The sequence below is a fragment of the Caballeronia sp. HLA56 genome (assembly GCF_054655155.1).
On record NZ_BAAHOB010000003.1, the window covers coordinates 684,972 to 800,314 of the forward strand.

General features: G+C 59.0%; 102 protein-coding genes and 1 pseudogene (2 of these 103 cut by a window edge). 50 read left to right on the plus strand and 53 right to left on the minus strand.

Annotated features, from left to right (window positions below; all coding sequences use genetic code 11):
* The 4 genes from ACYQ47_RS15050 to ACYQ47_RS15065 form a co-directional block, all read left to right on the plus strand.
* Nucleotides 1–203, plus strand: partial view of an SDR family oxidoreductase gene (locus ACYQ47_RS15050; protein ID WP_459905834.1) — the final stretch only. It extends 541 nt beyond the left edge of the window; the window shows 203 of its 744 coding nt (coding positions 542–744); its start codon lies off the left edge, out of view; the stop codon is at nt 201–203.
* Nucleotides 203–1,006, plus strand: a complete 804-nt coding sequence (locus ACYQ47_RS15055) for a sugar phosphate isomerase/epimerase family protein (protein WP_459905835.1) — start codon at nt 203–205, stop codon at nt 1,004–1,006. Before ACYQ47_RS15050 ends, ACYQ47_RS15055 begins: the two co-directional genes overlap by 1 nt.
* Before the next feature lie 35 nt (nt 1,007–1,041).
* Complete coding sequence (locus tag ACYQ47_RS15060) at nt 1,042–2,397, plus strand: MFS transporter (protein ID WP_459905836.1); 1,356 nt, start codon at nt 1,042–1,044, stop codon at nt 2,395–2,397.
* A 65-nt stretch (nt 2,398–2,462) separates the two neighbouring features.
* On the plus strand, nt 2,463–3,641 hold the full coding sequence (locus ACYQ47_RS15065; RefSeq protein ID WP_459905837.1) for an alpha/beta hydrolase: 1,179 nt from the start codon (nt 2,463–2,465) through the stop codon (nt 3,639–3,641).
* A 39-nt stretch (nt 3,642–3,680) separates the two neighbouring features.
* Here the strand turns inward: ACYQ47_RS15065 and ACYQ47_RS15070 are convergent, their stop codons facing one another.
* Nucleotides 3,681–4,580 carry a phytanoyl-CoA dioxygenase family protein gene (locus ACYQ47_RS15070; protein WP_284503899.1) on the minus strand — a complete coding sequence of 300 codons (900 nt, stop codon included), beginning with the start codon at nt 4,578–4,580 and terminating at the stop codon, nt 3,681–3,683.
* 732 nt (nt 4,581–5,312) lie between these two features.
* Between ACYQ47_RS15070 and ACYQ47_RS15075 the strand changes: the two genes are divergently transcribed.
* Nucleotides 5,313–6,500 carry an acyltransferase family protein gene (locus tag ACYQ47_RS15075; RefSeq protein ID WP_459905838.1) on the plus strand — a complete coding sequence of 396 codons (1,188 nt, stop codon included), beginning with the start codon at nt 5,313–5,315 and terminating at the stop codon, nt 6,498–6,500.
* Between the two features lie 17 nt (nt 6,501–6,517).
* Here the strand turns inward: ACYQ47_RS15075 and ACYQ47_RS15080 are convergent, their stop codons facing one another.
* A complete protein-coding gene (locus ACYQ47_RS15080) occupies nt 6,518–7,903 on the minus strand; it encodes a sigma-54 dependent transcriptional regulator (RefSeq protein ID WP_250510551.1) in 1,386 nt (461 codons plus the stop codon).
* 409 nt (nt 7,904–8,312) lie between these two features.
* Between ACYQ47_RS15080 and ACYQ47_RS15085 the strand changes: the two genes are divergently transcribed.
* Nucleotides 8,313–9,233: a response regulator gene (locus ACYQ47_RS15085; protein ID WP_250527257.1), complete on the plus strand. Its 921-nt coding sequence runs from the start codon at nt 8,313–8,315 to the stop codon at nt 9,231–9,233.
* Nucleotides 9,234–9,243: 10 nt separating this feature from the next.
* Here ACYQ47_RS15085 and ACYQ47_RS15090 read toward each other — a convergent pair whose 3' ends face one another.
* The 9 genes from ACYQ47_RS15090 to ACYQ47_RS15130 all read right to left on the minus strand — a co-directional run bounded on the left by ACYQ47_RS15090 (nt 9,244) and on the right by ACYQ47_RS15130 (nt 20,615).
* A complete protein-coding gene (locus tag ACYQ47_RS15090) occupies nt 9,244–10,185 on the minus strand; it encodes a diguanylate cyclase domain-containing protein (protein WP_459905839.1) in 942 nt (313 codons plus the stop codon).
* Nucleotide 10,186: 1 nt separating this feature from the next.
* Nucleotides 10,187–14,107 (minus strand): response regulator, encoded by a 3,921-nt coding sequence (locus ACYQ47_RS15095; RefSeq protein WP_459905929.1) that lies wholly within the window; start codon nt 14,105–14,107, stop codon nt 10,187–10,189.
* 310 nt (nt 14,108–14,417) lie between these two features.
* On the minus strand, nt 14,418–15,065 hold the full coding sequence (locus ACYQ47_RS15100) for a VC0807 family protein (RefSeq protein ID WP_459905840.1): 648 nt from the start codon (nt 15,063–15,065) through the stop codon (nt 14,418–14,420).
* Nucleotides 15,066–15,136: 71 nt separating this feature from the next.
* Nucleotides 15,137–15,805, minus strand: a complete 669-nt coding sequence (locus tag ACYQ47_RS15105; RefSeq protein ID WP_250467980.1) for an RraA family protein — start codon at nt 15,803–15,805, stop codon at nt 15,137–15,139.
* Nucleotides 15,802–16,842: an amidohydrolase family protein gene (locus tag ACYQ47_RS15110; protein WP_459905841.1), complete on the minus strand. Its 1,041-nt coding sequence runs from the start codon at nt 16,840–16,842 to the stop codon at nt 15,802–15,804. Before ACYQ47_RS15110 ends, ACYQ47_RS15105 begins: the two co-directional genes overlap by 4 nt.
* Nucleotides 16,843–16,861: 19 nt before the next feature.
* Nucleotides 16,862–18,214 (minus strand): MFS transporter, encoded by a 1,353-nt coding sequence (locus ACYQ47_RS15115; RefSeq protein ID WP_459905842.1) that lies wholly within the window; start codon nt 18,212–18,214, stop codon nt 16,862–16,864.
* 137 nt (nt 18,215–18,351) lie between these two features.
* Nucleotides 18,352–19,254 (minus strand): LysR family transcriptional regulator, encoded by a 903-nt coding sequence (locus ACYQ47_RS15120; RefSeq protein ID WP_250510556.1) that lies wholly within the window; start codon nt 19,252–19,254, stop codon nt 18,352–18,354.
* A 94-nt stretch (nt 19,255–19,348) separates the two neighbouring features.
* The gene (locus ACYQ47_RS15125; RefSeq protein ID WP_309847759.1) at nt 19,349–19,651 is read right to left on the minus strand and encodes a hypothetical protein; all 303 of its coding nucleotides are present in this window, start codon (nt 19,649–19,651) and stop codon (nt 19,349–19,351) included.
* A gap of 82 nt (nt 19,652–19,733) precedes the next feature.
* Nucleotides 19,734–20,615 (minus strand): LysR substrate-binding domain-containing protein, encoded by an 882-nt coding sequence (locus ACYQ47_RS15130; RefSeq protein ID WP_459905844.1) that lies wholly within the window; start codon nt 20,613–20,615, stop codon nt 19,734–19,736.
* 88 nt (nt 20,616–20,703) lie between these two features.
* Here ACYQ47_RS15130 and ACYQ47_RS15135 point away from each other — a divergent pair, with 88 nt between their 5' ends.
* A complete protein-coding gene (locus ACYQ47_RS15135; RefSeq protein ID WP_459905845.1) occupies nt 20,704–21,474 on the plus strand; it encodes a sulfite exporter TauE/SafE family protein in 771 nt (256 codons plus the stop codon).
* A 151-nt stretch (nt 21,475–21,625) separates the two neighbouring features.
* On the opposite strand, the gene ACYQ47_RS15140 is transcribed toward ACYQ47_RS15135, so the two are convergent.
* Together ACYQ47_RS15140 and ACYQ47_RS15145 are read right to left on the minus strand one after the other, a co-directional pair.
* On the minus strand, nt 21,626–22,129 hold the full coding sequence (locus ACYQ47_RS15140; protein ID WP_244831325.1) for a hypothetical protein: 504 nt from the start codon (nt 22,127–22,129) through the stop codon (nt 21,626–21,628).
* 179 nt (nt 22,130–22,308) lie between these two features.
* The gene (locus ACYQ47_RS15145; RefSeq protein WP_008347993.1) at nt 22,309–22,512 is read right to left on the minus strand and encodes a cold-shock protein; all 204 of its coding nucleotides are present in this window, start codon (nt 22,510–22,512) and stop codon (nt 22,309–22,311) included.
* A gap of 242 nt (nt 22,513–22,754) precedes the next feature.
* On the opposite strand from ACYQ47_RS15145, the gene ACYQ47_RS15150 reads away from it, so the two are divergent.
* A complete protein-coding gene (locus ACYQ47_RS15150; protein WP_250494031.1) occupies nt 22,755–23,540 on the plus strand; it encodes an aldolase in 786 nt (261 codons plus the stop codon).
* Between the two features lie 9 nt (nt 23,541–23,549).
* Here the strand turns inward: ACYQ47_RS15150 and ACYQ47_RS15155 are convergent, their stop codons facing one another.
* The 5 genes from ACYQ47_RS15155 to ACYQ47_RS15175 form a co-directional block, all read right to left on the minus strand.
* Nucleotides 23,550–24,815: an ABC transporter permease gene (locus tag ACYQ47_RS15155; RefSeq protein ID WP_459905847.1), complete on the minus strand. Its 1,266-nt coding sequence runs from the start codon at nt 24,813–24,815 to the stop codon at nt 23,550–23,552.
* 69 nt (nt 24,816–24,884) lie between these two features.
* Nucleotides 24,885–26,402: a sugar ABC transporter ATP-binding protein gene (locus ACYQ47_RS15160; protein ID WP_459905848.1), complete on the minus strand. Its 1,518-nt coding sequence runs from the start codon at nt 26,400–26,402 to the stop codon at nt 24,885–24,887.
* 9 nt (nt 26,403–26,411) lie between these two features.
* Entirely contained in the window at nt 26,412–27,386 is a 975-nt protein-coding gene (locus ACYQ47_RS15165) for a substrate-binding domain-containing protein (RefSeq protein ID WP_250467991.1), read from the minus strand.
* A gap of 53 nt (nt 27,387–27,439) precedes the next feature.
* On the minus strand, nt 27,440–28,510 hold the full coding sequence (locus tag ACYQ47_RS15170) for a LacI family DNA-binding transcriptional regulator (RefSeq protein WP_459905849.1): 1,071 nt from the start codon (nt 28,508–28,510) through the stop codon (nt 27,440–27,442).
* A gap of 94 nt (nt 28,511–28,604) precedes the next feature.
* On the minus strand, nt 28,605–29,189 hold the full coding sequence (locus tag ACYQ47_RS15175; protein ID WP_459905850.1) for a DUF1349 domain-containing protein: 585 nt from the start codon (nt 29,187–29,189) through the stop codon (nt 28,605–28,607).
* Nucleotides 29,190–29,360: 171 nt separating this feature from the next.
* Here ACYQ47_RS15175 and ACYQ47_RS15180 point away from each other — a divergent pair, with 171 nt between their 5' ends.
* Nucleotides 29,361–30,758, plus strand: coding sequence for an HdeD family acid-resistance protein (locus ACYQ47_RS15180; protein ID WP_250510564.1), 1,398 nt, complete (start codon nt 29,361–29,363; stop codon nt 30,756–30,758).
* Between the two features lie 3 nt (nt 30,759–30,761).
* On the opposite strand, the gene ACYQ47_RS15185 is transcribed toward ACYQ47_RS15180, so the two are convergent.
* From ACYQ47_RS15185 to ACYQ47_RS15195, 3 genes are all read right to left on the minus strand, one after another.
* Nucleotides 30,762–31,025 carry a hypothetical protein gene (locus ACYQ47_RS15185; protein ID WP_244831333.1) on the minus strand — a complete coding sequence of 88 codons (264 nt, stop codon included), beginning with the start codon at nt 31,023–31,025 and terminating at the stop codon, nt 30,762–30,764.
* A gap of 57 nt (nt 31,026–31,082) precedes the next feature.
* Nucleotides 31,083–32,165 carry a glycosyltransferase family 2 protein gene (locus ACYQ47_RS15190; protein WP_459905851.1) on the minus strand — a complete coding sequence of 361 codons (1,083 nt, stop codon included), beginning with the start codon at nt 32,163–32,165 and terminating at the stop codon, nt 31,083–31,085.
* Between the two features lie 638 nt (nt 32,166–32,803).
* Complete coding sequence (locus ACYQ47_RS15195; RefSeq protein WP_459905853.1) at nt 32,804–33,856, minus strand: LacI family DNA-binding transcriptional regulator; 1,053 nt, start codon at nt 33,854–33,856, stop codon at nt 32,804–32,806.
* Between the two features lie 145 nt (nt 33,857–34,001).
* Between ACYQ47_RS15195 and ACYQ47_RS15200 the strand changes: the two genes are divergently transcribed.
* Nucleotides 34,002–35,060 carry a fatty acid desaturase family protein gene (locus tag ACYQ47_RS15200; protein ID WP_459905854.1) on the plus strand — a complete coding sequence of 353 codons (1,059 nt, stop codon included), beginning with the start codon at nt 34,002–34,004 and terminating at the stop codon, nt 35,058–35,060.
* Between the two features lie 22 nt (nt 35,061–35,082).
* Entirely contained in the window at nt 35,083–35,391 is a 309-nt protein-coding gene (locus ACYQ47_RS15205; protein ID WP_244831337.1) for a non-heme iron oxygenase ferredoxin subunit, read from the plus strand.
* Nucleotides 35,392–35,403: 12 nt separating this feature from the next.
* Here the strand turns inward: ACYQ47_RS15205 and ACYQ47_RS15210 are convergent, their stop codons facing one another.
* Complete coding sequence (locus tag ACYQ47_RS15210; protein ID WP_459905855.1) at nt 35,404–37,359, minus strand: methyl-accepting chemotaxis protein; 1,956 nt, start codon at nt 37,357–37,359, stop codon at nt 35,404–35,406.
* A gap of 425 nt (nt 37,360–37,784) precedes the next feature.
* Here ACYQ47_RS15210 and ACYQ47_RS15215 point away from each other — a divergent pair, with 425 nt between their 5' ends.
* Complete coding sequence (locus tag ACYQ47_RS15215; protein WP_244831339.1) at nt 37,785–39,068, plus strand: MFS transporter; 1,284 nt, start codon at nt 37,785–37,787, stop codon at nt 39,066–39,068.
* A gap of 61 nt (nt 39,069–39,129) precedes the next feature.
* On the opposite strand, the gene ACYQ47_RS15220 is transcribed toward ACYQ47_RS15215, so the two are convergent.
* Nucleotides 39,130–40,131, minus strand: a complete 1,002-nt coding sequence (locus ACYQ47_RS15220; protein ID WP_309847794.1) for a LacI family DNA-binding transcriptional regulator — start codon at nt 40,129–40,131, stop codon at nt 39,130–39,132.
* Nucleotides 40,132–40,317: 186 nt separating this feature from the next.
* On the opposite strand from ACYQ47_RS15220, the gene ACYQ47_RS15225 reads away from it, so the two are divergent.
* From ACYQ47_RS15225 to ACYQ47_RS15235, 3 genes are all read left to right on the plus strand, one after another.
* Nucleotides 40,318–41,145: an NAD-dependent epimerase/dehydratase family protein gene (locus ACYQ47_RS15225; protein ID WP_244831341.1), complete on the plus strand. Its 828-nt coding sequence runs from the start codon at nt 40,318–40,320 to the stop codon at nt 41,143–41,145.
* The gene (locus ACYQ47_RS15230) at nt 41,145–42,044 is read left to right on the plus strand and encodes an SMP-30/gluconolactonase/LRE family protein (RefSeq protein ID WP_250510567.1); all 900 of its coding nucleotides are present in this window, start codon (nt 41,145–41,147) and stop codon (nt 42,042–42,044) included. Before ACYQ47_RS15225 ends, ACYQ47_RS15230 begins: the two co-directional genes overlap by 1 nt.
* Nucleotides 42,045–42,254: 210 nt before the next feature.
* A complete protein-coding gene (locus tag ACYQ47_RS15235) occupies nt 42,255–43,598 on the plus strand; it encodes an MFS transporter (protein ID WP_244831343.1) in 1,344 nt (447 codons plus the stop codon).
* Nucleotides 43,599–43,653: 55 nt separating this feature from the next.
* Here ACYQ47_RS15235 and ACYQ47_RS15240 read toward each other — a convergent pair whose 3' ends face one another.
* Nucleotides 43,654–44,379 (minus strand): FadR/GntR family transcriptional regulator, encoded by a 726-nt coding sequence (locus ACYQ47_RS15240; RefSeq protein ID WP_250494060.1) that lies wholly within the window; start codon nt 44,377–44,379, stop codon nt 43,654–43,656.
* Between the two features lie 209 nt (nt 44,380–44,588).
* On the opposite strand from ACYQ47_RS15240, the gene ACYQ47_RS15245 reads away from it, so the two are divergent.
* The 5 genes from ACYQ47_RS15245 (at nt 44,589) to ACYQ47_RS15265 (ending at nt 48,480) form a co-directional block, all read left to right on the plus strand.
* Nucleotides 44,589–45,446: an NAD-dependent epimerase/dehydratase family protein gene (locus ACYQ47_RS15245; RefSeq protein ID WP_459905856.1), complete on the plus strand. Its 858-nt coding sequence runs from the start codon at nt 44,589–44,591 to the stop codon at nt 45,444–45,446.
* Nucleotides 45,447–45,539: 93 nt separating this feature from the next.
* A complete protein-coding gene (locus tag ACYQ47_RS15250) occupies nt 45,540–46,286 on the plus strand; it encodes an amino acid ABC transporter permease (protein WP_250468002.1) in 747 nt (248 codons plus the stop codon).
* Nucleotides 46,283–46,936, plus strand: a complete 654-nt coding sequence (locus ACYQ47_RS15255; protein ID WP_244831347.1) for an amino acid ABC transporter permease — start codon at nt 46,283–46,285, stop codon at nt 46,934–46,936. The genes ACYQ47_RS15250 and ACYQ47_RS15255 overlap by 4 nt, the downstream gene beginning before the upstream one ends.
* A complete protein-coding gene (locus ACYQ47_RS15260; RefSeq protein ID WP_244831348.1) occupies nt 46,920–47,648 on the plus strand; it encodes an amino acid ABC transporter ATP-binding protein in 729 nt (242 codons plus the stop codon). Before ACYQ47_RS15255 ends, ACYQ47_RS15260 begins: the two co-directional genes overlap by 17 nt.
* A 37-nt stretch (nt 47,649–47,685) precedes the next feature.
* A complete protein-coding gene (locus ACYQ47_RS15265; RefSeq protein ID WP_244831349.1) occupies nt 47,686–48,480 on the plus strand; it encodes a transporter substrate-binding domain-containing protein in 795 nt (264 codons plus the stop codon).
* A gap of 40 nt (nt 48,481–48,520) precedes the next feature.
* Here ACYQ47_RS15265 and ACYQ47_RS15270 read toward each other — a convergent pair whose 3' ends face one another.
* The 7 genes from ACYQ47_RS15270 to ACYQ47_RS15300 form a co-directional block, all read right to left on the minus strand.
* Nucleotides 48,521–49,753 (minus strand): AGE family epimerase/isomerase, encoded by a 1,233-nt coding sequence (locus tag ACYQ47_RS15270; protein ID WP_459905857.1) that lies wholly within the window; start codon nt 49,751–49,753, stop codon nt 48,521–48,523.
* Nucleotides 49,754–49,926: 173 nt separating this feature from the next.
* Nucleotides 49,927–50,823: a helix-turn-helix domain-containing protein gene (locus ACYQ47_RS15275; RefSeq protein WP_244831351.1), complete on the minus strand. Its 897-nt coding sequence runs from the start codon at nt 50,821–50,823 to the stop codon at nt 49,927–49,929.
* 113 nt (nt 50,824–50,936) lie between these two features.
* Complete coding sequence (locus tag ACYQ47_RS15280) at nt 50,937–51,389, minus strand: MaoC family dehydratase (protein WP_244831352.1); 453 nt, start codon at nt 51,387–51,389, stop codon at nt 50,937–50,939.
* Nucleotides 51,386–52,579: a CaiB/BaiF CoA transferase family protein gene (locus ACYQ47_RS15285; protein ID WP_250510570.1), complete on the minus strand. Its 1,194-nt coding sequence runs from the start codon at nt 52,577–52,579 to the stop codon at nt 51,386–51,388. Before ACYQ47_RS15285 ends, ACYQ47_RS15280 begins: the two co-directional genes overlap by 4 nt.
* Before the next feature lie 25 nt (nt 52,580–52,604).
* Nucleotides 52,605–53,768: an acyl-CoA dehydrogenase family protein gene (locus ACYQ47_RS15290; protein WP_459905858.1), complete on the minus strand. Its 1,164-nt coding sequence runs from the start codon at nt 53,766–53,768 to the stop codon at nt 52,605–52,607.
* Nucleotides 53,765–54,568, minus strand: coding sequence for an enoyl-CoA hydratase/isomerase family protein (locus ACYQ47_RS15295; RefSeq protein ID WP_459905859.1), 804 nt, complete (start codon nt 54,566–54,568; stop codon nt 53,765–53,767). The genes ACYQ47_RS15290 and ACYQ47_RS15295 overlap by 4 nt, the downstream gene beginning before the upstream one ends.
* A gap of 4 nt (nt 54,569–54,572) precedes the next feature.
* Nucleotides 54,573–54,998 carry a MaoC family dehydratase gene (locus ACYQ47_RS15300; RefSeq protein ID WP_244831356.1) on the minus strand — a complete coding sequence of 142 codons (426 nt, stop codon included), beginning with the start codon at nt 54,996–54,998 and terminating at the stop codon, nt 54,573–54,575.
* A gap of 327 nt (nt 54,999–55,325) precedes the next feature.
* Here ACYQ47_RS15300 and ACYQ47_RS15305 point away from each other — a divergent pair, with 327 nt between their 5' ends.
* The 5 genes from ACYQ47_RS15305 (at nt 55,326) to ACYQ47_RS15325 (ending at nt 61,074) form a co-directional block, all read left to right on the plus strand.
* Nucleotides 55,326–56,360, plus strand: coding sequence for a TRAP transporter substrate-binding protein (locus ACYQ47_RS15305; protein ID WP_459905861.1), 1,035 nt, complete (start codon nt 55,326–55,328; stop codon nt 56,358–56,360).
* Entirely contained in the window at nt 56,357–56,929 is a 573-nt protein-coding gene (locus ACYQ47_RS15310) for a TRAP transporter small permease (protein WP_250494045.1), read from the plus strand. Before ACYQ47_RS15305 ends, ACYQ47_RS15310 begins: the two co-directional genes overlap by 4 nt.
* 12 nt (nt 56,930–56,941) lie before the next feature.
* Complete coding sequence (locus ACYQ47_RS15315; protein WP_244831359.1) at nt 56,942–58,213, plus strand: TRAP transporter large permease; 1,272 nt, start codon at nt 56,942–56,944, stop codon at nt 58,211–58,213.
* 162 nt (nt 58,214–58,375) lie between these two features.
* On the plus strand, nt 58,376–60,097 hold the full coding sequence (gene poxB, locus ACYQ47_RS15320) for a ubiquinone-dependent pyruvate dehydrogenase (protein ID WP_459905862.1): 1,722 nt from the start codon (nt 58,376–58,378) through the stop codon (nt 60,095–60,097).
* A 113-nt stretch (nt 60,098–60,210) separates the two neighbouring features.
* A complete protein-coding gene (locus ACYQ47_RS15325) occupies nt 60,211–61,074 on the plus strand; it encodes an alpha/beta fold hydrolase (protein WP_244831361.1) in 864 nt (287 codons plus the stop codon).
* Here the strand turns inward: ACYQ47_RS15325 and ACYQ47_RS15330 are convergent.
* Complete coding sequence (locus ACYQ47_RS15330; protein ID WP_459905863.1) at nt 61,071–61,751, minus strand: dihydrofolate reductase family protein; 681 nt, start codon at nt 61,749–61,751, stop codon at nt 61,071–61,073. The genes ACYQ47_RS15325 and ACYQ47_RS15330 overlap by 4 nt on opposite strands.
* A 170-nt stretch (nt 61,752–61,921) precedes the next feature.
* Here ACYQ47_RS15330 and deoC point away from each other — a divergent pair, with 170 nt between their 5' ends.
* The 8 genes from deoC to ACYQ47_RS15370 all read left to right on the plus strand — a co-directional run bounded on the left by deoC (nt 61,922) and on the right by ACYQ47_RS15370 (nt 71,582).
* A complete protein-coding gene (deoC, locus tag ACYQ47_RS15335) occupies nt 61,922–62,932 on the plus strand; it encodes a deoxyribose-phosphate aldolase (RefSeq protein ID WP_459905864.1) in 1,011 nt (336 codons plus the stop codon).
* A 32-nt stretch (nt 62,933–62,964) separates the two neighbouring features.
* Entirely contained in the window at nt 62,965–65,355 is a 2,391-nt protein-coding gene (locus ACYQ47_RS15340; protein ID WP_459905865.1) for an aldehyde dehydrogenase family protein, read from the plus strand.
* Nucleotides 65,356–65,428: 73 nt separating this feature from the next.
* Nucleotides 65,429–65,902, plus strand: a complete 474-nt coding sequence (locus ACYQ47_RS15345; RefSeq protein WP_244831365.1) for an RbsD/FucU family protein — start codon at nt 65,429–65,431, stop codon at nt 65,900–65,902.
* Nucleotides 65,899–66,831 carry a ribokinase gene (gene rbsK / locus ACYQ47_RS15350; protein ID WP_244831366.1) on the plus strand — a complete coding sequence of 311 codons (933 nt, stop codon included), beginning with the start codon at nt 65,899–65,901 and terminating at the stop codon, nt 66,829–66,831. Before ACYQ47_RS15345 ends, rbsK begins: the two co-directional genes overlap by 4 nt.
* Nucleotides 66,828–67,871 (plus strand): ABC transporter permease, encoded by a 1,044-nt coding sequence (locus ACYQ47_RS15355; protein WP_250494051.1) that lies wholly within the window; start codon nt 66,828–66,830, stop codon nt 67,869–67,871. Before rbsK ends, ACYQ47_RS15355 begins: the two co-directional genes overlap by 4 nt.
* Before the next feature lie 63 nt (nt 67,872–67,934).
* A complete protein-coding gene (locus ACYQ47_RS15360) occupies nt 67,935–68,939 on the plus strand; it encodes an autoinducer 2 ABC transporter substrate-binding protein (protein WP_250468013.1) in 1,005 nt (334 codons plus the stop codon).
* Between the two features lie 55 nt (nt 68,940–68,994).
* Nucleotides 68,995–70,524 (plus strand): sugar ABC transporter ATP-binding protein, encoded by a 1,530-nt coding sequence (locus ACYQ47_RS15365; RefSeq protein WP_310390726.1) that lies wholly within the window; start codon nt 68,995–68,997, stop codon nt 70,522–70,524.
* Nucleotides 70,521–71,582: an ABC transporter permease gene (locus ACYQ47_RS15370; RefSeq protein ID WP_244831369.1), complete on the plus strand. Its 1,062-nt coding sequence runs from the start codon at nt 70,521–70,523 to the stop codon at nt 71,580–71,582. The genes ACYQ47_RS15365 and ACYQ47_RS15370 overlap by 4 nt, the downstream gene beginning before the upstream one ends.
* Nucleotides 71,583–71,636: 54 nt before the next feature.
* Here the strand turns inward: ACYQ47_RS15370 and ACYQ47_RS15375 are convergent, their stop codons facing one another.
* Nucleotides 71,637–72,362, minus strand: coding sequence for a DeoR/GlpR family DNA-binding transcription regulator (locus ACYQ47_RS15375; RefSeq protein ID WP_244831370.1), 726 nt, complete (start codon nt 72,360–72,362; stop codon nt 71,637–71,639).
* 189 nt (nt 72,363–72,551) lie between these two features.
* On the opposite strand from ACYQ47_RS15375, the gene ACYQ47_RS15380 reads away from it, so the two are divergent.
* From ACYQ47_RS15380 to ACYQ47_RS15415, 8 genes are all read left to right on the plus strand, one after another.
* The gene (locus ACYQ47_RS15380) at nt 72,552–73,535 is read left to right on the plus strand and encodes a DNA-binding protein (RefSeq protein WP_244831371.1); all 984 of its coding nucleotides are present in this window, start codon (nt 72,552–72,554) and stop codon (nt 73,533–73,535) included.
* 177 nt (nt 73,536–73,712) lie between these two features.
* Entirely contained in the window at nt 73,713–74,336 is a 624-nt protein-coding gene (locus tag ACYQ47_RS15385) for a LysE family translocator (RefSeq protein ID WP_250495265.1), read from the plus strand.
* A 187-nt stretch (nt 74,337–74,523) separates the two neighbouring features.
* Nucleotides 74,524–74,925: a thioesterase family protein gene (locus ACYQ47_RS15390; RefSeq protein WP_244831373.1), complete on the plus strand. Its 402-nt coding sequence runs from the start codon at nt 74,524–74,526 to the stop codon at nt 74,923–74,925.
* Between the two features lie 55 nt (nt 74,926–74,980).
* Nucleotides 74,981–76,330, plus strand: coding sequence for a phenylacetate--CoA ligase family protein (locus ACYQ47_RS15395; protein WP_250495266.1), 1,350 nt, complete (start codon nt 74,981–74,983; stop codon nt 76,328–76,330).
* The gene (locus ACYQ47_RS15400; RefSeq protein WP_459905866.1) at nt 76,327–77,094 is read left to right on the plus strand and encodes an enoyl-CoA hydratase/isomerase family protein; all 768 of its coding nucleotides are present in this window, start codon (nt 76,327–76,329) and stop codon (nt 77,092–77,094) included. The genes ACYQ47_RS15395 and ACYQ47_RS15400 overlap by 4 nt, the downstream gene beginning before the upstream one ends.
* Nucleotides 77,091–77,810 (plus strand): HAD family hydrolase, encoded by a 720-nt coding sequence (locus tag ACYQ47_RS15405; RefSeq protein ID WP_459905867.1) that lies wholly within the window; start codon nt 77,091–77,093, stop codon nt 77,808–77,810. The genes ACYQ47_RS15400 and ACYQ47_RS15405 overlap by 4 nt, the downstream gene beginning before the upstream one ends.
* The gene (locus tag ACYQ47_RS15410; RefSeq protein WP_459905868.1) at nt 77,807–78,949 is read left to right on the plus strand and encodes a branched-chain amino acid ABC transporter substrate-binding protein; all 1,143 of its coding nucleotides are present in this window, start codon (nt 77,807–77,809) and stop codon (nt 78,947–78,949) included. Before ACYQ47_RS15405 ends, ACYQ47_RS15410 begins: the two co-directional genes overlap by 4 nt.
* An 86-nt stretch (nt 78,950–79,035) precedes the next feature.
* Nucleotides 79,036–80,862: a sigma-54 interaction domain-containing protein gene (locus ACYQ47_RS15415; RefSeq protein ID WP_459905931.1), complete on the plus strand. Its 1,827-nt coding sequence runs from the start codon at nt 79,036–79,038 to the stop codon at nt 80,860–80,862.
* Here the strand turns inward: ACYQ47_RS15415 and ACYQ47_RS15420 are convergent.
* The gene (locus ACYQ47_RS15420) at nt 80,859–81,920 is read right to left on the minus strand and encodes an FUSC family protein (RefSeq protein WP_459905869.1); all 1,062 of its coding nucleotides are present in this window, start codon (nt 81,918–81,920) and stop codon (nt 80,859–80,861) included. The two genes, ACYQ47_RS15415 and ACYQ47_RS15420, sit on opposite strands and share 4 nt — an antisense overlap.
* A 764-nt stretch (nt 81,921–82,684) precedes the next feature.
* On the opposite strand from ACYQ47_RS15420, the gene ACYQ47_RS15425 reads away from it, so the two are divergent.
* Nucleotides 82,685–84,013, plus strand: coding sequence for a hypothetical protein (locus ACYQ47_RS15425; protein ID WP_250495270.1), 1,329 nt, complete (start codon nt 82,685–82,687; stop codon nt 84,011–84,013).
* A 37-nt stretch (nt 84,014–84,050) separates the two neighbouring features.
* On the opposite strand, the gene ACYQ47_RS15430 is transcribed toward ACYQ47_RS15425, so the two are convergent.
* The 4 genes from ACYQ47_RS15430 to ACYQ47_RS15445 all read right to left on the minus strand — a co-directional run bounded on the left by ACYQ47_RS15430 (nt 84,051) and on the right by ACYQ47_RS15445 (nt 91,197).
* Nucleotides 84,051–85,181 (minus strand): O-antigen ligase family protein, encoded by a 1,131-nt coding sequence (locus tag ACYQ47_RS15430; protein WP_459905870.1) that lies wholly within the window; start codon nt 85,179–85,181, stop codon nt 84,051–84,053.
* Nucleotides 85,182–85,348: 167 nt separating this feature from the next.
* Nucleotides 85,349–86,794, minus strand: coding sequence for a hypothetical protein (locus ACYQ47_RS15435; RefSeq protein ID WP_459905871.1), 1,446 nt, complete (start codon nt 86,792–86,794; stop codon nt 85,349–85,351).
* Nucleotides 86,795–86,910: 116 nt separating this feature from the next.
* Entirely contained in the window at nt 86,911–89,220 is a 2,310-nt protein-coding gene (locus tag ACYQ47_RS15440; RefSeq protein ID WP_244831382.1) for a polysaccharide biosynthesis tyrosine autokinase, read from the minus strand.
* A gap of 477 nt (nt 89,221–89,697) precedes the next feature.
* Nucleotides 89,698–91,197 (minus strand): tyrosinase family protein, encoded by a 1,500-nt coding sequence (locus ACYQ47_RS15445; protein WP_250495272.1) that lies wholly within the window; start codon nt 91,195–91,197, stop codon nt 89,698–89,700.
* A 522-nt stretch (nt 91,198–91,719) separates the two neighbouring features.
* Between ACYQ47_RS15445 and ACYQ47_RS15450 the strand changes: the two genes are divergently transcribed.
* A complete protein-coding gene (locus ACYQ47_RS15450) occupies nt 91,720–92,979 on the plus strand; it encodes an oligosaccharide flippase family protein (protein WP_250468026.1) in 1,260 nt (419 codons plus the stop codon).
* A gap of 47 nt (nt 92,980–93,026) precedes the next feature.
* Here the strand turns inward: ACYQ47_RS15450 and ACYQ47_RS15455 are convergent, their stop codons facing one another.
* From ACYQ47_RS15455 to ACYQ47_RS15465, 3 genes are all read right to left on the minus strand, one after another.
* Entirely contained in the window at nt 93,027–94,244 is a 1,218-nt protein-coding gene (locus tag ACYQ47_RS15455) for a glycosyltransferase family 4 protein (protein WP_250527292.1), read from the minus strand.
* A gap of 75 nt (nt 94,245–94,319) precedes the next feature.
* Nucleotides 94,320–95,435 carry a glycosyltransferase family 4 protein gene (locus tag ACYQ47_RS15460; protein ID WP_250495274.1) on the minus strand — a complete coding sequence of 372 codons (1,116 nt, stop codon included), beginning with the start codon at nt 95,433–95,435 and terminating at the stop codon, nt 94,320–94,322.
* A 62-nt stretch (nt 95,436–95,497) separates the two neighbouring features.
* The gene (locus tag ACYQ47_RS15465; protein WP_250495275.1) at nt 95,498–95,680 is read right to left on the minus strand and encodes a hypothetical protein; all 183 of its coding nucleotides are present in this window, start codon (nt 95,678–95,680) and stop codon (nt 95,498–95,500) included.
* 1,282 nt (nt 95,681–96,962) lie between these two features.
* On the opposite strand from ACYQ47_RS15465, the gene ACYQ47_RS15470 reads away from it, so the two are divergent.
* From ACYQ47_RS15470 to ACYQ47_RS15480, 3 genes are all read left to right on the plus strand, one after another.
* Entirely contained in the window at nt 96,963–97,688 is a 726-nt protein-coding gene (locus ACYQ47_RS15470; protein WP_244831387.1) for a Crp/Fnr family transcriptional regulator, read from the plus strand.
* Nucleotides 97,689–97,761: 73 nt separating this feature from the next.
* A complete protein-coding gene (locus tag ACYQ47_RS15475; RefSeq protein WP_250468029.1) occupies nt 97,762–98,094 on the plus strand; it encodes a hypothetical protein in 333 nt (110 codons plus the stop codon).
* 65 nt (nt 98,095–98,159) lie between these two features.
* Complete coding sequence (locus tag ACYQ47_RS15480; RefSeq protein WP_250468030.1) at nt 98,160–99,533, plus strand: UDP-glucose dehydrogenase family protein; 1,374 nt, start codon at nt 98,160–98,162, stop codon at nt 99,531–99,533.
* Between the two features lie 68 nt (nt 99,534–99,601).
* Here ACYQ47_RS15480 and ACYQ47_RS15485 read toward each other — a convergent pair whose 3' ends face one another.
* Nucleotides 99,602–100,780, minus strand: coding sequence for a glycosyltransferase family 4 protein (locus tag ACYQ47_RS15485; protein WP_459905872.1), 1,179 nt, complete (start codon nt 100,778–100,780; stop codon nt 99,602–99,604).
* A 426-nt stretch (nt 100,781–101,206) separates the two neighbouring features.
* On the opposite strand from ACYQ47_RS15485, the gene ACYQ47_RS15490 reads away from it, so the two are divergent.
* The 3 genes and pseudogenes from ACYQ47_RS15490 (at nt 101,207) to ACYQ47_RS15500 (ending at nt 103,133) form a co-directional block, all read left to right on the plus strand.
* Entirely contained in the window at nt 101,207–102,088 is an 882-nt protein-coding gene (locus tag ACYQ47_RS15490; protein WP_250510586.1) for an ATP-grasp fold amidoligase family protein, read from the plus strand.
* Nucleotides 102,089–102,160: 72 nt separating this feature from the next.
* Nucleotides 102,161–102,276: pseudogene (locus tag ACYQ47_RS15495) on the plus strand (IS3 family transposase); the annotation flags it as partial.
* A 470-nt stretch (nt 102,277–102,746) separates the two neighbouring features.
* A complete protein-coding gene (locus ACYQ47_RS15500) occupies nt 102,747–103,133 on the plus strand; it encodes a hypothetical protein (protein ID WP_459905873.1) in 387 nt (128 codons plus the stop codon).
* A 54-nt stretch (nt 103,134–103,187) separates the two neighbouring features.
* Here the strand turns inward: ACYQ47_RS15500 and ACYQ47_RS15505 are convergent, their stop codons facing one another.
* From ACYQ47_RS15505 to ACYQ47_RS15555, 11 genes are all read right to left on the minus strand, one after another.
* Nucleotides 103,188–104,003 (minus strand): IclR family transcriptional regulator, encoded by an 816-nt coding sequence (locus ACYQ47_RS15505; RefSeq protein WP_459905874.1) that lies wholly within the window; start codon nt 104,001–104,003, stop codon nt 103,188–103,190.
* Nucleotides 104,004–104,060: 57 nt separating this feature from the next.
* A complete protein-coding gene (locus ACYQ47_RS15510) occupies nt 104,061–104,867 on the minus strand; it encodes a shikimate dehydrogenase family protein (RefSeq protein ID WP_459905875.1) in 807 nt (268 codons plus the stop codon).
* A 2-nt stretch (nt 104,868–104,869) separates the two neighbouring features.
* Nucleotides 104,870–106,483, minus strand: a complete 1,614-nt coding sequence (locus ACYQ47_RS15515) for an acyl CoA:acetate/3-ketoacid CoA transferase (protein WP_459905876.1) — start codon at nt 106,481–106,483, stop codon at nt 104,870–104,872.
* A gap of 59 nt (nt 106,484–106,542) precedes the next feature.
* On the minus strand, nt 106,543–107,394 hold the full coding sequence (locus tag ACYQ47_RS15520; RefSeq protein ID WP_459905877.1) for a fumarylacetoacetate hydrolase family protein: 852 nt from the start codon (nt 107,392–107,394) through the stop codon (nt 106,543–106,545).
* 22 nt (nt 107,395–107,416) lie between these two features.
* The gene (locus ACYQ47_RS15525) at nt 107,417–108,178 is read right to left on the minus strand and encodes a hypothetical protein (RefSeq protein ID WP_459905878.1); all 762 of its coding nucleotides are present in this window, start codon (nt 108,176–108,178) and stop codon (nt 107,417–107,419) included.
* On the minus strand, nt 108,175–108,987 hold the full coding sequence (locus tag ACYQ47_RS15530; protein WP_459905879.1) for an enoyl-CoA hydratase/isomerase family protein: 813 nt from the start codon (nt 108,985–108,987) through the stop codon (nt 108,175–108,177). The genes ACYQ47_RS15525 and ACYQ47_RS15530 overlap by 4 nt, the downstream gene beginning before the upstream one ends.
* Nucleotides 108,988–109,004: 17 nt before the next feature.
* Complete coding sequence (locus tag ACYQ47_RS15535; protein WP_250469898.1) at nt 109,005–109,847, minus strand: ABC transporter ATP-binding protein; 843 nt, start codon at nt 109,845–109,847, stop codon at nt 109,005–109,007.
* 21 nt (nt 109,848–109,868) lie between these two features.
* On the minus strand, nt 109,869–110,342 hold the full coding sequence (locus ACYQ47_RS15540; RefSeq protein ID WP_459905880.1) for a MaoC/PaaZ C-terminal domain-containing protein: 474 nt from the start codon (nt 110,340–110,342) through the stop codon (nt 109,869–109,871).
* Between the two features lie 62 nt (nt 110,343–110,404).
* Nucleotides 110,405–111,409 carry an ABC transporter substrate-binding protein gene (locus ACYQ47_RS15545; protein WP_244831402.1) on the minus strand — a complete coding sequence of 335 codons (1,005 nt, stop codon included), beginning with the start codon at nt 111,407–111,409 and terminating at the stop codon, nt 110,405–110,407.
* Nucleotides 111,410–111,491: 82 nt separating this feature from the next.
* Entirely contained in the window at nt 111,492–112,310 is an 819-nt protein-coding gene (locus ACYQ47_RS15550; protein ID WP_244831403.1) for an ABC transporter permease, read from the minus strand.
* 401 nt (nt 112,311–112,711) lie between these two features.
* A complete protein-coding gene (locus ACYQ47_RS15555) occupies nt 112,712–113,602 on the minus strand; it encodes a DMT family transporter (RefSeq protein ID WP_459905881.1) in 891 nt (296 codons plus the stop codon).
* A gap of 1,344 nt (nt 113,603–114,946) precedes the next feature.
* Between ACYQ47_RS15555 and ACYQ47_RS15560 the strand changes: the two genes are divergently transcribed.
* On the plus strand, nt 114,947–115,343 hold the start of the coding sequence (locus tag ACYQ47_RS15560; RefSeq protein ID WP_250469903.1) for a LysR family transcriptional regulator. It continues 521 nt past the right edge of the window; 397 of the gene's 918 nt are visible here — the first part of the coding sequence; it begins with the start codon at nt 114,947–114,949; its stop codon lies beyond the right edge, outside the window.

Sequence of the window (115,343 nt, forward strand, 5' to 3'; positions counted from 1 at the left end):
GCGTGACGCCCGCGGCAATCGAATCCGACATGCTGCGCGGCATGACCGAGAATGCACGCAACTTCGTGCTTGCCAAGATTCCGCTAGGACGCGCAGGTCGTCCAGACGAAGTTGCGTCGATGGTGACATGGCTCGCCACGGAGGAATGCTCGTTTTCCACCGGCGCGGCGTTCGATTTGACGGGTGGAAGGGCAACGTATTGATGAAACCTCTATCGCTCGCTCATCTCACGGTACTGGACGTAGGCCCGCCAGATCTTATCGAATTGGCGGCGAGCGCTGGCTTTCGAGCGATCAGCATTCGTCTTTGCTCACCCGTGCACGGCGGTATCGAGTATCCATTGCTTGCGAGGTCGCCTGAATTGCGTTCGACCAAGCGCTTGCTGCATGAGCTCGACGTGAAGGTGACCGATATCGAAGTGATTACTCTTGCGGCCAACACTTCCGTTGGTGACTATGAAGGCACATTCGAGGCAGGCGCGGAACTTGGAGCACACCGTGCATGCGTGAATATCGACGATACCGACCGCGCACGCGTCATCGATCGCTTCAGCGCATTATGCGATCTCGCGGCGCCATTCGGTTTGGCGCTCGATGTCGAGTTCATGCTATGGCGTCCTGTCGCGCGTCTAGCCGATGCTGTGAATATCGTGCTGTCCTCTGGCAAGCCCAATGCGTTTGTTCTGATCGACGCGCTTCATCTCATTCGTTCAGGCGGAACGGTGGAAGAGGTCGCGGCGCTTGATCCGCAAATCATCGGCAGCGTTCAGCTTTGTGATGCGCCAATGGCGTCTCCCGCTGACATCGTTGCAGAGGCACGTGGAGATCGGTTGTTGCCCGGGGAAGGGGATTTGCCCTTACGCGCGCTGCTTGCCGTGTTGCCCGATAACCTTCCGCTAGCAGTCGAAGTGCCGCTTAAGCGCGAAACCAATCCGCTTAAACGCGCGATACTCGTACAACATGCTTGTCAAAGCCTTCTTGAGACGAGCGCTCGCGTAGCACGATAGAAGCTTCGACTTCCATAAAAAAACACGGAGACAACATGACGACAGAAACGATTGGTCGAACCTCGGAGACGACATCATCGGGCGTGCCAGGCGGCAAGCATGCCAGAAAGGCCGCAATCGCGGCGTGGATCGGCAGCGCGCTCGAATACTACGACTTCTTTATCTACGGCACTGTCGCCGCGCTCGTCTTTCCAAAGATATTCTTCCCGCCCGGCGACATGACCGCCGCGACGCTTGCATCGATGGCGACCTTTGGCGTGGCTTATGCCGCACGTCCTTTAGGCTCTTTCCTCATGGGCCACTACGGTGACAGGCTTGGCAGAAAGGTCGTGATGGTCGGCACCTTGCTCTTGATGGGGCTCTCGACGTTCTTAGTGGGATGCTTGCCGACTTATCAGACCGCGGGACTGCTCTCACCTGCGCTACTCGTGTTGATGCGAATCTTGCAGGGCATCTCCGCAGCAGGGGAACAAGCCGGGGCAAATTCAATGTCGTTCGAGCACGCGCCCGCGCATCGTCGGGGTTATTACACGAGTTGGACTTTAAGTGGGACGCAGGGCGGTCAGGTGCTTGCGCCCGCCGTAGTGTTGCCGCTTGCGGCTTTGCTACCTGAAGACCAATTGCTGTCGTGGGGCTGGCGCTTGCCTTTCTGGTTGAGTGTGGCGGTGGTGATCGTTGGCTTTATCGTGCGCAGCCGACTCGAAGAGACGCCCGCCTTCGAAAGCGAAGCCTCGCATGGCGAGGTGCCGATTATGCCGCTCAAGACGCTGCTTACGGGTTATCGCAAGGAATTGCTACAGGTTTTCTTTGCCGCGCTCATTGCGTCTATTGGCACGACGTTCGCCGTGTTTGCGCTTTCGTTTTCGCGCGCACAGGCGCAACCCATCAGCACTTCGGTCATGCTGTGGACGGCTATCGTCGCTAACTTCATCGCGGTCTTCACCATTCCGTTATGGGCCACGCTATCCGACCGTATCGGCCGACGACCTGTATTTATTGCGGGAAACTTGCTGTGCGCAGTTAGCGTCGTGATCTTTTTGTGGTCGATCACGACGGGGAGCAATGCGCTCGTCTTTGCAGCGGGAGTAGTGCTCGGCGGCTTCGCTTATAGCATCACGAATGCCGTGTGGCCGGCGACATACGCGGAACGCTTTCCGACGCAAGTCCGCCTTTCCGGCATGGCGATCGGCACGCAGTTTGGCTTCGCCGTGGCCGGGTTTGCGCCGCTAGTGGAATCCGCGCTCATAGGTAAATACGGTACGGCGTCGTGGGTCATGCCGGCTGCATTCGCGGTGCTGGTGTGTCTGTTGTCCGCAGTGTCCATCTTTTCGATGCGGGAGACTTATGACGTTCCGCTCGAGCGGCTCGGCAAACGTAATTCGATCCTCTAGCGCTGACGCCAACGCGGCCCTCGCGGCATGAAGCATAATGGCTCCGAACTCGACAGGAGCCATGCATGACCGAAACGTTGAAGGATCTGCCGTTGCCCGATGGCATCCGCTCACGTCTGATCGACAACGGCAATGGCCTCTCCATGCACGTGCTGGAAGCAGGTTTCGAAACGCCGGGCAGACCATGCATTGTGCTCTTGCATGGCTTTCCCGAGCTTGCTTTTAGCTGGCGCAAGGTGATGCCGGCGCTTGCCAATGGCGGCTATCATGTCGTCGCGCCCGATCAGCGCGGCTACGGGCGTACCACGGGCGCGGCGGCTGTGTTCGATACGGATCTCGACGACTTCAATTTTCCAAATCTCGTGCGGGACGTGCTTGGGCTTATAAGTGCCTTGGGCTATCACAGCGTGGCAGCGGTCATCGGCCATGATTTTGGTTCGCCCGTAGCAGCTTGGTGCGCGTTGATCAGGCCGGATGTCTTCAGGTCGGTGGTCATGCTTAGCGCGCCGTTTGCGGGGCCGCCGACATTTCCATTTGGCACCGCATCGGAACATGCGCTGCATGAGGCGGGCGATACGGCATTGAACGAGATGGCCACTGTCTTGGCGGCGCTAGACGCGCTCGACCCGCCCCGTAAGCACTATCAATGGTATTACTCGGGTGCCGATGCGAATGAAGACATGTGGCACGCGCCGCAAGGCATGGCCGCATTTCTGCGCGCTTATTTTCACGTGAAGAGTGCGGACTGGCCGGAAAATCATCCTCATCCTTTAGCGGCGTTGAGCGCGGAAGAACTCGCTACGTTGCCGACTTACTATGTGATGGAGAAAGATAAGAGCATGCATGAGACGGTCGCACCGCATATGCCTTCGGAGGAGCAGATCGCATCATGCGCATGGATGCCGGAACGCGATCTCGACGTCTATGCGGGGGAATATTCGCGCACCGGTTTTCAAGGCGGGCTTAACTGGTATCGCTGCGCGACTAGCGACGCTCACACGGCCGCGCTTAAGACATGGTCAGGCAGCACGATAGACGTGCCTGCATGTTTCATTGCTGGAAGTAGCGACTGGGGCGTGTATCAGCGACCTGGCCAATACGAAGCGATGCGCATGCGCGCATGCAGCAATTTCCGCGCGGTGCATATGATTGAAGGTGCCGGGCATTGGGTACAGCAAGAACAGCCGGTCACGGTGGCTAACCGGATTCTGCGATTTCTCAGGCAGGACGCGTTCGGCTTTTAGACTGCCGCACGCGTCCTCTTTACCTGATGCTTCTAATACTCAACCGGCAGTGCGCTTACCCTTGATAAGACGCGCCACTCGTTCGGCGCCGAGCCGCCATTCATAAGGATTGGTGTAGTCGAACTCGCGCACCTTGCGGGACAAATATGGCCAAAAGCTGTCTCGCGTCCTGGAGTCGTTCACACGCGCCTGCCGTGAAAGACGGCGATTGTCGTTCCAGGGAAAGCTGCGGACTTCTTTCGATGCCCGTCGCGGCAAGCCAAACACCATCGAATACGCATAGCGCGGTGCATCCGAATGATTCGGACCCGCGAAATGCAGCGTACGTCCCGCATGAATGGTGCAGTCGCCGAGTTCGAGCGGACAAACGACCGCCTCGCCAGCATTAAAGCCCGTGACGCATTCAAGGCCATGCGTGCTCGGATCGCCGCCAATGGGGCCATGCGGAAGCACGGGTCCAATATGCGAGCCGGCGATGAACTGCATGCACCCGTTGGTCAGCGACACCGGCTGCAAGGGGAACCAGAAGTTCACCTCTCGATGTTCGATGCGCGGGTCGGTGAATGCTTCATCCTGATGCCAGGGTGTCACGGCCTCGGTATGAGCGGGCTTATGAAAAAAGCTGTCGCTCACGAAGCGTGCCTTGGGGCCGAGCAGTTGCATGGCGACACGTTGCACGCGCCGATTCAGCTCGCTCTCCATGAGGCTTCGCTCGAAATGCGACGGACCATGCAATTGCGCGAGCTTAGGCTTGTCCGGACCCTCACCTTCCGGATAAAAGTCGAACAGCATGCCTTGCTTGAATCCCGCCTTTTCGCGCAGCAGGCGGTCGCCAATTGTACGCAAGGTCTTAATTTCCGCATGCTCCGCAACTTTCTCAAGACGAAGAAATCCGTCCTTCCAAAAGCCCTCGCATTGCGCTTGGGATAACGATGTCATCTCCCTTGTCGCCCCGCTCAAAGAAAGAAATGCATATCACTGGAATAAAGCTTCAACAGTGAAACAGCACACAAAACAGCGTTCTGTACGGTCTCGCACAAAGCGCCCCCATGGCCCTCGACGTCTAGCTGAACTTGCCGACTTTGATTTTTTTGAAGTCTTTTACACGCAGCACACGGTTGAACTTTACGCGAAAGGTGCTTTCACCTTTGTTCGCTGCCGCTTACTGAGAGAACAACAAGCGATACGAAATTGAGACTAAATTTGAAGAAATCACTAGCAATCGCGCCGAGGTCCATCAGATGTGCTAGCCGCCAACCTTAGTCTACGTGGTGGAGCATACATCATGCTTTCATTCGTTGGCGCGATACAGGCGCTTCGACGCACCCATCTGGCGGATTCGAGCGGCATTGGCGGACAAAGCCTGGCTGAGAGCGGCAATCAGCAAGCAACATTTCCCGCTAAAACGTTTTACTGTTAAGCGGTTGCAACGATTTAATCGCGATGTAATCTCGATGATTTTTTAGTATCGTCGCGAATCGCAGACATGCCGCTAAGACATATTCAACTCGAACAATTTTCCGTCAACAACGACACCGGCCACATTTACGCAAAGGTGTTTCGGCATGTATCGAATTGCGCGCGCTGGAGAAATCAGGGAACTCGTTGAAGTCATCTATGTCCACGCACCTCGCGGCTGTGAAGGCCGCTATGCATACAAGGAGGATATCGATGCAGCAAGGACGCGTTGCCGCACTCGACGCTGGTCGTGCGCTCGCGATTGTCGGGGTTGTCGCAGTACATCTATCGTTTCAGTTCCCCAATCTGCCGGGAGCGGTGACGCTGCTGACGCACATGGGGCAGTACGGCGTGCAGTTGTTCTTCGTCATCAGCGCAATCACGATCTTCATGACCCTCGAAATGGACCACGCGCGATGTGTCGACGCGCGCCACGTCGCGCTACGCTTCTATATCAAGCGCTTTTTTCGCATCGCTCCGCTTTACTATGCGGCCATCGTCATTTACGGCCTTATCAGTTACGGGGCGACGCGCTCCGGTTACGAACACGCCTGGGTGCTCGGCGTGCATGGTCCGGTCGATATCCTCCTCAACATGCTTTTCCTGCATGCGCTCTCGCCAACGGCCATCAATAACGTGGTCCCGGGAGGATGGTCTATTGGCGTCGAAATGCTCTTCTACTTGATTGCACCGCTATTGTTTTTCCTGGCGATGAATCGCAAGCGTCTGCTCCTCGCCACCGTAATACTGCTGGCGCTTTCCTTTGCCATTACATCGATGAGCGAATGCCACGGCGTGCTCGATTGCGATGTGACGAACAACTCGTACAGTTACTTCTGGCCGCCCGTGCAGGGACCGTGCTTCATCGTTGGCATGTGGGCGTGGTATGCCTTTCGTTCGCACTTGACGGGCGACGAAAGAGTGACGCGACTTAAGTCGTACCTCTACGCTTCGCTGGCGCTTGGCTTTGCCATCGTGACCGCGATGCTCGGCGTATGGCTCGCTAAAGCTCATGCCCTCGCACCGTTGTTCGCGGCATGTAGCGCCGTAGCTTTCCTGCTGTTCGTTTGCACGCGCAGCGCGCACAAAGCAAGTGCGCCGCCTATCATGCGCAAGACACAAAGCCTGTCGATGATCCGCCGCTGTGCCGCCGCGTTAGGCCGTGAGAGCTACGGCATTTATCTTTGGCATTTCATTTGTGTCTACGTGACCTTCCATTTCTTTGAGGGAAGGTTCAAGGAGACAAGCGACGAGACAGCGTTGGCGCTATACGGCGCCACGCTGACGGCGGTGCTGGCGGCGTCGTATGCGTTGTCGAGATTATCGGATCGAGCGATTCAGGGCCGCGCGACGCGGCTCTCGCAGCACTTACTGGCAGCGCTCGACCGACGCTTTAATTAGTCTTCGCCTCGTGCGTCTTAAGCGCTCGATGCCTCAAGCGTGCGATCTGCTTTAGCGCGCAGACCATAAGCCGTCAACATACGATAAAGCGTGACTCGCGAAATGCCCAGCTCATCGGCCGCTTCACCCAAGCGGCCGCGATGACGCAAGAGTGCGACTTCAATGGCTTGCCGCTCTGCGGCTTCGCGTGCTTGCGCAAGCGTCGTCGGCGCAGCTTCGGCGTATTCGCCGAGTTCGAGATCGCTAGCGAGAATCTGACGTCCTTCCGCCATGACAATGGCGCGACGCACGCGATTGATCAATTCACGCACATTGCCCGGCCAGCCGTAATTGTGAAGCGCCGCGATGGCGCACGGCGAGAAGCCACGCAAGCGTCGGCTCGCATCTTTTCTATAGCGATCGAGCATATGATTGGCGAGCAGTTCGATATCCTTGCCGCGTACGCGCAAAGGGGGCTCGTCGATCTGCAAGACGCACAAACGGTGGTATAAGTCCGCGCGAAAACGGCCTTCGATCATCGCGGTTTGCATATCGACGTGCGTGGCCGAAATGATGCGCACATCCACGTCCGTCGAGGTTTGGCCGCCAAGACGTTCGATTTTGCGTTCTTGAAGAAAGCGCAAGAGACTCGCTTGACTCTCGAGGGGCAGATCGCCGATTTCATCGAGAAAGAGCGTACCGCCATCCGCGGCTTCCACACGGCCGATCTTGCGTTGATTTGCGCCCGTAAATGCGCCGCGCTCGTAGCCGAACAATTCGGATTGAAGCAGATGCGGTGGTATGGCGCCGCAGTTGATTGCGACGAATGGTTGATCGCGACGTACCGAGCGTTCATGAATTGCAACCGCCGTTAATTCCTTGCCGGTGCCTGATTCGCCGGAAATGAACACCGGTGCGTCCGTCATGGCGACTTTACGGATTGATCGATAAAGCGCCTGCATGGCGTCACATGAACCGACCATGCTGCCTTCCTTGCCATCGTCCTTACGCGACTCGTTGCCGGTCGCGCTGCTTGCCGTATCGTGCAAGGCGACCATGCCATACGCATGACCGACTGCATCGACTATGCGATCCGCCGATGAAGGCACGGTCACGTAATCGAAGCAGAAGTCGCGGATAAGCCGACAGATCTCGGGATTCTCGACATGCTCGGCGTCGACCGTTGCAACCCAGCCAATCTGGCAGAGTGCAAGCAATTCGGCGACAACGGCCGTATCTTTTGCGAGCCCGCGTTTAGTCAGGTCGACAATGCCGGCGGCAGCGCGCTTGCCATGACGGGCGGCTTTAGGTGGCTTGGCGGGATCGATTTGCTCAATCGTCCAGCCGCGAGCATGCAAACGCTCGGAAAGTTCTTCCGATACGGTGCGCCCGGCATAATAAAGCGTCCTGTTTTCCCCGTGCATGGCTTTTCTCATCTTATTTGTATATGCCGCTAGTATGCGCTTTATTCCTAAGAGCTTAAACGCCCCGCAAACGATAACGCGTTTTTGAATGTTTGCATTGATCTGTACAAATCGATTAAAAACGAAAGAGAAAAATTTGCGGATGCGGTTTGCGATCTGTGTCTGTACGCTTGCGCACTGCCGATCGGCCCTGTCGGAGCAAGGGCAAACGTTGAAAACACGCCGTACATTTTACTTACTGGTTTCAGGAACCGCATCGGGTGAACGAATTTTTAACGCTGGTTTGAGCCTTAGCGGAAATATCGGATAATTTGTATTCTCAAATGAACTCGTCTGCCAGACACCAGAATTTTCGAAGGCAAGGCGTAACGTCGTGGAGTGTGCCCGCCCGATGAATACCAGTCAGAAAATGGATCAGCTCAGCACCCTTGCATCCTCTCGCCAGCCGCGTTTGCTGTTCGTCGAGGACGATCCGGCCATGATTCGCATCGTGGGCGAAATGCTTGCGGAATTTCCTGATCAGCGCTTTGCCATGACAGGCGAAGCGGCCTTGACGCTCGCTCGTCAATCAATCCCCGACCTGATTTTGCTCGACGCCAATCTGCCAAACATGACGGGCTTCGACGTTTGCGAGGTTCTTAAGCGCGATCCTAAGCTTGCACACGTGCCCGTCATCTTCGTGACGAGTCATGACGCGCCCGCGTTAGAGGTCGATGCTTTTCGCATGGGCGCGGCCGACTACGTTATCAAGCCGCTGGTTGCTGCACGACTGCAGGCACGTGTGCGTGCTCAACTGCGCTTGCGCCGCCGAGTGACGGAAGCACGGACGCAAGCTGTGAGCGCAGACACAACGCCGCAGGTTCAACGCAAGGCAGCGAGCATCTATGTCGTGGGCATTCTTGCGGACGATACAGCCGATGCGCATCGCGACGCGCTCGAAGCGATCGGCGCGCTGGACATCGTGGCCGATTGCGAATCCGCGCTGGTTCTTGCAAGCCGCCATGCGCCCGCCGCGATCGTGCTCGATTCACGTTGCTGCGAAAATGGTATCGACGAAACTTTGAGCCAATTGGAAGCCTCGCATCCGCATGTGCCGATAGTCGTACTCGTCGAAGCATGCGATGTCGCAATCGAGCAGCGCACGCTGGATAGCGGTGCGGCGGATGTCATCGCCAAGCCGGCAAAGCCCGCAGTATTGCAGGCTCGCGTGCTCAACGCATTGACGGCGGCGCGCAAAGTCGAAGAGGAAATCAATGCGCTTCGTGAATCGCCGGGCGGCGCGAGCGTGCATTCGTTTCCAGCGGCTTCGCGCGAAGGCCGTGATGCGTGATCGCTGCGATTTATTCTAAAGGTGCAAGAGCGAAGCGCGCACGTCCGGCGCGCTTTGCTTCGTAAAGAGCGTCGTCTGCGGCCTTGATGAGCACAGCGGAGGTCAGCAGTTCGCGCGATGGCAAAACCGCGGCCACACCCGCCGACAAAGTCACATGCTCATCGACGTCCGAAAGGCGATGCGCAATGGCCAACGCACGCACGGCGTCCAGCATCTTCTGCGCGACCAGTTTGGCACCATCGACATTCGTATTCGGCAAGAGGCACGCGAACTCTTCGCCGCCATAGCGCGCAAGCTTGTCATAGGGCCTGCGCAGACTCTTCCCCAAAGTCTTGGCAATCGTCTTTAAACAAGCATCGCCGGCCTGATGGCCATAGTGATCGTTGAAGCGCTTGAAGTAATCCACATCCAACAGGATCAACGAAAGCGGCGAATTCTCACGTGCGCAATGCCGCCAGTCCGCAAGCAAGTCTTCATCGAACTTGCGTCGATTAGCGACACCGGTAAGACCGTCCAGCAGGGCGCTTGCGCGCAAGCGGTCGCCTTGCAGCTTGAGCGTCAGATGCGTGCGCACGCGTGCTCGCGTGATGACAGGATTGATCGGCTTAGTGATGAAATCAACGGCGCCGAGTTCGAGCGCTTTGACTTCGTCGTCTTCGTGATCCTGCGAGGTGATGAAGATGATGGGTGTATCGCGCGTCAACGGATCGGACTTGAGGCGGCGGCATACTTCGTGTCCGTCGAGATCGTCCATCACGACATCGAGCAGAATCAAATCGGGCAGTTCGTTTCGCGCGACTTGAATAGCTTGCGCGCCGCTCGTCGCCATGAAGATGTCGCACGTGTCGCGAAAGAGTTCATACAGCACGCGAATATTGACAGGCTGATCGTCCGCGATCACGAGCTTGGGACGACGGTGCACATGCATGAGCCATTGCTCAAGCTCTTCCATATCAGTCTTGCTCCAGCATGTCGCGCGCAAGTCTTGATGCGCGCTCAAAGTCGAGAGCGCGTACACGCGCAAGCAATTGTTCGAAGGCAACGCGCTGGTCATCCGGCGCTTGCGGCCACAAACTCTCGGACATTGCAATCGCTTGAAGATTCGATGAATCGAGCAACGCAACAATGTCGTTAAGGCGCGCGCGCCAGTCTTCGTCGGCAAGAGGCTGTATTTGCGGCTTCTCTTGCGTACTTGCATGCCTTTGCGGGAATGCTTGCGTGAGGCGCTCGACGCTCGTTGCAAGCAACTGCTGCATGCGCGCGAGTTGTGCGTCGATGGAGGCGAGCGAGCGCGCCGTATCGTCTGAGGCTTTGAGATCGTCTTCGAGCCGCGCAGCGAGCTTCGCCAATGCCGATGCGCCAACAGTGCCCGCGCTACCCTTAAGCGTATGCAGTACCGAAGCCACGCCCTGAACATCGCGCGCGGCAAGCCGTGCAACAAGCCGCGTCAGATGCTTGGCGGTCTGCGGTCCAAAGCCATCAATCGCGTTACGAATCAGATCATGATTGCCGCCGAATCGCGCGAGCAGCGACGCGGATGGCTCGACGATGTCATCGTCTTCCGCATGACTCGATGCCGCGTCTTCCACGACGGCTCGTGCACTGAGCACTGCCACCAACCGCTCGACATCGATCGGCTTGCCGACGTGATCGTTCATGCCCGCAGCGAGACAGGTGTCGCGATCCGCATTCGATGCATTCGCCGTCATCGCGATGATCGGCAACGCGCCGAAGCGGCCATCCGCACGTATCAGTCGGGTGGCTTCGAGTCCATCGAGGTCGGGCATCTGCACGTCCATCAGAACGGCGTCGAAGCGCGCGTTGCCGTGGAGCACGGCATTCACGCCTTCACGTCCGCTTTCCGCAAGCGTCACGGTGGCGCCTTCCGCGCGCAACAAACCTTCCGCGACTTGCCGGTTGAGCGCATTGTCTTCGACTACGAGCAGTTCGAGTCCGGCGAGACGCCGCTTGCGCGGCGCGCTTGCCGGGACAGGCAGTGCCTCTTTGTCGTTTGCATTCGATCTTGCCACGCGAATCGCGGCGACGAGTTGCTTGGGCGTGACCGGCTTGGTCAAAAAGCCGGCGAAGGGCGGCGCGCCGCCTTCTTGCGTTTCCCTCAGCACTTCGCGTCCGAAAGCGGTGACGAGCAACACGAGCGGCGGCGCGGCGCGGCCTTTCATCGTGTGGATCAGGCGTGCGGCATTCAAACCGTCGAGCCCTGGCATGCGCCAGTCCATCAGGGCAATGTCGTAAGGCTGGTTGTCGCGTGCCGCATCGCCGATGCGTTCCACGGCTTCGATGCCGCTCTCGACCACATCGGCGTGCCATCCCAGCGAGCGCACCGTGCGCAACAGGATTTCGCCCGCGATGGGGTTGTCGTCGGCGATCAGGAGGCGCACCGGATGATCGAAGTCGATGTCATCCGTTTGTATTTTGTGTACCGCCGATTGAATGCCGAATTCAATATCGAACCAGAAGCGGCTGCCCACGCCCACTTCGCTCTCTACCTGCAGTTCGCCGCCCATCATCGCGACGAGCCGTTTGCAGATCACGAGTCCGAGCCCGGAGCCGCCGAAACGGCGTGTAGTCGATGCTTCCGCTTGCGTGAAGCCTTCGAAAATGCGTTCGAGCTGAAGCGCGCTGATGCCGATGCCGCTATCGCTAACCGCCACGCGCACGCGCACCGACGCGTCTTTGACCGCTTCGATGCCATGCACGCTCACGACGATCTGCCCGGCCGTCGTGAACTTGAGCGCGTTGCCCGCAAGGTTGATGAGCACCTGCTGCAGGCGAAAGCCGTCGCCCAAGAGCGTGTCGGGCAATTCCGGGTCGAGGTCGAACAGTACTTCCACGTCCTTCGTGCCTTGATTACCGGAGAGTACGACACCGAGTTCTTCCATCAGCTTTTCAGGCTCGAACGGATGACTGTCGAGTTGCAGCTTGCCTGCTTCGATCTTCGAATAATCGAGAATGTCGTTGAGCAGGTTGAGGAGCGACTTGGCTGCGGTTTCGGCTTTGCTCACGTAGTCTTGCTGACGACGATTGAGCGAAGTCAGTTGCACCAGATGCAGCATGCCGAGGACCGCATTCATCGGCGTACGGATCTCGTGGCTCATGTTGGCGAGGAAGGTGGATTTGGCCGCGCTCGCTGCATCGGCCTGTTCCTTCGCGTGACGCAGGTGGTATTCGAGTTCGTATTGATCGGTGACGTCGTAATTTACGCCGGTCATCGAGACGGCGCGGCCGCTCGCATCGCGTTGAATGCGCAGTCCGCTCTGAATGCGCCGGATCGCGCCATTCGCCAGAACGATGCGAAAGGGCGGCATGACGACAGGCGCTCCGTCGATGGCCGCCTGCAGACTTTGCAGCGTCGCGTCACGATCGTCCGGGTGGATGCGCTGCTGCCAGTGCTCGATATTCAATCCGTGGTCGAGTAGTTCGGGCGGATAGCCGTAAATCTCGAACATGCGCGGCGTCCAGTGCAGCCGCCCGGTAACGATGTCCCATGACCAGATACCGAGTTCGGCGATATCGGCCGCGAGCAACAGCTGGTCGCGCGCATCGGCGAGTTCACTGCGCTCCTTCTTTTGCCGCGAGATGTCCGTAATGACGCATACAAAATGCAAAGCGCCATCTAGTTGCATCGCGCCCGTGGAGACATGAGCGGGGAACGACGTGCCGTCCTTGCGAAGTCCGGCGAGTTCGCCATTCGCCGTGGGCACGCCGGTGCCCGTAGTGAATTGCGTTATGTATTCGTTATACGTTTCGAGCCAGGCCGGCGGCACGAGCAGGCGGATGTTCTGTCCGATCAGTTCGCTTGCGGCATAGCCGAAGACCTTCTCTCCCGCCGTGTTGAACGAGCGAATCGCGCCGCGTTCGTCGACGGTGATGATCGGGTTGATCGCCGTATCGAGTACGGTTCGGGTAGTGGCAAGACTGCGCGCGAGCTCCTGCTCGATCTTGATGCGGCTCGTAATCTGCCGCACGATCTTGAAGCCGAACAGCGCGAGCGCAAGTGCCAGCAATGCGGTGACCGCCGCGTGCCAAAGCGTGTCGCGCCACCACGGCGCGATGATCTCGTCACGCGAGAGCGCCGCCGCCACGAAAAGCGGGTAATCCTCGAGCTCGCGGTAACTGTTCAGACGCGTGACGCCATCCTGCGACGAACTGGTTATGAAGCTTCCTGAGCGGCTATCGGCGCGATGCATGCGAAAGAGCGTCGTGTCGACCATGCTCTTACCGACGAAACGGTCCTCGAACGGTCGGCGCACGATCATCGCGCCGTCATTCGAAACCAGCGCCGCCGCGCCGCCCTGGCCGAGGTCGAGACTGTCGTAGAAGCGCGAGAAGAAGGCCACGTCGATGGTGGCGAGCGCCACGCCGGCGAAGCTGCCGTCGGGCGCATCGATGCGCCGCGATATCGGCACGATCCACTTGCCGGACGAGCGGCTCTTCACCGGCAAGCCGATATGCGGCCCGCGCCCGGTGTGCGTGCGATGGTATTCAAAATACTCGCGGTCGGCATTGTTGAAACGTTGGCTGAGCGCCGGGCGCGAGTTGACGAGCCACGCGCCGTTTTTGTCGTAGATGAAAAGACCGTTGAGTTGAGGCAACTGTTCGACCCGCGTCACGAGCGAGCGATGCAGCCGTTCGAGCGCGGCCGGTTCGGTGCCTTCCTGCTCGACACGTTCGACCATGCCAATGAGCGTGGTATCGGCTTCCTTGAAGGTGTCGTTTGCATGCTGCGCCATGGCGCGCGCGAGGTTGGCCGTGGCCGTGGTCATTTCTTCGAGCTGCACGCGCCGTGCGGCAACGCTGCGCCACACGTCGGTGCCGATCAGCAGGACACAGACGGCCACGATGAAGGCCGTCATCCTGAAAGTGAGGGATTGGCGACTGGACACGCCGGAATCTCCGTTTAAGCGAGTGCCAATGGCGCAGGCCGGGGTTCTGTTCTGAACGCTGCCGTATCTTATCGTGCCATTTCGGAGGAGACCGTCGAGGGGCGGGCCTGGCGTGTACGGGGTCGTGCGCGGTTATCCGACATGTTTACGGCAGCCACAGGAAAAATCTTGATGGCGGTTTGTCCGGGCATCGGTAAAAAGAAGGAATCGTGTTTTGCATGCAGCATGCATGGTGCCGCCATGCTGTATGCGGCATGCAAAATTCCAGGCGCGAGCACGTTCAGCCAAGCAAGCCATCCCGCGACGGATCGCCTCCACGCTGCCGATTGACGAGTCGTCCCCGAAACCAGAACGTCCATGCGAGCAGACTGCCATAGATTGCGTAGCTGATGAAAGGCGAGACGACGAGGTAGCGTTCGACGGGCCAGTTCCACGCTAACCAGAACCGCAACGCCGTTTCGATGGACAGTCCAACGCCCCAGACGAGCGTCATGAGTCGCAATGAGTCGCGCAGCGTTGCGCTGTCGCGCCAGTAACCCTCGAAATGTTCGGCGCCGCCTTTCTGTTGGCGAGCGACGGTCGCGCGCGCGAGATAGAAGATCAGTGGACGCTCGAACAGCATCGACACGAGGAATACGACGCCCGTCGCGCCCGACGCAAGCGATTCGCGCACGAGCAGGATGCGCGGACTACCGCCGAGCGCGAGCAAAACGATAGAGAGAGCAATGCCGAACAGCACCAGCGCGGAGACAGCATCGACGCGCCGTGAGCGCGTGAACTCGAATAGGCTCCATGCAAGTGGTGGCGCGGCGGACGCATAGAGCGCGCCGACGTTACCCCAATGCGGCAGGGCGAGGCGATATGCAACCCACGGCAGCAGCAGGTTGGCGACGAGTTCCAGTGCCAGTGCAGGTTTGATCTTTTTCATGGACTCATGACGTGACGCCTTCGCGATGAGGCGGCGTTGAGCCCGAGTATAGAAGATCGCGACCGGCTGTTTCAGCCCTTCATCGACCGTTCGAGTTGCGCGGCAATCCAGCTTCGGTCGAACGTGCCTTCAGCGATGGATCGCAAAGCCTGTGCTTCTTTTTGCTCGGTCTGACGCGCGCGCTCGATCACATCGGCTGCATCGGCTTGTGCGATGGCGAGCACGCCGTCTTCATCGCCGACGATGATATCGCCCGGATACACGACCATGCCGCCCACCGTCACCGGCACGTTGATCTCACCGGGTCCGTTCTTATAAGGCCCACGATGCGTCACGCCGCGTGCATACACTGGAAAATCGCGCGAACGCAATGAAGCGACATCGCGGATCGCGCCGTCGATGACGAGGCCCACAATGCCGATGCTCTCTGCATAGCTCGACATGATGTCGCCCATCAACGCTTGCGTGAGTTCTCCGCCGCCGTCGATCACGAGGACGTCGCCGGGGCGGCAAAAGTCGAACGCGCGATGAATCATCAGATTGTCGCCGGGTCGCGTGCGCACCGTGACAGCCGTGCCCGCCAGCGTGTTTGGCCGATGATAAGGCGTGAGTCCTATCGTGCCCGAACTGCGAGCCATGCTGTCGGAGAGAAGCGATACCGCAAGCGACTTCAATGCCGCGAGCACTTCGGGACTTGCCTGCGCGGCAGATTCATTCTGCCGCCATCCGGGGGCGTTCATTGCGAGACTCCTTGCCGTGAGCTTTGACGTGCGATTTGTGAATCGAGACGCGCATAAACAATGCGCGCGTTGTGCTCAAAGATACGCTGCCGGTCTTCATCCGCGAGCCATGTAATGCCGTCGATATAGCGGCGCGTATCGTCGTAGTGATGACCCGTTTCTGGATCGATACCCTGCACCGCGCCGATCGTCTCCGAAGCGAAAAGGATGTTCTTCGCCGGAATGACCTTGGCAAGCAACTCGGCGCCAGGCTGGTGATAAACGCAGGTATCGAAGAACACGTTGTTGAGCAAATGCTCATCGAGACGCGGCTGCTTCATGTCTTGCGCCAGCCCGCGATAACGTCCCCAGTGATACGGCACCGCGCCGCCGCCGTGCGGAATGATGAACTTCAGCGTCGGAAAGTCCTTGAAGAGATTACCCGCCAGCAACTGCATGAACACCGAGGTATCGCCGTTGATGTAGTGCGCGCCCGTCGCATGAAAGTTGGGATTGCACGATGACGACACGTGGATCATCGCAGGCACGTCGAGTTCGACGAGCGCTTCGTAGAGCGGATACCAGTGGCGGTCGGTCATCGGCAAACCGGACCAGTGACCGCCCGAAGGATCGGGATTGAGATTGCAGCCGATGAAGCCCATCTCTTCGACACAGCGTCGCAACTCGGCAATGCAATTTGCAGGATCGACGCCCGGTGCCTGAGGCAACTGACATACGCCGATGAATTGCCGCGGGAACAGCGACACCACGCGATGAATGAGGTCGTTGCATTCCTTCGACCATGCTTCGTTGGCGCTTGCATCGCCGAGATGGTGGCCCATGCCGGCCGCACGCGGCGAGAAGATCGTAAGGTCGATACCGCGTCCGCCCTGCACGCGTAATTGCCCGTTTTGGATGGTTTCGCGTATTTGGTCGTCGCTGATCGATGGACGAGGCGGCACGGGCACGCCGTCCTTCAGCGCGGCGATCTGCTTCGTACGCCAGGCTTCGTGTTCTGGCGGTGACGTGGTGTAGTGACCGTGACAATCGATGATCATGGAATGAGTCTCGCGATGTTTAAAGCGTTTGTTGGGCGCGGCGAGGCGTGGTACTGGCTTCGTCTTCTGGCGGACGTACACGCATCACGAGCGCGATGATCGTCGCGACCACGAGAAACGCGGCGATGCTGACGAGCGCGAACTTGAAGCTGCCCGTTGCGTTGCGCACGAGCCCGATGCTCCACGGTCCCACGAGACCGCCAAACTGCGCGATGGTATTGATGAGCGCAATGGTCGCCGCGCCTGCCGCACCCGTGCGAAACGAAGCAGCGAGACTCCAGAACAACGGATTGCCCGCATAGATGAAGAGGCCAGTCACGCACAGAAGCGCATAAGCAACGATCGGCGAGGGCGCATAAGCGCTCCCTGCAATAGCGATGGCGCTCATGCCATAGACGAAGGCCAGATGCTTCTTGCGGTCGCCCGTGCGGTCAGAACTGCGGCTGATGAGAAAGGTGCCGAGCACGCCGAAGAGCGGAGGTGCAGCAGAAAGAAACCCCACTTCGATATTCGACAGATGGCCGAGGCTCTTCACGATTTGCGGCAGCCAAAGAAAGAGTCCATAGATGCCAACGAGCGCGCAGCCAAAGAGACATGCAAGGCTCCACACGCGAATATCGGCGGCTACACGCCACATCGAAACATGACCGCTGCCACCAAGCGCCGCGCGTTCCGTTTCGAGCGTGCCTTCGAGCCAGTGCTTTTCTTCAGCGGTGAGCCAGTCGGCATCGGCGGGACGTTCCTGCATCACGCGCAACGTAATGATGCCGAGAAGAATGGCGGGCACGCCTTCGCAAATGAACATCCACTGCCAGCCTTGCAGACCGAGAATGTCGTTGCCGTAGGTCATGAGCGTCGTCGAGATCGGTCCACCCAGCACCGCTGAAAACGAGCCTGCGATGATATAGCCGCCCACTGCACGCGCCCGATAACGTTCGGGGAACCACTTGGTCAAATACACGGCGACGCCCGGCAAAAAACCTGCTTCCATCACGCCGAGCAGAAAACGTACGGTGTAGAAGGTCGTATCGTTGAAGACGAACGCAGTGGCCGCCGCGACCGCGCCCCATGTGATCAGAATACGTGCAAGCCAGCGTCGCGCGCCGACCTTATGCAGGAGCAAGTTGCTCGGCACTTCGAGCAGCATGTAGCCGACGAAGAACACGCTGCCCGCAAAGCCGAAAACCGCTGGACTGAAGTTCAGCGCGCGATTCATATCGAGCGCTGCAAAGCCGATGTTGATGCGGTCGAGATAGTTGAAGAACATCATCGCGAAGAGCAACGGCATCAGGCGGCGATACACCTTGGCCATGGTCGCTTTCGCTATAGGGGAGTCGCTCGTGGCTATTGCTGCGTTCGTTGGCTGAATCATGTCGTCTCCATGCCGCGCTTGCTCGATGCAGGCGTCTTTGCAATCCGCGCTCCTGTTTGCAGAGCGCAAGGGACATGATAGGGACGTGAGCCGTCCTCCGTCCAACACGGATTGCGCATGCTTCTATGCGTTTTAGCTTATAGCGCGCTGTCAGCGTGAGCTTCGTTCGGCAGGCAAGCGAGAAACGCTTGCAGATGCGGCGAGCTGTCATCTTCACGAAAGCTCGCTGTCAACGATGTGATCTGACTCGCGCCCGGTCCCGTGAGATGCTTGCACACGACGTCGGCGCGCCCATGCCGCGCCACCGATTCACCGACATACGTTACGCCAAGGCCCGCGGCCACGAGTGCAATCGCGGTCTGAATCTCGTAGGCTTCATGTCCGACAATGGGCGTGATGCCGGCGTCGCGATAGAGCGTGGCGATGAAGCGCGGAAACTGCGCAGCCGGATGCTTCGGATAGACAATGAGCGGCGATGTCGCGAGGTCATCCACGCGCACGCTATCACGTTCGGCGAACGCATGATCGACGGGCAGAACCGCCATCACGCGCTCATGCAGCAGGATGCGTCTCGTGCAGCCAGGACGTTCGGGTGCTTGTCTGCCAATGCCGATATGAATGCGTGCATCGCGCAGTGCATCGGCTTGCTCCTCGGTGAGCATCTCGAAGAGCTTGAGTTCGACCTTCGGATAAGCCGCATGGAAGGCCTTCAACGCGGGCGGCAAGACGCTGTACATCGCCGAACGCGTAAAGCCGACGGAGAGCCAGCCATGCGTGCCGGCATCGATCGCCCGCACGCCTTGAGTCGCTTGTTCGCAATGGTCGAGAATTTGGCGCGCTTCGGTATAAAAATAACTGCCCGCTTCGGTAAGCCGCAAGGGACGGCTTCCACGATCGACGAGCTGACTGCCAAGGCGTTCCTCTAGCGCGCGAATCTGCTGGCTTAACGCAGGCTGCGCGATATGCAAACGCTCGGCCGCGCGGCTGAAGTTCAGTTCTTCAGCTAGCACGATAAAGCATTGCAGTCCCCGTAGATTCATTGCAAAAAGGCTCCCCAGGCTCCCGCTTCCGATTGATGGCATCGCTCATGATAAAGGGGAGCCGCATTGAGAGCCCGGGAAATGTGCCTTGCAATTATCTGGACGGCGGCGTGCCACCCGTACCCGGCAGAACATGTGGTCCGCCTGTGACAGGAGTGGGCGTATTAGCGGTATTTGCCGCGTTTGCGGCATTCGCGGAATTCGCTTGCCCGTTCGAATATCCCGGCGACGACTTCGGCTGCTTCGGCTGAAGCGACTGATTGATAACGCCGATCTGCCCGAGCTTCTGCGCCGCGCGATTGTCGGCCTGCGCGGCTGTGGTGACGGCAAGGCTTGCCGTGCCGACGACAAACGCCATTGCAATGCGCCATGGCATACCGTTGCGATGATTTCTCATGATGACCTCCTTCAAGCGGCTGTCTGCAAGAATCAGACAACCTACTGATAGCATGCGCAAGGATTGCGCCCAGCATACTGCATTACGTATGCAACATCAGTTGCTGCGCGAGAAGTGACGCGTGCGGCGTGAGCGCATTGAAGGCGCGCGCGCACAGATGCAGGCGTCGCGTTGCCCACGGTTCGGAAAGCGGCACGACGGCAAGACCCGGCCTTCGAACGAGCTCTGCGGATGCTTGCGACAGAATCGCCAAGCCAATGCCCGCTTCCACTAGCATCGCCACGTTGTCGATACTGCGCATATGAATGCGGTATTCAAGCTGGCGTCCGAGCCGCGACGCGCGTTCGGCAAGATGCATTTCGAGCGCGGCATCGGCAAGACCGACAAATGCATCGCCGACAATCTCCGCAAAGGCCACTGCGTGCTCATTCGCCATGCGATGCGCACGGTTCATCATCACCACAAGCTGATCTTCCGCCACGAGATGCGTCTGCAGATTGCCGAGGTCCGTGAAGTCCGCGACGATGCCCAGATCCGCACGTCCTTCCGCTACGGCTTGCACGATTTCGGCGCTAGGCCGTTCATCGAGATCGATGGAGAGATCGGGATAAGCCGCAAGGAAGCGCGCAAGCCGCGGCGGCAGAAACGCCGCGAGCGCAGCGGTATTCGACAGCAACCTGATGCGTCCTTTGAGACCTGTTGCATAAGTGCGCAACTCGCCGCGCATCTGCTCGACTTGAGCAAGGATCATCCGTGCATGGCGCGCGAAGGCATCGCCTGCGGCAGTGGTCTGCACGCCGCGTCGATTGCGTTCGAAGAGTGACGCGCCGAGCGCGGACTCCATGCCCGCGATGCGCTCACTCGCCGATGCCAGCGCGAGATGCATGGCCTGTGCGCCCGCCGTAATGCTGCCACGCTCGATCACGGTCAGAAATAGCCGCATGTCGGTCAGGTCGAAGCGCATGTTTGTCTCCGGTCGCTTCGGTTGAGCCGAAGTCTCGCATTGGAAAAGCCAGATTGTATGCGCGCTCACGCGACGCTAGCATCGGGCGATGGAACCTCTTCTGATCGTCATTGGCGCGGGCTTTCTGGCGGGAGCGATGAACGCGCTTGCCGGTGGCGGCTCGTTCGTCAGTCTGCCCGCCCTGATCGCCGCGGGCTTGCCACCGGTTCAGGCGAATGCGTCGTCCACGGTCGCGCTGTTTCCAGGCGGCCTGGTGAGCGCGTGGGCGTATCGTGATGGCCTCGCGCCAGTCGGCTCGGTTGCGATCCGCAAGATGCTCGTCGTGACGCTTATCGGCGGCTTGGCGGGCGCGGCGCTCTTGCTCTGTACCTCATCCAGAACCTTTTCGTTTGTCCTGCCGTGGCTCTTGTTGTGCGCGAGCCTTGCGCTGGCATTCGGCCGCAAATTCGGTGAGGTATTGCGACGGCGGTTTCGTATCGGCGCGGGTGCGGTGTTGTCGATTCAATTCGTGCTTGGCGTCTATGGCGGCTACTTTGGCGGCGCAGTGGGGATCATGATGATGGCTGTGTGGGGCCTTTTTGACTCGCGCGACCTCAAAAGCCTCAATGCGCCACGCACTTTGCTCGTGAGCGCGGCGAATTCGGTCGCGGTGCTGACCTTCGCGGCGGCACAAGCGGTGCGTTGGCCGGAAACGATCGCGATGCTCGTCGCTGCCATTGCAGGTGGATACGGCGGCGCGCAAGTGGGACGCCGCGCGCCGCCCGCTGTGATTCGCGCCGGTACGATGCTGGTGAGCGCTGGCATCACGATCGCATTCTTTATACGAACGTACGGCCCGATGTTGGCGCATCGGGCCTGATGCGTCCGTTTACTCGATGGGAGAGCCGCCATGATCGATGCCTTGCTCGAAACCCTGGGAGCGCTTTCGGTGCTGGCCAGCGTGGCGGCAAAAATCGCGTGGGCGGGTGACGCGCGCGCGCACGCTCTGCAATCAGCGCCGTCAAAGCCGCTCAATGCCCGCCAGTTTGAAGCGGCGGCAGGCCGAGCGGTTTCTTCGCGGCTTCATAAGCACGCACGAAGCGCGGATCGTCGCCGAGTTCGCGCGCCATCCACTTCGACAAATCCGTGCCGCAGGCGGGGTTCGCCATGTCGGTGAAGCAGGCACCGTTCGCGGGCATCATGCTTGCGGCCCAATAGAAGCTGAAGAGCGTCTGTTTCTCGGCCGGTTCCATGCCGATGGCATTGGGATCGGCGCCCGACAGCCATCGGTCGAGCTTTGCTTCGAGCGTGGCTTCCGTGTCCTGCTTGTCGTAAGAAAACACATATCCGCCGCCTGCCTGCGCGGTATGGAAGTCGTTCATGACGATTGCATTGACGAAGCGCGCGGCACGAGCGTTTGGCACATAGCCTTCGGCGTAGGCGCTTGCGGTCAAAAACCACAGCAGCGCGAGCAATGCATTTGTTGTGTACCGCGTCGATACGCGGCCGATTTGTCGATTGCTTCGCGAGTTCACGCAAGTAACGAGGATGGTTTTTGGGCAGATGAGGCGAACTTCGAAGGCTCGCGTCGGCTGGCGCTGATTCTACTGAGTTATTAAGAAAACTGACGGCGACGCGCCTAAGATTTTGTGGCGTTTCCAATGAAAAACGGCCCCGAAGGGCCGTTCCTGCGCTAAGGCGAGATCAGCAGCTATTACAGCGGCTGGATCGTCGAAGCTTGCTTGCCCTTAGGGCCTTGCTTGACTTCGAAGCTCACCTTCTGGTTCTCCTGGAGCGACTTGAAACCCTTTGACTGGATTTCGGAGAAATGTGCAAACAGGTCTTCGCCGCCGTCATCCGGCGTGATGAAACCAAAACCCTTTGCATCGTTGAACCACTTAACAGTACCTGTTGCCATTTGTCCAAACCCTATTGAGACAAGTTACGTTGAAAATGCGCCCTTAATTTCGAGCGGCATAGATTTTTACCACGCCAAAGAGTTTTTTTCCAATACGCGTTTTTGCTAAGGTTATGGTCATACGCGCGTCATAACGGGCGATTTTTCCTGATCGCCCTTTGCATACGGACCAATTTGCCGATGTTGCTTAAGGAAATGCCGTTTTTATAGGCAGAAAACGTTCAGACAGAAGACCACATGCAATGGCTCATACGCTTGTCACCGGTACAGCCGCTTTAGCGTCTGCGCATCGGCTCGATGCACCCGCTATCGCCGAAGCTCGCTGCGAACTCGCGGCGTGTTTCCGCTTAGCCGCGCTGCATGGGCTGGAGGAGGGCGTATGCAATCATTTTTCCGCGACAGTGCCAGGGCACGACGACCTTTTTCTGGTTAATCCCTATGGTTATGCCTTTAGCGAGATCACGGCGTCGCATCTGCTGATCTGCGACTTCGACGGCAACGTGATCGAAGGTGAAGGCCAGCCCGAGGCAACTGCATTCTTTATTCATGCAAGGCTGCATCGGCTGATGCCGCGCGTGAAGGCCGCATTCCACACACACATGCCGAGCGCGACCGCGCTCTGCCTGCTCGAAGGGCCCCCGCTCCTGTGGCTTGGGCAGACGGCGCTGAAGTTCTACGGCCGCACGGCCGTGGATGAGCACTACAACGGCCTCGCGCTCGATGCAACGGAGGGCGACCGTATCGCGGCGGCAATGGGCAACGCGGACATACTCTTCCTCAAGAATCATGGCGTGATGGTGGCGGGCGCGAGCATCGCCGAGGCCTGGGACGATCTCTACTACCTCGAGCGCGCGGCCGAAGTGCAGCTCCGTGCGATGAACACGCAGCGCCCGCTCAAGCCCGTGCCGCATGAGGTAGCGCAGGCCGCCTACGAGCAAATGCGCGCGGGCGATGCGCAGAGCGCGCGGGCGCATCTGGCGAGCGGCATGCGGCAGTTGCGGGCGCGGGGTATCGCGTTCGACATCTGAGCGCAGTATTCAAGACCGGCGCACGAGGCGCTTAAGCCAGCCGCGCCGCCGCCCGACGTCGGTCTGTTGTAAAAATACCGCGATCACGATAATCAAGCCCTTCAGCACAAGCTGCGTGTTGCTGTCGATGCTATTGAGCAGAAGGATGTTGCTCAAAAAGCCGAAAATCAGCACGCCCGCCACGGTGCCCGAGACGCGTCCTACGCCGCCCGAAAGACTCGTTCCGCCTATCACCACGGCGGCGATTGCATCCAGTTCCCAGCCCATTCCGGCATCGGCCTTGCCCTGTCGATACTGCGCTGCATACAAAACGCCAACGAGCGCCGAGAGCATGCCCGAGATGGCATACGCCGCCATCTTATGGCGTCCCACGTTCAGGCCGGAGACGACGGCGCACTTCTCGTTGCCGCCGATTGCATACAGATACTTGCCGAAGACCGTGCGATTAATCACGAAGCCGACGACCAGCGCGATCGCCAAAAAAAACAGCGCGGGCACGGGAACGATGTCGAAGAGCAGCGCGCGCAGCGCTTCGATATCGGAGGTGGCGTTGCTGCCGCTGTAAATCGAATACACGGCGGTGTCCTGCCCGGCGATAAGCCGGGCCGCGCCTAGCACACCGACCATCGCGGCGAGCGTGACGATGAACGGCTGCATGCGGCCGCGCGTGATGATCCAGCCATTGAGCGCGCCGAGCGTGAAGCCCGCGAGCGGCACGATCCAGAGCACGGCTATAAGCGGCATGCGATGCCCGCCATGTAACGCAATATAGGCGCATGCAAAAGCCGCCACGACGAGCGCTATGCCGAGGTCCATCGTGAGCGGTGCCTGCGTGGCGGGCGCGCCGCGAGCACGCCTGAAGCCGCGGACGACGTTTATCGCGGCGAGCGCGATTGCAAAGACCGCGATTGCATTCAAAATTATGGATGCCGACACCGCGCGATTCCAGGCGTCCGTGGTGAGCAGCATGGCCGTGAGCACGCTGCCGAGACCCATGATCGCGCCCACCGAGAGATCGATTCCCGCCGTGATGATGACGAGCGTCATGCCGATGGAAATCACGCCTACGTTCGCCACCTGGCGAAACACGTCGGAGATGTTCGCGCTGGACAAAAAGATATTGCTGCCATCGGCCGCGTGAGGCGACGTGAACGCACCGACCACGAGCAACACAATCAAACCGAGGTAATACTTGAGGTAAGTCAGCAATGCGCTCAGGCGCCGCTGGCGCGCGGTGGTCACCGGCTCGGCGAGTTGGTCCCGGGCGTGCAGCATGGTGTCCTTCTCCGTTTTGCATGTTGCGTTTTGCATTCGGCATCCCAGCATTCGGCATTCAAAATGCCGTCAGGGCGACGCCATTCTGACGAGTGCATCGACTGAAAATTGCTCGCGCGGCAAAATTCCGCGAGCGCGTCCTTCGCACATGACGAGAATGCGGTCGCTAAGCAGCATGAGTTCGTCGATCTCCGAACTCGCCACGATCACCGTGACGCCTTCGCGCGCGGCGGCGAGAATCTGGCGATAGATCTCGGCCTTCGCTGCTACATCGACGCCGCGCGTCGGTTCATCGAGCAAAAGAAGACGCGGCTTCGTCATCAGCCATTTACCGATGATGAGCTTCTGCTGATTGCCGCCCGACAAGGTGCTCGCATCCTGCGCGAGACTGCGATGCTTGACGTTCGAAGCGTGCGCTTGCGCATCGGCCCATGCATGTAGCTTGCCGCGTCGATAAAACGGAAAGCCCGGCGCGCGCGAAAGCGAAGGCAACAGCAGGTTCGCCTCGAGCGACTGATCGAGCACGAGGCCGTCTTTCTTGCGGTCTTCGGTGACGAAGGCAAGCCCCGCCGCGGCCGCGCGATCAGGTGAATCGAATGCATGCGCATGACCGGCTGCGCGTATCTCTCCATCGCGACGATACGGCGACACACCGAAGATCGCTTCCAGTATCTCGGTCTTGCCCGCGCCGAGCAGCCCCGAAATGCCGAACACCTCGCCTTCCTGCACCGCGAACGACACGTCTGCCACGAGCGCACGAGCCGCATTCCAGAGCGTCAGGTTGCACACATCGAGGGCGCACGCGCGCTCACGCGGCGCTTCGGCTTCGCTGCGCTCGGGCGGCGCGAAGTCCTTGCCGATCATCATCGAGACCAGCGCCGCCGACGATTCGACCTGTGGCATCTGCAAGGTCGCGATGCGCCGGCCATCGCGCAATACGGTCACTCGATCCGCCACCGCGAATACTTCGCCAAGCCGATGGCTGATCAGCACGATACCCATGCCGCGCTCGCGCAGATCGCGTGTGAGGGTGAGCAGTGCCTGCGTCTCGGTATCGGATAGCGCGGACGTGGGCTCGTCCATGATGAGCACGCGAGCATCGGCAAGCAAAGCCTTCGCAATCTCGACGAGTTGTTTCTCGCCTACACGCAGCGTGCCCACGAGCGCACTCGGCGGCACACGAAAGCCAAGTTGCGCGAGGACCTTAGTTGCCGCCGCATGCATCGCGCGCCGATCCGGAAAGCCGAAACGTGTACGCAGTTCCTTGCCAAGAAAGATGTTGTCGACCGCCGACAAGGTGTCGACCAGATTCAATTCCTGATGAATGATGGCGACGCCCGCGAGCGCCGCATCGTTCACGCTGGCAAGACGCGTTGCTTCGCCGCGCACGCGGATGCTGCCCGCGTCCGGCGTGTAGAGGCCGCCCAGGATCTTCATCAAGCTCGACTTGCCCGCGCCATTTTCGCCGACGAGCGCGTGTATCTCGCCCGCCGCGACATCGAAGTCGACGCCCGACAGCGCGGCGCTGCCGTTAAAGGATATCGACAGGCCTTCGGCTTCGATGAGCGGCGTGGCTACGGTGGCCATCGATCGAACTCAGTGAGTGGCGATATATTGCTTCGCGTTGTCCTTGAAGATGCCTTGCGTCGGCAACGTAAGCTTCTTTTCCACCTTCTCGCCTTTCAGCACCTTGAGCGATTGACGGATGCCTTCCGCGCCTGGCGTCGGATACATGAAGGTGCCCGCGAGCAGGCCTTGTTCGACCCATGTCGCGCCTTCTTGCGGCAAGCCGTCGATACCCACGAACTTGATGTTCTTCTCGCGTCCCGCATCCTTCGCGGCGAGATATGCGCCGTAGGCCATCGGGTCGTTATGCGCATAGACCACGTCGATCTTCGGCTGCACGCGCAACACGGTCTTCATGTAGTCGTAGGCCTTGTCCTGCTTCCAGTCGCAGTCCACGCGTTCGCCTACGCGCTTGATGCCTTTCTCCGGCGCGATGGCCTTATCCGCGCCATCGTGACGATCGTGCGCGGGCTGCGCACCGAAGCCGCCCCATATCTCGACGAGATTGCCTTGCGCCTTGCCAGACCCGCCCATCACCTTGACAATGAAGTTGCCCGCTTCCTGACCGATCTGTACGTTGTCGCCACCGATGAACTCCGTGTATTGATCGCCGTTCACTTCGCGGTCCAGCACGAACACGGGAATGCCCGCCTTGAAGGCTTTTTCGACGACGCCCGTCAGCCCCGCGGACTCCTTGGGCGAAATGAAGATCGCGTCCATCTTCTGCGCGATGAAGTTCTCCATGTCGGCGTTTTGCTTATCGGTACGGTCTCCCGCGTCGGCTATGATGAGTTCGACTTCCGGATGCTTTGCCGCTTCCGCTCGCATGTCCTTGTTGAACTGCACGCGCCACGGCTCGACGGTCGTGACCTGAGAAAAGCCGAAACGGTACTTCTTCTGCTGCGCGAATGCGGTTTGCGTGAAGAGTGCGGAGAACGTTCCCACTGCGCCGGCAAGCGGTATAGCGAGAAGACTTGCGGTAACGATGCGTCGTTTGCTGTCCATTTTGTCTCTCTCCTTCGTCTTATGGTTGCGGGCCCTGCATGGCGAATAAAACGTTATAGCGTGGCGGATTTGCGCGTTCGCTTTCGAGCGGCTTGATCGATGGCTTTCATCGGAGGCGCCGTGCTTTCACGCACGAGCAGATCGGCCTTCATGCGCAGATGCACATGCTCGCCGGTTTCACCTTGCAACTGCTTGTGGAGCAACTGCCAGATCGCACGCCCCACGGCTTCTACCGGCTGATGTATCGAACTGATACGCGGATGAAGCACCGACATCCACGGGGCGTCGTCGAAAGAGAGCAAGGAAACCTCTGCAGGCAGGCGCAATTCGGCATCGCGTATGGCACGCAGTGCGCCAAGCGTGGCCACGTTCGCACCGGTAAAAAGCGCGGTGGGGCGCTCGCTTGCAGACAAAAGCCCGAGCGTTGCCGCGTGGCTTTCCGTATCCGTCATGCCGCATACCACCACGCGCGCATGTCGCGTAAGACCGGCGCGTTTCATGGCGTCGAGATAGCCGTCCGCGCGTTCGCGGCTATTCACGAGATCGAGCGCATTGACGATGAACGTAATGCGCCGATGCCCGAGCGCGATGAGATGTTCCGTGCCATCGCTCGCGGCGCGGCGGCTGTCCGTCGTCACCGTGTTCGCCGGAAAGCTGTTGTCCACGCGGTCCGCCATCACGAGCGGCACGTCGCATTCGCGCAATTCGTCGATGGCATGTGCATAGCCATGACACGGAATGATGATCATGCCCGCCACCTGACGCGACAACACGAAACGTATGCGCTCGGCCTCGCGCTCGGGGTCTTCCTGCGCATGCGCGAGCAGCAGCCGATAACCGCTTGCCAGCGCATGATCTTCCACCACGCATAGCAGTTCGATAAAGAACGAGTTCGTGAGATCCGGCACGACGAAGCCGATGGACGTCGAACGATTGCTGCGCAATTCCGCCGCAAGACTGTTGCGCCGATAACCCAGCGCTCGCGCGGCTTCCCATACTTGCTGCCGTCGCAGTTCGCTTACGCCTTCGGCGCCTGCCAGCACTTTCGACGCCGTGCCAAGCGAGACGCCCGCCGCACTGGCGACATCCTTCAAGGTGCTGGCAGTCTTTTTACGTGAGTCCACGAGTGCTTTTGCCGTCTTTTTTGAAACGTTTCAGAATTCTAGAAAGCGTTCGCAAACGGGGCAAGTGAGTACTTGTACGGAGCACGCTACCGCGCTACAGAGAGGTATCGTGCAGGTCCTTTACGATAGGCGGCCGGATCTTGAAGTCGGAGAAGCGCACGGTGAGGCCGCCGCGCTCGGGCGTGCAACACATGGGTCCGACGAGCCAGTGCGGCGACGCGGTAGTCGACGCGAAGGGCGCGATACGCATGAGGGTCCAATGACGCTCGTCCGCGCTGCACTGCATCTTGAGCACGCCATCGGCGACGGTCATGCGCAGCCTGAAGCGGTTGCCGCTGGCGGGCGAACCAAGCGACCAGTCGGAGAAATCATTGGTCAGCACGGTGCTGAAGGTCAGCGCGCCGTCGTTGTACTCCGCGCCTGCCTTGACCCAGCGCTCGGCGCTCTCGCGCACCATCAGGCCCGCTTGGTCGTAGAGCGCGGAGAAATCGCCATCGACGGTGACTTCGGCGCTGAAGTCACCGTTCGCGCTCGCGGCGAAAACATGGCCGTTATCGCGGATGAAACCGTAGTGCGTCTTGCGCCAGAAGTCCGTGCTGGCGTCCGTGGTGACGAACAGCGTGCCGTCTTCAATGCGCCATTGCGCGGGCTCGTTGATCCACTGACATTGGTCGAACATGGCAGCCTCGCTACGTGGAAAGGGCGTTGGCAGTATGGCACATCGTGCATGCCGAATCGAATGGTCGTACTTAACGAAGCGGACAGAGCGATTTCATTTAAGGCCCGCACTGCACTAACATGAATGCGCGAGGCTTCTCTGCGCTCATGCAACGACACGAAAGGCAAATCCATGGTCAAGTTAATGATGATCCTGCTGGGCGTGGACTATTTGCGCGGACGCTGGCGCAGTCTGATGGTGACAGGATGGCTGCTGCTTGTCGTTGGCTTGGGCATATTCATCGATGCACTCGACGGTTCGCTCGGCTTTCCGATTCCACTCGTTGGCTGGCTGTTGTTGATCGAAGGCGCGCTGACGCTTGCGGTTGCATGGGCCGGCGTCGGCGGGCAACGCAGGTTGCGCTATTCGAAGGGTATCGTGTTCGTCCTTGCGGCCGTGCTGGTGCTTCAGGGGCCACGTCATCACGCGAACTTCATTCTTTCGTTGTTCATTGGCGCGGCCTTTCTCTCGGATGGCCTCTTGCAAGCCGCATCCGCTGTTGTCGTGCGATATCGACGTTGGCGCGTGGCGCTTGGTTTTGCGATCTTCGAGATATTGCTGGCGGTCTTCGTCATTCAACCGTACCCGACGCATTACAAGAGCACCGTGGTGTATTGCGTGGGCGTGCTCTTCATGTTCGCAGGTTGGAATCTCGTGATGATCGCGTCGCGCGTACGCAAGCTGAACAGCAATCCGGCAGTCTGGGGCGATGCAAGCGCCGAGGCCGCGAGCGCAGCGAGTGATACGAAAGACGGTACGCCAGTCGTCTTGCCGGCAAGCGAATGGGACGGGCCGCCCGCGGACAACGAGCCCGCATTGACCGTGCATGTGTGGACGCCCGTGGGTACATCGAAGGGCGAGGTGCAACGGCATCTGATCGTCGACCGGTACATTGCGGCGGTGGATCGCAATGGCGTGATATCGACGGGACATGCCGCGCTCGAATCGCCTGAGGGCGTATATGTGAGCCTTTATCCGGCAGTCGAGATCGACCGCTCGCCCGATGACTTTGCGCGCCTCTTGCGTGCCACGAGCGATAACGACGTGCCAGGCGTGTTTCAGCCGAGCTACCCGATCGAGTCGAAGACATGGTGTCCTTCGACCACGCGAGTGCGCATTCGCAATTACGATCCAACGCGGCTAGCGCGCTTCTGGAGCACGTATCGCGAGGACACGACGTACAACCTCACGCATCGCAACTGTTCGAGCAGCGTCTCGCGCGCACTGGAGGCGGCGCTCGAAGGGGCGGCTGGGCGGCTCTATGGCGCGCGGGCGGGCTGGGGCGCGCTGTTTCGTATGCTGGTGACGCCTGAACTATGGGTGGCCGCGCAGATCCGAAAGCGTGCAGTGACGATGGCCTGGACTCCTGGCCTCACGCTCGACTATGCACGTGCGCTTAGCATGGTTGCCGATCCACGTCCGTATGGCTGGCTCAAGGTGGCGCGCATGGCGCTAGCAAAAATGCGGCAATCGCGGCGTCAATGGCGGCATGAAGGCTCTTCGTCGATGGACCCGCCTGCAAACGCCTGAGATTCAAGCGCCCTCGTCGAGATCGTCTGCGGCCTTGCGTTCGCGTCGCGCTTCGTTGGCGCGGCGTGCACGCAGTCGCTGCTTCGACAGCTGCGTAATGACCTCGCCCGTGCTCGCGCCGGCCGGAATCTCGTTGCGAATGACCTTGGGCACCATGGGCAGACCCAGGCGCTGACGGCGCAGGGCACGCGCAATGAACGTGCGACAGGTCTGTCCATGGCAGTCCCACTCATCGCGAATTCGCTCGCAGTAAGGACATTTTTCCATGCAAACAGTTTACCGCGAAACGCAAAGCGCTTCGCGGGCGGGCCTGGGCGCGTGTTTTTAGCCGCTAAACTGATTCGTCGGACTATGCCGGCGCTCGCGCTGATGATGGTCGAGACTGCGGCGCAGCATCTTCTTCAGCAGGCCCTTGATGAAGTAGATCGAGCGATCGGCGCGCACGTTGAAATCGAACGGTTTGAGTGCGACGACATCGCGACCATTGCGTTCCGAGAGCTTGGCGCGAGTTCTGCGATGATCCACCGCCATTGCCGCCAGTGTCTCCGATGCAGCCTTGAATTGTCCCCGATCCACCCGCGCGCACACATGACATGCGCGATGAAACGCCTTGTCGAAGATCGTGAGCCAGTAATCGTCCATCTCGCCGCCGTCGCAACGCGCGAGCGCTTCGAGCCCGTTCGTGCGGAGGTCCTTCATATCGGTAAGCGTCGCTTTCTGCGTGATGCTCCCAAAACGTCGGCGATAACCGATCAACGGGTCTGCAATGCGATAGATACTGCTTGCGCGAAGGTACATGGACGGCACGACCGCCATGTCTTCGTAGTGCCGGCCCACTGGGAACTGCGTGCCGTTGAACATGTCCGTGCGATAGATACGCGCCCAGACGAAGGTATGAAAGCCGTCCGCGAAGTGCTGAAGCGCGGCGCGGTTCATCGCGTGACCGCCGCTTGCGTGATGCATGACGAGATCGATGCCGTCGATATGGCGGCCGTCGTCGTCGATGATCTTCACGTTGTATTCGACGAGGTCCCACACGCGTTCCTTGAGTGCCGGAATCACGCTGCTCGAAAAATTCTCGAGATAGATGTCGTCGCCGTCGAGGAAGCCGACGTAGGGCGTTCGCACTGCCGCAAGCCCGGTATTGCGTGCCGCGCTCAGACCGCCATTGCGCTGCTTGATGAGCTGAATATGACGGCCGCCATCGCGCTCCACGATCGCTTCCGCGGCCGCATAGGTCTCGTCGCGAGAACCGTCGTCCACCACGATGATGCGCATGGCGTCGATATGGGGCTGCGACAGTAGGGACTCGAGTGCTTCCTCGATGTATCCCTCGATGTTGTACGCCGCGACCACGATGGTCAGTAGCGGTTCTGTGTCTCGCAAAGAGTCACTTTCAAACGGCATATCGGATGCTCCGTCGGATGAAGGGGCTCAGGGGCGTGCCAGTGCATGCCAATGCGCTGGCCTGATTACGCGGTCTCCTTCTGGCGGCCGGCGTGTCGATTTGCACGCCTGTTTGGCCGGACTGCCGAGGCTCATTGGCTTCGGCTTGCTGTGCGCGATGCGAAGAGCAATCGCAGTAGATCAGATTGATTGAAGCAGGTTCCCGCAAGCTGTGATTGTCGGCTTGGGCAGAGAGGAAGGCCCAAGTTTCGGACCGGGTTCTGCTGCATATTACCGGGTCAAAAAAACAATGTAATGACAATGACATGTCGGTTAGTCGACGCAGCGACTCCAACAGACTTGCGATGCATTCTTCAAAGAAGCTGCAGCGATTACCTGTGGGTTTTGTTCAGGCGCTTTAGCGCTAGTCATCTCATTCGTTTGCAATCTCATCGATGTTTGTCCTTCATATTGCTGCGCTCCGTGCGCTTAAGCACATCAAAATATAAGTTGATGCGTCTATGAAACGCGTATGCGCCCATGCGATACCGATTGTTTAAGTAACCTCAAGCAGATTGAAAGATTCGGTGCTTGGCGAACGCTCTGAGAAGCTCACTAAGCATTACCTCTTCAGCAAGGCGAATGCCATGCAAGGACGGTCAGACGTTCTCGGACGTAAAAAGTTGCGCCGGAAGTGGATATTGGCTTGCTTGCGCTGTCTCTCCAGGCAAGCTATTCAACGCGCGAAGCATGGCAAGCACTGCGGTCTGAGCGATCTGTTGCAATGGCGTATCGATGACCAGATCGATGATGCCGTCCACGAGCGCGTCGTGACGGTCGGGCATGAGATCGGAGCAAACGGTGACTATGTGTCGTCCTATTGCTTCCTCGCGCAGTGCGCGTATCACGCCACCCACGCCGCCGCCTGGAATGTAAAGACCAGCGAGATCGTCATGCCGCGCAAGCATGGCAAGCGTCGCTTCATAGGCCAGTTGCTTGTCTTCCAGGTTGATTTGCGTGTCGAGCACTCGCAGCCCGGGTGCATGTTCACGCAGGTAAGAGCGAAAACTGATTTCGCAGCTTTCTTGTCCCAGATAGCGGGGCGTGCCGACGAATACGCCAACCGTACCTGCCTTGCGATGCGTGAGCCTGCTCACGGCCCACGCGGCAGTGCGGCCGCTCTTGCGTGGGTCCACGCCGATATAACCTGCACGCAATGGCGCGCTCAGGTCGGACAATAGCGTGACCGTTGGCTTGCCCGCTGCATGCAAGGTTTCGATGGCCGCGGTTACATGCGGATGATCGACCGCCACGACGCCGAGCGCATCCGCTTCTTCTCCAAGCGACAGCAACGTACGCGCGATGGACGCGGGATCGAGTTCGTCCATATACGCGATCACTGCCTTGCAACGTTCGGGTTCGTGACGCGTGACCGTCTCCGTCAGAATGCGCGCGAACGCCTGATAAAACGGGTCGGCGCGTTTCTGCAGACAGAAGCCGAGCGTGCGCGGGGCATCGATGGCTCCGAGTTGAGCGCGCATGCGTTCGCGCATCAGTTGAGCACCGTGATAGCCGATGCGCTCTGCCGCTTCTATCACGCGCAACGCGGTGCCTTCGCGCACGGTCAGGCGCCCGTTGAATACGCGATCCACCGTGGCCGAACTGACGCCAGCGGCTTCCGCCACCGACTGAAGCGTGGGACGCTTGGTCATTTTGATGGAAATGATGGATTTGCGAGGGCACGCAATGATGCTTAAAGATAGCAAATTTATACGTTCCTTGCGCACGCACGGGCTCGCTCATATCATCGACTTCAATAAAGATAAATGATGTATTCCAATCATCGGATGAGGTGACATGATGGAATTGGAGGAGACGCAGCGGCGGCGCTATCGGCTGATAGGCGGGGCGGGCGAAGAGGCGAAAGCCGCGGGCCTTGCCAATGGCACCTGGTATAGATGCCCTTTGCCGCGCCCCGTGCTCAAGCAACTCACGCAACGCAGTGATGCAAGAGCCATTCGCGACACCGTTATTTGGTACGCGGCCATCGTCGCGAGCGGCGTCCTTGCCTGGTTCGCATGGCAGGCGCATTCGCTATGGGCCATCCCCGCGTTTTTGCTCTACGGGACGCTTTACTGCGGCCCCGCCGATTCGCGCTGGCATGAGAGCGGACACGGCACCGCATTCAAGACCGCGTGGATGAACAAGGCGCTTTATCAAGTGGCGTCCTTTCAAGTGTTTCGGCGACCGACCGTATGGCGCTGGAGTCATGCGCGCCATCACACCGATACCTTGGTAGTGGGTCGCGATCCCGAGATCGGTGTGCAACTGCCGACGGACTGGCTTGCGCTGGTGCTGAACGTCTTCGCGCTGAAGCACGTGGCGAACGAATTGCCCAAGGTCGTGGCGTCTGCGTTCGGCAATATCGGTGAAGAAGAAAAGACCTTCGTGCCTGAGACGGAATGGCCGAAGGTCGTGCGCGAGGCGCGCATCTGGCTCGCGATCTATGCAGCAGTGATCGTGACATGCATTGCGTTTCGCAGTGTTTTGCCGCTGCTTTATATCGGCTTGCCGAGTCTTTACGGCGCATGGCTTTATCTATACTTCGGGCTCACGCAACACGCAGGCATGCCGGAGAACGTGCTCGACCATCGCAAGAATTGCCGTACCGTGATGATGAATCCCGTGTTTCGTTTTCTTTATCTGAACATGAACTATCACGTCGAACATCACATGTTCCCGATGGTACCGTATCACGCGCTGCCGGATCTGCACGATGCCGTCAAGCACGACATGCCGCCGCCTTACACGAGTTCCATCGCGGCTTATGCCGAGATCATCCCGGCGCTCATGCGGCAGACGCGGGATCCGTCGTATCACGTCGAGAGGCCGGTGCCCATCGCCACGCAAAGCTGAGTATAAAAAGGAGACATGCCCCATGACGCAATGGATCGACGCCGCCGCGTTGGACGACATCGACGATGAAGACGTCAAACGCTTCGATCACGATGGCCGCACGTTCGCGATCTATCGAGTGAACGACGAGGTGTTTGCAAGCGACGGCCTCTGCACGCACGAACAAGTTCATCTGAGCGAGGGCTTCTTGTTCGACCATGTGATCGAATGCCCGAAGCACAACGGGCAATTCGATATTCGCGACGGCCGCGCGCTCGGTGCGCCCGTTTGCATCAACTTGCAGACATACCCCGCAAAAGTGCAGGACGGACGCATCTTCGTGGAGATTTGAAGCGCCGATGCCTCAAACGCGGAACATGCTGACCACGCGTGCAAGGCGCTCGGCCTGATCGCGCAACTCGACGGTCGAGTGTTCCGCTTCGCTGACGAGCGCCGCATTCTGCTGTGTGGCTTCGCCAATCTGCATGACGGCCATGTTCACCTGCTCGATGCCGCTCGCCTGTTCCCGCGATGCCACGCCGATCTCATCGACGATAGCGTTTACGCGCGTCACCTGTTCGACGATGCCGTTCATCGTGCTGCTGGCTTCCTCGGCGATTCTGTAGCCGTGCGATACCTTGCCCGCCGATTCGCTGATCAACACTTCGATCTCCTTCACCGCGCCCGCACTGCGTTGCGCAAGCGCGCGCACTTCCGATGCCACCACGGCGAAGCCTCTGCCATGCTCACCCGCGCGCGCCGCTTCGACGGCAGCATTGAGCGCAAGGATATTCGTCTGAAACGCGATGCCTTCGATGGTCGCCGTGATATCGGCGATACGTCGTGACGATGCATCGATCTCGCCCATCGTCGAAACCACGCGGCCCACGGCTTCGCCGCCCGCACGTGCAGCCTCGGATGCCGACGCGACCAGCGTGCCCGCCTGCGCCGTATTTGCCGCGTTCTGCTGCACGGTCGAGGTGATCTGATCCATGCTCGCGGCCGTTTCCTCGACGCTCGCAGCCTGCGTCGCGATGCGCGATGCGATATCCGTGCTGCCGGATGCGATGCGAGCGGTGCCATCGCTCATGTCGGATGATGCGCTGCGAACCTGCGCGACGATGCCCGCCAGTCCGCGCGCAACGCCGTCGATGGCGCGCATCAGGCGGCCGATATCGTCTTCGCGCGTGGTATCGATACGAACGGTCAGATCGCCAGCGGCGATACGTTCCGAGGCATGCGTGACGTCGTCGAGCGGCCGGCTGACGAGCTTCGCCACGGCATAGAGCAACACGCCGACTAGCGCCGCGATCACCACGAGGCCGATCAGCAAGAAGCGGTTGCGACTTGCGTGCACATCGGCGAGCAGTTCATCGCGATATGCAATGCCACCGATCATCCAGTTCCATTGCCGCACGGTCATAAAGACGATTTCCTTCGCGCCGCCATGCACGCGCGCATCCGCGCCCGCGATTGTGGCGCCTTCGAAATCGAGCTGGCCTTCCTGTTTGTCGAGCATCGCCTTGAACGGCGCAACGCGTTCATCGGCCATCTCGCCTTGCGCGTCCGGATGCACCAGAAGCTTGCCGCCGTTCGCACCATTCGAAGCGTCGACGACGAAGTGATAGCCGGTCGCACCGATCGTGAGCTTGCGGATGTTGTCCTGCAACGCCGCGATTTCCGCGGAAACATCGACGCCCACGAACAGCGCACCGACGACGCGGCCCGATGTATCCGTCACGGGCTTGTATTCGGTGATGTACTGCTTGCCGAACAGCGCCGCCACGCCTATGTACGACTTGCCCGCGAGAATCGGTGCATAAGCCGGTCCCTTGCGATCCAGCAGCGTGCCGATGGCGCGCGTGCCGTCCTGCTTCTTGAGCGAGGTCGTCACACGCACGAAGTCGTCGCCGGTGCGCGCAAAAACGGTCGCGATTGCGCCGCTTTCCGCGAGAAACGCATCGGGAATGGCGAAGTCGCCGTTGAGTGGCTTGTCGCCCGCGTTGATCGCAGGCGTCGCAACGCCGCCGATGTCGACCGTATGCGATTCGTCGAGCGAGAAGGCAGCAGGCAGGCGATTCGAGAACATCGTCATGAAGCGCGAGACTTCGGCGCTCACGGCCGTGTTGTAGAGGCCGATCATCGATGCGATCGAGCGATTCTCACTTTCGACGCGTGCGAGCGCGTGCGCATCGACTTGCTCGCCGGCCGAGCGGGTGACGACAAGTGTGAGGGTGGCGACGACGACGGCCGCGAGAGAACACGCCAGCGCGGCGAATTTGGTGCCGACGTTCAAGCGGGCTAGACGAATACGAAGCATGGGGAGCACTGGGCGATGTGAAAGACGTAAGTGACGGTTATCGGCAGCGAAGCCACCTGCCTTTAGCGATTCGCGGCGCGTTTGGCATGCAAAACACAAGATGCCGCATGACTGAATGCAAAACACCAGATTCAACCGGCGTGGGAGCCAAGCTTTGTTGGAAACAACGCAGAAAACGATTAACTCAATCTTTCAACTACATTTCGTTTAGCAGCGGGGCCATATGTGGAGCGGCTCTGGCGGCATTAGGGAAAGTACAGGGATAGGCAACACGCACTGAAGCCATTATTCTTCAAAAAACGTTTTCCAAAACCTGGCCGGCAAGCGCGTTCTAGTCACGCGATAAGCCGAAGCCCACGGCGCTCGTCGCCGTCAATGCAACAAGTCACGCGGCACGACGAGCGCCGCCGCGTACGGAGACATTCATGCAAACAGCCGTCGTAGGCGTCGTGCGCGCAGCCAGCCGTTATCGCTGGACCGTGTGTGCGCTGCTCTTCTTCGCCACCGTCATCAACTACATGGACCGGCAGATTCTCGGTCTGCTCGCACCGGTTCTGCAGCATGACATCGGCTGGACGCAGGTTCAGTACGGGCGCATCGTGATCGCGTTCTCGGCGTTCTATGCAATCGGACTGTTGTGCTTCGGGCGTATCGTCGACTGGCTCGGTACGCGCATCTCCTACGGCCTCGCCATGTTCGTCTGGAGCATCGCCGCCATGCTGCACGCGGCGGTCGGCTCGGTCATGGGCTTTGCCATGGTGCGCGCGCTGCTTGGTATCGGCGAAGGCGGCAACTTCCCGGCGGCCATCAAGACGACGGCCGAATGGTTCCCGCGTCGCGAACGCGCGCTCGCTACTGGTATTTTTAATTCCGGCGCGAACATCGGTGCGGTGTTCGCACCGGCGATCATCCCGGCGCTCGCCGTTGCTTTCGGCTGGCGCGCGGCGTTCGTGATGATCGGTGCGATCGGTCTCGTGTGGCTCGTGGTGTGGTTCGTGATGTATCGCCAACCGGACGCGAGCGCGCATGACGACGATATCGAACGCGACGACACCGAAATCGCCGATGCTGCCAACGCTCACGCAGGCGCTCCCGGCTTCAAGGTGCTCATCAAGAAGCGTGAAACCTGGGCGTTTCTGATCGGCAAGTTCCTGACCGATCCGGTGTGGTGGTTCTACCTGTTCTGGCTGCCGAAGTGGCTCAACGAATCGCGTGGCATGGACATGCAGCATATCGGTCTGCCGCTCGTCGTGATCTATGCGATCACTACGGTGGGCAGTATCGGCGGCGGCTGGATTTCATCGGCGCTGATGCGCGCGGGCTGGAGCGTGAACGCGGCGCGCAAGACGGCCATGTTCATCTGTGCATGTTGTGTTTTGCCGATTGCATTCGTTTCGCTGGCGCAGAATCTGTGGGTCGCGGTCGCTATCGTCGGTCTCGCTGCAGCGGCGCACCAGGGCTGGTCGGCAAACCTGTTCACCACGGCGTCGGACCTGTTCCCGAAGCGCGCGGTCGGTGCAGTGGTCGGTATCGGCGGCATGGCCGGCTCGATCGGCGGCGTGCTGTTCTCGGAAGTGATCGGCCAAGTGCTCCAACGCACCGGTCAGTATTGGGCGCTGTTCGCCATCGGCGCATCGGCTTACCTGATCGCGTTCGCCATCATGCACGTGCTCACGCCGAAAATGACGCCGGCCAAGCTGGAATCCTGATCGCATGCAAAATGCCGCCGACACTCGAAAGATGCCGGCGGCATATTGCGTTATGAATACATCATGCAGTAGCAGTCACCGCGGCTGTCGATTCACGCACGATCAGGCGCGGCTCGAACATGGAATTACCCGGGTCGGGATGACCGGCGAGGGAATCGATGAGCTTCTGCATTGCGAGTTCGCCCATCTTCTCGCTCTGGATATCGACGGTGGTGAGTCCGGGCGCGGCGTAAGCGCCGTACGGCACGTTGTCGATGCCGGTGACGGAGACGTCCTCCGGCACGCGAATGCCGAGGGTTGCGGCTTCCTTCATGAAGCCGAGCGCGATCAGGTCGTTGTAGCAGATGACCGCCTGGGGACGCCTCGGGCCGAGCATCACGCGCGAGCAGGCGTGTTCGCCGGCAAGCGAAGTGGGCGCGTGGGCGTCGTGGACATCGAGTTCGAGGCCCACGTCTTCGAGACACTCGCGCACGCCGCGAATCCGCTCGTCGTTGATGCGCGCCTGGCCGAAGCCGAGGTATGCAATGCGCCGGTGCCCGAGGTTGAGCAGGTGCCGCGCGAGCATATGGGCGGCGAGGCGGTTGTCGATACCGACGCTTGGAATCGGCAGCGCTTCCGCGTTGCGCAGAAGCACGACGGGCTTGCCGAGATCGAGCATCCAGTGTGCTTCTTCGTCGGGTAGCCGCGAACTGACGATCAGACCGTCCACGCGTTGCGCGAGGGCTTCGATCAGCGGACGTTCGCGGGCCTGGGTTTCGTCGATATCGACGAGCAAGAGCGTGTAGTCGTGCCGGAGCGCAATGCGGTTCGCGCCTTTCACGACGTTGGTGAAGTGCGGGTTGCTGATGTCGAGAATCGTGAGGCCGATAGTGCGCGTGCGGCCGGTGATCATCGAGCGCGCAAGCGGGTTCGAACGATAGCCAAGCGTTTCGATCGCCGCCTTGAGCTTGGCCTCGACGGGTGCTGAAAAGCGCTGCGCGCCGTTGATGTATTTGGACACCGTCGCGACCGAGACGCCCGCTGCGGCGGCGACATCGCGAATGGTCGTAGAAGTTTTCTTCATTCGGAGGGTAACATTTACTTTGGCTTTTTCCAATGTTAACGGATTCTGACGTCGGTTCGGGAAACGTCGCATCGATAAAATCGATGAGGAGCGCCTTCGCTGTGCCCGTATCGGCATCACTATAAAGCCGAAAACGTTTTCTTCCATAGAGCTTTCAATTTATCTCACGTATCTCAAGGAGTTTCGATGAACCAGCCATCCGCAACGGGCAAACCGTTCAAGCGTCTGCTTCTGACCGGCGGGGCCGGCAATCTCGGGCGCCAGTTGCGGCCCGCGCTTGCGCAGTGGGCCGATGTCGTGCGCGTTTCGGACATCGCACCGCTCGATGACGCAGCCTCCCACGAGGAAGTCAGCGCGGTCGATCTCGCGGACCGCGACGCGGTAATGCGCATGGTGGAAGGCGTCGATGCGATCGTGCATCTCGGCGGCATCTCCATCGACGCGCCCTTCGACGATCTGATCGAAGCGAACATTCGCGGCACTTACAACATCTACGAAGCGGCGCGCCGGCATGGCGTGAAGCGCGTCGTGTTCGCGAGTTCGAATCATGCGATCGGTTTTCATCCGGTCACCGAGGTGCTCGACACGGATTCGCCGCATCGCCCGGACAGTCTCTATGGCGTGACCAAGTGTTTCGGCGAGTCGCTGTCGCGCTACTACTTCGATCGCTTCGGCATCGAGACGGTCAACTTGCGCATTGGCTCGTCGTTCGAGGAGCCGAAGAATCCGCGCATGCTGGTGACTTATCTGAGCTACCGCGACTTCATCGAGCTCGTGCGTTGCTCGCTCTTCGCCAACCGCGTCGGCCATGCGGTGGTGTACGGCGCATCCAACAATCCGGTGAAGTGGTGGGACAACTCGGGCGCGGCGTTTCTGGGCTTCCGTCCGCAAGACAGTTCGGAACAGTTCAACGGACTCTTCCCCACAACCGCGCCGACAGCCGACCGCGACGACCCCGCGCAACGCTTTCAAGGCGGTCCATACGTCCTCGGCGAACCGCTGGAGCGCAAGTAATGGCGAGCGTGGAGCGCCTCGAAGCGGCGGGACACGCGGCGGTCGGCGAGTGCCCGGTGTGGCGCGCGGAAGAGGGCGCGCTTTACTGGGTGGATATTCCAGCGCGCAAGTTCGTGCGTCTCGTCGTCGCGAGCGGCGAGCGCAGCGAGTGGACGTTGCCCGAGCAGATCGCGTGTTTTGCATTCGATCCGACGGGAACTGTCGTGGCGGGCATGGAGAGCGGCCTGTTTGCATTCGGCATGCAGTCGACAAAAGACATTCGACCATCGAAGCTGGCCGCACCGAGTTTTCCCGCGCCGGGCATGCGCTTCAACGACGGCCGCTGCGACCGTCAGGGCCGCTTCTGGGCCGGCACGATGGTGCAGGACATGTCGCTCGCAAGTCCGGCCGGCGCGCTATTCCGGTTCGATACGGACGGCGTGCTGTCGGAGCCTATCGTCGATGGCCTCGTCACACAGAACGGTCTCGCCTGGTCGCCGGATGGCCGCACGATGTATCTGTCGGATTCGCATCCAACCAAGCGTGTGATCTGGGCATTCGATTTCGATCCCGACACGGGCACACCGCGTAACCGTCGCGTCTTCGCCGATCTGCATGACTATGCGGGCCGTCCCGACGGCGCGGCCGTGGACGCCGACGGCTGTTACTGGACTTGCGCCAACGACGCCGGCCGCCTTTTGCGCTTCACGCCGCGAGGCGAACTTGACCGTGAAATCGCGTTGCCGGCCAGCAAGCCGTCGATGTGCGCGTTCGGCGGCAGCGACCTCTCGACGCTCTACGTAACGTCGATTCGCCCCGGTGCGAACGCCACCGAAGACGACGGCTGCGTCTTCGCGCTGAATCCCGGCGTCAAAGGCCTGCCCGAACTGGCATACGGTGCGATGTTACCGGTCGCATAACGACGGCCTCAAGGAGCGGCAAGTCCGCTCCGCACCTTCAGCAATGCGCGCCGCACCGCAATGGCGCGCAAATATTTAGCGCTAAAGCGAACGAAAGTTCGTGAGGCAGGCTAAACACCACTTCTGTCGTCTCCGCTTAAAGAGTAGGCTGCGCGAGTATCCCAACGTATGCCAGCCAACTACCGGTTATTCAATTCGGAGGAGACATAGATGGAGCTTGAAACTCGCACCATGAAGCGCGTGATGTTTCGTCTCGTGCCGTTCCTGATTCTGTGTTACTTCATCGCTTACCTCGATCGCGTCAATGTCGGTTTTGCCGCCTTGCAGATGAACAAGGCGCTCGGCTTTTCGGCGAGTATGTTTGGCTTTGGCGCCGGTATCTTTTTCATTGCCTATTTTTTCTTCGAGGTCCCTTCCAACCTGCTGCTCGAACGTTTCGGCGCACGCCGCTGGATCGCGCGCATCATGTTCACGTGGGGCATTCTTGCGGCCTTGATGGCGTGGATTCCGCACATCGCTCAAGCAACGGGCTTGTCGAACGCTTATGTGTTCTATGGCTTGCGCATTTTGCTTGGCATCGCCGAAGCGGGCTTTTTCCCCGGCATTATTTTCCTGCTAACGCTTTGGTTTCCGGCTAAGTATCGCGGGCGAGTGGTGGGCTACTTCATGGCCGCGATTCCGCTTTCGACCGTGATCGGCGGGCCTATCTCCGGCGCCTTGCTGCAAATGGATGGCTTGGCCGGCATGCAAGGCTGGCAATGGCTTTATCTGATCGAAGCGCTGCCCGCATTGGTGCTTGCATTCGTGGTGTTCTTTTATCTGACCGACAAGCCCTCCGACGCTCATTGGCTCGCTGAAGACGAGCGCAAGTGGCTCGTCGAACGTCAGGCGCATGAGCGCGCGCATCGCGAGTCGGTTCATGCGTTTAGCGTGAAGGAAGCGATCTTTAATCCGCGCGTGCTTGCCATTGCCTTGATTTACTTCGGCGCCAACGCAACCAATTACGGCTTGAGCTTCTTCTTGCCGCAGATCGTCAAGGCATTCGGCTTGACGAATTTGCAGACTGGCTTTGTCACGGCCATGCCTTACGCGGTCGGTGTGATCAGCATGGTGCTGTGGGGTCGCCACTCGGACCGCAAGCTCGAGCGTCGCTGGCACGTGGCCATTGCATTGATGGTAGCGGCAGGCGGTATCGCGGCTTCAGCTGGCCTGGATAATCCGGTAGCAAAGATGATTGCGCTTTCCATCGCCGGCTTCGGTATCTTCGGCTGTCTGCCGATTATCTGGACCTTGCCCGCTTCGTTCCTTTCGGGCGCGGCGGCGGCTGGCGGTATTGCCGCAATCAACTCGCTTGGCAATCTCGCGGGCTTCTTCGGGCCGTATGCAATGGGCTGGATCAAGGACAGCACGGGCGGCTTTGGTGCAGGTCTGCTTTGCCTGGCCGGCGCGGGGATGGTGGGCGTCGCGGCGGTATTGCTGCTGCATCACGACCCGGCGCTTGAGAGTATCGATCCGCACGACGAAGTCGATGCCGAGCCGAATCTGGCAAGGTAAAACGCTTAAGGGCCGCCTGAATTTTCGGCGGCCCTTTTTAATTTTGCGGCTGGATTCACGCCGTGGCCTGAGCTCTTCGCAATCTCTCCCTGCTGTTGATCAAGTGCAAGCGCATTGCCGTGCGCGCCGAGTCCGCATCGCCGCGTTCGATCGCATCGGCAATCTGCTCGTGCTCGCGATTCACGCGAACCAGATAATCGGCGTAATGGTCGTGTGGAATGGCGGTCGCGGTTAGCCGTGTCCTTGGAAACATCCTTAAACCAAGATGCTCCATGATCTCGACGAAATAGCGATTTCCCGTGGCATGCGCGATTTCCAGATGAAAGCGAAAGTCCGGCGATACGGTGCCATCTTCCTGACCCACGCCGCGCGCAAACTCCGCGAGCGCCGTGCGCATGGTCGCTAATCTGCCGGCATCGCAACGCATGGCAGCAAGGCCCGCCGATTCGGTTTCCAGACTAATGCGCAATTCGAGGATCGCGAGCGCATCCATGGAGCCGGCGACGTCGGCGGGGTCGAGCTGCAATAGCGACGAGGTACTCGCTTCGCACACGAACGTACCGATGCCATGACGCGTCTCGACGAGGCCCGCAGCCTGCAGTCGCGATAACGCCTCGCGCACCACGGTGCGGCTCACGCCGAAGCGTTGCACCATCTCCGCCTCGGTCGCGATTCGGCAACCTGCTCGCAATTCCCGCGCGTCGATCTGTGCGCGCAGTGCATCGACGAGCTGTGTGGTCAGACTGCGGCGTGTGCCGTGAGAAGGGGCGGCGACATCCATGGATGCGGATACATTGAACAAGTCGACGGAAGGTTCGGGCGTTAATGTCACAGCGCTCTCTTAGTGTTTTCCAGAGGTTCTGGGAATCGGTCTTTCAACAAGTTGACAAATCATTCTGCAAATGATGATATGCGGCATAGAGTGATATGACAACGTACAAGAAATGCGCGCAGGGTAATCCCTAGCATTGCATGCAGGAGACAAAACTCATGGAATCACAGACGGACGCATTGCCGTTGCAGGGCACCCTCGAACCCGAATTGCGCTTCGACCGTCTGCTCCTCACGGGTGCGGCGGGCGGTATCGGTAAAGCCATTCGGCATCGTGTCGCGGAGTTTGCAGAGCATGTGCGAGTGTCGGATCTGCCCGGCGTATTGTCGGGCGATGCAGCGCCTCACGAAGAAATCGCGCCGTGCGATCTGGCAGACCGTCAAGCAGTCGATGCACTCGCCGCCGATTGCGACGCCATCGTTCATCTCGGCGGCGTATCGGTGGAGCGTCCGTTCGAAGAGATACTCGAAGCCAACATCAAGGGCGTCTTCAACCTCTACGAAGCGGCGCGGCTCAACAGCGTAGAGCGCATCGTATTCGCCAGCTCGAATCACGTCACAGGCTTTTATCGGCAAGACGAACGAATCGATGCCAGCGCGCGCAAGCGTCCCGATGGCTACTACGGCTTGTCGAAGTCGTTCGGCGAGGACATGGCGCAGTTGTACTTCGACCGCTATGGCATCGAGACGGTGAGCATCCGCATCGGCTCCGTTTTTCCCGAGGCCAAGGACCGCCGCATGATGGCGAGCTGGATGAGCTACGACGACTTCCATGATCTGCTGCGCCGCGCGCTGTTCACGCCGGGCGTCGGACACACGATCGTTTTCGGCATGTCGGCAAATGCGCATACCTGGTGGGACAACTGTGACGCGTCGGTACTCGGCTTCGAGCCGCGCGACTCGTCCGAGAAGTTCCGCGACAAGGTCGAAGCCACGCCGGCGCCCGCACCGACCGATCCAGTTGCGGTGTATCAGGGCGGCGTGTTCACGGTGACGGGTCCTTTCGATCCGGTGTAATGCATGCGGCATACAGAATGCCGAACTCGCGTAGTCAGTCGTCATACATCCAGAAGTGTCTGACTCGCTCCTTCGAACTGAGGCACGACCGCCATGTTCTCTCTCGACTTTGCTCCGTTGTTGCCGTACTGGCCGACGTTCCTTTTAGGCGCGTGGCTCACGCTCAAGATGACGTGCGTGGCGGTGTTCTTTGGCCTCATCCTCGGCATGCTCGTGGCATTCGCCAAGCGCGCGAAGGTGCCGGTGCTGACGCGCCTCTGCATCATCTATATCGAGGCGGTGCGCAACACGCCGTTTCTCGTGCAGATCTTCCTGCTGTATTTCGGGCTGGCGAGTATAGGCTTGCGCATGCCGACCTTTGCCGCGGCTGCGCTCGCCATGACCATCAACATCGGCGCTTATGCCGCCGAGATCATTCGCGCGGGTCTGGAATCGGTGCCACGCGGGCAGATCGAAGCAGCAGAGTGCCTGGGTCTTTCGCGCTGGCGCATCGGCTGGAACGTGATGTTGCAGCCCTCTATCGAGAAGGTCTATCCGGCGCTCACGAGCCAGTTCCTGTTGATGATGCAAGCCTCGGCGATCGCTTCGCAAATCTCCGCCGAGGAACTGACCGCCGTTGCCAACACCGTGCAGTCGGATACCTTCCGCTCGCTTGAAACCTATATCGTCGTCGCGCTGCTCTATCTCGGGCTGTCGCTCATCATCAAGCTCATTGCATGGGCTGTCGGTGAGCATCTGTTCAAGCGGCGCCGCGCCATCCGTCTTGCCGCAAAACGCGCGGGCAAGACGCCGCCGGACTCCCCGCGCATCGATACCGTCATTCCCGGAGGTGCGGCATGAGCGGCGGATTCACGGCATCGCATTTTGTGTACCTCGTGCAATCGATCGGCTGGACGCTGGTGCTCTCCATGCTTGCGTTCGTGCTCGGCGGTATCGGCGGATTCCTCGTCATGCTGGCGCGCATCTCGCCGCGCCTCTGGCTCGCGCGCACAGCCATCGTGTTTATCGAGGCGATTCAGGGCATTCCGTTGCTGATCCTGCTCTTCATCGTGTACTTCGGGTTATCCGTGTATGGCTATCAGGTACCCGCGCTCGTTGCGGCGGGTCTTGCGCTGATGGTTTATTCGAGCGCGTATCTCGGCGACATCTGGCGCGGCTGCGTCGAAGCCATGCCCAAGCCGCAATGGGAAGCCGCCGAGTGCCTGTCGCTGTCGCGCTGGCAGAGTCTGAGGCTCGTCATCATCCCGCAGGCGATGCGGCTTGCCTTGCCGCCCACGGTGGGCTTTCTCGTGCAGATCATCAAGATGACTTCGCTCGCCTCCGTGATCGGCTTTATCGAACTCACGCGCGCAGGGCAGATCATCAACAACTCGATCTTTCAGCCGTTCCTCATCTTCGGACTGGTCGGCGCTTTCTATTTCGTCCTGTGCTATCCGCTTTCGCGCTGGAGCCAATCGATGGAGAATAAGCTCAATGTCAGCAATCGTTAAGGTCGACGAGGTCTACAAGAGCTTCGGCTCCAATCAGGTGCTGAAAGGCGTCTCGTTCGATGTCAACAAGGGCGAGATGATCGCCGTGATCGGTGCGAGCGGTTCCGGCAAGAGCACGGCGTTACGCTGTATCGATCGGTTGGAAACTATCGACCAAGGGCAGATAGAGGTATGCGGCATTCGCGTGGACGATCCGAAGGTGGATCTGCATCTCTTGAGGCGCGAAGTCGGCATCGTGTTTCAAAGCTATAACCTCTTTCCGCACCTAACGGTCGAAGAAAACATCATGCTCGCATTGCGGCACGTGAAGAAGTTATCGCGTGACGAAGCGAGACGCGTCGCGCTCAACGTGCTCGAACAAGTCGGGCTTGGGCAGAAGGCCGATGCCTATCCTGAGCAATTGTCGGGCGGACAACAGCAACGCGTGGCGATCGCACGATCGCTCGCGATGAACCCCAAGGTCATGTTGTTCGACGAAGTGACCTCCGCGCTCGATCCGCAACTCACGGGAGAAGTGCTGCGTGTCATGGAAGACCTCGCGGCCGATGGCATGACCATGCTGCTAGTCACGCATGAAATGGCGTTCGCCAAGCGCGTGGCGGACCGCATCATCTATATGCATCAGGGAAAGGTGTGGGAAGTGGGCGATGGCAGCATGCTCGATGCGCCACGCACGCCCGAATTGCGAGCGTTTTTGAACAACGGCCTTTGAACGGCATTTTTTCAATCCAAGAAGACGGAGACATCACTTGAAAGCACAGAAACACATTGCACGCGCATGCGTGGCGGCATTGATGATGGCAGGCGCCATTCACAGCGCAATGGCCGATCAGCTCGATGACATCAAGAAGGCCGGCGTCGTGCGCGTTGCCATCGCAATGGGCACGCCGCTCTTCAGCTACGCCGACGAGAACCTCAAGCCCGCAGGCTCGGATGTCGATACCGCCGCCGCGCTCGCAAAAGATCTCGGCGTCAAGCTCGAACTCGTGCAGATCACTAACGCCGCGCGCATTCCGACCTTGCAGGCAAAGCGCGCCGACCTCGTGATCGCCGACTTGTCGATCACGCCGGAGCGCGCAAAGGTCGTCGATTTCTCGATTCCCTATGCGGTGATCACCATCATCGTGGGTGGGCTTAAGAGCATCAAGGTGAAGGACTATGCGGACCTCGATGGCAAGACCATCGGGCTCACGCGTGCAACGGTCAACGACACGCTGACGACGCAGCAAGCGAAGGGCGCGCAAATTCAGCGCTATGAAGACGACGCCACGCTCATCACGTCGATGGTCGCGGGTCAGATCGACATCTTCTCCAGCACGCCGTCGAACCTTCAGGAAATGCAGAAACGTGCGCCCGCACGCAATATCGAACTCAAGTTCGAACAGAAGAACTTCGATCTCGGCATTGCGATGAACAAGGATCAACCGGCTCTGAAAGAGTGGGTGGACAAGTGGGTCAGCACGAACCAGAAGAACGGCAACCTCAACGCGATCTACAAGAAGTTCCACGGACGCGATCTGCCCGACGCCGTCCGCAAGGGCTGAACGAATGCCGGCGACATGCGTATGTCGCCGGCATTGTTCTTTACGCTAGAGGAATGCGCGGTGCGTCGAGCGGGCGCAGCTTGCCCGGATGCACGACACGACACAAGGCTTCGACAAAGAAGAAGTCGCCGAACATGGTCGCGCCATCCACGCCAATGTTGTGCGGCTTCGAATAGCAGGAGTTGTGCAGCAGGCCGTGTTCGCCGTCCTTGGTGAACTCATCGCGGCACAACGCTTCGAGCATCGCGACTCCGTGACGGCTCCATTTCGTTGCGGCATCCGCCGATGGATGAATGCGCGCCAGTTCGAGCAAAGCCGATGCGACGATAGCGGCGGCGGCCGTGTCCTTGATGTCGGCATCGCTGCCGGTTGCGTCGAAGTCCCAAGGGGGAATCTGACGGCCATCGAGACGGCGCAGATAGTATTCGGCCAGACGCTCGGCGAGTTCAATGTACGCGAGCTTGCCCGTTTCGCGCGCGGAATTCGCATACCCGTAGATCGCCCAGGCCTGACCGCGGCTCCATGCAGACTCGTCGAATGCGCCTTGAAAAGTGTAGCCACGTTTGCGCGCGCCCGTTTCGAGATCGTATTCGACGGCGTGATACGTCGAGTCGTCGGGACGCACGAAGGCGCGTGCAGTCATCGCGGCATGCGCGTCCGCTGCATGCCGATAGCTGCCGTCATCGGCATGATTCGCCGCCCAGTAGAGCAGCGAGAGATTGGCCATCGTATCGATTGCGGATGCACTTCTGCCGCGCGGATCGGCGAGCGGTCCCCATGACGCGAGATAAGCGCCATCGCGCGTGGTGACGAGGCGGGCGCGCAGTTTGTCCGCCGCCTTCAACGCGATATCGGCAAAGCGTGCATCGCCCGTGATGTGATGGCCGGGCACCGCGCTGCTGTCGAAGATGAAGCCGATGTCATGCGTGTTCGGATCGTCCGCGCGTTGTTCGACGAGCAGCATGCGCGCACGCGCCCATTCGAGAAATTTCGCGTCGCCGGTATGAAGATGCGACGTGAGCAAAAGGCCTACCCAGAAGCCACAGAACCAGTTGCCGTGACTCCAGGCGTCGTTGTCATAGCCGGCGGATAGCGAAGCGGGCAGACGCACCCATTCGCCATCGGGACCTGTGACTTGCGGAAACTCGACACCGAAACTCAATTCATCGGCCGCGACTTTTACAGCCGTGCGGTCGAGCGTTTCGCGAAAGAGCCGTGTCTGGTCCTGCGTGAGTGAATAGATATCGGAAAGCGGGGTTGTAGCGTTCGACACTTTGTCTCCTGTGGACGAGAGCGGACGCGCTTAATGCATCGCGCTTGTCTCATGCAAGTGGGTTGCAGAATACGTTGAACACGCACGTCGATTCTAAAAACCCATGCTCACGCGACGTTAGGATGAAACGCGGGATCTGTTGGACATTTCTGCATGGAATACCGAATGCGCGTTCAAATATGCAACTTGTCGAGGCTGCGGCGATAGTCGATCGGTGAGCGGCCTGTGTGCTTGCGAAAGCACCGGCTGAAATAAGCGGGGTCGTCGAAAGAGAGTTGCGATGCGATCTCCGCGACGTTCACTTCGGAATGCAGCAGCAAGCGCTTGGCTTCGAGCATGACGCGTTCGCGTATCAGCTTTGCAGCCGTGCTGCCGAGCGCCGCGCGCGTGGCTTCGTTGAGCGCGCGCTCGGTCACGTTGAGCAGACGCGCATAGTCGGCGGCATCGTTCATCGAGCGAAAATGCTTCTCCAGAAGGCTCTTGAAGCGGCGCGACAACAACACGTTACGCGACGTGCCCGACTCCGTGACCGCCGCCGCGCTGCTCATGCGCGCGGCCTTGAGCAAAAAGATACGCAGATAAGCCCAGATTGCATCCTGATGGCCGTGCAGTTCCGAGCGATACTCGTCCATCATGCCGTCGATGAGACGCATCATTTCATGCGCTTGCGCGTCGTTCAGATAGACCGCTGCGGCAAGCTGATCGAAGTCGTGCACCGGCACTTCGGTTTCCGAATGCCGGTTCTGCACGCGAAACGAAAAGAACTCGGATGAGAAGCTGATCGACCAGCCGACCGTATCGGGGGATAGAACGAAGTCGTGTATCTGGCCTGGCGCCATGAAGAACAGCGACTGCGGACGCACCTCATAACGCACCGAGTCGATGACATGATGACCCGTGCCCGTCACCACCCAGGCGATGTGATAGAAGTCATGCCGATGCGGATAAGGCAGTGTCGACTTCATGACTTCGAGCGGCGCAAAGTGGAAGTCCATCGACTTGACGTGCGCGCCATATTCGTAGTTCTCGATCTTGATGACCGGAACGTGGCAACCACATGCGGTACTCAACTTTCGTCTCCTGCGGGCGGCGCTTCATTCGTGCTGCGCTCGTTTTCGCGGCGCTGCATCGAAGTCTAACGAATGCTTGCGCCGCCCGTAACTGGCGGATTCCCCGACGCGTCTCATTCGAACTTGAGTTCCTTTAGCGCGGAAAGCCCGCTCAGCACGACCTTGCCGCGTTGATTGCGAACCATGGTGTCCATCACGAGAATTCGCTTGGCGTCCTTCTTCTCCACCACGGTCACGTTGATGGTGATGGTGTCGTCGATGAACACTGGCCCCAGAAAACGCAGTTCTTGTCCGACATAAGCGAAGCCCGGACCGGTCAGTCGCGTGTGTGCGGCCGAGACGAGCGAGGCCGTCAACAGGCCGTGCACGACGCGTCTTCCGAACGGTGAGCGCTCCGCAAACGCTTGCTCCATGTGCAGGGGATTCAGATCGCCCGACAGATGACCGAACGCATTGACCGCCGATTCGACCACGGTGTGGACGTCCACCTGCGAGCGGCCGATTTCCACATCGTCGAAGCGCAGCAGTTCGGGTGCTGCGGGAGCAGCGTGTAGTTGGGCGCTCATGCATTTCTCCTCGAAGTCAGCGCGATGCCGGCATCGACCAGTTCGTCGATCCGCGTAGTGTCATAACCCAGTTCGGCCAGCACCTCACGTGTGTGCTCGCCCTGTCGCGGCGGATGCCGTCGCATGGGCGGCGCCTCGCCGTCATAGCGCACCGGATGCGCAAGTACGCGTATTGGTCCCGCCTCTTCGTGTTCGAACGACATGATCATCTGGTTATGCGCGACTTGAGGGTCGACCTCGACCTGCTCGTAGTCGTTGACCGGCGCGAACCAGATATCGTGCTCCTCGAAGACGCGCATCCATGTTTCTGTCGTGCGCCTGGTCAACGCGTCATAGACCAGTCGATTGATTTCATCGCGACGTCGCACGTTGTCTTTCGGATGCGTGAACTCGGCGAGCGCGGGGACATCGAGCGCATTGGAGAGCTTCTGCGTCGGTGTAAGCGAGATCGCGATATAACCGTCGAGCGTTTTATAGACGCCATAGGGCGCAGGATGAAAGCGGCTACCCGTTGGCGGCTGGGTGCGCTGCCAGAGCGGTCCCTTGTTCATGTAGTACGTGAAAGGCTCGATCTGCAAATCCAGTGCCGCGTTCAGCAAATTGCTCTCGACACGCGTACCCACACCCGTGCGTTCGCGCGACTGAAGTGCAGCAACCACGCCGAACGCTGCCAGCACCGCTGCATGTTGATCGACGATAGCGGAGCCGACAGGCGTCGGCGGCGAATCGGCTTCACCTGAAAGCATGGTCATGCCGCTCATCGCTTGTAATAGCAGGTCTTGTCCCGGGCGCTTGAGATAGGGACCCGACGATCCATAACCCGTGCACGAGCAATACACGAGACGCGGGTTGACCTCGTGCACTTGCGCATAGCCGAAGCCCATCTTGTCGAGCACACCGGGGCGGTAGTTCTCTATCAATACGTCGGCTTCGCGGATCAGACGCCACACGATTTCACGCGCGGCTTCCTCACGCAAGTCGAGCGAGATGCTGCGCTGATTGCGATTGCCCAGCAGAAAGAACACGCTCACGCCTTCGACGAAAGCGTCCGCGCCGGTCCAGCTTCGCTCGAACGCGCCGCCCGGTGGCTCGATCTTGATGACATCCGCACCGACATCGGCGAGCATCTGCACGGCGGCGGGCCCTTGCAGAAAGTGGGTGAAACTCAGTACCTTGATGCCTTCCAGCATAAACTCCCCCTTCGTCCGCGCGTTATCAGGCAAGCGCCGCACGCGCGATGATCATGCGTTGTATTTCGGATGTCCCTTCGACGATCTCGAGCACCTTGGCGTCGCCGAATGCGCGCGCTACCGGATACTCCGCCATCACGCCGTAACCGCCGTGTATCTGCAAAGCCTGATGCGCTGCGTGCATCGCCTGTTCCGAGGCGAAGAGCTTGGCTTGCGATGCCTGCATGTCGAACGGCGCGCCGCTGTCCTTCAATGTGGCGGCGTCGTAAAGCATGAGACGTGCGGCATGCGCGTGCGTCGCCATGTCGGCGACCTTGAATTGCAGGCCTTGAAACTCCGCTATCGCGCGGCCGAACGCGCGGCGCGTCTTCATGTATTCGACGGACCGTTCGAGCGAGCCTTGCAAGATGCCGAGCGCAAGCGCGCCGATTAAAATGCGGCCTGTGCTGATCTGCGCGAGCGTCTGACGCAAACCCGCGCCGCGTTCACCAAGCAAATTCTCTGCGGGAATTGCGCAGTTTTCGAAGAACAACTCGTGCGTGATCGAAGCGCGCCAGCCGATCTTGCGCAGCTTGCGGCCCGTTTGATAGCCAGTAGTGTCCGAAGGCACGATGAAGTTCGAAATCTCTTTCTTGCCATCGGCACGCGTACCGGTCACAGCCGCGATTACCACCGGCCCGCCGAGTTCAGTGCCCGAGTTGCTGATGAAAGTCTTCGCACCATCGATGACCCAGCGCTCGCCATCGAAGCGCGCACGTGTGGCGATGTTGGCCGCATCCGATCCCGCATCGGGCTCGGACAAACCGATCGAACCGATCTGGCTGCCTTCGAGAATAGGCCTTAAATAAAGGTCCTTTTGCGTCGATGTGCCGTAGTTCGACAAGAGACTCGCGACAGTCGAATTGGCCATCAAGGCGTTCGCGACCGCACAATCCACGCGCGCCAGTTCTTCGAGCACGATGACAAACGAAAGCCAGTCGCCACCGCCACCGCCCCATTGCTCCGCATAGGGCAGGCCGGTGAAGCCAAGCTCGCCGGCTTGACGCCAGATATCGTAGGGAAAGGCTTCTTGCTCCCAGAGCTCCTCGGAATGCGGTGCAATCTCTTTGTCGGCGAAGCGGCGAACGGCTTCACGAATCATGGCGTGCTCTTCGCCGAGCCAGTGAGGCAAACGATGTATCGTGCTCATTCGGTCACCGTCACGGTCGAGGCGCGCCGTGCAAGGCGCTTTTCCATGAACTGCCTCAAGCCCGCGCGCGCGCCTTCACTCGTGAAATTCACCGCGTATTGCGCTGCTTCAAAGTCGAGTCCTGCGGACAAGGGCATTTCGTTCGCGCGATTGAGCGCGCGCTTCGCCATTTCCATTGCGAAGGGGTCGTAGACGGCGAGTGTTTCGGCGAACTCGCGCACTGTATCGAACAATGCATCGTGTTCGACGATCTCATGCAGAAAGCCGAACGACGCGCATTCCTGAGCCGTATGACGCCGCCCGCTCAACACGAATCGCTTGGCGCAGGCGAGCCCCATCTTGGCGACGGCGAGTTGCGTGCCACCCCAGCCGGGCATGGTATTGAGCGTGATCTCGGGAAACCCGAAGCTCGCTTTCGTCGATGCAATCACGAAGTCGCAGGCAAGCGCCAATTCGAAACCGCCGCCTAGCGCGAAGCCATTGACCATTGCGATGGTCGGCTTGGCGCTTTCATGCAGGCGCAACAACGCGCGCTGCCCGGCTACCATGTCACGATACGCGCCCGCGCTGTCGAGCGTAACCAGCCGCTCGATATCGTTGCCAGCAGCGAAGGCCTTGGGACCGCTACCCGTGACGGCGATGACGCGCGTTGCATCGTCGGCGAGTGCATCGTCGAGTCCTGCTTCGAGCGCCGCGAGCATTTCCGGCGTGAAGGCATTGAGTTTATCGGCGCGGTTGAGCGTCAGGAGACGCAGCGCGCCGTGCTGTTCCGCTATGACGGGCGAGGTGTTCATCAGCATCGTGTCACAGCACCTTGAGGTAAGTCTTGCCCGATGCCACGACCACGCCGTCTTGCCGCGTGACATCGGCGACGAATACGCACACGTTGCGCTCTTCATCCTTCTCTTCGAGCGTGAGACGCGCAGTGACCGTATCGCCTATAAACACCGGCGCATTGAACGTGATGTCATAGCGATACGACACCGCGCCCGGACTCGGCGCCTTCGCCGCCATATGGCCCATGACTGTCGAAAGAAAGCCGACCGAGAGACAGCCTTGCGCAATGCGCTTCTCGAAGCGCGTGGTCTTGGCGAACTCTTCGTTCAGATGCACGGCGTAAAAGTCGCCGACTATCCCGGCAAATCCATAGATGTCGTATTCGGATACGGTCTTTGCGAAATCGGCGGTATCGCCGATTGCATAACAGTCCATGTGCGGGCGTTTGGCCATGTTGACGAACCAGTGTATTAGGTGGGGTAAACACGGCGTATCGCTTGCGAGCGACACACCGTCAACGTGGAAGTCACTTTAAAGATGCGCTTGGTTCACGCGGTAGGACGGTTCGCGCGATCTTTTGGACTTTTTAGCGTCACGTCGCGTTTGCATGGAAACCAGCGTTAAAAAGTACAAGAAATCTGGAGCCTGGTCCTAACGCACCGTTGACGCGATCACAAATACTTGCGTCAACCCGTCGCTCTTCGACATGCACGACACATGAGGCACAAGAAGAGGCAGAAGGCGGTGTCCATATCGTGAAGAACGTGGGAAGGAGACAACATGAATTCGCTTTTCAAGGCGCATCGCTCGTTGCGCGTGACGATGAGCGCCGTGCTCGCCGCATTGTGCGTCGCCGCAACAGGCAGTGCGATGGCGCAAGACAAGGTCGTGATGAAGCTTGGGCATACGCTCGCACCGGACAATCACTATCAACTGACCGCGCAGGTCTTCGCCAAGGAAGTCGCGCAACGCACGCATGACCATGTCGAGATTCAGCTCTTTCCCCAATCGCAACTCGGGGGCGAAGTGCAGATGGCGCAGGCGTTGCGCACTGGCACGCAGGAACTCATGATCTCCGCGCAAGCGCCGATCGACAATACGATCAAGCAATGGCAGATTTTCGACATGCCTTATCTCTTCAGCAGCATGGATGAGGCGAACAAGGTGCTCCAAGGACCCGTCGGCCGCAAGTATCTCGACATGATGCAGCCGGTCAACATGGTCGGTCTCACGTGGCTTGCTGTCGGCGAACGCAATCTCTTCACGACCAAACGTCCAGTCACGTCGCTTGCCGACATGAAGGACCTGAAGGTGCGCGTGATGCAAAGCCCCGGCTATATCGCGGGCTATAAGGCGCTCGGCGCGAACCCCACGCCGCTCGCCTATAACCAGTTGTTCCTCGCGCTGTCGCAAGGCCTCGTCGATGGCGCGGACACATCGCCCGAGCAATTCGTGCAGGACAAGTTCTCCGACGTCGCCAAGCATTTCTATGTGACGCACGTGAACTACCTGCCCGTCGTGCTCGCGATGAGCAAGAGCGCCTGGACCAAGCTGTCGCCTGCTGACCAGAAGGCTTTTCAAGAGTCAGCCGCGGTCGCCGCCGATTTCGACCTGAAGGAGTACAAGCGCGAATACGACGCCGCACTCGCGACGATGAAGGCCAAGGGCATTCAAGTGACGATGGTCGACACTGCGCCGTGGGCCGAAGCCACGAAGTCCGCGCGTGACGAACTCGTTGCGAAGATTCCGGATGGCGCCGCGCTCTACGCCGAGATGAACGCGGCCAAGCAGGCCTCGTCCGTGGCATCCAAATGACGCCTTTGTCACCGGAAGTGCCGGAGGAAACCCGTATGGAAAAGCTCGCGCGTGGCTTGATGTTCATCGACGACATGGTTCTGAAGCTGAACCTGTTCGTCAGCAGTTGCCTCTTGCTGGCAGCGGTGATCGTCGCCGGTCTCGGGGTCGTGTTCCGCTTCGTGCTGCACGACTCGCTTTCGTGGTCCGACGAAGCCGCGGCGTATCTCTTCGTCTGGCTCACGTGCCTGGGTGCGGCGGCAGGCGTCAAGTTACGCGCACATCCCGAAGTGCGCGTGCTGGCCGATCGCGTGCCGGCGGCGATCGCGCCCTTGCTCAAGGACTTCACGGACTGCGCGATTCTCGCGCTCGGCGCCGTGTTCGTCGCGTATGGCTCGGACATGCTCGCGTTGATGGGCACGGAGACGGCCGCATCGATTCCCATCTCGATGGTCTATCCGTATCTTTCCATTCCCGTGTGCGGCGCGTTGCTCGTGTTTCATTCGCTGGTGCGCATCGTCGTGTCGCACCTCGCGCCGCAGACGCAGACCAACGCCACTTTGATCGAAGGCGTGTCCGACCATCTCTAGGATAAAGACATCATGTGGGCAATCGCTCTAGGCGCGGGGCTGCTTGGCCTCGGTGTACCGGTGGCCATCTGTATTGGTATCGCGGCGACGCTGGCGTTGTCGATCAATGGCACGCCGCTGCTCGTCATTCCGCAACAACTCTTCTCGAACCTCAATAACGTGGGTCTGCTCGCGATTCCGTTCTTCATGCTCACGGGCGCGATCATGGATTCGGGCGGCGTTTCGCGACGCATCATCGAGTTTTCGCAAGCGCTCGTCGGCTTCATGCGTGGCGGTATCGGCCAGGTCACGATTGTCGCGAGCATGTTCTTCGCGGACCTCTCGGGATCGGCCACGGCGGATACGGCGGCGATCGGCTCCGTGATGATTCCGGGCATGGTGAAGAAGGGCTATTCGCGTGCGTTCGCGGTGGCATTGCAATCGGCGGCGGGATCGCTCGGGCTGCTTTCGCCGGTATCGATGAGCATGCTCGTCTATGCTTACACGGCGAATGTATCGGTAGGCACGATGTTTATTGCCGGTATCTTGCCGATGCTCCTAGTGGTCGCTTCGTTCATGATCGTGAACTACGTGACCGCCGTGCGCAACGACTACAGCGCGGTCGAGCCGTTCAGCGCACGCAAGTTGTGGACTACGTTTCGCGAAGCATTCTGGGCCTTGCTCACGCCGATCATCATTCTGGGCGGCATCCTTGGCGGCATCTTCACGCCGGTCGAGGCAGGCGTGGTTGCGGCGGTGTACGTCACGCTGGTGAGCGCGTTCATCTTTCGCACCTTGAAGCTCTCGCATTTCAAGGAGATTCTCGTCAAGACGTCGGTGAACACGACGCGCGTGTCGTTCCTGTTGGGTCTTGCGTTCGTGCTCGGCCGGTATCTCATCGAAGCGCAAATTCCCTTGCATGTGGCGAACAGTTTTCTTGCGATCACGACGAGCGCGATCATCCTGCTCATTCTCATCAACCTGTTTCTGATCGCGGCGCATACGGTGCTCGAAACCATTTCGAGTATCGCGGTGATAATCCCGGTGTTCCTGCCGCTCGTCGTGCAGATGCATATCGATCCCGTCGTATTCGGCGTGATCGTGCTGATCAATTCGGCTATCGGCATTAATCTGCCACCTATTGGCTTCTGCCTCTTCACGGCGGCGTCCATTGGTGGTGTATCGGTCGAAAAGGCGACGCGTGCGATTCTGCCTTTCATTCTCGCGCTCGTGATCGACTTACTGTTGATCATTTTCTTCCCGCATATTCCGCAGTTTCTGCCGCATCTGATGTCGATGAAATAACGCTCGACGACCTTGGAAAACGCTTCACCAGGGGCCTGGTCTTCGGACCGGGCCCTTGGTATGACAGCACGGTTTACGACGCGTTAGCGTGCACTGTGATATTTCTTCTGTCTAAGTACACGTGCAACCGTCCAACGAACCCTGTATGTCATTGGAGTGAACATGGCCAAAAGCACCATCGCCGACTATCTGGCAAAGACGCTTGCCGCTGCGGGCGTCGAACGCATCTGGGGCGTGACGGGCGACAGCCTCAACGGGCTTGCCTACAGCCTCGATAAAGTCGGGTCTATTCGTTGGATGCATACTCGCCACGAAGAAGCCGCGGCCTTTGCCGCGGGCGCGGACGCAGCTTCTTCCGGCAAGCTCGCCGTCTGCGCGGGCAGTTGCGGTCCCGGCAATCTGCATCTCATCAACGGGCTTTACGACTGTCATCGTAACCAACAGCCCGTGCTGGCCATTGCCGCGCATATTCCATCGACGGAAATCGGCCTCGGATACTTTCAGGAAACGCATCCGCAAGAGCTCTTCAAGGAATGCAGTCACTTCGTCGAACTGGTGTCGAACGCATCGCAGTTCCCGCGCGTGCTCGAACGTGCGATGCGCGCGGCGCTCGATCAACGTGGCGTCGCGGTAATCGTGCTGCCGGGCGATGTTGCCTTGAGCGACGGACCCGGAGTCGAACCACGGTGGACCGCAAGCGAACCGAGCGCAATCGTTCCAGCCGAATCGCAACTCGACACACTCGCGGCCATGCTCAACGGCTGCGAAGCCGTGACCATCATGTGCGGCAGCGGTGTAGCGGGCTCGCACGACGAAGTGGTCGCGCTTGCCGATACACTCGGAGCGCCGGTCGTGCATGCGTTGCGCGGCAAGCAATTCATCGAATACGACAATCCTTTCGATGTCGGCATGACGGGCTTGATCGGCTTCAGCTCGGGCTATCACGCCATGATGTCCTGCGATACGCTCGTGCTGCTCGGTTGCGACTTCCCTTATCGGCCGTTCTATCCGCCGCACGCGAAGGTCGTGCAGATAGACTGGCGCGGGGCGCAGCTCGGCAAGCGCACGCCGCTCGACATGGGTATTGTCGGCACCATCAAGGAGACGCTCACGGCGCTCTTGCCCAAGCTCAAGCGCAAGACGGAACGACGCTTCCTCGACAACGCGCTCAAGCACTATGCAGATGCACGCAAGGATCTCGATCACTACGCGACACCTTCGGCGCTTGGCCGTCCGATTCATCCGCAATATCTCACGAAGCTCGTCGACGACATCGCCGCCGAGGATGCCATCTTTACCGTCGATGTCGGCACGCCCACGTTGTGGGCCGCGCGCTATCTCACGATGAATGGCAAGCGTCAGTTGCATGGCTCGTTCAATCACGGTTCCATGGCGAACGCAATGCCGCAGTCGCTCGGCGTGCAAGCGGCGCATCCGCAACGGCAAGTGGTCTCACTGTCGGGCGATGGCGGTTTGTCCATGCTGCTAGGCGATCTCTTGAGCGCCATTCAGTTGAAGCTGCCGATCAAGGTCGTCGTGTTCAATAACAGCTTGCTCGGTTTCGTGTCGATGGAGCTCAAGGCGGGCGGTTATCTCGACACCAATGTCGATCTCAGCAAGACCGACTTCTCGCAGATTGCGAAGGGCGCGGGCATATGGTCGGTGCGCGTGGAAGAGTCGGAGCAACTGGAGGGCGCATTGCGCGATGCCTTCGCGCACGACGGCCCCGCGCTCGTCGATGTCGTCACCGCCAAACATGAATTGGCGATGCCGCCGACCATCGAGCTATCGCAAGCGAAGGGCTTCAGTCTCTACATGCTGCGCGCTATCTTGAGCGGCCGTGGCGACGAAATCGTCGAGCTGGCGCGCACGAATCTGCGTTAAGCAAACTAACCGGCCGCGACTCGTATCATCAAAACGAGTTGCAAACAGAGTTGCGGCCGATTTCGCGTTCGTGGTTTATGCTGTCGGACCACATCCAACGCGGACAGCGAGCCATGAGCGATTCATCAGCGGGCGCATTGCCGCTCGACCAGGTTTTCGACTTCGAAGGTCAGGCTATCCGTTATGGCGCGATAGGCGAGGGCGCGCCGCTCGTGATGGTGCACGGCACGCCGTTCTCATCGCAGGTATGGCGGCGGATTGCGCCGGTGATGGCGCGGACGCATCGCGTGCATTACTTCGATCTTCTGGGATACGGCGAGTCGGACAAGCGCGAGGGGCAGGACGTATCGCTCGGCGTGCAGAATCGCGTGCTCGCGGCATTGCTCGATCACTGGAAGCGTGACTGGAAGGGCGCGTTGCCCGACGTGCTCGCGCACGACTTCGGTGGCGCCACTTCGTTGCGGGCCGCGCTACTGAACGGCTGCGTTTATCGTTCCTTGATGCTGATCGACCCTGTCGCGCTGTCGCCGTGGGGATCGCCCTTCGTGCTGCACGTTCGTGAACATGAGAGTGCGTTCGCGGGCGTGCCGCCCTACATACATCGGGCCATGGTCGATGCTTATGTGCAAGGCGCGGCGCATCGGCCGCTTTCGGAAGACGTGCTGCGCATCTACACGCGGCCGTGGATCGGCGAACCGGGACAGGCGGCTTTCTACAGACAGATCGCGCAGATGGACCAGCGTTATACCGATGAAATCGAAGCACGCTTTGGCGATTTGCGTTGCCCCGTGACGGTTCTTTGGGGCGAGGAAGACCAGTGGATTCCAGCGAAACGCGGCGTCGAATTGGCTTCGCGCATTCCGGGCGCGCGGTTCACGCGAGTGGCGTGCTCGGGGCATCTCATGCAGGAAGATGCGCCCGAAGCGATTGTCGGCGAATTGCTGGCGTTCCTCGCGCGCGTGGACGCGCTAGCCTAGTCCTTGCGCTTATAACGCAGCCACACCATGTCGTTATCGAGCGTCTTCGCCGAATCGAGCTTGAGATAAGCGGGCTTTTGCCATTTGTCCATCGCCACTTCGAATGAAGAGGGATGCGCCTCGCGGCCGTCGACGAGCGGCACGATCAGCACGCTGACTTCATCGACGAGTTGCGCATTGACGAACGCGCCCGATACATGCCCGCCGCCTTCGACTATCAACGTGCCGATCTTCAACTCGCGCTCGAGCGTTTCCACGACGCGCGCGAGCTCGATATCCTTCTTCCCGCCGAATACGTACGACGCGCCGATGGATTGCAGATAGGCGAGGTAGTCGTCATCGACATCTTCCGCGAGCACTTCGACGATATGCGAGTCGAGTGCCGTGTTCGTCTTCCATGTCACGCGGCCCTTAGGGTCGATTGAAATTGCGTACTGGCTTGCGTCGCGTTTGGCGAAATGGTCCGTGCGTTCGATAGGACCTTTGGCGAGGCCACGCGGATAATCCTTGTCCTTGCCGTGCAAGATTTCCTGCATGGTGACGCGGCCGCACGCCCAGGCATCGGCCTTGAAGGTCGCGGCGGTTTCTTCATAACACGGCGATGCAAAGTCGAGATGCCAGCCGTCGGTAAGGCTGCGGCCATCGAGCGAGGACATCATGTGGCAAATGATATGCATGGGGGCTCCAGCGTATGAGAAAGCAAACCGTCCGCAAGCCCCATGCCCTAAATCCTCTCATAGCGCCTCCGAACTTTCCCTATGTTACGATCTTCACAAATGTGATTTAGAATGAGATCAATCTATCAAAACATGTTGTGCGTCGCACAAGACCGCAGCACCCCGATCTCATGCTGGAAACTGCACAGAAGTCCGTCGTCGCGTGGCCCGGGAAAGTCCAAGCCGGGCATGTGAGCGATCGTAATCCTGGCGTGCCCTTCGACCTCTCATGGCTCGATGGCCTGCGCGTGAATCAGTCCGCCGTGCTGCGCCGCGCGTCCACGCTTGGCACGCGTCGCGCGGTCAAGAAGGACGCGCAGGCCGCGTGGCTGCTCAAGGCGATCACCTGCATCGACCTCACCACGTTGAGCGGCGACGACACCACCGCGCGCGTCGAACGTCTTTGCGCAAAGGCGCGTCGCCCGGTGCGAGACGATTTGCTCGAAGCGCTCGGCATGATGCCTGGATCGATCAGGACGGGCGCGGTTTGCGTGTATCACCGCTATGTCAAAGCCGCCGTGAACGCGCTCGAAGGGAGCGGCATTCCGGTCGCGGCCGTCTCCACGGGTTTTCCCGCTGGTCTCAATCCGCACGAACTCAAGTTGCGCGAGATAGAGGCCTCGGTGAAGGACGGCGCGGCAGAGATCGATATCGTCGTCACCCGTGAGTACGTGTTGACCGGTAACTGGAAGGCGCTCTACGACGAGATGCGCGACTTCCGCGCCGCTTGCGGCAACGCGCACGTCAAGGCGATTCTCGGCACGGGCGACATCCGCACGCTGTCGAACATCGCCAAGGCATCGATGATCTGCATGATGGCCGGCGCGGATTTCATCAAGACATCGACGGGGAAGGAAAGCGTCAACGCCACGCTCGACGTCTCGCTCGTCATGGTGCGCATGATCCGCGAATATCTGGCACGCACCGGCGTTGCCATCGGCTTCAAGCCTGCGGGCGGCGTTTCGACGGCCAAGACCGCGCTCGAATATCAGATCCTCATGAAGGAAGAACTCGGGCGTGAATGGCTCGAACCGGAGTTGTTCCGCATCGGCGCGTCGAGCCTTCTCGCCGATATCGAGCGGCAACTCGAACATCATGTGAGCGGACGGTATTCGTCGTTCAATCGCCATCCCGTCGCCTGAATCACGCATCACGCATCCAACAGACAGCCCTCATGAGCGTAGCCGAATATTTTTCTTCGATGGAATACGGACCCGCACCGGAAGACGATCGCGCCGTGCGCGCGTGGCTCGATCAACACGCCGGCCGTTTCGGTCATTTCATCAACGGCGCATGGCGCGATGACGACAACGCCGAGCGTTTCGAATCGCGCGAGCCGGCGACAGGGCGAGTACTTGCGTCCATCGCGCAAGGCACCGATGCCGATGTTGCGGCTGCCGTGGCGGCCGCGCAAGCCGCGCTCGAAGGCTGGCAAGCGATTGGCGGTGCGGGACGCGCGCGGCATCTCTATGCGCTTTCGCGCATGGTGCAGCGACATGCGCGGCTCTTCGCCGTGCTCGAATCGCTGGACAACGGCAAGCCGATTCGCGAGTCGCGCGACATCGATATCCCCCTTGTTTCGAGGCATTTTCTGCATCACGCGGGTTGGGCGCAGTTGCAGGATCGCGAGTTCGCCGACTGGGCGCCGCTCGGTGTCATCGGGCAAATCGTGCCGTGGAATTTTCCGCTGCTAATGCTTGCTTGGAAGATCGCGCCGGCTATCGCGCTCGGCAATTGCGTGGTGCTCAAGCCGGCCGAATACACGCCGCTTACCGCGTTGCTCTTCGCCGAACTGGCGCATCGCGCGGGCTTGCCGGCAGGCGTGCTCAATGTCGTGACGGGCGATGGCCGCACGGGTGCGGCGCTCGTCGAGCATCCACGTGTCGCGAAGATTGCGTTCACGGGATCGACCGAAGTGGGTCGGCAGATTCGCGCGACGACGGCGGGCTCGGGAAAATCGCTCACGCTCGAACTGGGCGGCAAGTCGCCCTTCATCGTATTCGACGATGCCGATCTCGATAGCGCGGTCGAAGGCGTGGTCGACGCCATCTGGTTCAATCAAGGACAAGTGTGCTGCGCGGGTTCGCGTTTGCTCGTGCAGGAAGGCATCGAAGCGGCTTTCGTCGACAAGCTCAAGCGCCGCATGGAGACGCTGCGGGTCGGGACGTCGCTCGATAAAGGCATCGACATGAGCGCTATCGTCGATGACGTGCAACTCGAACGTATTCGTTCGCTCGTCGCCAAGGGCGAAAGCGAAGGCTGCGCCATCTTCCAGCCGTCGCGTCTCACGTTGCCCGAAGGCGGCGCGTTTTTTCCGCCGACGCTCGTGACCAACGTGGCGCCTGCAAGCACGCTTGCGCAGGAAGAGATCTTCGGTCCAGTGCTCGTGACGATGAGCTTTCGCACGCCCGAGGAAGCCGTCGCACTGGCCAATAACACGCGCTATGGTCTCGCGGCCAGCGTGTGGAGCGAGAACATCAGCCGCGCGCTGGACGTTGCGCCGCGCCTGCAATGCGGCGTCGTGTGGATCAATGCAACCAATCTCTTCGACGCAGCCGTGGGCTTCGGCGGATATCGCGAGTCGGGCTTTGGTCGCGAAGGTGGACGCGAAGGTATCTACGAGTACCTGAAACCGCGTGCCTGGGCGAAGCTGCCGGTTCGCGGTGAAACGAAGGCAACGCCGGCACAGCCCGATGCGTTGCTCGATACGGGCAATGTCAGCACCATCGACCGCACGGCGAAGCTCTTTATCGGCGGCAAGCAAGCGCGGCCCGATAGCGGCTATTCGCGGCTCGTGCGTTCGCCTTCGGGCGAGATTGTCGGCGAAGTGGGCGAGGGCAATCGCAAGGACATTCGCAACGCGGTGGCCGCTGGGCGCAGCATGACGAAGTGGACGGCCGCAAGCGCGCATAATCGCGCGCAGGTGCTGTATTACATGGCCGAGAATCTCAGTGCGCGCGCCGATGAGTTCGCAAGGCAACTCGTCACGCGTGCCGGGTCCAGCGAACGCGATGCGAAGCGCGAAGTCGAAGCATCCATTGCGCGTTTCTTTACGTATGCGGCATGGTCCGACAAATTCGACGGAGCGGTGCATGCGCCGCCTTTGCACGGTGTGGCGCTCGCCATGCACGAAGCGCTCGGCGTGATCGGCGTGGTGTGTCCCGACGAAGCGCCGTTGCTCGGCTTCGTGTCGCTGGTGGCGCCCGCGCTTGCGCTGGGTAATCGCGTGGTCGCGGTGCCGAGCGAGACGTGTCCGCTGATGGCGACGGACTTCTATCAGATCGCGGAAACGTCGGATGTGCCAGGCGGTGCGCTCAATATCGTCACGGGCGATGTACGCTCGCTGGCTCAAACGCTCGCGCAGCACGACGATGTCGACGCGCTCTGGTCCTTCCACGGCGCGGCCCTTTCGACGCTGGCCGAACGTGAGTCGGTGGGTAATCTGAAACGCACGTTCGTCGATAACGGTCGCGTGTTCGACTGGCACGATGCATCGAGCGAAGGCTTGCCGTTCTTGCGGCAGGCCGTGCAGGTGAAGAATATCTGGGTGCCGTACGGCGATTGATCGACGGTACGCATGTGAGAATTGAAGGGCGAAGACTTCGGGACGAAGCGCGCCCATGCATGGAGGAGACGCTGTGCTGAAGAATATCGATCCACTATTGAATGCCGACATCCTGTACGCGCTTGCCGCGATGGGACATGGCGACGAAGTGGTGATCTGCGATGCTCATTTTCCCGCTGACTCGGTGGCCCGGAAAACGGTGTTAGGCAAGGTGCTGCGCATGGATGGCGCGAGCGCGCCACGTGCGGTGCGTGCCGTGCTTTCGGTGTTGCCGCTCGATACGTTCGTCGAAGATCCGGCAGGCCGCATGGAAGTAGTTGGCAATGCAACTACTTTGCCTGCCGTGCAACGCGAGGCGCAACGCGAAGTGGACGACGCAGAAGGGCGTGCACAGGCTTTCGCGCCGATCGAACGTTTTGCGTTCTACGAACGCGCCAAGAATGCGTATTGCGTGATAGCCACGGGCGAAGCGCGCGGTTATGGCTGCTTCATCTTCAAGAAGGGCGTGCAGCTCGCTGCCGACGCGTCTGAAGGAGAAGCGCGATGAGCGTGGTCATTCTCGGCATCTACGTCACCGACCTCGCGTTCCGTGCACAACGCATGCCCTTGCTTGGCGAAACCGTGGCAGGCTCGGCGTTTGCAATGGGTCCGGGTGGCAAGGGCTCAAATCAGGCCGTGGCGGCCGCGCGTGCGGGCGCCGACGTGATCTTCTGCACGCGCATTGGCAACGACGCGTTCGGCCAAATCGCACAGGCAACGTGGGCGGCTGAAGGCATCGCATCGCGTGCGACCGTGCTGGACGACATCGCCACGGGTGCCGCGCATATTTACGTCGACGAAAACACGGGCGGCAACGCGATCATCGTGGCGGCCGGCGCTGCGGGCACGCTTGGACCCGAAGACATCGAGGCGATCGAAGCGGATATCGCACGTGCATCCGTGTTCGTCACACAACTCGAACAGCCGCTGCCCGCTGCGCGTCGTGGTCTCGAACTCGCGCGCAAGCATGGCGTGACAACGGTGTTCAATCCCGCTCCAGCGCTTCCACTCACCGACGACATCTATCCGCTCTGCGACTACATCACGCCCAATGAAACGGAAGCAACCGCGCTCACGGGCGTGGCGATCGAATCGGTCGATGACGCTCGCCGCGCAGCGGATGTCTTGCTCAAGAAGGGCGCGCGTGCGGTGATCGTCACGCTCGGAGAAAAGGGCGCACTGCTGCATACGTCGGGCGGCAAATCCGAACTCGTGCCGGCCTTCGACTGCGGCCGTGTAGTCGAGACCGCAGGCGCGGGCGATGGCTTCACAGGCGGCTTCGCAGCGGCGCTTGCACGCGGCGATTCGGCACTGGCTGCCGTGCGCTTTGGTTGCGCGCTGGCGAGCCTTTCGGTGACGCGCGCGGGCACCGCTCCGTCGATGCCGCGTCTCGATGAAATCAACGCTGTGCTCGGCGAAAGGAGCGAGGTGCGATGAAGGGATCGAAGTGGCTCGCCGATCGCCAGCTGAACTTTCTGGTCGGCGTGAACTTGCTGGTCGTGATCATCGCGACATGGCTTTCCAAAGGACAGTTTCTCGACATCGACAATCTTCAGTCGATGGGCGGACAGTTGCCCGAACTCGGGCTGCTCGCACTCGGCATCATGCTGTCGATGGTGTCGGGCAATGGCGGGATCGATCTGTCCGGAGTGGGGCTCGCGAATCTGTCCGGCATGGTCGCGGCAATGTTGCTGCCGCAAATGGTCTCGGGCGACGACTCACCGGCGCTCTATACCGGCGTGTTCGTATGCATCGTCGTGGCAATGGGTGCGCTTGGCGGTATCCTAAATGGCGTGGTGATCGCGAAGCTGAGGCTGACGCCCATTCTCTGCACGCTCGGCACGCAACTGCTGTTCACGGGTATCGCGGTGGTGCTGAGTAACGGTGCTTCGGTGCGGGTGGAATATGTCGATCCGCTTTCCAACATCGGTAACGGCACCTTCCTGCAAGTACCCATATCGTTGTGGATTTTCGTCGCCGCCGTCTTGTTGCTCGGTTGGATATTGAAGCGCACGCCGTTCGGTCTGCGGCTGTATCTCATGGGCACGAATCCGAAGGCCGCGTTTTATGCGGGCATTCCGCGCACGCGCATGCTGATCGTCACGTATGGTCTTTGCGGCGTGCTTGCATCGCTTGCCGGACTCATCAGCGCGACGCATACGTCGAGCGCGAAATGGGATTACGGCAATTCGTATTTGCTGATCGCAATCCTCATCGCAGTCATGGGCGGCGTGAATCCCGCTGGCGGCTATGGACGTATAGTCTGCGTGTTTCTTGCCGCGACCGTCTTGCAGTTTCTGTCGAGCCTGTTCAATCTGCTCGGCGTGTCGCAATTCTTCGGTGACTGCGCGTGGGGTTTCTTGCTGCTTGCATCGCTTGCATTCGCAGGTGGCGAACGCGTGCGCGCAATCTTCGGTATAGGCGGCGCGAAGCCTTCCAGCAAGGTGCCGCAACCGCCCGCATCGACCGGACGTTGAAACGCTTTTATTTCCCCGTGATTCATAAAGAGGCCAAGTGACAGAGGCAAAGGAGACAGCACAATGAAACTCAAGAAAATCACCACCGCGCTCACGGCAATCGCGCTTGCAGCAGGAGCCATTGCAGCCGCGCAAGCTGCGAACAACGAGACCATCGTGACGGTCGTGAAAGTGACCGGCATCAACTGGTTCAATCGCATGGACGAAGGCGTAAAGCAGTTCGGCAAGGACAATCCGAACATCTCCGTGTATCAGACAGGTCCGGGGCGTGCCGATGCCGCGCAACAGCTGAAGATCATCGAAGACTTGATCGCGAAGAAAGTCACGGCGATTGCAGTCGTGCCGTATGATCCGCCGACGCTCGAACCCGCGCTCAAGAAGGCGATGGATCGCGGCATCAAGGTCGTCACGCATGAAGCGGACAACGCGAAGAACACCATGGTGGATATCGAAGCGTTCGATAACACCGCCTACGGTGCGGGCTTGAACGAACGTCTTGCGAAGTGCATGGGAAGCCAGGGTAAGTGGGCCGTGCTGGTGGGCTCGCTCGGCAGCCGCTCGCAAGTGCAATGGGCCGATGGCGGTATCGGCAATGCAAAGGCCAAATATCCGAAAATGGATCTGGTCGAGCCGAAGCTTGAAACGAATAACGACGGCGAGCGTGCTTATCAGGTCGCGAAGGAAGTGCTGCGCAAGCATCCGGATCTGACGGGCTTTCAGGGCTCGTCGTCGCTGGATGTGATCGGCATTGGCCGTGCAGTGGAAGAAGCGGGCAAGGTCGGCAAGATCTGCGTGTATGGCACGGGCCTGCCGACTGAAGCAGGCAAGTTCCTCGAAAGCGGAGCGGTCAACGGCATCGCGTTCTGGGACCCGAAGCTCGCCGGTCTCGCAATGAACAAGGTCGCGCAGATGTTGGTGGAAGGCAAGACCATCGACAACGGTACGGACCTCGGCATTACCGGATACAACAAAGTCACCGTGAGCAAGGGCCCGGGCAAGGGTGTGATCGTGCGCGGTACCGGTTGGGTTGATGTCGACAAGACCAACTACAAGCAGTATCCGTTCTGATGTGACGTACGCGGCGCGTGGTTCATTGCCGCGCGCTGCCTGCTTTCTATAAGCCATGACCAAAGAGACACCGCTCCTCGAAGTCGTCGATATTCATAAGCGCTTCACAGGCGTTTATGCGCTGCGTGGCGTGAGCCTCTCGTTTGAACGCGGGCAGATCTATCATCTGCTCGGCGAGAACGGCTGCGGCAAGAGCACGCTCATCAAGATCATCTCGGGTGCGCAACCGCCCGATGAAGGCGAACTCGTGATCGAAGGCGTGAGACATGCGCGGCTATCGCCGCTCGAATCGCTTTCCGCGGGTATCGAGACCGTTTATCAAGACTTGTCGCTGCTGCCGAACATGAACGTGGCGGAGAACGTCGCGCTCACATCCGAGCTCGCCGAACACAACGGCAAGCTCGCGCGCACGTTCGATCGCCGCGCGCTTGCCGAAACCGCTGCACGGGCGCTGGAAGCCGTGGGCTTGCCGGGCGATGCGGACTTTCAGAAGACCTTGATCGAGCAATTGCCGCTCGCCACGCGGCAGCTCGTGGCAATCGCACGCGCCATTGCCAGCGAAGCGAAGTTCGTCATCATGGACGAGCCCACCACGTCGCTCACGCAAAAGGAAGTGGACAATCTCATCGCCGTCCTCGCGCGTTTGCGTGCCGACGGCGTCGCCGTGCTGTTCGTGAGTCACAAGCTCGACGAGTGCTACGCAATCGGCGGCGAAGTGATCGTGCTGCGCGATGGCCAGAAGATGGCGCAAGGTCCTATCGAAAACTATACGAAGGCGCAGATCAGCGAGCTCATGACGGGCAAGCATCTTTCAACCGAGCGCTATCGCGCGCAAGGGGAAGAAGGCGCATCGCAGATCGTGCTCGACGTGCAGGTGCTCGGACGCAAAGGCCAGTTCGCCGATGTATCGTTCAAGCTGCACAAGGGCGAGATACTCGGTGTGACGGGGCTGCTCGATTCGGGCCGTAATGAACTCGCGCGCGCACTGGCAGGTGTCGCGCCCGCCGACATGGGCACGGTCACGCTCGACGGCATGCGCGTGCGCCTGCAAACGCCGGCGGATGCGAAGACGCAACGCATAGGCTATGTCCCGGAAGACCGGCTGAACGAAGGGCTTTTTCTCGACAAACCGATTCGCGATAACGTCGTGACCGCGATGATTTCGAGCTTGCGGGACCGCTTCGGTCAGATCGATCGCAAGCGCGCGCAGGAGCTTGCCGAGCGCACCGTGAAGGACTTGCAGATCGCCACGCCCGACGTCGACAAGCCCGTGCAATCGCTTTCGGGCGGCAATCAGCAACGCGTGTTGATCGGGCGGTGGCTTGCCATCGATCCGCGCGTGCTGATCCTGCACGGACCGACTGTCGGTGTCGACGTGGGATCGAAGGACATCATTTACCGCATCATGCAGCGGCTTTCGAAGGAGGGCATCGGCATCATTTTGATCAGCGACGACTTGCCCGAACTGCTGCAAAACTGCGACCGTATCTTGATGATGAAGAAGGGCCGGATTTCGAGCGAGTATCGCGCGGATCGTCTGAGCGAGGCCGAGCTTTATCACGCGTTACTTTCAGAGGCAGCATGAGTATGAGCGAATCCATCCGCCGCACGGGAAGCGAGCCGGTGCCGCAAGCCGTGAGCGACGTCGCGCCGCGCGTGCGCAAGGGCAGTCTTTATGCGCGGCTGATGCGCAATCCCGAGTGGTTCACCCTAGGTCTGATTCTCGTGACGTGTCTGATCGTGGGTGGCCTGAACCCGCGGTTCTTCCAATTCGCCACGTTGTTCGACTTGTTGCATTCGGCGACCACCGTATCGCTCTTTGCGCTGGGTACGCTCGTCGTGCTGGCTTCGGGCGGTATCGACGTGTCGTTCACGGCAATAGCGGCACTCACGATGTATTCGATCACCAAGGCCGTATTCGCTTGGTGGCCGGAGTGTCCGTTTGCGTTGATACTCATTGCGGGCGCGCTGGGCGGCGTCTTGCTTGGCATCATCAATGGCATGCTCGTGCATCGGTTGAAGGCGCCTTCGCTGATCGTGACGATCGGCACGCAGTATTTGTATCGCGGCTTGTTGCTGACTTTCGTGGGCACGCAGTTCTTCATGAACATTCCGCACAGCATGGATACGTTCGGACGCCTGCCGCTCTTCTTCTATCACACGTCCGATGGTTTGCGTGCCGTGTTGCCGGTCTCCGTGCTCGCGCTCGTGATCGCGGCGGTCGTCACATGGTGGCTGCTCAATCGCACGATGATGGGCCGCGGCGTCTACGCGATGGGCGGTAGTCTCACCATCGCCGAACGGCTCGGTTACAACTTGCGCGCGATCCATCTGTTCGTGTTCGGCTATACGGGATTGCTTGCGGGCGTCGCGGGCATTCTGCATGTATCGACCAACCGGCTTGCTAATCCTTTCGACTTGGTCGGCACGGAACTCGATGTGATCGCCGCCGTGATTTTGGGCGGCGCACGTATAACCGGTGGTACGGGAACGGTGGTGGGCACGTTGCTCGGCGTCGTGCTCGTGACGCTCATCAACAGCGTGCTGATTCTGGTGGGCGTGCCGAGCACTTGGCAGAAGGTAATCATCGGCGCATTCATTCTCGTCGCAGGGACGTTGTTCGCGCTCGGACGACGGCAGTAGTGGGTTGGTCGTTCAGAAGCCGCAGAGAGCCCGCATAGCGTTTTGCGGGCTTTTTTACGCGTGCTTGCGTCTGCGCTGCCCTTCCTCGGTGATGACCGAGTCGAACTCGGAAATCTGTGAGAAGCGCACGGCCTTGACCTTGCCGAGCTTGCTTGCATCGACGACGAGATGGCGCTCCACGGCGCTTGCCATGGCCGCCTGCTTGATCGCCACTTCGTGAAAGTTCCAGCACGTCACACCGCGCGCTTCATCCACGCCACCCGCCGACATGAACGCCTTGTTGATGCCCATACGCCTCAGCGTCTCGACGCTTTCATCGCTCGCAAACGATTCGGATGACGGCACATAGACGCCACCAAGAAGGATTAGCCGGACATTGGGCTTGCGGCGCAGAATCTCGGCCACGTTGAGCGAATAGCACACGACGGTGAGATGCATGTCCGTGGGAATCTGCCGCGCAAGCGTGGTGAGCGTGGTGCCGCAATCGATGAAGATGGTCTCGCTATCGGTAAGCAGATGCGCGGCATGGCTCGATGCAATCGCCTTGGCCTGAGCGAAGTGATCCTTCTCTTCCTCGATGGTATAGCCTGCTGCATTGGGCAAATCCGCCGCGCTGACGATATAGCCGCCGAGGTAAGTGAATTGACCGGGATGCGCTGCGATATCGCGGCGAACGGTCATCTCGGAGACGCCGAGCAAGGCGGCTGCATCGCGCAAGCGCATCACGTTCTGCTTTTCGAGCGCGCTTGAGAGCACGCGCAGGCGTTCGGGTTTGGCCATCGGATTACGGCTTTTATGCGGTGTTAGGTTTTAGTCGTGGGTTGAAAGGATTATAACAATGCGGACCGGCGTGTGAACGCTGGCGCGGGTAAGTACGGGGTTGTCCATATGGCCAAGCAGTCGAGCGAGCGTTAATTATCGGCCGCTCTACGTTATATTCTTGCTCCTCCAAGAACTGACCAAACCGCAATGTCCGAACCGCTCTCCGATGACGCACGACTGGCCGCCGCCATTGACCGCCTGAAAGTCGAATTCCCGAAAACGCGCGAGCTCTACCGGGAAGTCTGCACGCTCCTGTTCTTTCGATTCGGCGTGCCGCCGACGGCCAATCGCCTTTACAGCCTGGTTCGGCGCGGCACCATGAGCACGCCGGCATCGGTGCTGGGCGAGTTCTGGGCCGAGTTGCGAGAGAAGAGCCGGGTACGCATCGAGCATCCGGACCTGCCGCCGGATTTGAGCGATGCCGCTGGCGAACTCATCGGCACGCTTTGGACGCGCGCAACTACGTCGGCACAGGCCGAACTCAACGCGCAACGCGAAGAGCTTGACGCGCAACGCACCGAGGCCGAGCAGAAGGTAGTTGCGGCGCGCGAGGAACTGGGGCGCATGGAAACGACGCTGGAACAGCGCACGATTGCATTGTCGGCGGCACAGGCCGAGATTCGCGAGTTGGAGCGGCAACGCGCCGAAGACGCGGCCACGCGAAAGGCAGTCGATGCCGAAATCAAACGGCTCAACGACGAAGCAAGCGCACGCGCCCGAGAACTGGACAAGGTGCGCGAAGGCTTTTCGCGCGATCTCGAGAAGCTGCGCGAAGCGGCGAGCCGCGCCGAGGAGCGTTTGAGAGCATCGGAGAAACGCGCGCTGCTCGAAATCGATCGCGAACGCAGCGTCACGGCCAAGCTTCAAAAGGAACTGGCCGAGGCGGTCAAACGGGCCGACAAGCGCGATGTGGACCATCGCCGTGCCGTCGATGTCTTGCAAGCGCAAGTTGGCGACGGCCGTCATCATGCCGGCGTGCTCCAAGGCAAACTGGCCGCGCTGGAAACGGCGCATGCGTCGTTGAAAGACGAGCTCAAGTCGATGCGTGATATCGATAAGACGACGCCCAAGCGTGCGACGCGTAAGCCCGCGGTTAAAAAGACCGTCGCGGCACGCAAGAAAGGCGGCTAAAGCCTTCAGTGCGCGTCGTGAGTCAGCTCCCGCCAATCCGATGCCAACGCAAGGAGGGTGTCTGCGCGCATCCGCATGAACAACAATGGCTTCCATCGCAAACGTTTCGGGAGCCAGCATGTCAGCACGCATTCAAGCCTCTTCCGTCGACGCATACGCCACGCGTGGGAGCTAGCCGTGACTACCGCCACCTGGCTTGCCTTCTCCATTGCAACGCTCGCCGCCACGGGCTCCCCGGGCCCCAATGCCATGCTCGTCGTGCGCAATACCGTGCGTTACGGACTGTATGCCGCGCTCTTCACGGTCTCGGGTAACCTGTGTTCGCGCTTCGTCATGGCAAGCGGCGTCATGCTCGGCTTGAGCGCCTTGCTCAACGCATCGCCGTGGCTTGTCATCGGTCTGCGGCTAGCGGGCGCGCTATATTTGATCTGGCTCGGCATACGCGCGATGCGTGGACAGGGCCCACAAGCCGCGGTCACGCATGTGACGCCGCACGTCAGGCAGCCTTGTCTGCGCATCTTTCTTGAGGCCGCTACGGTATCGCTCGTCAATCCGAACACGCTCGGCTTCTTCGCGGCCGCCGTGCCACAGCTAGTCGATCTGCATACGCCGATACTGCCGCAACTCGCCACGCTCATCGCGATCGATACAACCGTGGTGCTCACTGTGATGTCGACTTACGCGTTCGTCACGCATGCCGTGCATCGGCGTATCACGAGCCACAGTCGTCTCATGATGATTCGACGCGGCGGCGGTGCTGCGTTGGTTATCGTCGGACTCACGATGCTGCCGCTTCGTTGATACGCACAATCTCGCATCGAAACCCGTTAAGCAAAGCCGACGACCGTTTCGATTCGCAACGTTAAGAATCTTTACGGTCAGCCCTCTCGATCATTCAGCGATTTGCGGTGAGTCCCGCCAGCCGGGGCTTTCGCATGATTGGCCCAGCCCTTGCATTGATAGCTCCGATAACAAACCGGAGCCGTCCATGATCGAAGCAGGCCGAACCGCCACGCTCACGCATACCGTCTCATCCGCCGATCTCGCCTCTGCTCACGCGCATGAAGCGGATGAGCGCTATCCCGACGTGCTATCCACGCCCGCATTGTTGTCCCTTATCGAGCGCGCCTGCGCGGAACTCATGCGCGACTCCCTGCGCGACGGGCAGCTCTCCGTGGGCGTCACCACGCATCTCAATCATCTCGCACCGACACCACATGGCGCCGATGTCTCCGCCACCGCGACGTTTCGTGCAATCGAAGGCGCGTTGTACTGGTTCGACGTTGTCGCAGCCGATAACGGCGGCCCCGTCGGCAGCGCGAGCCATGCACGGGCCATCGTCGAGAGAAGCGTCATCGAGGCGCGCGCCGCGAAGCGCCGTTCGTCATGAGCGTGCCCGCCATAACGAAGAATTCGCGGCAAAGGCCGCTCAACCGAGGAAAGACATGGACGTGGCTGTGACTGCCCCAACGCATGGCGTGTACTTCGACGAAGCCTTCGAAACGCTGCCGTCAGCCGGCGTGCGTCGTCATCAGGACGCGCTCTGGTCGACGCAATGGACGTATCTGCGTGCGATGTCGGCGTTCTATCGTTCGAAGCTCGCACGCTGGATCGAACGCGACGACATCACGCTCGATTCGCTGCAGGACCTGCCCTTCACGGAGAAGGACGAGTTGCGCGTGAGTCAGGAGGGTGCGTCGCCATTCGGCGATTACGTGGCCTGCGCGGAAAGCGCCATTGCGCGCTTGCATCGCACGTCGGGCACGACCGGGCGCCCTTTGATTCTCGCGAACAGCACACGCGATGCATTGGACATTGCCCGCGTCGGCGCACGCTCGATGTGGGCGGCGGGTCTGCGCCCCGATGATCGCGTGATCCACTGTCTCAACTATTGCATGTGGACCGGCGGCTTCACCGATCACACCATTCTCGAAGCCACTGGCGCGACGGTGGCGCCGTTCGGCGTCGGCAACACGCGGATGTTGATCGACTCCATTCTGAGTCTCGGCATCAACGCGATTTCTTGTACGCCTTCGTATCCCGCGCTTATCGAGCAAGTGTTGCGCGAAACAGGCGGACCTACACCGCGCGAACTCGGCCTGAAGCTCGGACTGTTCGGTGGCGAAGCAGGTCTCGACAACCCCGAGTTACGCGCGACGATGGAAGACAAGTGGGGCTTCAAGGTGCGCAATGCGAACTTCGGCTTATCGGAAGTTCTGAGCATTCTTGGCGGACAGACGGACTGGACCAACGACCTCTTGTTTCATGCGGCGGATGTCGTGTTCGCGGAGATCATCGATCCGGAGACACTCGCGCGTTTGTCCATGGAAGAGGGCGTCACGGGCGAGCTCGTGTGCACGCATTTGCGCAAGCAATGTCAGCCACTCGTGCGTTATCGCACCCGCGACGTGGTGACGGTGACTGCCGTCGATGCCGGCGAGGATGGACGCACGGCATGGCGCTTTCGCGTGACGGGTCGCACCGACGACATGTTCAACGTGCGCGGCATCAACGTATTTCCGGGTGCCGTCCGGCTCGCTGTGGAAGCGCTGCCGCAATGGGCCTCGGGACAGTTTCGCATCGTGCTCAAGGGCGATGGCCCTTACGACCGCATCGCGATGACTGTGGAAGCGGCGAGCGGTCTCGATATCGCTCGCTGGGGCGATGCCGCGCATCACATCGAGGCGGCCGTACGCAATCGCATAGGCGCGAGCGCAACGGTCACGATGGTGCCATTCGAACATTTTCCGCGTACCGAAGGCAAGACGCGCTGGATCGACAAGGAGCTCGCATGAGCGACGTAACGCTACACATGGAAGGACCGCTTGCCATCGTCACGTTGAATCGACCAGAGCGCATGAACGCAATCGGCGGTGCATTGCTCGACGATCTGCACGACGCGCTGCAAGGCGCAATTGGCGATGCATCATGCCGCGTCATCGTGCTCACCGGTGCGGGACGCGCGTTTTGCGCGGGCGACGACCTCAAGGAGTTCGACGCCCAAAGCGAAAGCGATGAAAGTATCCGCAGTCATATCGGGCGCATTCAGCGCATCACACGCGATCTGATGTTCGGTGCCAAGCCCGTGGTCGGCGCGGTGCATGGTTATGCTGTCGGCGGCGGCTTCGAGTGGATGCTCAATTGCGACATCGTGGTCGCATCGGACGATCTCGTGTGCTTCTTTCCCGAGATGGAGTGGGGACAATTCGTGACGGGCGGCGTCACGCATCTGCTGCCTCAGGCGATAGGGCATCAACGCGCGATGGAGCTTTGGTTGCTCGGCGAAAGGCAGAGCGCGCAGACGCTGCTATCGATGGGTTTGGTCAATCGCGTGGTTCCGCGCGATGCCGTACTGGAAACCGCGCTCGAACTTGCAGCATGTATCGCACAACGCTCATCGACGTCCGTATCGAAGCTAAAGAAACTGGTGACAAGCGACCTGTCGGGCTTGCTGGCTCGCAGTCTCGAACTCGAGAGTGCCGTCACCATCGAGGCATTCGCGCTGCCGGATGCCGCCGAGCGCGTGAAGGCCTTCGCGAACAGGAAGACGTCGCAATGAGTCCCAAAGCCCTTACGTTCGATTACTTCGGCACGCTCGTCGATGTGGATCAAGGCGGCACGCTCGGCATGGCGGAAGTCCTGCGGCGCATCTCGGTCGAGGCAGACGAACCTGTCTCCCAGATCTATCTCGATTGGGACATCCGCAACGTGCGTCTTTATCGAGGCAAGGCCTACGCGCGCTATCGCGATGTTGCGCAACAAGCACTCGCCGATTGCCTCGATACGCACTGGCCCGGCGCGCGTAAAGGCCATGCGATGGAAACGCTGAACGACGTGTTCCTCTCGCATCTGGTCGAAGCATCGCCGGCACACGCCGATGCTGAGCCGTTCCTCGATTGGGCTGCGGCGCGCTATCCGCTCATGCCGATCACCAACATGGACAGCGATCTATGGCGGCGCACGCGGCTCACACGCTATTTCGAGCATGTGACGACAGCGGAGATGGCGCAGGCCTACAAGCCATCGCAGGCGATCTTTGCGCTCGCGCTCGACCGCCTGGCGGTAAACGCGCACGACGTGCTGCATTGTTCGCTCGCGAGCTGGGCCGATATCGACGGAGCAAAGCCTCTTGGTATGGCGGTGGCCTGGATCAATCGCACGCAAGAGACGCTCGGAACGTGGCAGCCACGTCCCGATTTCGAATTCGACACGCTGTCGCCGGTACGGGACGTTCTTGAAGGTCTGTCATTGACTGCGACTGGGGAAACGATATGAAACGATTCAACTTGGCGATGGCGTTCATGGCATGCGCATTGACAATGGTCGGCGCAACGCGCGCGGCATACGCGCAGGAAGTGATTAAGATCGGTGTGGCAGGGCCGCTCACCGGCAGCGCGGCGCAAAGCGGCAAGGACGATGAGCGCGGTGTACGGCTTGCCATCGACGAACTCAATGCGAAGGCTTTCACAATTGCAGGCAAGCCCGTGCGCTTCGAACTGATCTCGATGGACGACCAGGGCGATCCGAAAGTAGGCGTGAGCGTAGCGCAAAAGCTCGTGGACGATGGCGTATCCGCCGTCATTGGCCATTACAACTCGGGCGTGAGCATTCCCGCCGCGCGCATCTACAACGATGCGCATGTGGTGATGATGACCGGCGCGTCATCGAACCCGCAACTCACGCACCTCGGCTATCCCTATGTCTTCCGGCTCGCGACCAACGACAACGTCATGGGTGGCCGCATGGCGCTTTATTCGGCGAAAGTGTTGAATGCACAACGCGCCGCGGTAATCGATGACCGCACCGCTTATGGCGTTGGCGTCGCCGATGTATTCGTCGACAGCGCAAAGAAGGCGGGCTTGCAGGTCGTCGCGCGTGAATACAGCACGGACAAGGCAACCGACTTCAAGGCCATTCTCACGCAGATCAAGTCGCGTAATCCGCAGGTCGTATTTTATGGCGGCTACTATGCGCAGGCCGCGACGCTTGCGCGGCAAATGGGCGAACTCGGCATCAACGCAACGCTCGTAGGCGGCGACGGTATTTGCTCGCCTGAATTCGACAAGCTATCGGCCGGAGCCGCCGACAAGCGCATGTTCTGCGCGCAAGGCGGCGCGCCGCTCGACTCGTTACCGGACGGCAAGACCTTTCGCACGAAATTCAAGAGTGCGTTCAGCGCCGATGTCGATACCTATGCGCCCGCGTTCTATGCCGCAACGCTCGTCGTCGCGGACGCGATGCAGAAAACGGGATCGTCGAGGCCCGAGGTATACGTCAAAGCGCTGCGCGAGCAGGCGTTCACGAGCATTCTCGGCCCCGTGCGCTTCGATGCAAACGGCGATTGGGTCGATGCGCCGGTCACGGTGTATCAGTTGAACAGCGGCGCGCTCACTGCGATTGCGCAGAAGGATTGACGCGTCCGCTCTAAAAAATCGCAGTGCGGCGGCGGGATTTTGAACTGCTATATTCGATGACGTTGCCCGACCGCTTGCAGGAAGACATGGCCACCGTCGCGCTCGATCCCGATACCGTCACGCTCGAAGGGGCACTCGCCAGCACGAGATGGACGAGCGCGCGCGTGCTTGCCGCAAACGAAGCACGGGTATGCCTGTTCACGCTGGATCGCGCGGGGCACGTGCTGGAAAGCATCGACGAATTCACGAAAGCGGACGCGGCGACACGCGATACGTTCTTTGCGCATTGTCCGTCCGCGCAGCTTGCCGCGTTGGCGGAAGCGGCCACGTCGATGTCGGATGGACGCTGCGTGATGCTGACGCTCGCGGGACGCGCCGCATCGTTTGCGCAGGCGTTCGCGCTGCGAGTCGAGACGCATGGGCGACGTGTTTTCCTCGTTGCATTGCGTGTGCTTGACGCAAGCGGCAACGGCAAGGGCTCGCCTGCAAGCTTCATCACGCTGCTGGGTGCAACGCTCGACGTGCTTCTCCAAAGCGCCTTCGATCTCGCCGTGTACGACACGCTCGTCGAAGAGCAACGCGCGATCATCGACCATATCGGCGATGGCTTGATGGTGATCGGGCAGGGCCATGTGCTACGCCACGTCAACTCGGTGGCGGGGCGTATTCTTGGCATCGATCCGAAAGCGAGTATCGGCAAGACGCTCAACGAGGTGATCGACTTCGAGCCGATCATTGGCCCGATCTTTCGCACCGGCGTGGGCTATGTTGATCGCGAGTTGATAATCGACTCTCCAGCGCGCCATCTTCATCTACTGGATACGGCCATTCCCATCAAAAACCGCTGCGGGGAAGTGGTGTCTGTCGTCAACACGTTCCGTGAGATGCGTCGTGTGCGGAAGATGGCGGGACGCTATGCGGGCAACCATGCGCGCTTTACCTTCGACAGCGTGATCGGTTCGAGTGCCGCTTTGAAGCGCGCGCTCGATGCGGCGAAGAAGGCGGCGCGCGGCGCGTCCAACGTCCTACTCTCGGGCGAAAGCGGTGTCGGCAAGGAGGTTTTCGCGCAGGCCATTCACAATGCGAGTGTGCGCAGCACGCTGCCGTTCATCGCAATCAATTGCGCGGCGCTTCCTCATGCGCTCATCGAAAGCGAACTCTTTGGACATGCGCCCGGCAGCTTTACGGGCGCGGCGCGCGATGGTCGTCCAGGCAAGTTCGAATCCGCCGATGGCGGCACGGTATTCCTCGACGAGATTTCGGAGTTGCCTATCGACGTGCAGGCGAAACTGCTTCGTGTATTGCAGGAACGCGAGGTCACGCGTATTGGCGATACACGCGGCATTCCGGTGGACGTTCGCATCGTCTGCGCGAGCAACCGTGATCTTGCGGCCATGGTGCGGGAAAAAACCTTCCGCGAAGACCTGTTTTATCGATGCAACGTAATCGAGATCACGATTGCGCCGTTGCGCGAGCGGCGCGAAGACATCGCGGCAATGACGGCATTCTTCCTCGAACGATATTGCACGCGGATGCACAAGCCGACGCCATCGCTCTCGAAGCATGCGCTGCAACAGCTCGAAATTCACGGTTGGCCCGGTAACGTGCGCGAGCTGGAAAATCTCGTCGAGAAGATGGTGAATTTGAACGAAGGCGATTGCATTGCGGATGTATCGCCGTTTTTGCGCAGTACGACGAGCGCGCAGCCAGGCAGCGATACGCGCAACGCTTCACGTCAAGAGCCGGTGTCGCTTCAGGAGGCCGAGCGCATTGCGATCGAGAATGCGCTCGAAGCATGTCGCTTCAATGTTACGACCTGCGCGAAGTTGCTGCGCGTATCGAAGCCCGCGCTTTACGCGAAGATGAAGCGGCACGGCATTCGTATCGAGCGGTCGCTTCGACAGCCGTTCTAGAATCTCGTTTCCAAAAGCCACCCTATGTTCCTGAGGTTCGCCTCGATTTGCTCGAGAGCGAATAACAGCGTAGCCAGCGCCTGCAGTTGTTGCGACGCCTCATCACGACGTTCGGCGGCCTCTACGAAGCGCGCTTTGACGGATGCGGATGCATCGCCGAGCGGCTTTAGAAAATGCTCGCTGGGTGGAAGCGCGGCGCCGTCGCGCAGGTACGCGGCGAGTTGTTCCAAGTAGCCGCTCGCGCATTCGCCTACTGCGTTGACGCTTTCGCGCAGCAGCTTGCGCTCATCTTCGGGAAGCACCCTGCATTGCGATTCCCCGACACGATCGAGCAGTACCAGCCCATGCCACAAGGTTTCGAACGCTGTCAGCGCCGCACTGAGCGTCGGTCCTGCGCGAAAGCGCGCCTTGACGCGAGCATCGCTACTGACCGCGCGAGCGTCCACGAGATGGCGTAAAAAGCGCTCATGCAAGGCGTCGACGGATGCGCGGTCCTCTACGGCGCTCAAGATCGGCAAGGCATGCAGCAATGCGCGGCAATCGTCGATGAGATCCCCCATGATGCCGAACGCACGCGAGCGCGCCAGTTGTGGCCAGACGCTCACCGATACCACGATGCCGATGGCAGATCCCAACACGATGGCCTCCGCACGCGATATGGCGCCCGCGAAACCTGCCGAAGGCTCGAGCGCGATTGCGGCAGCGACCACGATGCTGTAATTGGTCGTCGGGAAGATCGACGACAAAAGGCATGTCGCGAGCGTGGCGACGCCTAACCGCAGTATCGCGTCGCCGGCATCCGGGAAGACATGCAGGGTCGCCAGGCCGACAACCGTACCGGCCACCGCGCCAATCATCTGACCGATGCCATGTTTGAGACTGCGGTCGAAATTCGCCTGAAGGGTGAACAGACTAGAGAAGACGGCCCAAGTCAAGCTCGTCGAGCCCATTAGCTTCATGCACGCATAAGCGAGCGCGCTTGCAAACAGGGACTGGAGACAGATGCGCAATGCATCGAACCGATCAATGCGTCGGTAACGATTCGATAGGGCGGTCACTTAGGGGCGTGAGGGCTTCGATTGAACGAAATGCGGGTTTGCCATACGGAGGAGCGCTTTATTTCTCATGCAGCGCTTGAGCTAAGAAAAAAATAGAAGCGGAAAAAACCGCGTTTATGAAGGCAGATTTTGGCGTACGCACGTTCGTATAAACAGTCGAATCTCGGATAAATTTTTGATGCGATGATTCCACGATATGAAAGTTCACGCCTGAGGCCACCGTCCGACATGGCCTTACGCCCAATAAATTCACAAAAGGTAAGATCTACTTAGTAACAATGACATCAAAATAAAAAAGGTACAATTTGCCCTTAAGCGGCGATTGACTAGCGTCATTTGTTCCGCTCAGACTAATTCGAACAGCCCTTTTCTTGCTTTTCTTCCAGAAAGTACCGAACGAGGGTTCACGAGGCGTGTCATTTTAGGTAATATCCTCTTATCGTATGACCTCTAAGGTAAGCGTTTGCGTTCCACAAGGTGCGTATCTGCCATGTCTTCTGCAAATCGCGGAACCACTGTGTCTCTCGGAGTCGTCAGAAGTTCCTTAGTTTTTTGATGCAGCAAGGGTTAGTCATCGCGCAACGGCCGTTATTTCCGCATCGCGCATCGGTGATCACCAACCTTAGAGCTTCCAAGGTCGACACGCTGCCAAATAGCGTAAGTACCTTGGTTCATCCGTTAGCAGTCCTCTTTAAAGGGGGCACGAAGACATCCATCTCTAACCTCAGGGAGTTTTCCGCCCGACTTGGCGGAAGTACGAAACGATGATTAATCGACGGAAATTTCTAGCTAGCATGACCGCGCTGCCCGGAACCTATATGCTGTCCGCTTGTGGTGGCGGAGGCGTGGGCGAACTGCCGGAGTCGTCGGCAAAGGCTTCGGATGACTCTGCCTTGCCGGATTCGACTGCCAAGGCAGCAGCGAACGCGTCAGCGGATGGCACGACCATCCCTAACGGAACGTCGATCATCGATAAGACGGGAGCCGTGTGGACGCTCTCAGGCGGTATGGTCTACAAGAACAAGACCTCTGTGTCGATTGCAAACGTAGTCATGCTCCTTTGGTCGGGCGGCAAGATCTACCAGAAAAACAAAAGCAATCAGTTCTATGTTTGGTCGAACAAGTGGCTCGCATGTAACGACCCGCGCGTCGACGTCGCCGCACCGGCAGGCACCTTCTTCGGCATGAATGGTCACTGGGACTATCGCTACACGCCCGCCGAGACCATCTCTATTCTGAAGGCCTTGGGCTGTACCATGTATCGCCTTGGCAGTAACGGCACCACGCAGCAGAACAACGCCGTAGCCAAAATGGCTTCGGCCATGAATGGGACCGGTATCAAAATCCTCGCGCTCGTTCAGCAAGGCTTGACCGACGCTTCGGGCAATCTGTTCGGTAGCGAGGCAGCGGCTTACGCTACGGCCTATAACACGGGCATGACTGTGGCTGCCGCGCTCAAGCCGCACGGTGTGACCATGTACGAGTGTGGCAACGAACTTACCCGTCGCTCGCAGACCGTGCTGCATTCGAACCGTGCGGGTACCGACGTAGTGGATTTCAACAACGCGAACTGGCCCGTCATGCGCGGCGTCATGCGGGGCCTGATGGCTGGTGTGAAGGCCATTCAGCCGGACGCGAAGTGCGGCATCAACTTCTGCGTGGCGGACATCGGTGCATCGGATGCACTTTGGGACGGCATGCAGCCGGACGGTACGAGCGGGCATCCCAAGGTTCGCTGGGACATTACGACATGGCACAACTACGAGGTGTACGGCGACTTGTTTGATATCGGTTCGGACGGCGCGGGACCTCACTTCGATTTACCGCAGTACTGCAAGGCACGCTACGGTGTTCCTTTCATGATCACCGAGTGGAACGCGAATCCCGAGCAGACCGATGCTTACCGCGCCACGTTTGTCCAATCGCGCCTGCAGTCGTTCTACAACGCACGCAAGACGCACAACATCCAGTCGACCATGTACTATGTGCTCGATAGCGGCGATCACACCTTTGGCATCATGACCAACGGCGTGCCTATCAACCCGGTGTACTCGAGCTACACCAACTTCGCCCGTGCGCGCTCTGGTGCTTGATTGCCCGCGCTAGTGACCGGAAACACAGTGGTCGAGTTCACTGTGGTTCCGGCCGGACGGCGAGCGCGCTTCTGACCGGCGCTCTCGCCGTGCGCGAGCGAAGAAAGCGCATGGAAAGTCCGCGAGACGACACCACAAGAGACAGCACAAGCGCCAGAGGTAACACGTTGGATGGCGACGTCAAGCGGTGTTCCGTGGCCGCCATGACCATCAGGCAGACCGAAGAAAGCTCCACGAAGCGAAGCGCAACGAAGTCGCGCGAGCCTCTCAAGAGCAACGATTCCTGTGCCTTCCGCTGACACCAACCCGTCAGTCTCCAGTAGAACGACAACATCAACACCAGTCCAACGATCCCGAGTTCCGCGAGGAAGTTGAGGTAAGAGTTGTGCGCATGCGAGTCGCTATGATGCGTGGTGATCCGCAGCGGTTGGGCGAACAGGTGAAAGTAATTGATGTATGAGGCTATTCGATCATCGAACGATCCAAAGCCCATTCCGACGATAGGACTCTGCTCGAAGTACGCCAGCGCACGAGGCCATAACCATTCATAGCGGATGTTGAGATTCGCCACTTTCTCGTCGGGATCGCTGATCGCGAACGTGTAGCCCATGTAATTGATGTGCGGTAACGTGTGCCACTGCGCCACCGCTAGCGACGCCAGGATCATCCCTGCGATCATGGTCGCCAGCACCCAGCGTTTGCGACCCAGCACAATGTAAGGCACGATCATCACGATGCCGAGCAACGAGCCGCGGCTGTAAGTCGACCAAAGCATCAAGAAGTTCGCGCCCATGAGCGCAAGCATTGGCTTGCTGGGTTTATGCATGTAGTTTGCAATGCCCAGGCAAAGCAGCATGGCAAGGAAGCCGCCCGCCGCATTTCGTGCGATGAACAAGCTCCCGTAGCTATCGCTGGGATGCTTGAGAATCGAGAGCAGTCCGGCGTGTGCCAGATAATAAGCGTAAAGCGGAGCGTTGACGCAGACCGCGAAGATATAGAAGCGGCGTAGAAGCTTGTTCAGATCGAGGTCGTGCGTGTATAAGAAGCCTGCGAGTATCGGCGCGTAAGAGATGTAAAAGTTGCCATCGCGACGATAGAATTCGAAATCGACGAGAGAAGCGGGATCATAAAATATGGTCGATATCGTCGCGAACGCGGCAAAGGCCACGAGCGGCGTGACGAACGAAGGGTAAGAGCGTCCGAAAAAACGCCACCCGTAAAGAAGGATCGGCAGAAATCCTATCGCGCTTAACGGCACGAAGTTCGTCACTGTCAGCAACAACGCAATCAGCGTTATGTAGACCATGCTGAGTCCCCTTGATTTAGTGCTTGAGCTCAGGCCTTACGCCGCAGAACAAGATAGCTGAGATGCTTTTTTTCGCCGGTGCCGAGTGCCGCAGGCGTAGAAAAGCTCACGTTGATCTGACTGCCCTGACGCTTTTCGACCTGAGCCGTCGACACGGCGCCGGTAACTGCATCTACCAGCGATGCATCCAATCCGCCGCTTGCAAGCTTGCTACCATCACTCAACTGTACGGTCGATTGTCCTGGGGAAGAGCCGACCAGGACGATCAGATCGTTGTCCGAGTACAGCGCCTGAGGACTCTTGTCGTCGCTTGCCGTGACTTGGCCTGTATAGGGCGAAAGCGTGCCGCGAAGAGTCGAGCAGAGAACGATCAGTGTGCGGCCGGGGACGTTATAGGTACGTGGCGTGCCGCGCTTGGTGAGTCGGAATGGATCGTAGCCGTCCCAGTGATAAATCATCGAGACATATTTGTTCGGATCGTCCCATCCGCGCTTAAGCGCCCATACCGCGAACGAAAAAAAATACTGAGGCAGGTAATGTGGATCGATCATGTAGCGGTCGCCGATCTCCGTCTGCCAGATGCCTCGAACCGTCCCAGGCTGCACATAACGCGAGTAAAGGTTGTCCAGATCCTTGACGCTCATGTAGTGAGTGTCGAGATAATCGACATTGTCGATCATGCGAGTCTGGTAAGTGCCGCTGCGATAATCGAGCCACTTCACGTACGAATCCACGCCGCCTTGATCGGGCCAGCCGCCATAAACAACATAGCCTTTGTACTTCCTAATGATGGCCGCCGCCGGAAGATGGATCTTGTCTACATAGTCCTGCATGGCGCTGTCATAGCTGGACGAGAGCTTACGGTCCTTGTTATATCCCGATCCGTGCCAGAAAGTCGCCTGCGGCGATCCCCCTGACAAGCGCCCGGCCGCTTCATTCCAGATCTGGAAATACTTTACGTTGTACGGAGGCGCGCTGTACTTGCTAACGGCCGCTTCGACATATTTCTGCCAATAGCTCACGTCTTTAGGCGCGGATTTCGAATCGCCGTCAACGCTCGCGTTCCACTTTGGCGTATAGCCAAGATAGAGCAGCGTATGCACGCCGTTTTGATTGTTCCTTAAAATGCAGCTCGACAAGTCCACGTCGAAACCCGGACTCGTCTTCGAGACGTTCATTGCGTCGCTTGAAGAATTCGGCTGACCAGGTCCCACCGAGTCACGGCCCCAAGTCAATCCCATTTCGCGCCACATACAGATGTCGGTAGGCGTCTGAGGAAAACCATTCGAGCCGATGAGGTCTGTAATGCGTCGCGGTCCGGTGCTAAGGGCTGGACAATTGCCTTGCGCTTGTGAATTCAACGCGTGAACGCTTAGCGCCGGCGCTGCGCTAAGGCAGGCCAGTCGCAAAAGCGTGCGTCGCTTTTCAAATAGCTTGGAAAATGCGCTTTCTGGGATCGAAGGATCGTTAGTCAAGGTATTCAGGCAAAGAGACTGTAATGCCGCGGGCAAGCCGCGCAAGGCGGCGACGAATACTAGTCGCTAAGGCGGCTAGCATTCGCTGCAAGAAGAAACGCGATGTGCTTCGTTGCTTAGCCCGGTTGTGCCGCCGCTGCGGTGTCCGCCATGATGTAGCTATAGCTCTTGTCGCTACGGCGTATCGGAATAGCGTTGAAGACCGCGCCGAGCACGCGCGCGTCGGATCTCTCAAGCTTCTTGACCGTCTCCGAAATTTCTTTCTCACTCTGCAAGCCCGAACGCAGCACGAGTAAAGTGGCGTCGGCCTTGGTTGCAACGATAGAAGCGTCGCCCACCGCGAGCATCGGCGGCGTGTCGATGACGATCACGTCAAAGAGCGGTCTCAAGTCCCTCAATACATCATCGAACGATGTCTTCATCAAGAGCATGGCCGGATTTGCGCCGCGCGATCCGCATGACATGAATGAAAGGCCATCCACGCCTACAGAACGTACGACCGAGTGTAGATCACGATCGCCGCGCAGTACTTCATGTAGGCCGCCAGCGTTGCCTTGACCGAATAGCGATGCAAGACGTCCACGACGCATGTCGCCATCGATGAGAAGCACGCGATGACCGATCTCCGCAAGCACTGCCGCGAGATTAGCCGCGATAAAGCTCTTGCCAGCGCCTGGTGTCGGTCCGGTCAGACAGATGACTTTGTTTGGGATATGACTGAGGTCATTGAGTAGGGGCGAGCACACCTCTCTGATCGCTTCGACCGCCGGGTCTTGCGGGTATTGCGCGGCAAGCAACGCCAGATGATCGTCACGGAACGGATCAGCGCTTCTACGTTTGGACCGGTAGGGCGCCGCAATGCCAGTTGAACGCTTGCCCGGAATTCTCGATGAGCCGGAAGGCAAGGCGAGCCGTTGGGCAGCGCTCTTCGAATACATCATCTGATGCTGGCTGAAATAGACAGCACCGATGAGCGGTACGCTAAGCTCTTCGATGTATGACGGGTCAGTCACGCCAGTCATGACGTGCTTGCGGATGAAGACCGAGAACACGCCAAAGATGAGCCCGACAAACACACCGCCACCAATCACGAGAAGCCGATTAGGTTTGACCTGATGCAAAGGCGTGATGGCGTAGTCGACAATATGCGCGCCACCTGTCGAGCTCGCACGCCGCACGGAGAGCTGCTCCGACTTCTGCACCATTCCAAGGTAAATCGTTTCGGCAACTTTGGCGTCACGTTCAAGATCGAGGCTCTGGCGCTCGGAGGACGGCATCTCGGAGAAGCGCGTGTCCAGCGTCGACATTGCGCGCTTGAGATCGTTGAGCTGATCGTCGATATTCACTATCCAGCGGCTGCTCGGCTGGAAACGATTCAGGAGCTGAGTCCTCTCCATCTGCAAAGCTGCATATTGCTTTTGCAGTTCGATGCCACCTTGAAGATACGCTTGCGACTCTGCGGTCGGTTGCAATGCCTTGGCTTTGGAACGGTATTCGTTGAGCGCCAGTTCCGAGCGCTTGAGATCCGCCTTCAATCTCGGCAATTCCTGATTGATGAACTCCAACGTGGCGCTGTCCGAGCGTTGCTTCGCGGCCACCGCGGTGGCAATGTACTGATCGACAAGTGAGTTCGTCACTTGAGCCGCTTTCCAAGGATTGCTGTCGAGGAATGTAAATTCGATGACGCCCGTGTCTTTCGCCATGTCCTGCACTTGCAGCAGGTCGGTGAAACGCGCTACGGCATCGCGCGAGTTATAGCGGATCAAAGTGAAGTCGGTACCCGGGCGAGCGACGATCTTCTTGATATCGAGCGATACACCGTTGGCGCTGGCCGGCTTGCCAGCGACGCCCGCAATGAGCAATTCGCCGGAGGGACCCGAAAGCTGATAATGCCCATCAGCACCTGCCGTCAAAGTGAATTTCTCTTCTTCCAGTTCATGCGGCACGTCGAACGAAGCGACCTGCAGTTGCTCGCCACCCCACGCGAATGAGCTGAGCCCAAGCCAAGGAGACGCGGGCCTTCCCGGCGTAGCCAATTTATTTGCGAGCGACCCGATAATAGGGATCTGCTTCGGAATCACGGCGACATCAAATCGATATTTTTCGATGACCGGCTGAAGCACGGATCGGCTCGTCATAACCGCCATTTCGGCGCCAGGAGACGGGTTCATCAATACTTGCGCATCCTGATTCTGCAGGGCGATGCCAAGCGCATTGGGCTCCGTTGGATCGACTCTGACCACCGCATCGCCCTGATATTGAGGCGTGGCGAGAAATGCATACGCGACCGCGATCAATGTGACGCCAAGCGCCACAAGGAGAATTTCCTTGTAATGATCTCTCATGAGAGCCAACATGGCGCGCACAGATAACTGGCCGCGCTCGTGGCTAAAATCAGGCATATGTGTGGCGACGGAGTCTTTCACGTGTATTTCCCGGAGCGTGGAACAGGATAGAAAGCTTACGAATGCCCGGTTAAAACCGGGCCGCACTATCACAAACGCGCTACGCGTGAGCGGCGATCAATCGCAAGACGAGGCTAAGCACGGTGGAACCGCGCAAACGAAGACACGTTTGACCTTGGTTGGTCGCCGCGTCTTAGACGATCTTTCTTTCAAATTAGTGACCTTCGAAATAAAGAACTCTAAATGTCACATCAGAGTCAGGCTTTAACGCCTATCGTGCCTTTGAAGAGGCTGAACCCAATTTACCTTGGGAGAGTTTTTTGGAAATGTGGTCCTCCTCACACACGTACGGAAGCGCGCTTCGTGCAAGTTGCATTGACAAAATTTGCGCGCATACGGCAAACGCATGCCAGGCGGTTCTGAACCGGCCCAAAAAGGGATAAGTGAGGCGTCTTCATCTAAAAAAATAGAATGATAAACACGACGCCTCATAAGCATTTAATATGCATCGCCCGGTTTGCGCGAGACTGCGGGCTGAACGATAAACGGCGCGTCGTTGGTTAATTCGACGCGAACTTCGCCTACTGTCATGACCTCGCCTTTTGCCGTCTCGGACCCGTTCACGCGCACTAAGGAAACGACATACTCTCGGGTCGCGCCAGCGCCCATCTTGGCAAGCGCCTCGGTTGCGGGAAATTCAAGCTCGACGTCGCCGTGATGCGCAGCCCCGGCTATCTCGAATGGACCGAGCGTGCCAATAAAATAGGTGGATTTGGCGGTTTCGGCGTCGACCTTATCTGGCAAGTTGAGATAGACGTTATAGAAGTATCCGCCAGCAGCGCCTGCGCGCGTCAAGGCGAGTCCGTCGAAGACAATCTTGACCGACCGATAACGATTTGCAGGGACGGCTAGCGCCTGCGTTGCCGATGAGCTTTTAGCGTCCGTGGACGAGGCAATCGACGTTGCGGATAGTAAATCCTGAAGGTCTTGCGTCGAACTCGCTTCCGTCGTTACGCGAACGCTGACCGATGCTTCTCGTAGTGCCAAGCCTTTCACGCCGCCTATCGCGCGTCGTCCGGTGGCAAGCGTGCGTGCGGGTGTGGCGGCAAGGCTCACGAGTGCCGGGCGCGAGCGAAGCGGTGTGATTTGCGCCTGGACGCGAATAATGTGCGCTGCATTTGCCTGCGGCGGAAGCGCGGTAGGGCGATTGGTGTTGGCGTAATCGTAGCCAAGCGTGCGACGGTTCGAATAACAGTCGGACTTTTTGATGGTTAATCCCGTTGCATAGGTGAACGTGCCTGCCCAGTAAGCTGCAGTCGGAACAGGCATGGTTCTGCCATCAGGCAAGGCCCATGCATGCCAGAGGCGATCCACGTTTGCATGATGCAGGTAAAAAATAGGATCGCGCGGCGATTGCATCGTTGCCATGACGTTGCCGATCAGGTTGTGCACCGGATTGTGAGGCGCGGTTTCGAATTTTTCCTCGAAGGAGTTAGCGGTCCCGCGCTGAAAATTTACGGTCGTGGCGGCGAATGGCGACAGGTCCAGCGACGAGTACACATTGTTGTTTAGCCGCGGACAAAAAAGCGGGTTGCCGCTAGCCGAATCGGTGAATTCTGGTGGGATGCTTGGTGTGTGAAACCAATCCCAGTACGGCAGCGTCAGAGCGTTGTCACCGGACACGATCCGCAACTGCTTCTCCAGGTAATAAAGATATCCGCGATGCCAAGCCAAAAAATATGGCATCTTATGCGGACAGTAATTAGCATGCACGTTCGCCCAGTACAGCCAGGAATTGGGACTGCTGGCCGTCTTGTTTGCCATCATCGTCTGCAGAGCGTTAATGAACGATCCATATTGTGGCGTCAGCTTGAATTGCTCCCATTCGAGGCGTACGTATGTCGTGGTAGCCAGCGCGTTTTGTGGAAAGGGAGCCACTAGTAGTGCGGACGCAGAGGCGCCCAGGAAAGTGCGACGATCAAGTTTAAGATACGACATCAGCGCTCCATAACGTAGTTTGCCTAAGTAATGCGGGTCCGTCGAAGCGCGATCTTGGTGCGCTTTTTCGTGTCGGAAGAGGTTCAGGCAAGGGCGGATCGGACGAGCCAAGGGCTCGATCAGCCTGCTTCGGGCGGGTGGCGACTTCGAACGTTCGCGTAGCCGAGGAATTGACGTGTTGATATGAAGTTCTACTGCATTCGATGCCGTTCTGATCGTACGGTCTCGCACACGACAAAGTGTTTTCACCGAGCTTTCGACACGAACGAATTTATACCGCTGCAGCCCCGCCCGTAAGCCCGCATAGTAGGGCTTGAATTTTTCGAACTTGTGTTCTTAACCGGCTAAGCGCACCTTTGCGAATGACGCAGTGCGATAGTTTGAAGGACTTAATGGTCTTTCATGCGATTTTTCGAGCGCTGCTTAGCGCGGCTGTGTCTGTCGCTGTTTGCCGCACTCATCGCGTGTGCTCGCCCGTGACTGGAATGCGACACGTGAAACCCTTCACGCTCGAGTACATATATGGCTTCTTCGTTCCGGAAGAATTTTGCGGTTTTGTTGCTTCTTCAGGTATCGACCTACGCGGTTCCACTGCTCACGCTTCCCCTGCTCACCCGCGTGCTTACACCGGAGGGGTACGGGCGCCTCGCGTTTGCGCTGGCCTTCATTAATTATTTTATTGTCTTGACGAACTACGGCTTTGGCTTAACTGCTACGCCGCAAATCTCCGTCAACCGCGCCAATCGCGAAGAGCGCTCTCGAGTCTTCTGGTCGACGCTTTGCGCGCAGGGTGTGGTCACGATTGGCGGCTTTACCATCTTGCTGACCCTGTCTTTCGTGTTTGACCGCCTTGCACAAGATCGCGAACTTCTCCTCCTAGGCTTTGGCCTTGCCGTTGGCGCGATGCTCACGCCGACTTGGTATTTCCAGGGCATCGAAGACTTGCGCATCACGGGCGCCATTGTCTTTGCGAGTCGCGTGCTGAGCGTTCCCGCGATGTATTTGCTCGTGCACAGTCGAGACGACATTTACTGGGCAATGGGCGTCAATTCGCTCGTACCTTTGATGTCGGGTCTGACCATCATGACGTACCTTTACTTTCGTCGTGAGCTCGACTTTGTTTCCGTATCGCTGGATTCGATTGCAAAGTCCCTCAAGGACGGCTGGAGCGTCTTCCTCGCGACAGCCATCAATGAATACAGCGCGTCGAGCAACACGGTGCTGCTAGCCCTTATCTCCGGGAACGTTGCCGCCGGCTACTTCGCTGCGGGCGATAAGCTAATCCGCGCCGCCATAGGCATCATGAGCCCGCTCAAAACCGCCGCTTATCCGCGCATCAGCTATCTCATGCATCATTCGCGCGATGCGGCTTTTTCCTTCTTGAGAAAAATGCTAGCGTTCCAAGGGACGGTTGTTGCGTTGATCTCTTTGACCATCTTTACAGCCGCGCCGTTGGCGGTGAAATTGCTTTACGGTCCGCACTATCAGCCTACAGTCGACGTATTGCGTCTCATGGCGTTCGTGCCGTTCCTGTCAGGTATTGCAGATGTTTTTGGCGTGCAGACCATGCTGCCCCTTGGAATGAAGTCGCAGTTTGGGCGCGTGCTTTTGGGCGCGGCGGTTCTCAACGTTGCGCTTCTGACCGTTCTATCCACTTTCTTTGCGGAACTAGGCGCCGCTACAGCGCTTCTCACGGTGCAGGCATACGTCGCGATCGCCATGGCGACAACGCTCTATATGCAGCGAGTTCCGTTCTTTTTGAAGCAGGGCGTTCCCGAATGAAGCGGCAGGCGCCGCCTCGGCGAGATAGATTGTGCGATGGGGTTGCTTTAAGCGACGTTCTTGAGAACAGGCTTAGTCAACGCAGTTTGATAAACGTCGATATAGGCATCGACCATCGCGGCAACGCTAAAACCTTCGGCGTATTGGCGCAAGCGGTCGTGCAATGACGTGTCCTGCAGGAGCTTCACGGCATCGCGGAGTTTGTCTATAAGCGTGTGCGGCTGCTCCATATCGAAGAGAAGGTTGGAGCCCGGCTCGATTACCTCCGGAATTCCACCCGTGTTTGCAGCCACGACCGGCACGCCGTGTGAATAAGCTTCGACCGTCACGCGTCCAAAGGGCTCATTCCATTTCGATGGCACGATGAGAATGTCGATGGCTTCCAGAAATTCGCCAGGCTTCACTTGCCCCAGGAATTCGACGCGCGGGTCGGCATAGTTCTCTTTCAGCTCCCCGAGATATTCCGCATCGCCCTTACCACCGATGGCAAGCGTCCATTCGAGCGAATGATCCGCAAGAAGCTGCTCGAACAAAACCTCAAGTCCTTTTTCCGGCGAAACGCGTCCGAGCACGCCAAGCCGTACAGGGCCGCTCTCGTACTTTGAAACGCGCTTCATGGGAACAGCATCGTCCAGCGGAACATAACAATTGCTGATGACCTCGGTGCGCATCGCGCTTGGGAAGAAGCCATTATCGACGTGCTTCTGCAAGACAAATCTGCTTACGCCGACGGCCACGTCCACACTCGCGGATGCGGCACGCTTCGGTCCCGCATACAACGAGCACATGCCGCATTGACGCTCACAAGGTTTCGCACCGGAAAACATGGTGGACGTCGGGCACATGAGATAGTAGTCGCGAGCCGTATGCACTATAGGCACGTTGGCATTACGAGCCACGCGCCAGATGTCAATTGAAAGGCAGGAAAGGTTACTCGTGTTGACTATGTCGGGCTTTTCCCGCGCAATGATATTTTTGAGCTTGCGCGACATGATCACGTTGTGCAGATCGATGGCGTGCCAGATGAGCTTGACGACAGACGAATGCTTTTTCGGTTTGTGCGGCCAATAAACATTGACCGAGCGAAGATGGTAGACCTTTACGCCGTTAAGTCTGCTGATCCGATCCACGCCGGCGCCTGTAGCGCAAACTACGCACACTTCCATTCCGGCCTTGACGAGGCCCTCCGCAAGGAGTCGCGTCGATATCTCTGCCCCGCCGACGGAATCCGGATGATACAAAGTGTTCGCGATGAGTATTTTCACGGCATCCGCAGTAGTTGGTGTTATCGCTGATCCAGGAAGCGTTCCGCAAGTCATCTGTAATACTACGGTATTTATTTAATCCTTGGTAGGTTGCGTCTTTAAGTAAAGCGCACTTTCGTGGCGTTCGCCATAGAGAATTTGCGCAAGCGCATACGCAGCGCGGTCCCACCTGAACTGGTTGGCTCGCGCGTATCCGCGTTGACGATGCCACTCGCGGACATCGTGTTGTGTGGTCATCACTTCGATCTTCGCAGCAATATCAGTGGCTGAAAGCGGATCACAGTACATGGCCGCGTCGCCACAGACCTCGGGAAGCGAAGCTTCCGAAGACGTAATGACCGGACACCCGCAGCGCATGGCCTCTAGCGGCGGAAGTCCGTAACCCTCGTACAGAGATGGGAAAACGAGGCAAGCAGCGCTTCCATACAGCGCCTTCAATTCGCCGTCCGATACAAAACCTGCCCAAGTCACCTTATCTGATTGCGCGACGCGCTGCACGTCCTGTGCGGCGAAAACACGCGGATTTGCTCCTCCCGCCACGACGAACTTGATATCGGATTTTTTTTCGAGCAGCTTCGTAGCATCGAGCACGCGCTGCAGATTCTTGCGAGGATCCAGGCTCCCGACTAGAACGCAGAATTTCCCTTTCTCAAGTGATAGACGAGTGAGAATAGCCGGATCAGGCTCTATGCGATCCATGTGATCCGCGCCGGGACGAATGACCTCGACATGCGATTCCGCTAAGCCTAGATGGTGGCAAATGCGCCGTTTCGAGAAGTCCGATACGGTGAGAATCAGTCTGGTCTGCTTAGCGAGAACTGAAAACTTGAATCGGTACCAAAAAGAAAACTTCTTCGAGAATGCTTGAGGGACGTCATAAACCGCCATATCGTGAATCATCACCAGTTGGCGACGTTTGAGCAACGGCCCGGTATTGCACAAGCTGATCAGTGTGTCCTGTGCCGACTCGAGCGGTAAAACGACTTGCTCCCACAGGTTTCCCTTTAGCAGCTGCGGCAAACGCCCCTTGCGGCTGGCTAGTCCAAGGTCTTTAGCGTCGGGTGGCACCACGAGCGGCAGATCGCTCGGAGTCGAAGCCTGCGCCTGCAACGCCCGCGTCAATTCAAATGCAACGCGTTGCACGCCTGTGATGCGTTGAGATGCAAATTTGCCATTAATGGTAAACCCCATGGACCCCCCGTAAATACTGCGAATTATTCCGGTGCGTACCGGCTACGGTGTGGTACGCAGGCTTATCGTTCGGCCACGGGAATTTGTGAACCTGCATTTGTCAGACGTTCCAATTCGGCCGTCTCAGCTACTTCAATTAAAAGCCGTAAGTCCGATACGAGAACGGCGGACGACCGCATGTTCAAGGCATCAGCGGTGTTAATCGACTTCCTAATTCGCTCCAGCGCAAATTGCACTGCTTTCATGGAAAGCTCTCCGAGGAAGATACCCATTGCTCAACGACGAGGAAGGCGAGTCCCGGACAAAATAGTCCGAGATGGAGGAGCCCAGCCCAGCGACACGTGCAGTCGACGTCAGTGGTGCACGCGCATTGGTGTGATGAAGACACACAGGAAGTTTTTCTTGCCGCTATATTTGGCTCTGTGCGGGAAAACACTGACGTACATGCCGTACAAAAAAGCAAGCACTAAGAATCGTTTTGTTTCAAAATTGAAAAACGTTGCCGCTTTTTAGATCGTACGTTCACTCTTTAATGACTCCGCGCTTTACCTTTACGCTTGGCGAAATCCCCTGATAAAATCGGCTTCATCCTTACATGTGCTTGACATCTTAAAATTGGTGGTCCCAACTAACGTTCTCGCGCAAAGGTTTGCGCGTAATTCATCAGACGGAAAGCATGTGGTTCGATCAAGCACGTCGGCCAATTAGTCTGATGAATGCGGCAGAGCGTATTTGTTGTTTTTTGTTGTAAGCAGACCCGATTTCCGCTAGCTAACTGGGCACCTAATACCTAAGTACTTGATCGCATAAAGCACTTTGCAGCTGGCACGCGTTTTATCGTACTCCTCATTGGTTGAACAAGACTTTTTTCGTTTTGATGGAATGTGAGCATTGAAATTTCGAGCGCTTTGGACTTTAGTGCCCTAGACCACATTGAACCTCGTAAGCAATCTACGATAGTTAGTAGGCCTAGGACCTGTTCCCTGGAGGTGCATTCGACTGATACGCAGCATTCGACAACATCTTTAGAGCAAAGTAGGGCGCCGCTCGTCTAAGGACGATCATGCGGAAAGTCAACAGCCCTATTGGACAACGCGTCGGTGCGAACGCTCCACCGTGTGTCCGCCGTCCCGCCAGTGCGAGATGCCGACGGTCTCCCAACAGAGGCACGCGGTTGGCCAATCTCGACTTGAAGGGATTTGGACTACGAACCTTCGTTCACGGAGTCGTCTATGTGGATCATCGACCGAGCGCGCGCATTCTTCGCTCTCATCGCTCGTGCGGCTTCAGTTGTCTGGGTGTTGTGCACATTTGTTTTTTTGGTCGTTCTCATGTCGCTTTTCAGTAAGTTGGAGCAGCGATCGGAAAGGTTGTCGAAATTCCGCCAAGACCGGAAGAATCGACATCCGATGGGCGCAAACCCCTCCACCGTGCCCGCTAGCGGAAAGCTACGAGATTCGAACGAGTAGCTGATTCACCTTCTAGAGCGCGTGTTGTTACGCGCCCCAAAAAAACGAGAGCGAGTTTATGCTGAATCTTCAATCGGATCTGCACGGAAATCACTTGTTGCGAGCGTTGCCACTGGAAGAATGGCAGGCGCTCGCGCCCGATCTCGAGATCATCGAGTTGCGAGCGGGACAGGTGCTTTGCAATGCACATGACTCGTTTCTTCATGTGTACTTTCCAGCGTCCGCGGTCATCTCGCTGTCACATGCGTTGGACGGCAATTGCTCGGTCGAGATTGCAACGGTAGGGCGTGAAGGCATGGTTGGCGTGCCCGTATTAACGGAAGGCGACACCATGCCCACAATGGTCACAGTGGAATGCAGCGGCACCGCGTACCGCATGGACGCGCATCTTCTGCGCGAACACTTGCAGCGCTCGCGGCTCCTTGATCGCCTTTCCATGCTTTATATCCATGCGTTCTTCACGCAGATCGCGCAGAACGCGGCATGCAATCGGTATCACTCGCTAAGCAGTCAACTCTGTCGATGGCTTCTGGTCGGGCTCGACCGGGCTTCATCGAATCAATTGCGCGTCACGCAGCAGCATATCGCCGACTTGCTGGGGGTGCGTCGCGAAGGCGTCACCGAAGCAGTCGGAAGATTGCACTCGCACGGCGTCGTGTATCAGACGCGCGGCTGCATTCGCGTTCTTGATCGCAAGGCGCTCGAAGCGCGTGCTTGCGAATGCTACGGTCTTATCAAGGCGGAGTTCAATCGCTTGCTACCGGCGACGATCACGACCCCGTAAAGAGAATGAGCTTGTCGCTTGCAAAAGAGCAGGTGCATCAACGAGCTTCAGACACCGAACAGGAGATGCTGCGATGGCCCGTGTGCTCATTCTCAATCTTGCTGCGTCATCGACGGACACCGCCGACAACGATCTAACCATGCCGGTCGAGATACGGAACGAAGCGGGATCGGTAATAAAGCGCGTGATACTCGCGAGGGCGTGGCCAACGAGAGTCGAATTGCCGGACGACTTCGAAACGCGTGGTGTTCCAGCCGATGAGGCAAAGCCGCCTAGCGGCCTAGCCGTAATCATCGTTGCAACAAAAACATACGGCGGTCAAGAAGCACAGCGTCGGCTCATGCTCATTGGTCGCTTTAGCCAGCATACCGTCGATTTCATGCTCGACGTCTCAAGAAGTGGTTAGTAAGGCCTTTTGACCGTCGTGCCGCTTAGACGGTCCCTTTTAACTTTTCTATTGTGAGCGGGCTTATGAAAGTAACCGTCGTTGGTACGGGCTATGTTGGCCTTGTTACAGGCGCATGCCTGGCCGAAGTGGGCAACAGCGTTCTTTGCATGGATGTCGACCAAGAAAAAATTGATTTGCTTAACCGGGGCGGCATTCCCATTCACGAGCCAGGACTCAAGGAGCTTATTCAGGGCAATGTGAAGGCAGGACGAATCAGCTTCACGACGAGCGTCGCCAAGGCGGTAGAGCACGGAGACGTACAGTTCATTTGCGTAGGTACGCCACCTGATGAAGATGGTTCCGCAGACCTTCAATACGTATTAGCGGCTGCCGAGCAGATTGGCAAGTACGCGCAAGGTTTCAAGACGATCGTCGACAAGTCGACCGTTCCGGTCGGCACAGCAGATAGAGTCACCGACACCGTGCGAAAAGCGCTTGATGCCAGGGGCGTAAATCATCAATTCTCGGTCGTGTCTAATCCTGAGTTTTTGAAGGAAGGCGCAGCCGTTGTCGACTTCATGCGCCCGGACCGGATCGTACTTGGCTGCGCGTCCGATACCTCGGGCGAACGCGCGCGCGCCATGCTTACGCGTCTTTATGCGCCATTCAATCGGAACCACGAACGTACGATGTATATGGATGTGCGCTCCGCCGAATTCACGAAGTACGCTGCTAATGCAATGCTTGCGACGCGTATCTCGTTCATGAACGAGTTGGCGAATCTCGCCGATATGGTGGGCGCGGACATCGAGGCAGTGCGGCGTGGCATAGGATCGGACCCGCGCATCGGCTACGATTTTCTTTATGCGGGTTGCGGCTACGGTGGCTCGTGTTTCCCTAAGGATGTGCGTGCATTGATTCAAACAGCGCATGAGTACGGCCGCGATCTGCAGATACTGAACTCGGTGGAGTCGGTGAATCATGCGCAAAAGGACGTGCTTGTCAGCAAGGTCTGCGCGCGGCTTGGTGAGGACCTGACGGGGAAAACACTTGCGGTTTGGGGGCTGGCCTTCAAGCCGAACACCGACGACATGCGCGAAGCACCGAGCCGCAGGTTGATTGCCGAATTGCTCAAGCGAGGCGCGACTGTTCGTGCATACGATCCGGTTTCTTCGGAGGAGGCGCAACGGGTTTTCGCGCTTGACTTGGCAGACGACCCTTCGTACGGCGCAAGGCTTAAATTTTGTAGCAACCAGTATGAAGGAGTGAAGGACGCCGACGCGCTTGTAATCGTCACCGAATGGAAAGCGTTCAAGAGCCCCGATATCGCAGCGCTGCATGCTGGTTTGAAGAAGCCGTTAATCTTCGATGGGCGCAACTTGTTCGATCCCGAGAACATGGCGGAGCTGGGCTTTGTCTACGAGGCCATCGGTCGGCCCACGGTTGAGCCGAAGTAATCGCTAAAAGATAAAGGCGTTGCGGGTTGATTACTCGCAACGCCTTTTTTCGCATCCGAGGTGTTCGGTCACACTTGCGACTCGGTCACCGCTACATTGCTTCGACTTGGTACAGGAGCCACTTCTTTTTCGGCACGGAAACGAGCAAGCCTGACTTCGATGAACGCCGAGAACGACGCCTTGAATTTTTCGGTCGAAAATCTTTCGGCATTGTCGCGGCATGCGCGCGGATCGAACAGATGCGCGTTGCGCTCAAAGCGCTCGATGGCATCGATAAGCGACTCACACGTTGGCTCCTTGAAGAAGAGGCCTGTGGGGCGTTCGCGTGGCAGGCCAATCACCGTCTCCAGTGCGCCGCCTTTGCCGAACGTGACGACCGGCGTGCCGCATGCTTGGGCTTCTATGATCGATATGCCGAAGTCCTCCTCGGCCGCATACACGAAAGCGCGCGCGCGCTGCATGTGGTCACGCAAGACTTCGAATGACTGATAGCCGAGGATCTCGACGTTCGGACCTGCGGACGCACGAATCTTTTGCATGTCAGGACCGTCCCCGATCACGACAAGACGCCGCTCCGGCGTGCGGGAAAACGCCTTTACGATAAGGTCGATGCGCTTGTACGGTACAAGTCGCGATGCGGTCAAATAGAAGTCGTCTTTCTGTGTTCGCATGGGAAGTGAACGCACATCGACCGGAGGATAAATCACAGTCGAGTCACGTTGGTATGCCTTCCTGATACGGCGCGCGATGAAGTGCGAATTGGCGATCAGATAATCCACGCCGTTGGTCGAGCGTGCGTCCCATACGCGAATATAGTGCAGCAAAAGCCGCGCCATGACCGACTTCAACCCCTTGGTCAGGCCCGCTTCGTTGAGATATTGATGCTGTAAGTCCCAGGCATAGCGAACCGGCGAGTGAACATAGCTGACATGAAGCTGATCCGGCCCGGTAATTACTCCCTTGGCAACCGCGTAAGAGCTGGAAATGATGAGATCGTAGCTTGAAAGATCGAGCTGCTCGATTGCTATAGGCATTAGCGCCAGATAAGACCTGTAGCGCTTTTTTGCAAAGGGCATTTTTTGAATGAAGGACGGGTGTACTTTGCAATCCTTGACGCAGGCGCGGTCTTTAAGAAAGTCAACGATGGTGTAAATCTCGGCGCCTGGAAAGCACTCGATAATTTGCTGCAGAACTTTTTCCGCGCCTCCAGACACCACGAGCCAATCATGGACAATCGCAATTTTCACGGTTTTCCCTCGTTTAGAGAAACGAATGAGGAGACTTTCTTAGGCTTAAGGCCTTATGGTCCTAGGTAGAAATCCCAATTTTTGTGGTGTACCTAACACTTCGATGGCCGCCAACGAATTGCAAGGGAATCCTCAAAATAGGTGAAATTGTTTCGGGCGTTTTGCCCTGCCGCGTATATCGTTTCCAGTAAAGAATGACCGGACGTCGTGCTTAAAAACGCAGATCGTACGTCTGTTGGTTAGCGCACAACGTCGAGCATTCGAGCTGTTCATACTGTGGTCAACCAATCGAAAGTTTCGAGAGTTCTTCCTTGCATGATCGTGCATTCACAAGACGAGGTCACCGAGTAAGGTGACGCAGTGACTTGTGAGCTCGAATGGATGGATCACAGCAAGCGCTACATAGAAATTCTTAAGGAGAGAGGGATGTCGCTTCCGAGGAGACTGTTCAACGGTGCGAAGGGGTGGCTCCCTGATACCGCGTATCTCATGCTCTACCATCGTCACAAGGTAGGACGTTTTCCCAACGTGCGCGCTCCCGAGACGTTCAACGAGAAGATTCTTTACCGGTGTCTTTTTCCGGACCCCCGGTATGCGGACCTTGCGGACAAGCTCAACGTGCGCGACTACGTTCAGCGCAAGGTCGGTAAGCAATATCTGACCGAGATAATCGCCACACCAGAGAGGTTCACCCGCGAGGAGTTCGATTCTCTGCCGATAAGCTTTGTGATGAAGGCGAATCACGGTAGTGGATTCGTCAAGCTCGTTCGCGACAAGGCCGAGACGTCCTTCGAGGAGCTCGACGCGCTTGCGCGCGAATGGCTGATCACCGACTTCTATCGCATAGCGCGGGAGCGTCACTATCGGACCATCAAGCCGCGCATTTTCTTCGAAGAGCTTTTACTCGATTCCAGCGGTGCCGTTCCTGCTGACATCAAGATCCATTGCTTTTTTAACGGAAGAGACAGCCAGCCCACGATTTACATTGCGCTCATTTCGGACCGGTTTGGCGAGCATCCACGTGGCGACATGTATGACGGGAACTGGAACCGGCTCGATATTGCGATCGGCCACTATCCGCGTAGTGAGGTCGCGGCGCCGCGACCGCAGTGCTTTGATGAGTTGATTTCGGTCGCCGTTAGCCTTGCGGAAGGCTTCGAATACGTGCGGGTAGATCTTTACGCACCGGACGATCGAATCCTCTTCGGCGAGTTGACCTTCACGCCAGGTGCAGGCGTGTTTCCCATGCATCCGGATATCGTCGATTATGAGTGGGGGAGGTTGATGGAGGTTAAGGGGGTTGGTTAGATCGGTCGCTTATGCCTTTGCCCGGGCGTCGGGCGAAGGCTATGCGCCGCCTGCTTGTACGGCAGCACCGGTCAATTCATTGAGGCCGTTGATTCGTACATTCGCTGGTACACGAGAAGCGGATCGAGATCTCGCTTGGCGCACTCACTCCGATTGAATACCGGGCGAGCCTCGGGCTGACGATATAAGGCAGTCCAAGAATTCCGCCGCATCCCCAAACACGACACTAGGATACTGCCGCTACACGCAAAACTGCGCTAAATTATATTATGTCTAATACAACCGCGCCGACCACAAATGACGCAACACTTCCAATCCACACTTACTTTCCCTGAACCTACAAAGTTCCCGCACGGCTACGAGTTCGACCAGTCACCAACGCCACCCGCTACAGCGCTCACATCGATCCCCGTCACCATTTGCTAAAGGCCTTCTCGCACCTGACACGAACCGCAAAATCCAAGCCGGACGTCGAAACGAAAATTACACGAAGCGCTAATCCAGCGCCTTCCTACAAACCCCGCCCAGCGACCTCATCAGCGGCCACTTAAACTCCTGTAACATAAGACAAACAACTATCGAGACGCCTGGACGCCAGCACGAAGCCATTCGTGCGCTACGCTCGCTGACGAAGCGAAGTGGACCGGGACCCCATGAGATGGCTGCAGGCCTCCGCAAGCAAGAATCTTATGCCCTTATCACCGTGTCTTTAGCATGGTGCGCGTTGGATCAGGCCCATGATGACGATGAACGCAGGCTGGCCGAGCAGGATTTGCGCGCGTCGATAGAAAGACTGGACATGATACAAGAGGCGATTCGCAAAGCCCTGCCATACAGCGGCGGCTTTACCAGGTGCGCCTCGTGCAGAAATATTTTTAGCGACGAAGGAAGCTATCTCGCACATTGGGCTTACATACAAGGTGAAATTACCTGTGTATTTCTCCCGCCCCTTTTGATGGCCTTAGGGTTTATCGTCGAAGAACACAAGATCGGCGAACGTTCATCCCCTGATTACGTTCTCCGCCATCCTTTGTATGTCACATAGCCTGTGTGAAATTCTTTTCGATGCATCCAATTTCCACAGTCACCCATGGACCTCTCAAGCCACCATCGTCGTTCGCTCACGCAGCGCGGTCCCGCTTGGTCTCAGCGGCCACAGTTCCGCGAGTTCGGCCGCCGTACTCTGCAACTTCGGGGCGATTTCCTCGATCTGCTCGGTCGTCATGCGAACACTTGGACCCGCAACACTGACCGTGCCGAGCGCGGTTCCAAGACCGTTCACCCTTATCGGCACGGCAACAGCCGAAACACCAGGCTCGGCCTCGCTGACCGCAATCGCATAGCCACGCTTTTCCGTAAGCGCGAGTTCCTTCAAAAGGTCCTCGATAGACCGCACGACATTGGGTCCTTGCCGGTCGGCTTCGCCGAAGCCCATGCTGGCCACGATTTGAATCGCCCGGTCACGAGGCATTGAAGCGAGCCATGCCTTGCCGGTTGCCGTCGAGTAGACCGTGACTCTCCCAGTCGCGGAACTGGGTGGCTGGTAGATGAGACCTGCCGTCGCGCCCTGCGCCTGCGCGAGCCAGACGAGGGTGTCGCCGTCCGCAACGGCTAGACGCACGAACTCTCGCGTCTCGTGCGCAAGCCTGTCGAGTACCGGCTGACAGATGTTCGGAATGCCGGTGGCCGCGTAAAACCGCTGCCCCATCACCGCAAGGCGCATGGTCAGCCGATAGAAGCCGGTGTCGGGCTCCTTGGCAACCCAGCCAAGATCGACGAGCGTCGAAAGCAGCCGGTGTGCCCCGCTCTTTGGCAATGACAGGCGCTCGGCGATTTCGCCGAGGGGCAAGGTGTTCGCGCCCTCGGCAAGGAGCGCGATGATTTCCAGACACCGTTCAGCGGGAACATGCGACATAGCGATCCAGACGTGTTGAGGTTGAAATTTCGCCGCGTGCGCCACTGACGACACATGCTATCTATCGGTCAGAAAAAACGAAGTGATGGATTCGATCTGACCGGTATGCATGTCCTTTCCGTTGACCCATGCACAGCCGAATCGCTGCGCATGGGCGATGAGCGCCGTCGGCTCTTCCGATAAAACTACATCGCCCACGAGCACGTCTTTCTTCAGCGGGCCGAGGTTGCCGGGCAAGCCGTCGCCCACGGACATGCCAACCGGCGATGCGTTGACGATCAGGTTGAACTCGCCGCGCGCGTCCGATACGCCAGCAGCTCGCGTATGCGGAAACGCTTCGCTCAAGTTTCTTGCCACGATAACCGCGCGCTCGGCATCGATGTCCAGGATGGAGATCGAAGCGACGCCGGCTTCGGCAAGCGCCGCGGCAATCGCGCTGCCCGCGCCTCCCGCCCCGAACAACAGTGTGCGCCTGCCGGAGACGCTCAAGCCCCGCGCCTCGACGCCGCGTACGAAACCGGCGCCGTCGAACATGTCGCCGGTCCACGAACCGTCGGCCTCGCGCCGCAGCGCATTCACCGCGCCGACTGTCTTCGCGGCCACGCCGAGTTGTCGGGCAAACGCGCAAGCGCGCTTCTTGAACGGGGCGGTGATGAGCAAGCCGTCGAGGTTCGCAATCTCCAGCAGCGCGGGGAATGCGTCGTCGAAGCGATCTGCATGGACGTGCAGAGGGACGAGCACGGCATCGATGCCTTCCTGCGCGAAGCGCGCAGTATAGACCGCCGGAGATCGAACCTGCACGACAGGATCGCCTACGATGCCATAGACACGCGTTGCACCTGAGATCTGAATGCTGTCCGCCATGTTCAGCCTCTCCCGCGCGATTCGTACCATTGCGCCACGCGCTGGCTACGGTGGCGACGCGCCTTGGCGCGCACGTCTTGCGCCAGGTTCATTAAGCCCGGTTCGAAGAGTCTGGCATCCATTTCACGCAACTGCGGCGACACCACGGGCCGAAAACCCATGTGGGCGACGACATCGCGTTCGGCATCCAGCCCCGGAGCGATCTCGATCAGCTCGAGCCCTTGCGGCCCGACGCGAAACACGGCCCGTTCGGTGACGAAAAGCGTGAGTTGCTTGCGTTGCTGACCAATCCGGGCGCTATAGCAAACCTGTTCGAGTTTCGGCACGAACTTCATGTGCCGCCCTTCCCTGCGAATGACGGTCTTCCCGTTCTCCCAGCCAATGTCGAGATCGCCCGCCGTGAGCGTTCCACTGAAGATCACGCATTTCGCGTTCTGGCTGATGTTGATGAAGCCGCCAACACCGATGATCTTGTCGCCGAACCGGCTGATGTTCACATTCCCCTGAGCGTCCACTTCGGCAAACGAGAGGAAGGCGAGATCGAGGCCGCCGCCATCGTAGAAGTCGAACTGCGACGGTTGTTCGATCATCGCGGCGAAGTTCTGGGCGCCGCCCGAATCGCGACCCGTAGTGGGCGCGCCGCCGATCAGTCCCTGCTCGTTGGTCAGATGCACCGCTTCGAGCAGCCCCTCTTCGGCCGCAACGGTGGATAGCCCCGTGGATACGCCCGCACCCAGGTTGCAAATCGCCTCGGGGAACAATTCCATTGCCGCGCGCCGGACGATGACCTTCCTCGGCCCGAACGGCAGCGGTCTGATCTGGTCGACAGGAACACGCAACTCGCCGGAATAGCTCGGGTCGTAGTCGGTCGCGTAGGTCTGGCGCTGTCCCGATTCCACCACGACGAAATCGATGAGAATGCCGGGAATCTTGACGTGCTTGGCGGGCAGCGTACCGTTTCGCGCCATGCGCTTCACCTGAACCACGACGATGCCGCCGGCGCGCCGCGTCGCTTGCGCCATTGCCAGCATCTCGCCGAATACGGCTTCCTGCTCCATTGTCACGTTGCCGTCTTCGTCGGCCGTCGTGCCCCGCAGGAACGCGACATCGACCGGAATGTGCTTGAAAAACAGCCACTCTTCGCCGGCAATCTCGGTCACTTCGACGAAAGCGGGCGGCGTGCAGGGGCTTTGCCGCGCACCCTGCTGCCTCGGGTCCACGAAGGTGTATAAGCCCGTCTTCGTGAAGAGACCCGGACGGCCGCCCGCCATCTCGCGCATCAATTGCGACAGCACGCCCTGCGGGAATGTGTAAGCCTCGATCTTGTCTTCCGCCGCGAGTCTTACGAGTCCCGGCGAATCGACGAGCGCGCTTGTAATGGCCCGTCGCAGCAAACCTTCGTGAGCGAGGTGCGATGCGCCCAGTTCGCCGCGGTCGCCCACACCCACGATGCTCACCGAGGTCAATCCAAGCGGCTTCCGTTCCGCCAGGAAGCGGCGCTCGACGGCAGCCAGAAGCGCCTCGGGCACGGAATGCCCGCCACCGGAACCGCTGATCAGGATGGCATCGTTATCGGCGACGAGTTGAGCCGCTTCGTCCGCGGTTATTCGTTCCATGGTTCGCTGATCGCTCCGTAATCGGGATGGGAATCGGTCTCGTCAGGCTGTCGCGCCGGTCATCGGTCGCGCCATTCGACGACCCGCTGCTCTTGCACGCCCAGGCCTTCGACACCCAGCCGCATGCGATCGCCTGGCTTTAGGTATTTCGGCGGTTTCATGCCGAGACCTACGCCGGGCGGCGTGCCTGTCGTCACGATGTCGCCGGGCATGAGACGGACGTATTGGCTCATGTCCGACACGAGTTTCGCGACGGTGAAGATCATGTCGTTCGTGTTCGAGTTCTGAATGCGCTCGCCGTTGAGTTCGAGCCACAAGCCGAGGTTCTGCACGTCCTCGATCTCGTCGGAGGTAACGAGCCACGGACCGATGGGGCCAAAGGTCGGCGACATCTTCCCCTTCACCCACTGACCTCTGCGTTCGAGTTGAAACTCGCGCTCCGAGACGTCGTTGCAGATGAAGTAACCCGCGATACGGCTCAGCGCTTCGGCTTCACTCACGTAGTACGCTTCCTGGCCGACGACGAAGGCCAGCTCCACTTCCCAGTCCGACTTGACGGAATTTTTAGGCAGGATGACGTCGTCATCGGGTCCGCAGATGCAGGACGGCGCCTTGTTGAAGAGAATGGGGTCCTTTGGGATATCGGCATGGGTTTCGATTGCGTGCTGAACGTAGTTCAAGCCGACCGCGATGAAATTGCCGGGCTGCGCCACGCAAGGGCCGAGGCGCACGGACGCATCGACGAGGGGCAGCGTGTGCGGATCGATTGCGCGCAAGCGCTCGATGCCGCCGCTTGCAAAGAACGCGGGATTAAAGTCAGCGCAATGGCCAGTGAGATCGCGCGCGCGACCGTCGCCATCGAGAATGCCGGGTTGTTCCTGGCCGGGCTGGCCGTGTCGGACGAGTTTCATGTTCGGGTTGAGCGGGTTGAGTTCAGGATTGGTGCGAGGAAGCGCCAAGGCGGCAGATTTCAAGTGCATAGACGGCGGCGTCGGGCCTGATGTGCAAGCCTGCATCGCGCAAATGCGGAACGTCGATCAGGGCATGCACCTCGCTTGCGGCCTCTTCCGTCGATGCCTCGACGAGAACGATCCACGCCGGAACATCGAACTCGCGCGTGCGCGCCTCTTCGGTGTCGAAGAAGCTCGCCTGATCCGACGCGAAGAGATGACACGCGAGCACGCCGGTCGTGCGCATCGCCTGTGGAAAAGCCACGTCGCGCAGGTAAGCTTCCGGCGTGTTGTTCGCTGCGCCCGTCCGGTCGATACGAACGGCAAACAAATAGCCGCCGCTGCTCTCGCCGATACTGCAAACGGGCTGACAAACTGCTCGCGAGGTATTGCGAAAGTACGTGAGCGTCTTCGTGGTCGCGGGCGTCGGCGCATTGAGGCGCGCCATGTATGCGGGCGAAACCATGACGTCGAGATCGGCCGCCTCGTACATGGTCAACCACTCGGGCGAATGGCCTGCCCGGCGAAAACGCCTGCCGCGCCTGAAGCCAGGAATGGCGAGCCGCTCGGGAATGTGCTCCTTGTCGTGCCACGCGTAGAACTGCTCGCGCCCTTCGAATTCGATGTCGTTCCACACGAGAACGATGCCATGGCCTAGCAGCGCGGCGCTGGTCGCACCGGGCATGTCGTGCGTGGGCGCGCTGGCAGCAAGGCTATCCGGCGTGGTTTGGCTGTCGGGTTTCATCGTGCGAGGAACTCGGGTTCTCGTTTGGCAAAGAACGCGGCGACGCCTTCGTGAAGGTCGTGGCTGTCGAAGATCCTTTGCTGAACGACGGTTGAAAGCGACAACGCGGCATCGAGCGGCTGATCCTGCGCGGCATCGACGAGTTGCTTGGCCAGGCGGTTCGACAGCGGGCCGCGCGCGCAGATCTCGAGCGCCAGCGCGCGTGCTGTTTCGAGTGCGGCGCCCGTCTCCGCGATACGGTTGACGAGTCCCCAGGCCAGCGCCTGTTGCGCGCTGATCGTGTTTCCGGTGAAGAGCATCTCCTTCGCGCGAGCCGGGCCGATGAGCCGCGTCAGCCGCAGCGAACCATTACCTGCCAAACCGCCGAGACGCGACTCGGTCAGTCCAAGCACCACCTCAGCACGACAAACGCGAAGGTCGCACGCGAGCGCGAGTTCGAGGCCACCGCCGAGCGCGGGGCCGTCCATTGCGGCAATCGTCGGCGCGGGCAATCGGGCGAGGCGCCGCAGCACCATGTCCTCGAAAAGAATCTTTTTCTCGCTCGCGTCGGCGAAGATTTCCGAGAACTCCTTGATATCGCTGCCGGCGCAAAAGGCCCGCGCCGAGCCGCCGTGCACGATGACGCACCGCAGATCGGCTTGCGCCTCCAGTGCGTCGATCGCCTTGTTGAGCGAACGCAGCAGAGCGCGCGTGACGAGATTGAGCGGACCGTTCGAGAGCCCGATCTCCGCGACATGGCCGTCTATCCACAAGGTGACTTCGCTCGCGGCATCAGCGTGTGAGATGGGAGGCGAACCGGATTTGTCCATGAAAAGGTCTCCGTTCTTCACGTCTGCTCGCTGCGGGAACGCGGAACGTCGATACCGCGCAACACGCCCATGCGTGCGAAGTGGCCATAGATGCTGTCGACATAGCGCGCAAACTCCGGAGCGTCGCCGAGCACGATCGGCCGAGGGCGCGGCAGCTCGACGACGATCTCGTCCACCACTTCTCCCGGTGTCGGACTCATGACGAAGATGCGATCGGACAGTCCCACGGCTTCTTCGACGCTATGCGTGATGAACAGCACAGTGGGACGGCGCCGCATCCACAGTGCTTCGAGATCCATGCGAACTTGCAAACGCGTGAGCGCATCGAGCGCGCCGAAAGGCTCGTCCATGAGAATGAGCGAAGGGTCGTGGACCAGCGTTCGAATTAGCGACACGCGCTGGCGCATGCCGCCGGAAAGCTGCCGGGGATACTTGTCGACCGCAGGCTGCAAACGCAACTGGTTGAAGAGCTCACGCGCCCGCGCTTCGATCCTGTCACGGGGCAATCCGCGAATGTCGGCCTGCAGGAGCACGTTTTCCATCGCCGTGCGAAAGTCGAGCAGCAGGTGATCCTGAAACGCGATGCCGACATCCGTCACGGGCCGGTCCACAGTCCGGTCGCCCACCACGATCGTCCCGTCGGAGCGCGCAAGCAGACCCGCGACCATGAGCATGAGTGTGCTCTTGCCGCAGCCCGACGGTCCCACGACGGACACGAACTCGCCCGCCTCGATGTTCATGTTGATTGGCTTCAGCGCGCGAAACGGCTTCTCCGTGTCCTCGCCGAAAGTCTTCGAAACGCTCTCGATGCGGATCGGCACACCGGCCGGCGTTATATCGTCGTGTACGGAAGTAGGCATGATCGGCTCGATGTCATTGATTCAGGCGGACTTCTCGACCGCGGCCAGCGGCACCTTGGAGCACAAAAGCGCCTTGGTGCCGTGCTGCACGACTTCGCCGTCCTGATTCACGATCTTCACGTCGAAGAGCGCGATGGCCTGCGTGGGCTTCGACTTGCTGTCGCGCAGCTCTTTGATCGCGTAGTCGACGAACATCGTGTCGCCAATGAACAGCGGCGCGAGGAACTTCCAGTCATTGATGCCGAGAAAGGCAATCGCGGTCTCGCGCAACTCGCCGGTGCGCGCCCACATCAAGCCGTGCGCGTACGCGAGTCCAAGCATGCCGTGCGCGACGCGCCGCCCGAACTGGCTGGCTCTGGCGTACACATCACTCGTATGCAACTCCGAAAAGTCGCCCGTCAGTCCCGCGAACCCGACGAGGTCCGCGTCCGTGATCGTTCGTCCGGGACTGCGAAATTGCATGCCTACGTGAAGATCCGAGTAGCGGTATCCCATGTGTTTCTCGTTAGTCGTGATTCGATATCCGTCGTGCGAAAAAGTCTGTCCGAACGGACGGCTCATTTGCACGCGCGCAACTGGTTCGCCGGCGGCAAGAAGTCGTCCGTGTAGTACGTTTTCGGATTCTGTCCGGCGGGAAGCAATTTGACCTGTGCGAGCAGATCTTGCGTCCTGGTCCATGACGCATCCTCGGCCTTGCCTACGCTTTTGGCGCCGCCGCTGCAGAACAACGGAGTGATGGCGGCCAACTCGGCGGTAGCGAGCTTCTCGTTGACGTTGGGGAACACCGTCTTGAGATCCTTTACCGCCTTCGCCGGGTTATCCATGGCGAAGCTCCATCCTTTCAGGCTCGCGGCAACGAACTTCTTCACGAGATCCGGATTGGCCTTTAGATATTCGTTGGATGCGAAAATCGACGTGCTCACCGTCGGAACGCCATAATCCGCAAACCGGAAATTCACGAGTTCGGCGCCCTGGGCTTCGAGTTGCAACTGGTAGGAATCCATGGAACCTAGGATCGCATCGACCTGGCCTTGCAGCAGCGCGGGCACCATGCTTGCCACGGGCATGCTGATGAGCGTCACGTCCGACTCCTTGAGGCCATTTGCCTGCAGGAAAAGCGGAAGCATGGTCGTTTGCGAGGAGCCGGAAGGAACGCCCACTTTGTGCCCGGCGAGATCCTTGATCGATTTGATGCCCGACTTCTTCAATGCCGACACTTCGTTCGGGTTCGATTGATAGATCGTGGCGATGACTCGCATTGGCGCGCCCTTGGCAATCAGCTGGCTCACGGCAACAGCGTCGGCATAGGCAAGTTGAGCGCGCCCGTTTGCGACGAGTTGCGCCGTATTGCCGGAGCCGTTGCCTTCGGTCACTTTCACGTCGAGCCCGACCTGCTTATAGAACCCTTCCGCCACCGCTGCCGCAAAACCGGCGTTCGCGCCGCCTGCGGTCCAGTTCAGCTGGAAAGGAACCTCGGTGTCGGCGACGGCCGTCCCGCATAGACCCGTCGCGAGCGCGCAAGTCAAGATTGCCGAAGACAGTTTGCCGATGGTGCTGCGCATAGTCGCGCTCCCTCTGTAGTTGGACCCGCTCGGTCCGTTTGTTGTAGGCGACTGGCCTTAGGCCAATGCGCGAGCGTTGACCTCAGTTGAACTTCGCACGTTGCCACGGCGTCATGGCCCATTCGGCGAATTCGACGACATAGTTGATCGCAATGCCGATCAGCGTGAGGACGGCAAGGACGGCGAAGGTCAGTTCGACATCCATCGTGCTGGTCCCGCGCAGGAGCACGTAGCCCAGACCTTTGTTCGAGCCGACGAACTCGGCGACGATTGCCGCGGTGGACGCGATCGTGGCGGAAGTCTTGATACCCGAGAAAATCACGGGCAGCGCCGCGGGAAGGCGAAGGAAGCGGAAGGTCTGCCAGGACGATGCGCCCATCGACTTCGTCAGATACAGCAAGCGAGTGTCGAGAATCTGGAATCCGCTGATGCTCGCGAGCAAGAGCGGGAAGAAGGTCATCAACACGGTCAAGAGCACCTTGGACTCCATGCCGAATCCAAGCCACACGAGAAAGAGCGGCGCGACCGCGATCTTCGGCACCAGCTGCATGAACATGAGCGGCGGATACACGATCTGCCGCGCAACCCGCGAAAGCGCGATTGCAAGACCAAGCGGGATGGCGGTCACCACCGTTACGCCGAAGCCCAGCAAAATCTCCGCGATGGTGATGAGCGAGTTCGACCAGATATCCCGCCAGTCGGTGACGATGCGCGCGAACACCCCCGCCGGGCTAGGCACCAGATAAGGCGGGATCTTGAACACAGGTATGGCAACCGCCCACAGCACGATGAGCGCAATGAACGTCGACGGTGGCAGGCATAGCCAGCCGATCCGCTTCGCGCGCCTTAGCGCCGCCGAAGGTGGATGGGTCGCAGGTGCTCGCGCCGATGCTTGATTCATGGAGAACGCTCCCGAAGCAGAACTTTTCGATGCCTTGATAAACGGCAACCGCATGAAGATTCAGAGCCGTTCTTAGATTGAATGTCGTTCAATCTTAGCTGATTGAACATTGGGGCAAACCCAGAGAACTGTAAGTTTGGGAAGGGACTTCGGTCGCTTGCGTCTAAGAGTGGCCGGCGAGCCTTACGCTGATTGCTCAGTCGACGGCTTCATCGCTGGCGAAGCGGATTTCGATGATCAACGCCGTCGCTGCGGGTTGATGTACGTGAACATCGATGTGGGATTTGAAGCAGATGGGTCGATGAATCTCGCGTCGACGTTATTCCGCGCGGATGCGTTTCATCGTTCTATCGTCGCGGGAAGGAGTGCGCGGCATTGGAAAACGCGATGAGCAAACCAACTCACTGGGCTATCGCGCGCCGCAGTTTGATCGGCGCCCATCCCGTTTTGACGCCGAGAATACCCAGCAGCACCAGTCCCGCGCCGAGCCATTGACCCATGCTGAATTTATGGCCGTAGACGATGTAGTCGAAGGCAGCGGCGGACAGCGGATAGATGAACGAAAGTATCGCGATCGCCTTGACGCTGAGTTTCTGATACGCGGAGAACACCAGGCAGTAAAGAAAAAACGTGTGAACGACGCCGAGTGTCGCAAGGCACGCCCATTCGCTGGTGCTCGTCGGCAAAGCCGAGAAATCGGCGAGCGGAGCGAGTAACAGCGAACCCACCGCTGTCTGCACCAGGACGACGACAGCGGGAGGAACGCCCGCGGAAGCCTTAGACAACAACACTGTGCCGGCGTACAGCGCGGAGGCTGAGAGCGTCAGAACGACGCCGGCAAACACGTTCGAGCCCAGCATTAGAGCGCCATTGGCGGTCCCGACCAGGCAGACCAAACCGGCGAACGCCACGGCCGACCATAAGATGTCGTTCCGGCTTACCGCTTGCCGGAGGACCACGGCGCCGCCCAAAATCACCAGGAACGGGTTGACGTGGTAAATGACCGTAGCCAGCCCGATGTCGATAAGCGGATACGCTTTGAACAGCAGCAACCAATTTAGAACGAGAAAGATCCCCGAGACGATGATGGGCAAAAGCAGCCGGACTTGAAAATACTCTCGGCGGATATGACCACGGGCAGCGCAATACGGAACCAGACAAATGAACGCGATAATACATCTGAAGAAAACGACGTTCGCGGGTGGCTGATTCGAGGAAACGACGAAAATGCCGATGCTTCCCGAAAGAAGCATGGCAAAGACAAGTTCCAAAATTCCACGACGCTCTTTCATTGCCCTTCCCTGCTAAATTACCTGAAATCTACAGACTCCTTTTAATACCGCCCAACGAATTATCCTGATGGCGGCCATTCACCATAGAGATGAGTTCGGCCGGAAGTAAAGGCACCTCGGACGGCCTACGTGAACGCTCTCCGCTGACTCATTCGCGTCGCTGATATGCCTAATGAAGTTTATGAATTGGCCGTTAGAAAGCACGCATACGAAAATTTGTCACAAGACGTTTCGCCTTTTGCGCGGGCGTATGTTGTGACGCGTAGCGTTCGCCTTGCGTGAGCGTTCCCAGATTCGTTGAAGTCGGAGGGAGCGACTGGAGCGAGCGTATCGCTTATCTCGTTTGCGCGTGAGGGACCTGAGAGAGCAGTCGATAAGCAAGCAGAGCCTTGTCTGCCCTGCGCCCCGGTCGGTCGCCAAGCCAGCCGGGGCGCAGGAATCAATCTTAGCTTCCCTTCTTCGTTATCGTGACTCGCGCATTTTGGCGTCCGTGAACAACCTTCTGTTCCTCTCTTTTCCGCACTTGCAGGCTTCGTCGGCGCGCGGTGCTAGTGTGTTTTCTCGATGCTGCTAAATTCGTCGATTTGCCCGCTTCGATTATTCATATGAACTCGTCGCTTTTAACCGCGATTGGACGGCTCATACGCATTTGAGCTATAGATTGACGCTCGACTTGTTACCGATTTGGATCTGCGGCGCCCTCAAATAAAGCTATTGGCGAATCTTCCTTCTTTTTAAGTCGATGCAAGGATCAATAGCAGCTCTTAAATAAGCTTCGAGCCTTTACTTCACAAAGATCGATGCTGCCATACGACGCCCTTCACAAATGGCCATCTTTGGATCGCTCCCGTTCATCAACACTGAGCAACCGCTCATCAAGAAGCTTTCCCTTATTCAAAGGCCAAAATTGCCGAATATAACCTTGACGACGCCCCACCATTTTTGGCGTTGATAATATGATGGAGCTAAGCTTTGAGGATGCCTCGATTTTCGCGGTTTTCGTTTAGGCGCCACCGTGCGATCTACGGCGATAGAAGCGCCTGACGGGTTGCATCAGGTGAAGGTCCGTATCAAGCAGGTAAGAACTAAATTATTAATCATACTAAAACTAGGCGGCGGTGAATTTTATAACTGACTGGGCGGTTTTACGAGGTAAAATACCTGAATCCACTGAGTATAACTTTCGTTATCTTGCGATTACAAGGTCGAACGGAGCAGACTCAACTACTGCGGCCGTGCAGATTCGAACTTGGTTAAGCACGTAAGGCGCACTGGATGTTTGATCGACATGAGAGAAATCGCCGTAGCCGACTTGGCGCACGCGTTGTTTAGGGAGAAGGCCAGGTGAGGCCACAAGACTTTGATTTAGATCTTGTCCGAGCGTTCGTTGCGGTCGCGGACACGCGCAACTTCACGCAGGCGGCCGCGCGTCTTCACCGTACTCAGTCGGCTGTGAGTATGAAGATCAAGCGTCTCGAAGAATCGATAGGCGAGCGCCTGTTCGAAAGAGACACCGTCGCCGTAACGCTAACTTCGATCGGCGAGCGGTTCGTCGGAATCGCCCAACGGCTGATCGAAGCGCATGAAGACGCGTTTCTCTCGCTCAAGCATAGCCTTGCGGCCGGCAAACTCACGCTCGCGACTTCAGAAACATTCGCGTCGTGCTTGTTGCCACCCATTCTCGGCGCGATTGGGACGACGTTTCCCAACATCGAAATGGAGATCCGCTGCGGCCATAGCT

Bases quoted from the DNA above. Each gene is read 5' to 3' on its own strand.
- ACYQ47_RS15055 (WP_459905835.1), top strand. From the start codon at position 203: ATGAAACCTCTATCGCTCGCTCATCTCACGGTACTGGACGTAGGCCCG.
- ACYQ47_RS15060 (WP_459905836.1), top strand. From the start codon at position 1,042: ATGACGACAGAAACGATTGGTCGAACCTCGGAGACGACATCATCGGGC.
- ACYQ47_RS15065 (WP_459905837.1), top strand. From the start codon at position 2,463: ATGACCGAAACGTTGAAGGATCTGCCGTTGCCCGATGGCATCCGCTCA.
- ACYQ47_RS15070 (WP_284503899.1), bottom strand. From the start codon at position 4,580: ATGACATCGTTATCCCAAGCGCAATGCGAGGGCTTTTGGAAGGACGGA.
- ACYQ47_RS15075 (WP_459905838.1), top strand. From the start codon at position 5,313: ATGCAGCAAGGACGCGTTGCCGCACTCGACGCTGGTCGTGCGCTCGCG.
- ACYQ47_RS15080 (WP_250510551.1), bottom strand. From the start codon at position 7,903: ATGCACGGGGAAAACAGGACGCTTTATTATGCCGGGCGCACCGTATCG.
- ACYQ47_RS15085 (WP_250527257.1), top strand. From the start codon at position 8,313: ATGGATCAGCTCAGCACCCTTGCATCCTCTCGCCAGCCGCGTTTGCTG.
- ACYQ47_RS15090 (WP_459905839.1), bottom strand. From the start codon at position 10,185: ATGGAAGAGCTTGAGCAATGGCTCATGCATGTGCACCGTCGTCCCAAG.
- ACYQ47_RS15095 (WP_459905929.1), bottom strand. From the start codon at position 14,107: ATGACGGCCTTCATCGTGGCCGTCTGTGTCCTGCTGATCGGCACCGAC.
- ACYQ47_RS15100 (WP_459905840.1), bottom strand. From the start codon at position 15,065: ATGAAAAAGATCAAACCTGCACTGGCACTGGAACTCGTCGCCAACCTG.
- ACYQ47_RS15105 (WP_250467980.1), bottom strand. From the start codon at position 15,805: ATGAACGCCCCCGGATGGCGGCAGAATGAATCTGCCGCGCAGGCAAGT.
- ACYQ47_RS15110 (WP_459905841.1), bottom strand. From the start codon at position 16,842: ATGATCATCGATTGTCACGGTCACTACACCACGTCACCGCCAGAACAC.
- ACYQ47_RS15115 (WP_459905842.1), bottom strand. From the start codon at position 18,214: ATGATTCAGCCAACGAACGCAGCAATAGCCACGAGCGACTCCCCTATA.
- ACYQ47_RS15120 (WP_250510556.1), bottom strand. From the start codon at position 19,254: ATGAATCTACGGGGACTGCAATGCTTTATCGTGCTAGCTGAAGAACTG.
- ACYQ47_RS15125 (WP_309847759.1), bottom strand. From the start codon at position 19,651: ATGAGAAATCATCGCAACGGTATGCCATGGCGCATTGCAATGGCGTTT.
- ACYQ47_RS15130 (WP_459905844.1), bottom strand. From the start codon at position 20,615: ATGCGCTTCGACCTGACCGACATGCGGCTATTTCTGACCGTGATCGAG.
- ACYQ47_RS15135 (WP_459905845.1), top strand. From the start codon at position 20,704: ATGGAACCTCTTCTGATCGTCATTGGCGCGGGCTTTCTGGCGGGAGCG.
- ACYQ47_RS15145 (WP_008347993.1), bottom strand. From the start codon at position 22,512: ATGGCAACAGGTACTGTTAAGTGGTTCAACGATGCAAAGGGTTTTGGT.
- ACYQ47_RS15150 (WP_250494031.1), top strand. From the start codon at position 22,755: ATGGCTCATACGCTTGTCACCGGTACAGCCGCTTTAGCGTCTGCGCAT.
- ACYQ47_RS15155 (WP_459905847.1), bottom strand. From the start codon at position 24,815: ATGCTGCACGCCCGGGACCAACTCGCCGAGCCGGTGACCACCGCGCGC.
- ACYQ47_RS15160 (WP_459905848.1), bottom strand. From the start codon at position 26,402: ATGGCCACCGTAGCCACGCCGCTCATCGAAGCCGAAGGCCTGTCGATA.
- ACYQ47_RS15165 (WP_250467991.1), bottom strand. From the start codon at position 27,386: ATGGACAGCAAACGACGCATCGTTACCGCAAGTCTTCTCGCTATACCG.
- ACYQ47_RS15175 (WP_459905850.1), bottom strand. From the start codon at position 29,189: ATGTTCGACCAATGTCAGTGGATCAACGAGCCCGCGCAATGGCGCATT.
- ACYQ47_RS15180 (WP_250510564.1), top strand. From the start codon at position 29,361: ATGGTCAAGTTAATGATGATCCTGCTGGGCGTGGACTATTTGCGCGGA.
- ACYQ47_RS15185 (WP_244831333.1), bottom strand. From the start codon at position 31,025: ATGGAAAAATGTCCTTACTGCGAGCGAATTCGCGATGAGTGGGACTGC.
- ACYQ47_RS15190 (WP_459905851.1), bottom strand. From the start codon at position 32,165: ATGCCGTTTGAAAGTGACTCTTTGCGAGACACAGAACCGCTACTGACC.
- ACYQ47_RS15195 (WP_459905853.1), bottom strand. From the start codon at position 33,856: ATGACCAAGCGTCCCACGCTTCAGTCGGTGGCGGAAGCCGCTGGCGTC.
- ACYQ47_RS15200 (WP_459905854.1), top strand. From the start codon at position 34,002: ATGATGGAATTGGAGGAGACGCAGCGGCGGCGCTATCGGCTGATAGGC.
- ACYQ47_RS15205 (WP_244831337.1), top strand. From the start codon at position 35,083: ATGACGCAATGGATCGACGCCGCCGCGTTGGACGACATCGACGATGAA.
- ACYQ47_RS15210 (WP_459905855.1), bottom strand. From the start codon at position 37,359: ATGCTTCGTATTCGTCTAGCCCGCTTGAACGTCGGCACCAAATTCGCC.
- ACYQ47_RS15215 (WP_244831339.1), top strand. From the start codon at position 37,785: ATGCAAACAGCCGTCGTAGGCGTCGTGCGCGCAGCCAGCCGTTATCGC.
- ACYQ47_RS15220 (WP_309847794.1), bottom strand. From the start codon at position 40,131: ATGAAGAAAACTTCTACGACCATTCGCGATGTCGCCGCCGCAGCGGGC.
- ACYQ47_RS15225 (WP_244831341.1), top strand. From the start codon at position 40,318: ATGAACCAGCCATCCGCAACGGGCAAACCGTTCAAGCGTCTGCTTCTG.
- ACYQ47_RS15230 (WP_250510567.1), top strand. From the start codon at position 41,145: ATGGCGAGCGTGGAGCGCCTCGAAGCGGCGGGACACGCGGCGGTCGGC.
- ACYQ47_RS15235 (WP_244831343.1), top strand. From the start codon at position 42,255: ATGGAGCTTGAAACTCGCACCATGAAGCGCGTGATGTTTCGTCTCGTG.
- ACYQ47_RS15240 (WP_250494060.1), bottom strand. From the start codon at position 44,379: ATGGATGTCGCCGCCCCTTCTCACGGCACACGCCGCAGTCTGACCACA.
- ACYQ47_RS15245 (WP_459905856.1), top strand. From the start codon at position 44,589: ATGGAATCACAGACGGACGCATTGCCGTTGCAGGGCACCCTCGAACCC.
- ACYQ47_RS15250 (WP_250468002.1), top strand. From the start codon at position 45,540: ATGTTCTCTCTCGACTTTGCTCCGTTGTTGCCGTACTGGCCGACGTTC.
- ACYQ47_RS15255 (WP_244831347.1), top strand. From the start codon at position 46,283: ATGAGCGGCGGATTCACGGCATCGCATTTTGTGTACCTCGTGCAATCG.
- ACYQ47_RS15260 (WP_244831348.1), top strand. From the start codon at position 46,920: ATGTCAGCAATCGTTAAGGTCGACGAGGTCTACAAGAGCTTCGGCTCC.
- ACYQ47_RS15280 (WP_244831352.1), bottom strand. From the start codon at position 51,389: ATGAGCGCCCAACTACACGCTGCTCCCGCAGCACCCGAACTGCTGCGC.
- ACYQ47_RS15285 (WP_250510570.1), bottom strand. From the start codon at position 52,579: ATGCTGGAAGGCATCAAGGTACTGAGTTTCACCCACTTTCTGCAAGGG.
- ACYQ47_RS15290 (WP_459905858.1), bottom strand. From the start codon at position 53,768: ATGAGCACGATACATCGTTTGCCTCACTGGCTCGGCGAAGAGCACGCC.
- ACYQ47_RS15295 (WP_459905859.1), bottom strand. From the start codon at position 54,568: ATGCTGATGAACACCTCGCCCGTCATAGCGGAACAGCACGGCGCGCTG.
- ACYQ47_RS15300 (WP_244831356.1), bottom strand. From the start codon at position 54,998: ATGGCCAAACGCCCGCACATGGACTGTTATGCAATCGGCGATACCGCC.
- ACYQ47_RS15305 (WP_459905861.1), top strand. From the start codon at position 55,326: ATGAATTCGCTTTTCAAGGCGCATCGCTCGTTGCGCGTGACGATGAGC.
- ACYQ47_RS15310 (WP_250494045.1), top strand. From the start codon at position 56,357: ATGACGCCTTTGTCACCGGAAGTGCCGGAGGAAACCCGTATGGAAAAG.
- ACYQ47_RS15315 (WP_244831359.1), top strand. From the start codon at position 56,942: ATGTGGGCAATCGCTCTAGGCGCGGGGCTGCTTGGCCTCGGTGTACCG.
- poxB (WP_459905862.1), top strand. From the start codon at position 58,376: ATGGCCAAAAGCACCATCGCCGACTATCTGGCAAAGACGCTTGCCGCT.
- ACYQ47_RS15325 (WP_244831361.1), top strand. From the start codon at position 60,211: ATGAGCGATTCATCAGCGGGCGCATTGCCGCTCGACCAGGTTTTCGAC.
- ACYQ47_RS15330 (WP_459905863.1), bottom strand. From the start codon at position 61,751: ATGCATATCATTTGCCACATGATGTCCTCGCTCGATGGCCGCAGCCTT.
- deoC (WP_459905864.1), top strand. From the start codon at position 61,922: ATGCTGGAAACTGCACAGAAGTCCGTCGTCGCGTGGCCCGGGAAAGTC.
- ACYQ47_RS15340 (WP_459905865.1), top strand. From the start codon at position 62,965: ATGAGCGTAGCCGAATATTTTTCTTCGATGGAATACGGACCCGCACCG.
- rbsK (WP_244831366.1), top strand. From the start codon at position 65,899: ATGAGCGTGGTCATTCTCGGCATCTACGTCACCGACCTCGCGTTCCGT.
- ACYQ47_RS15355 (WP_250494051.1), top strand. From the start codon at position 66,828: ATGAAGGGATCGAAGTGGCTCGCCGATCGCCAGCTGAACTTTCTGGTC.
- ACYQ47_RS15360 (WP_250468013.1), top strand. From the start codon at position 67,935: ATGAAACTCAAGAAAATCACCACCGCGCTCACGGCAATCGCGCTTGCA.
- ACYQ47_RS15365 (WP_310390726.1), top strand. From the start codon at position 68,995: ATGACCAAAGAGACACCGCTCCTCGAAGTCGTCGATATTCATAAGCGC.
- ACYQ47_RS15370 (WP_244831369.1), top strand. From the start codon at position 70,521: ATGAGTATGAGCGAATCCATCCGCCGCACGGGAAGCGAGCCGGTGCCG.
- ACYQ47_RS15375 (WP_244831370.1), bottom strand. From the start codon at position 72,362: ATGGCCAAACCCGAACGCCTGCGCGTGCTCTCAAGCGCGCTCGAAAAG.
- ACYQ47_RS15380 (WP_244831371.1), top strand. From the start codon at position 72,552: ATGTCCGAACCGCTCTCCGATGACGCACGACTGGCCGCCGCCATTGAC.
- ACYQ47_RS15390 (WP_244831373.1), top strand. From the start codon at position 74,524: ATGATCGAAGCAGGCCGAACCGCCACGCTCACGCATACCGTCTCATCC.
- ACYQ47_RS15395 (WP_250495266.1), top strand. From the start codon at position 74,981: ATGGACGTGGCTGTGACTGCCCCAACGCATGGCGTGTACTTCGACGAA.
- ACYQ47_RS15400 (WP_459905866.1), top strand. From the start codon at position 76,327: ATGAGCGACGTAACGCTACACATGGAAGGACCGCTTGCCATCGTCACG.
- ACYQ47_RS15405 (WP_459905867.1), top strand. From the start codon at position 77,091: ATGAGTCCCAAAGCCCTTACGTTCGATTACTTCGGCACGCTCGTCGAT.
- ACYQ47_RS15410 (WP_459905868.1), top strand. From the start codon at position 77,807: ATGAAACGATTCAACTTGGCGATGGCGTTCATGGCATGCGCATTGACA.
- ACYQ47_RS15415 (WP_459905931.1), top strand. From the start codon at position 79,036: ATGGCCACCGTCGCGCTCGATCCCGATACCGTCACGCTCGAAGGGGCA.
- ACYQ47_RS15425 (WP_250495270.1), top strand. From the start codon at position 82,685: ATGATTAATCGACGGAAATTTCTAGCTAGCATGACCGCGCTGCCCGGA.
- ACYQ47_RS15445 (WP_250495272.1), bottom strand. From the start codon at position 91,197: ATGTCGTATCTTAAACTTGATCGTCGCACTTTCCTGGGCGCCTCTGCG.
- ACYQ47_RS15450 (WP_250468026.1), top strand. From the start codon at position 91,720: ATGGCTTCTTCGTTCCGGAAGAATTTTGCGGTTTTGTTGCTTCTTCAG.
- ACYQ47_RS15460 (WP_250495274.1), bottom strand. From the start codon at position 95,435: ATGGGGTTTACCATTAATGGCAAATTTGCATCTCAACGCATCACAGGC.
- ACYQ47_RS15465 (WP_250495275.1), bottom strand. From the start codon at position 95,680: ATGAAAGCAGTGCAATTTGCGCTGGAGCGAATTAGGAAGTCGATTAAC.
- ACYQ47_RS15470 (WP_244831387.1), top strand. From the start codon at position 96,963: ATGCTGAATCTTCAATCGGATCTGCACGGAAATCACTTGTTGCGAGCG.
- ACYQ47_RS15475 (WP_250468029.1), top strand. From the start codon at position 97,762: ATGGCCCGTGTGCTCATTCTCAATCTTGCTGCGTCATCGACGGACACC.
- ACYQ47_RS15480 (WP_250468030.1), top strand. From the start codon at position 98,160: ATGAAAGTAACCGTCGTTGGTACGGGCTATGTTGGCCTTGTTACAGGC.
- ACYQ47_RS15490 (WP_250510586.1), top strand. From the start codon at position 101,207: ATGTCGCTTCCGAGGAGACTGTTCAACGGTGCGAAGGGGTGGCTCCCT.
- ACYQ47_RS15500 (WP_459905873.1), top strand. From the start codon at position 102,747: ATGGCTGCAGGCCTCCGCAAGCAAGAATCTTATGCCCTTATCACCGTG.
- ACYQ47_RS15505 (WP_459905874.1), bottom strand. From the start codon at position 104,003: ATGTCGCATGTTCCCGCTGAACGGTGTCTGGAAATCATCGCGCTCCTT.
- ACYQ47_RS15510 (WP_459905875.1), bottom strand. From the start codon at position 104,867: ATGGCGGACAGCATTCAGATCTCAGGTGCAACGCGTGTCTATGGCATC.
- ACYQ47_RS15515 (WP_459905876.1), bottom strand. From the start codon at position 106,483: ATGGAACGAATAACCGCGGACGAAGCGGCTCAACTCGTCGCCGATAAC.
- ACYQ47_RS15520 (WP_459905877.1), bottom strand. From the start codon at position 107,394: ATGAAACTCGTCCGACACGGCCAGCCCGGCCAGGAACAACCCGGCATT.
- ACYQ47_RS15525 (WP_459905878.1), bottom strand. From the start codon at position 108,178: ATGAAACCCGACAGCCAAACCACGCCGGATAGCCTTGCTGCCAGCGCG.
- ACYQ47_RS15530 (WP_459905879.1), bottom strand. From the start codon at position 108,987: ATGGACAAATCCGGTTCGCCTCCCATCTCACACGCTGATGCCGCGAGC.
- ACYQ47_RS15535 (WP_250469898.1), bottom strand. From the start codon at position 109,847: ATGCCTACTTCCGTACACGACGATATAACGCCGGCCGGTGTGCCGATC.
- ACYQ47_RS15540 (WP_459905880.1), bottom strand. From the start codon at position 110,342: ATGGGATACCGCTACTCGGATCTTCACGTAGGCATGCAATTTCGCAGT.
- ACYQ47_RS15545 (WP_244831402.1), bottom strand. From the start codon at position 111,409: ATGCGCAGCACCATCGGCAAACTGTCTTCGGCAATCTTGACTTGCGCG.
- ACYQ47_RS15550 (WP_244831403.1), bottom strand. From the start codon at position 112,310: ATGAATCAAGCATCGGCGCGAGCACCTGCGACCCATCCACCTTCGGCG.
- ACYQ47_RS15555 (WP_459905881.1), bottom strand. From the start codon at position 113,602: ATGAAAGAGCGTCGTGGAATTTTGGAACTTGTCTTTGCCATGCTTCTT.